Source organism: Hoeflea marina, assembly GCF_003182275.1.
GTDB classification, from domain to species: Bacteria; Pseudomonadota; Alphaproteobacteria; order Rhizobiales; family Rhizobiaceae; genus Hoeflea; species Hoeflea marina.
On sequence record NZ_QGTR01000003.1, the window covers coordinates 342,640 to 456,082 of the forward strand.

A 113,443-nucleotide genomic window follows, 5' to 3' on the forward strand; every position below is an offset into this window, starting at 1 on the left:
TCACGGCACGCTCCGCATCGGCGACACGCTGACCGAGGGCGAGCAGCTGGTGTTCCAGGGGGTACCGAACTTCGCGCCGGAAATCCTGCGCCGGGTCAAGCTCGAGGACGCGATGAAGGCCAAGAAGCTCAAGGAGGCGCTGCAGCAGATGGCCGAGGAGGGCGTGGTGCAGCTGTTCTCGCCTGAGGACGGCTCGCCGGCGATCGTCGGCGTGGTCGGCGCACTGCAGCTCGATGTCTTGAAAGAACGGCTGTCGGGCGAATACACGCTGCCGGTGAGCTTCGATCTCGCCCGTTTTTCGGTCTGCCGCTGGATTTCGGCCGACGACAATGCCGAGCTCGAACGCTTCATCTCCACCCACCGCGGCGATATCGCCCGCGATCTCGACGGCGACCCTGTGTTCCTCGCCGCCGACGGCTTCTCGCTCAATTACGAGGCCAGCCGCTGGAAGCAGATCAAGATGGTGGCGATCAAGGAATACCAGGTCGCCAACGCCGCCTAGAGCATTTCCAGACGAAGTGAATTTCACTTCGTCGTAGGACAATACGACAAATCAGGAACTTAGAGCGCGTCAGCGATTCAATGAAAGGCAGAAGCGCTCTAAGGCCGCCCGACCGGCGGCGTGCCGGGAGGCGGCGGGTCCTCTCCGGCTGGGTCCCCTGCCGACTGCCGCGCTATTCGCCCAGCGCGATGCCCTCGCGGCGGGGGTCGGCGCCGCCGGTGAGGCGCGGGCGGCCGTCCCTGCCCTCGCCGATGGCTATGGCCTGCAGCCCGGAATTCAGTTCCGTCACCTGCACTGTGAAACCCATCGCCTCGAGCGGCAGCTGGAGGGTTGCGGCCTGCGTGCCCGCCTCCAGCTCGAAGGTCCCGAAGCGGTTGAGCGCGTGGGGCTGGGACACCGTCTGCTGCACATCCATGTCCCAGTCGATGAAGCCGATGAGGGCCTGCGCCATATAACCGATGATCGAACTGCCACCAGGCGAGCCGATGACGAGGACCGGCCTGCCGTCCTTGAGCAGGATGGTCGGCGCCATCGACGAGCGCGGCCGCTTGCCGGGCTCGACCCGGTTGGCGATCGGCACGCCATTCTCGTGTGTGCGAAAGGAGAAATCGGTCAGTTCATTGTTGAGCAGAAATCCGTGCGTCATCAGCCGCGAGCCGAAGCTGTTCTCGATGGTCGTGGTCATCGACAGAGCATTGCCGGCGGCATCGACGATGACGATGTGGCTGGTCGAGGGCAGTTCGATGGACCGATCATCGGCAAGCATCGCGTGGTCGAATGGCGGCATGCCGGGCTCGACGGTGGTCAGGGCACGGTCGCCGCCGAGCAGCACCGAGCGTGCGGCGAGATAGGCGGGATCGACCAGGCCCTTGACCGGCATCGGCACGAAGTCGGTATCGGCCATGTAGCGGCCGCGATCGGCGAAGGCCAGTCGCGACGCGTCGCCGATCAGGCGCCAGGCCTCCGGACTCTCCGGGCCCAGCGCCGCGATGTCATGCGGCTCGATCATCTTGAGGATCTGCCCGACGGTCAGACCGCCCGACGACGGCGGCCCCATGCCGCAGACATCGTAGATGCGGTAATGCACGCAGACCGGGGGCCTCTGCCTGACCCTGTAGCCGGCGAGATCGGCAAGCGAGAGCACGCCGGGATTGCCGGCGGCGGTGCGGACCGCTGCGACGATGTCCTGTGCCATCTCTCCCTCGTAGAAGACACGGGCACCGTCGGCTGCCAGTCGGCGCAGCGCGGCGGCGTAGTCGGGATTCCGCAGCCAGGCGCCGGCCGCAAGCGGTGCGCCTCCCGGCAGGAAGTACTCCCGCGCGGCCGGATAACGGCCGATCCGCTCGGCGTCCCCGGCGATCGCAGCGGCCATGCGCGGCGAGACCTCGAAGCCGGTCTCGGCGAGCCGGATGGCATCGTCGAACAGGTCGGCCCAATTGGCCCTGCCCCACTTGCGATGGGCAGTCTCGAGCAGCAGCGGCGTGCCCGGCGTGCCGACGGACCGGCCGCCGACGACGGCGTCGTAGAACTGGAGCGGCTCGCCGGCCGCGTCCTGGAACAGGGTCGGGGTGGCGGCCATCGGCGCCGTCTCCCGACCGTCGAGCGTTTCGATGCGCCCCGTGGCGGCATCGAACCAGACCAGGAAGGCGCCACCGCCGAGACCCGAGGACTGCGGCTCGACCAGGCCCAGCACGGCCTGGACCGCGACCAGGGCATCGGCCGCCGAACCGCCCGAGCGCAGCACGGCGGCGCCCGCCTCGGCGGCCAGGGGATTGGCCGCGGCGATCATCCAGCGGTCGGCCTCCACGGGGACGCCGGCCGCCTTGGCCGCAAGCGCTGCCTCGACCTCTGGGCTCGGCGCCGCCGCATTGGGGGTCATGGCCGCGTCCCGGTCGCCGGAGCGCTGCGTCTCGGTGCCGGGCGCTGCCGGGATGGCCGGGTCGACGATCGGCCTGGGCGCCACCGCGTCGGGCCGGATGGCGAAGGATGGCGTCGCCCCCTCCGGCGCGACCGTGTCGGCAGCCTGCTGGGCAGAAGCCAGGGCGGGGAGCGCAAGGACGAGGACTGCGGCAAGAAGCAGACGGCGCATGACATTGTCTCCGTTCATCATCGGTTGCCCGATCCTGCAACGGATTTGCGCAGGAGGCCAGTGCCGGGGCCGCATGCCGGCGCCACCGCATGCGAGGCGTGCCGGCGGCCCGGCCATGTCACTGCCGGCTTTCGCCCCGGCTTTCAGGCCGCGCCGGTGACGCGCCAGATCACATCGCCGACATCATCGGCCACCAGCAGCGAGTTGTCCGGTCCGATGGTGACGCCAACGGGACGTCCATAGGAGACCTTCTCGTCCGGGGCCAGGAACCCACTCAGAATGTCACGCGGCGGGCCCGACGGCCGGCCGTTCTCGAAGGGCACGAAGATGACCTTGTAGCCGGCGAGCGTCGAGCGGTTCCAGGAGCCGTGCTGTCCTATGACCATGCCGTCGGGGAAGCCAGGCAGGGTGCCGGCGGGCAGCCAGCAAAGGCCGAGCGAGGCGGTGTGGCCGCCCAGCGCATAATCGGGGCGGATGGCGGTCGCAACAAGCGCGGGATTCTGCTCGACGCGGTCATCGACCGTCTGGCCCCAGTAGCAGAACGGCCAGCCGTAGAAGCCGCCGTCCTTGACCGAGGTGAGATAGTCGGGCGGGGTCTCGTCGCCGAGGCCGTCGCGCTCGTTGACCACGGTCCACAGCGAGCCCGTCGAAGGCTCCCAGGCCATGCCGACCGGATTGCGCAGGCCGCCAGCGAAGATGCGGCTCTCGCCGGTGGCGATATCGAGTTCGTAGATGGCGGCGCGGCCTTCTTCTGCTTCGAAGCCGTTGTCGCCGATGTTGGAGAGCGAGCCGACGCCGCAATAGAGTTTCGAGCCGTCGGGGCTCGGCAGCAGGCTGCGGGTCCAGTGACCGGCCGGCTTGAAGTCGACGAGCTTGCGGCCCGGCGCATCGATCCGCGTGGCGCCGTCGACATAGGGATAGGACGAGATCCCGTCGGTCGCACCGACATAAAAAGTGCCGTCAAGCATCGCCATGCCGAAGGGATGGTTCAGGCTGTCCATGAAGACATGCCGGGTTTCGGCAACGCCATCGCCATCTGTATCGCGCAGCAACGTGATGCGGTTGGGGCTGTTGCCGACGGCGGCGGCGCGTTTCATGGTCGAGTAGATGGCGTAATCGAAGGGTGTCTTGATGCGCCCGCCCGGAACGCCCAGCGCTTCGGCGGTGAGCACGTCGCCATTGGGCAGCACATGGATCCAGCGCGGATGCTTGAGGCCGGCCGCAAAGGCATTGACCTTGAGGCCGGGCGCCGCAGTCGGCGTGTGGCCGTCCTTCCAGCCGCGCGCCGTCGGCATCTTCAGCGTCGGAATGCCCTGGGGCCTGGCTTCCGGAATGATCGGCGCACCGCCGACCGCCGGGGCCTCGGCGCTGACGCCCCAGCGCCGCATCAGGATCATGACGCCGCCGATGATGGCGACGATACGGGCAAAAATGGCAGACATGGATGGATCCCTTCAACTGGAACGGCGCCCGGCGACACAAGCAGCCCTGTGGCCCGGGTGATAGCGTGATTGGCGCGCCGAAGCAAAGAGCGTGGACGGGCTGGATTTCGCGTGAAGCCCTCAGCATGTCCCGCCGGATGATAACCGGCAAAGGCCGGGCGCAACCGGTCAGGTCACGCCCGGGGTCATTGTCGCCATCAGCCGAAGATTTCTTCCAGGGCTTTGAGAATTGCCGTCCAGCCGCCGATATGGCCGTCGCGGGCCTGCTCGGAGCGGAACTTCACCTGATGCAGCGTGATTTCGGTTGTGCCAGCATCGATCTCGGCAAAATCGATGGTGACCACGCTGTCATCGAGGGAATGCGGGGATTCCCAGGTGAAGGCCAGCCGCGAATGCGGATTGATCTCCAGATAGGTTCCCGCATGCGGGATCTCCTTGTCGGCGGTAGCCATGACGATCGAGAAGCGGCCGCCCTTGACCGGGTCGTTGTTCACTCTCGAGGTCTTGCCGCTGCCGTCGGGGCGCATGAATTTGGCCAGCAGCGCCGGAGACAGCCAGGCGTCAAACACCTTGTTGCGGGGAGCCGGAATCCTGCGGCTTACCGTCAATTCCAGGTCTTTCATGTCAAGCTCAACCATGTCTTCATCCTTTGAAACGAGTGCATCTTCGAGCGCCCGAAGGCGCAGGTCCCAGATCGACTTGAGTTGTCCGAACCAGCCCTCAGTCAGCTTCAGCGGTTCGAGCTCCGCGGCAATGAAATGCTCGCGGCCCATTGTCCTGCGGGTGACCAGCCCCGCCTCCTCCAGCACCTTGATGTGCTTGGAGACGGAGTTCAGCGACATGTCGAAATGGGTGGCAAGCGCTGTCACCCTCAACGCTCCTTCCTGAACAAGGAGCGTCAGGATGTGCCGCCGGGTCGTGTCCCCGGCTGCCTTCAGAATTCGTGACAGAGCATCATCGTCCATTTGTTCACCCTTGTGGTTGAATATACCGGCAGACCAAGTTAGTCAACCATATGGGTGAACATTTTTCAAAGCGCGTGTCCAAGGCAGCCAAACGGACGGCCCGTGGCGCAGGAAAATGCCGGGACGAATCCCGGCACCGGAGGCAAGCAATAAAACCAGGCAGCCTAATGCTCCGGCCTGATGAAGGTGCCGTTGCGCAGTTCCTTCATCGCAGCCATCAGCTCTTCCTGGGTGTTCATGACGATCGGGCCGTGCCAGGCGACCGGTTCCCGGATCGGCTTGCCGGTGACGAGAAGGAAGCGGATTCCCTCGTCGCCCGCCTGCACGGTGATTTCGTCGCCCGTGTCGAAGACAACCAGCGTGCGGTTGCCCGACAGATCGCGGATGTTGAGCTCCTCTCCCAGGTATTCCTTCTCGACCTTGACGCCGAAGGGCCTGGAGGCATCGCGGAACGAGCCGGACCCGGCAAAGATGTAGGCAAAGGCCGACCGGTAGGTATCGACCGGAATGGTCTTGCGCTTGCCAGGCGGTACCGAGATGTCGAGATAGACCGGCTCGGCGGCGATGCCGTCGACAGGGCCCGACTTGCCCCAGAAATCACCGGTTATGACGCGCACGGCTGTGCCGTCATCATCGATGACCACCGGAATGTCCCTGGCGGTCACATCCTGGTAGCGCGGCGCCGTCATCTTCAGCGACGACGGCAGATTGGCCCAGAGCTGGAAGCCATGCATCTTGCCGGCGAAATCGCCCTTCGGCATTTCCTGGTGCATGATGCCGCGGCCGGCGGTCATCCACTGCACGTCGCCGGCGCCGAGCAGGCCGCGGTTGCCGAGGCTGTCGCCGTGCTCGACGGTGCCGGCCAGCACATAGGTGATGGTCTCGATGCCGCGATGCGGATGCCAGGGAAAGCCCTTGATGTAGTCGGCCGGATCGTTGTTGCGGAAGTCATCCATCATCAGGAAGGGATCGGTCATCGACGGGTCGCCGAAGCCGAAGACGCGGTGCAGCTTGACGCCGGCGCCCTCCATGGCGGGTGTGGCGCGGCTTTCATGCTTGACGGGGCGAATGGACATCGTGTGTCTCCTCAGCCGGGATTTCTCCGCCCGGGCGGGTGTGGGTGTGTTGCAGCCAATGTAGCCGCGAAGCGGGGCGCATTCGAGAGCGCGAAAGGAAACGATGTGTTCAGTTGGCAGGCCGATGCCGCTCCACTCACCAAGGGGGAACTGAAACAGTTTCCACCCACCCGCTCAGCCCGCGCCGCCAACCATTTCTGACAGCGGGATCGACGTGGTCTCCTTGATTTCCTCCATGACGAAGGATGCGGAGACATCCGACAGCGGCACCTTGGCGATCAGCCGCTGGTAGAGCCGGTCATAGGCCTTCACGCCGGAGACCCGGGCGCGGAGAATGTAATCGAGATCGCCCGACGTGCGGTAGACGCCGACGATCTCCGGAAAGCCGGAGACCGCAGCCCGGAACTTACCGAGCCAGTCGGGGTCGTGGTTGGCAGTGCGCACGAAGATGAACACCGACAAGCCACAGCCGGCGGCCTCGGCATCGAGGATCGCCACCCGCTCGCGGATGAAACCCCGCTCCTCGAGATTTTTCATCCTCCGCCAGCAGGCATTGCGCGAGAGATGCACGCGCTCCGCCAGCGAATCGATGGAGAGGGTGCCATCGCGTTGCAATTGACCGAGAATACGAACATCCATATCGTCTATCTTGTGCATGGCGAGACATATATCCCAATTTTTCGGCAATTGAAAGGATCTTTGGGACGGATATCCGCACGGACTGCGCCACAATGGACCTGTCCAATGGAGAGGAAATCACCATGCCGAAAAACCTGACCACGCTGTTCACCGATCATCCGTCCTCGGTCGACGAGACCTATCTTGAGCATATGGCCTTTGCCGGCAAATTCTCCGGCACGCTGTTTCTGGCAGCCTTCGCGGCTCTCGCGCATTCGGTTCTGCCGTTTACCTTTGAGAAAACTGCAAGCCGTATGATTAACGAACTGCATCACCGGATGCACAACCGGAGCAAATGAACCGCCATGTGCCGTTGGGCCGCCTATCGGGGAACACCGATTCATCTTGAGCAGATCGTCTCGGCGCCCGGTCATTCGCTGATCGACCAGTCCCATTGCGCCACCCACGCCAAGACCGCCACCAATGGCGACGGCTTCGGCATTGCCTGGTACGGAGAGCGGCCAGAGCCGGGGCTGTATCGCGACGTTCTGCCGGCCTGGTCGGACTGCAATCTCAAGTCGCTCGCCCGCCAGATCCGCTCGCCGCTGTTCCTGGCCCATGTCCGTGCCTCGACCGGCGGCGCCACCAGCCGCGACAACTGCCATCCCTTCGTCCAGGGGCGCTGGAGTTTCATGCACAACGGCCAGATCGCCGGCTTCGAGCAGATCCGCCGGCCGATGGAGGCGGCGCTGTCCGACAAGCACTATCGGGCGCGGCACGGCAGCACGGATTCGGAGCTTTTGTTTCTGCTTGCGCTGGAATTCGGACTAGACGAAAATCCCGCCGCTGCCTTCGCCGCGGCGATCCGCCTCGCGCTCGCCGAATCGGCCCGTGCCGGGGTCAAGGAACTGATCCGGTTCACCGCCGCCTTTTCCGACGGCGAGGCGCTCTATGCCATCCGCTACGCCACCGACGCGCACGCGCCGACGCTCTATTCGGCTCCTATGTGCGGCGGGCTCGGTCATTGCCTGGTCTCCGAGCCGTTCCAGGACGCGGACGCCAAATGGCACGAGATCCCGGCCGGCAGCATGGTGACGCTGACGGCGGGCGGCATGTCGTCCGCACGGTTTTCACCGCTGCAAACGGAAGCGATGCAGATCGCCGCGGTCGCCTGACGGGCCAGTTGCACCTTCGAGATCGAACGGCACGGGGCGCCATGTATCGTCTGGCGACCTATATTCAAGCAGTTGGCATGGAACCGGAAGTGCGTGGCCAGCCGGGCAGTTGCTTGAAGGCCAGAACGTGAAACTGCTCCACCTCGGCGAGAGTACCGGAACTCAGCCGAGCGCCGTCATCCGAATAGAGGTCCGGATCACCTGCGAACCCCGCCGCGGCAAGTTGTGCGCGGAGCTGCGATGGCGTTGTCGTGTAGACCATGATGCCGAAATTGTGGGCGGGATGAAGGAGGATGGCATGTTCGCCTTCCCGTTGCTCGAGCGGCATGTACAGCCGACGGCGAACGCGGCCAAGCCCGTGCATGACAAGCCGATAGGCCAGGCGCAACGGATCCGGCGTCCAGGCAACGCCGGCCCCGGCGCGGCTTCCGACAAAGCCGGTCCAGTTGCGATTGAATGTCGAGAACGCGAAAGCGCCGGTTGGCTTCAGCACCCGAGAAACCTCCCGCAGGATAGCCTCGCGGCCTTCGGGACCGACCGAGTCGATGCCGTTGTAGCTGAAGACGACCAGGTCGAAATGACCGTCGGGGAAGGCGGACAGATCGCGTGCATCCATGGTGCGGAAATCAAATCCGGGATAGTTTGAGCGGGCAAGTGCCGTCATTTCCGGCGTATAGTCGATGCCCACATAATCGCGGACGACCGGAACCAGCAGAGCGGCCGTGCGCCCCCCACCGACGCCGATGTCAAGAGTCGTGCCGTAGCCACCGCGTTCAAGGGCAGCCTCGAACACCGTGCGCTCGCCGTGGTTCAGATAGCCCTTGCTTTTCCGGTAGTAACGCCTGTCGAGCGGATTGCTCCAGGTTCGGCGGTTGATCTTTTCCATCTTATGCATGATCGCCTCCTTCAGAGACTTGCATTGCAATAAAGTCAGTGAGTTATCGTCGGTTCAATTTATACACCTGATCTCCGCTGAACCAGCGGCGCCTCCGCCAAACTTAAAATATCGTTAACGAGACTCCCGATTTGAGACGTCTCACCAGGGTGGGTGAGCGACCGTGCCGCTTTCCGGGCGCCTTGCTTCGGATTGGAGGGAGCTGTGACCCTGTCAGTTCCAGGTCGATTGCAGACACTCCTGGATGCTGCGATTGTTCGCGGGATGACAAACGAACCTGCAGCTCTCAGTCCTTTGGACGTATTCGTAAGCCCCATGCTCGGCTTGGTTGCCTGGGGCGTGCGGACTGGATATGGCGGAACTCTAAGCTTCGAATTTGGAGAGCCCCGACTTCATGTGATCGAGCGCAAATCGGGCTTGCGCAGATCGGCCTTCGTTGAAGGTGAGTGGCGCCTTTGGACATACTGTAGCCACTGGCTGGCGCGAGAGAACGGGATACAACTGGCATGGAACGAGGATGAGGACTGGCTGACCGCGCGCGCCGCTGCCCGATTGAACGGGCAGAAGTTTGTGAAGGTGGCGGTGGATCCTACCGAGCGCCGCGCCACCTTCACTTTCGATCTGGGCGGCGTGCTGGAGACCTGGCCATATGGAGATGATCCCACGCACGAGCAGTGGATCATGTTCTCCAGAGACGAAGTATTCGCCTACAGGGATGACGGATGCTATTCGAGACATCCGCGCGTTGCGCCGCCGGAGCAGTGGCTTCCATTGCGCTGAAGGCAGACCCTCGATTCAGGCGGACCATGACGTCGCGAACGCTCCCTGCAAGTGGTGCGACGAAGATCGCTGAAGTGGCGTGAAGGCGCTCCCGATTGCGTGCCTGCGCCAAGCGCCGGCACCGGGTAGCCAACCCTTCGGCAGGACGCTCATTCCAGGAATACAACAGCCTCCACCTCGAACAGCATGGCGTCGATGGCGAGCTTTGGCACCGGAACAAGCGTCTGCGCGGGCAGCGTATCGCCGAACGTCCGCATCACGTGCTCAGTCAGCGGACCGAGCTTCGACATGTCGTGATCGACAACGAACACCGTCAGCTTCACGACATCAGCCGGGCGGGCGCCGAGGGCTGCGAGAACTGCCGCAAGGTTGACATAGGCCTGCATAACCTGGACTGCGAAATCCGGAGAGAGAGCACCGGTGTGGTCCTGCCCGCCCTGCCCAGAAATGAAAGCCAGCCGGCCTGAAGCTGGCGCAATGACCGCGGTGCTGTAGCCATTTGGGGTGGGATCATGAAGGTGGGACGGATTGATGATGGTCGGCGTTGCGCGGATGGTTGACGAATGATCCTGGGACATAAGTTTGCTCCTTGCTGAGTTGGTCCCGGTGGACATAGAAGCAAACGGTGCCATTTATTGGCACCGAATGTGCTAGAACAGCCAAATGAACATCCGCCTCAGACATGATGCCATCGTGCGAATCCTTCGACGCGGCGCAATCGCGACGGTCAGCGGTCTGGCCGACGAAATCGGCGCATCGAGACGAACAGTGCTGCGCGATATCAGCGCCTTGCGAGATCAGGGCTTCGTCATCCATTCCGAATGCGGACGTGGTGGCGGGCTGCAGCTTGATCCGCGATCGGCGGAGATCACCGCACGGCTCTCCGTCACAGAGGTATTCGCGCTCATCATCAGCGTCGCAGCCATGCGAGCGGCGCGGTCGCTGCCCTTCGCCGCGCTCGCCGATGTCGGCCTTGCCAAGATCGAGAGAACCCTGCCCCCCGACAAGGTTCGAGACCTGCGCCGGCTGCTCGAGTGCCTGCATGTCGGCCAACTGTCGCCCAAGCAGGACATTTCCGACACAGGCACGATCGAGCCCGCCTTGCTGCCTGCCTTCGAAACAGCCTTTCTGCAGCGGCTGCACCTGAAGTTTTGCTATCGGGACACCAAGGGCGTGGAAACACACCGCACAGTCGAACCGCAAGCCATGCTGATCCTGCCGCCGCTGTGGTATCTGGTGGCGTGGGATCCGGAGCGTGGCGACTTCCGCCACTTCCGCATGGACAGGGTGAGCCTGCCGGCGGTCGTGGGAGGCCCGCAGTTTCGCCGTCGGCACGTACCCTTCGAGGACGATGTCTGTCCCTTCAGCGATATGGCGCGCTGATTCTACGGCATGCGCGACAGAAGCAAGATCTCATTGCCCATCATTATATTGCTGCTAAGCAACTCCAGGACCTCGGCACCTTCATTCGCCGCATCAGGCTCATTGGACACTTAACTAGCCATTTTCGGCACAAGCTCCGCGATCCTTGCCGCCAGTCGCTCGGCGACCTCGGCCTTGGACAGATCGGGCCAGTCCTCGACGCCGGACTTCGAGACGATGCGCACCCGGTTGCGGTCGCCACCCATGATGCCGGTGGCGGGGGAGACGTCGTTGGCGACGATGAAATCGGCGCCCTTGCGGGCAAGCTTCGCCTGAGCATTGGAGATCACGTCGGCGGTCTCGGCGGCAAAGCCGACCACCAGCGCCGGGCGCATGGCATGGTGGCCGATGGTCCTGAGGATGTCGGGATTTTCGGTCAGCTCAAGCGGCGCGGGCCCCTCGCCTTCCTTCTTCTTGATCTTGTTTTCGGCCGAAGTGGCGACGCGCCAATCGGCGACGGCGGCGACGAAGACGGCAATGTCGGCGGGCAGCGCGTCGGTCACGGCATCGAGCATGTCGCGGGCGCTTTCGACATGGATGGCGTGCACGCCGGCCGGATCGGGGATCGAGACGGGGCCCGAGACCAGCGTCACCTCGGCGCCGAGGCGGGCGAGCGCGGCGGCGATGGCGTGGCCCTGCTTGCCCGAGGAGCGGTTGGCAATGTAGCGCACCGGGTCGATCGGCTCGTGGGTGGGGCCGGAGGTGACGATGGCCCTGCGGCCGGCGAGCGGCTTGGCGGCGGGGGCGAGGATCTCGGCGATGCTGGCCACGATATCCAGCGGCTCGGCCATGCGACCGGTGCCCGCCTCGCCGCTTTCGGCCATCTCGCCACTGGCGGGGCCGATAAAGCGGATGCCGTCTCGGCGGAGCGTCTCGACATTGCGTTTCGTCGCGGGATGCGCCCACATCGCCGGGTTCATGGCGGGCGCCACCAGCACCGGGCGATCGGTGGCGAGCAGCACGGTGGAGGCGAGATCATTGGCAAGCCCATGCGCCATCTTCGCCATCAGGTCGGCGGTTGCGGGCGCGACGCAGACGAGATCGCAGTCCCGCGCCAGCCTTATATGGCCGACATCCTGCTCGTCCTCGCGCGAGAACAGCTCGGTATAGACATGACCGGAGGACAGCGCGCCGACGGCCAACGGTGTAATGAATTCCTGTGCGCCCGCCGTCATCAACGGTCGGACTTCGGCGCCGCGCTCGCGCAGCCGGCGGATGAGATCGAGCGCCTTGTAGGCGGCGATGCCGCCGGAGACGATCAGGAGGATGCGTTTGCCGGAGAGGCTCATGAGGTGGGTTCCCAAGGATTGATCAGGGTGATGCCGCAGCCTTCGAAATCCCGGACATTGCGGGTGACGATGGGCATGCCACGCCGGAGCGCGATGGCGGCGATCTGGGCATCAACTCCGTTGAGCGGACGGCCCTGGCGATTTCGCTCGCTGACAACCTGCGCGTAGTAAGCGGCGTCCGCATTCTCGAAAGGCAAGATGCGGCCTTGTTCGTAAGGGATGAGAAAATTCACTACGAAATTTTGCAGGATCGATCTCCGCCGGCCATCCGGCAGAAATTCCATTCCAAGCAGGATCTCGGCTTTGACGATGGCAGGAACATAGAGTCCATCTTCGGGCACGGAACTGAACCAGTCGATCACTTTCCTCGACGGGTTAACCGCCACAAATTCCGAGATCACATACGTATCGAGGATCATTGATTATCTTGCCAATCGGCAAACACTTCACGTTGCCCGGCCAGTTCGGTGCGCTCCGGGATCTCCAAATCCTCGGTCCCGTACTTCTCGCGTAATCTGGAGACCCTATCCCACAGACTTTCCTTGCCCTCGGCAGGCCCGGAAAGACCGGTGCGCAACAGCACCCGCGCTTCCTCTTCCATGGAGACGCCATGGCGGGCGGCGCGTTCACGCAGGGCCTGTTTGACGGAATCATCGAGATTGCGGATGGTCAGTGTTGCCATTGGCGCCTCCTCGTCGACGGGCCTGATCGTGACTGCAATGTAGGCATTGCGTGCAGTGCAGTCAAACGCGACTGAGCATCCGCGCATTTGCCCGGGCGGCGGGGCGCGACAGGAGCTGTCGCCCGAAGCGGGAAGACAACCCGGCACCGGGCCGGGTTGTCCAGGTCTTGTCCGGTCAGGCCGCCTTGACGATATCGACGACCTCGATGTCGAAGACCAGGTCCTTGCCGGCCAACGGATGGTTGGCATCGACGGTGACCGCCTGATCGTCGATGGCGGTCACGATGAGCGCCACCTCGCCCTGGGGAGTACGGGCCTGCAACTGCATGCCTGCTGCGGTTCGAGTTCCGGCGGCAGGGCCGTGCGCGGCACCTTCTGGACCTTCGCGGCGTCATGGGCGCCGTAGGCTTCCTCGGCCGGGACGGTGACGGTCTGTTTGTCCCCGACCTTCATGCCCTCGACCCCGCGGTCAAGACCGCTGATGATCATCCCGGAGCCCAGCTGGAATTCCAGCGGCTCGCGTCCCACCGAACTGTCGAACTGGGTGCCGTCCGTCAGCTTGCCGGTATAGTTTATCCGTACGGTGTCACCCGATCTGGCCTCGCTCATATGTCCATCCAATGCTTGTGTTTGGCCCGGCGCGTCCGTCAACAACGGATCTGGTGCGCGACACTTTGCGCTGCCGGGTTTCCTGCCCTGACGGCGCATGTGCTGCCGTCGGCGAATGCTGGCGCGGCGCCTGATGGCCGGTCCAGTGGCGACAGTTTGCGTGAAATGGACAAAAATTGCAAATCCGGCGCCGTTTCGAAGCCTCGTCACCCCGCCTGACGCGGGGCCTGACGCGGGGCCTGGGAGCTCACCGGAGCCGCTTGGAATGCGTCGCGTCGGTCTCCTCGACCGGCTCAAAGCCGAGATGCTCGTAGAAGCCGCGCGATGCGGGCGTCGCGCGGAGCCGGACGCGGGGGAACCAGATCGAGGCGCCGTCGAGAGCGTGGCCGACCAGGGCGCGCGCGATACCCGCATGGCGGTGGCCGAGATGGACATAGAGATGGCGGACGCGGCCGACATTCTCCTCGGTGTAGGGATCGCGGTTGAGGCCGCAGAAGCCGATGAGCGCTTCGTCGTCGAAGGCGCCGATCAGCCTCGCACCCGGTCCCTCGAAGCGGTTGCCGCCCGACTTCCAGTCCTCAAGCATGCGCTCGACAAACGGGTAGCCGTCGCCCCAGGCCTCGTCGGCCAGCGGGCGGATGTCGGTGTCATCGAGAGATATGGGGCGGTAGGCGGTCATCCCTACCATATGGGGTGGATGGCGAGCGCCAACCAGACCAGGGCCGCGGCAATGATCCAGAGCGCCACCCGGCCGGAGCGGGTGTGGCGCGCCTCGGCGCGGCCGATGGCCTCGCTGGTGGCTGCATCGAAGCGCAGGCCGTTCTCGGCCATGGCACCGATTTCGACGGACAGCCGCTCGCCGCGGGCGGCGAGATCGGGCAGTTGCTCGGCCAGCCGGAAGGCTGCCATCAACCCGCCCCTGACGTCGCCCAGCACGCGGGCGGGTCCGAGATTGTCGCGGATCCAGCCGCCCACGACCGGCTCGGCGGCCTTCCACATGTTGAATTTCGGATTGAGCGTGCGCGCCACGCCCTCGACCACGACCATTGTCTTCTGCAGCATCACCAGTTCGGGCCGCGTCTCCATGTCGAAGAGTTCGGTGACCTCGAAGAGCAGCGTCAGCAGCCGTGCCATGGAAATGGTCTCGGCCGGCTGGCCATGGATAGGCTCGCCGATGGCGCGGATGGCCTGGGCGAAGCTCGCCGGATCGTGGCGGGCGTTGACATAGCCGGCCTCGAAATGGACGTCGGCGACGCGTTGGTAGTCGCGGGTGATGAAGCCGAACAGGATCTCGGCCAGGAAGCGGCGTTCCTTGCGATTGAGCCGGCTGACGATGCCCATGTCGACCGCGACGATGGTGCCGGTCGGATCGACGAAGAGGTTGCCCTGGTGCATGTCGGCATGAAAGAAGCCGTCGCGCAAAGTGTGGCGCAGGAAGGATTGGATGAGCGTGTCGGCGAGACGGTCGAGATCGAGCCCGCTTTCCCGCAGCGCCGCCAGATCGGACATCTTGATGCCGTCGATCCACTCCATGGTGACGACGTCGCGGCCGGTGCGCTCCCAGTCGACGGATGGCACACGGAAGCCGGGATCGTTCCTGGTGTTCTCGGCCATTTCCGAGAGCGCGGCGGCCTCGAGCCGCAGGTCCATCTCGATGCGGGTGGTCTGCTCGAGCGTACGGGCGATTTCGGTCGGCCTGAGCCGGCGCGAGGCGGGGATGAAGCGCTCCTGCAGTTCAGCAACCGTGTAGAAGGCCTCGAGGTCGTGTCGGAAGCGCAGCCGCACGCCGGGCCGGATCACCTTGACGGCGACCTTCTTCTCGCCCTCAGGCGTCAGCACCATGGCCGGGTGCACCTGGGCGATGGAGGCGGCGGCGATCGGTTCGCCGAAACTCGCGAACAGATCCTCGATCGGGCGGCCCAGCGAAGCCTCGACCTCGGCGCGGGCCTCCGCGGTGGGGAAGGTCGCCATCCGGTCCTGCAGTTGCGAAAGATCAAGCGCGATGTCGGCACCGACCACATCGGGTCGCGTGGCGAGGAACTGGCCGAGCTTGACCCAGGACGGGCCGAGGCGCTCGACGGCGCGGGCGAGTCGGTCGCTGCGCTCCAGCCGCTTCGACTTGCGCCGGGCGAAGAGGCCGGCGAGCCGGTGGGCGGCCTGCATTGGCGCCGGCAGTTCCTCTGCCGGCATGGCCGAGACCACCCCCTCGCGCACAAGGATGAAGCCCGCCCGCATCAGGCGCAAATAGGTGACAATGGACGCCATGCTCAGATTTTCCAGGCCGAATGCAGCGCCGCGATGCCGCCGGTGTAGTTGGTCCAACGGACCCGCGAGAAGCCGGCGCGGGTGATCATGGCGGCGAAATCCTGCTGGCGCGGAAACTTGCGGATGGATTCGACCAGATAGCGGTAGGGCTCGCCGTCGCCGGCGATCGCCTCGCCCATGCGCGGAATGCCGTGGAACGACCAGGCATCGTAGACCTTGTCGAGCAGCGGCATCTCCACCTCGGAGAATTCGAGGCAGAGCAGGCGGCCGCCGCGGCGCAGCACCCGGAAGGCCTCGCGCAACGCCTTGTCGATGTCGGGCACATTGCGGATGCCGAAGGCAATCGTGTAGGCGTCGAAACTGGCATCGGCAAAGGGCAGGTCCTCGGCATTGGCCTCGACGAAATCGAGATTGGCCGCCAGCCCCTTCTTCTCGGCGCGCTCGCGGCCGACGCCGAGCATCGAGCCGTTGATGTCGAGCACGGTGCCGGTGGCTTGGCGACCGGAGGCCTCAACGATGCGGAAGGCGATGTCGCCGGTGCCGCCGGCCACGTCGAGAAAGCGGAATCCGGGGCGCTTGGGCGGATTGAGGCTCGCGATCATCGCGTCCTTCCAGACCCGGTGCAGGCCGCCGGACATGACGTCATTCATGATGTCGTAGCGCTTGGCGACCTTGTGGAAGACATCGTTGACCATCGACTGCTTCTCGCCGTCGGAGACGGTGCGGAAGCCGTAGGATGTCTGCATTCCGCCATCGGTGGAAACGCGCTCGTCGGACATGATCTCGATCCTGTCTACAGGGGAAGCCGAACGGTTCCGGACGTCCCTTCCAAGAAACTGCCGCCGGACCATAGCGGACCGCGGCACGGCGCGCTATCTAGCAGGCCAGGACGATCTGCGGCAAAGCGCGCCGCCTTATAGGACAGGCGCGGGCCAAAGGCCACCGCCGCATGCACAGGAGCGTGTCGCTTGCCCGAACTGCCGGAAGTGGAAACGGTGCGCCGCGGATTGCAGCCCGTGCTCGAGGGCGCGCGGCTCGTGCGGGTCGAACAGCGACGCAAGGATCTGCGCTTTCCATTCCCCGAGCGTTTCGCCCAAAGACTGGAAGGCCGCACCGTGACTGCGCTGGGGCGGCGGGCGAAATACCTGATGGCCGATCTCGATGACGGGGAAGTGCTGATTGCGCATCTGGGCATGTCCGGCTCGTTCCGGGTCGAGGCGGCCGAAGGCGCGGCGCTGGCGCCAGGCATCTTTCATCACGAGCGATCGAAGAACTCGGTCCATGACCATGTGGTCATGCATGTCGAGGGCCCCGCCGGGCCGGCGCGCATCATCTACAATGATCCCCGACGCTTCGGTTATATGGACCTGATCCCGCGCCGGGACATCGAGACGCATCCCTGGTTTGCCGGCATTGGCGTCGAGCCCACCGGCAACAGCCTGTCGGCGGCCCATCTGGCTGAGCGTTTCGTCGGCAAGAGGGCGCCGCTGAAGGCGGCCCTGCTCGATCAGCGCATCATCGCGGGCCTCGGCAACATCTATGTCTGCGAGGCGATGTGGCGCGCCGGGCTGTCTCCCGAAAGACCAGTCGGGAATCTTGTCGGCAAGAGTGGCAGGCCGAAGGCGGGTCTCGACCGGCTGGTGGTCGCCGTCCACGAGGTCATCAACGAGGCGATCGCCGCCGGCGGCTCCTCCCTCAGGGACCACATCCAGACCGACGGCACGCTGGGCTACTTCCAGCACCGGTTCTCGGTCTATGACCGCGAAGGAGAGGCTTGCCGCCGCCCCGGCTGCGGGGCTACGGTTCTCCGCATCGTGCAGAGCGGGCGCTCGACCTTCCATTGCCCGCGCTGCCAGACCCATTGATACCTGCAAGGAGCATGCCGCGATGAAAACCCTGAAGACCGAGACAAGGGGCCGCGTCGCCTTGCTGACGCTCAATCGGCCCGAAGCCCTCAACGCCCTCAACTCCGAACTGATGGGCGAACTGCGCGAGGCGATGGCGACGTATGGAACCGACGACAGGATCGGCGCCATCGTGCTGACCGGATCCGAAAAGGCCTTCGCCGCCGGCGCCGACATCAAGGAGATGCAGCCGCGCGACTATGTCGGCGCGTATGTGGAGGATCTGTTCGAGGGCTGGAGCGCTGTGGCGTCGATGCGCAAGCCGCTGATTGCCGCCGTCTCCGGCTATGCGCTCGGCGGAGGCTGCGAACTGGCGATGATGTGCGACTTCATCATCGCCGCTGACACGGCCAAGTTCGGCCAGCCGGAGATCACCCTGGGGATCATTCCCGGCATGGGCGGTTCGCAGCGGTTGACGCGCGCCGTCGGCAAGGCCAAGGCGATGGACATGTGCCTGACCGGCAGGATGATGGATGCGGCCGAAGCCGAGCGCTCCGGCCTGGTGTCGCGCGTGGTGCCGGCGGCCGACCTGATCGCAACCGCGATGGCGGCGGCCGAGAAGATCGCCGGCTTCTCGATGCCCGCCACCATGATGATCAAGGAATCGGTGAACCTCGTCGACGAGACCGGACTGGCCGAGGGCCTGCGCTTCGAGCGGAGGCTGTTTCACTCGCTGTTTGCCACCGAGGACCAGAAGGAAGGCATGGCAGCCTTCATCGAAAAGCGCAAAGCCAGCTTCAAGCACCGCTAGCGGGCCCGCAGCCGCCCCACCTTTCGGCGCGAAGAAGGGAGAGGGCGGCATTTTCGCGTTGACGGAGCAACCGATAGCCGGTATACGCCCGCCATCGAATGACATCCATTGGTGCTGTCATCCCGTTATTCGCTTTCCGGCTCTTGGTGCAAATTCACCCGCAAGGGTGCACAGGTGAGCGCGAAAGCATTTGTGTCAATTGAGAGGCATTCATGGCCAATACAACTTCGGCGAAAAAGGCGACCCGCAAGATTGCCGCCCGTACGGAAGTCAACAAGTCCCGCCGGTCGCGCGTCCGCGGCTTCCTCCGCTCGGTGGAAGAAGCCATCGCCTCTGGCGATCAGACCGCTGCTGCGGCGGCACTGCGTGCCGCACAGCCCGAGCTGATGCGCGCCACCACGAGGGGCGTCGTCCACGCCAACACCGCATCGCGCAAGATCTCGCGTCTCGCCAAGCGGGTGAAGGCCATCGGCGCCTGAAGCCATAATTAGCCGACATTCATGAAAGCCCGGCCTCGCCCGGGCTTTTTTGCGTTGGTCCGCCAAGGGCTTGTTGACCATCCATTGCACTGCAGTTTTCGACCGTCACATAGTTGTCGCCATACTGTTGCACCCGCATGTTATATCGTTAATTTTCAATTACTTCCGGGAGGTGGGTGTTTTCCGCCGCTGGCACGGCACGGGATTCTCGCCGAGTCGTGTCAACCCCCAAAATTCTCCGCCAAAGGCTTACTCACAGACCATTTCATGGTTGGTGGAATGAAAAGGCAATGAATCCAATCGTATGTTCATGACGGGTCCGTGACGGCTTTTTTGCCGACTCATGAGTCAAGCCCGAAGTGTGAATTTTCAGTAAATATGCTGCTTGATCTGCCCCCTCCATCCTGCCTAAATACAGCCATCAGAAGCGCGGGGCCGAGGCCTCTGGGAAGTCTCGGAAACATCGTTTTCCGGCTGACTTCCAGCATGCACTCTGAGGTGCGGCATTCTTGCCGTGCAAAATCACTGACCTACTAAAGGTTGCGCCGCAGGCTCTGTCTCCGGCAGGAATGGATTAGTGACTTCCGAACGGGGCGTTCGGCAGAACGGGATCATCATGCCCTGATCCGGCGTTACGAGGCCGACGGATCGGACAGACACAGGGAGGCAAGCAGGACTGAAATTTCACGTTCCGAACAGGTGCCGGTCATTCGCAGAATGACCTTCGACTGCTTCGACCACAGGCGGCCAGACGGCACGCGGTGGCAGCAGCCGGACAACGGGGGTATGGGCGCGCGGGACGAGAGCAGGCGGCACGGGGCGGATCCCGCGCGGCAGACAGCCAGGGGCATGATCGCCCCGGGGGACCACGCCGGGTCAAACCGGCATAAATGCGGCAAAAGGAATATCGGGCGATGCAAACGCGAATGACGGCACAGAAGACGACAAAAAGCTGGACCGAAGCCATGGCGCCGGACCAGCAAACGGCCGCTGATGTTTGTGCGCTGAACACGATAGGGGCAGAAATGAACAATCAGAGTGCGGTTTTTGAGCGCGTGCGGGCGCGGCTCAGAGCCCAGGTGGGGCAGGAAGTGTTCACAAGCTGGTTCGGCCGGCTGAAAATGCAGTCGATGTCAAAGAGCGTGGTGCGCCTGTCTGTGCCGACGACCTTCTTGAAATCCTGGATCAACAACAAGTACCTCGACCAGATCACCACCATATTCGCCGAGGAAGATGCCAACATCCTGAAAGTGGAGATCGTCGTCCGCACAGCCACACGCTCGGCGCAGATGGTCAGCGAAAGCGCCGCAGTGCTGCCCGCACCGGCCAACGTGCCGATGCCACAGCGCAAGGAGGGCCCGGCGGCCCTGCGCGGCACCTCCATTCACCTGACCATGCCGCAGCGCACCGCCGGCGGTGGCAATCAGGTCCTGGGCTCGCCCCTCGACCCGCGCTATACATTCGAGAGCTATGTCGAAGGCGCCTCCAACCGGGTGGCGCTCGCCGCCGCCAAGACCATTGCCGAAGCCGGCACCGGCGCGGTCCGCTTCAATCCGCTGTTCATCCATTCCAATGTCGGACTGGGCAAGACCCATCTGCTGCAGGCGATCGCTTCGGCTGCGAGCCATCACAGCCGCAATCCGCGCGTTGTCTACCTGACGGCGGAGTATTTCATGTGGCGCTTCGCCACCGCGATCCGCGACAACGACGCGCTGTCGTTCAAGGAATCGCTGCGCAACATCGACCTTCTGATCATCGATGACATGCAGTTCCTGCAGGGCAAGTCGATCCAGCACGAATTCTGCCACCTCCTCAACATGCTGCTCGATTCGGCCAAGCAGGTGGTTGTCGCCGCTGACCGGGCGCCATGGGAGCTTGAATCGCTCGATCCGCGCGTGCGGTCGCGGTTGCAGGGTGGTGTCGCCATCGAGATCGAGGCGCCTGACTACGAGATGCGCCTCGACATGCTGCGCCAGCGCCTGGCGATCGCCCAGATCGACGACGCCTCGCTCGATATGTCCGAGGAGGTGCTTGTTCATGTGGCAAGCGCCATCACCTCGAGCGGCCGCGAACTGGAGGGCGCCTTCAACCAGCTCCTGTTCCGTCGCAGCTTCGAACCCGACATCAGCATCGAACGGGTCGACGAACTGCTTGGCCACCTGATCAATGCCGGTGAGCCGAAGCGGGTGCGCATCGAGGACATCCAGCGCGTCGTCTCGCGGCACTACAACGTGACGCGCCAGGAACTGGTCTCCGACCGGCGCACCCGGGTGATCGTCAAGCCCAGGCAGATCGCCATGTATCTGGCCAAGACCATGACGCCGCGTTCGTTTCCGGAAATCGGCCGCCGCTTCGGCGGACGCGACCACACCACCGTGCTGCACGCAGTGCGCAAGATCGAGGGCCTCATCGGCAGCGACACCAAGCTCGGACACGAAGTCGAACTGCTCAAGCGGCTGATCATCGAATAGGCCGGACCGCCGGCGTGGGCGGTCCCCGCGCCGGCGTCGGCAACCATACGGGGCCTTATCCCCAGATTCGCGGAGGCATCATTGCGATTGCAGCCGGTTTTTCTTGCCATCGCCCGTCATTGTCTGCCATTTTGCCATCCCGGTGCGGCGGCAGGATCCGCTTTCGCCGGCCCCTTCAGGGCACTCCCCTGACAATGCGAAAACAGACAGGTCCGGCCAGTTTTTCGCGTGCCGGACGCCAACGAAAGCGGTAGCCAAGATCATGCGTGTCACTCTCGAGCGTTCCAATCTCCTGAAATCGCTGAACCACGTCCACCGCGTGGTCGAGCGCCGCAACACCATACCGATTTTGTCGAACGTGCTCCTGCGCGCCGAAGGGGCGACGCTGGACATGAAGGCAACCGATCTCGATCTCGAGATCACCGAGGCGACGGCGGCGATGGTCGAGCAGGCGGGCGCCACCACGGTGCCTGCGCATCTGCTCTACGACATCGTCCGCAAGCTGCCCGACGGCTCGGAAGTGCTGCTGGCCACCAATCCCGACGGCGGCTCGATGACGGTCGCATCCGGCCGGTCGAAATTCTCGCTGCAGTGCCTGCCGGAATCGGACTTTCCGGACCTCACCGCCGGCGCCTTCAGCCATACGTTCCGCCTGGCGGCCAAAGACCTCAAGATGCTCATCGACCGGACGCAGTTCGCCATTTCCACCGAAGAGACCCGCTACTATCTCAACGGCATCTTCATGCACACGATCGAAAGCGACGGCGTGCTGAAGCTGCGCGCGGTCGCGACCGACGGCCACCGGCTGGCGCGGGCAGACCTCGACGCGCCGCAGGGCTCTGAGGGCATGCCCGGCATCATCGTCCCGCGCAAGACCGTGGGCGAGCTGCAGAAACTCGTCGACGATCCGGATCTGAAGGTGACGCTGGAAATCTCGGACGCCAAGATCCGCCTCACCATCGGCTCTGTCGTGATGACATCCAAGCTCATCGACGGAACGTTTCCCGACTACCAGCGGGTGATACCGACCGGCAACGACAAGGAACTGGTGGTCGACTGCCAGTCCTTCGCCCGCGCCGTCGACCGGGTGTCGACGATCTCGTCGGAGCGTGGCCGCGCGGTGAAGCTGGCACTCAACAACGGCCAGTTGACCCTGACGGTCAACAATCCTGATTCGGGCAGCGCAACGGAAGAACTCGCCGTCGGATACGAGCGCGAGCCGCTGGAAATCGGCTTTAACGCCAAGTACCTGCTCGACATCACCAACCAGCTCTCGGGCACCGATGCCGTCTTCATGCTGGCCGACCCGGGCTCGCCGACGCTTGTGCGCGACACCGCCGGAGACGACGCGCTCTACGTGCTCATGCCGATGCGGGTCTAGGGCATTGCCGGAAGACGTGGATTCGCTGCGTCGCGGGACCATGCCACACCTGATACACGAGAGCGCCTCTGCGGGTCCGTGACAGGGGAGCTCTCCACGGCCTCAGCCGAAACCAGCGACGGGCGCGTCGCCGCGATCGGCGGAGACGAAGCATGCCGCCTCAGCGCCGGCTTCGGCGGGCGGGCGGACAGCGGGCCATGACCGGGCCTGCCGGCAAACCGGAACAGGCGTGAATAAGACTTGCACATCCTCAAGCTCAAGCTCGGCAATTTCCGCAACTACACCCAGATGTCGGTCGAATTCGACCCGCGCCATGTGGTGCTCGTCGGCGACAACGGCGCCGGCAAGACCAATCTGATGGAGGCGGTTTCGCTGCTGACGCCGGGACGCGGCCTCCGACGCGCCGCCTATGCGGACATCCCCAGGGCCGGTGCCGAGCAGGGGTTCTCCGTCTTCGCCTCGCTCGACGGCATGGCCGGCGACGTCGACATCGGTACCGGCATCGAGGCGGGCGACGCCACGCGCCGGGTCCGGATCAACGGCGCTCCCGCCAGGAGCGCCGACGACATGCTCGAGCATTTGCGGATCCTCTGGCTCACGCCGGCCATGGACGGGCTGTTCACGGGAACCGCCGGCGACCGGCGGCGTTTTCTCGACCGGCTGGTGCTTTCGGTCGATCCCGCCCATGGACGGAGGGCCGCGGATTACGAACGCGCCATGCGCAGCCGCAACCGGCTGCTGTCGGAAGGTCGGGCCGACCCAGTCTGGCTCGACGGTCTCGAGGGCCAGATGGCCGAGCTCGGCATCGCCATGGCGATCGCGCGTCAGGAGGTGGTTGGCATGCTGTCCTCTCTGGTGGACCGGCATGGCGACGCGGCGGTCTTCCCGACGGCATCGCTGCGGCTCGAAGGTTTTGCCGACGCGGAGAAGGGCCTGGCCTCGAGCGAGCAGGAGAGCTGGCTCATCGATCAACTGCGCGTCGGCAGGCACCGCGACGCGGCTGCTGGGCGAACCCTTGAGGGTCCGCACCGCGCCGACCTCGTCGTCGAGCACCGAGCCAAGGATATCGCCGCCGCATTGTGCTCGACCGGCGAACAGAAGGCGCTGCTGATCGGCCTGATCCTGGCGCATGCCCGCCTGGTCCGCGACATGGCCGGCCATGCGCCACTGCTGCTGCTCGACGAAATCGCGGCCCATCTCGACGAGGGCCGGCGCGCCGCGCTGTTCGACCTGGTCGACGCGCTCGGCGGCCAGGCCTTCATGACCGGCACCGACCGGGGCATGTTCTCCGCCCTGGGCGAGCGGGCGCAGATGTTCGAGGTCTCGGGCGGCAAGGTCACTGGACTGGGTGCCGCCGGCGCTTGACAGGCTGCGGCGCCGGGCGGAGTGATGGGCAAGGAGATGAGCATGGATGAGACCCGGAGCCTCGACGCCAGCGAACTGGAGCGCTACGCCCGCCACATCGTGCTCGGCGAGATCGGCGGCTCCGGCCAGCAGAAGCTGAAGGCGGCGCGGGTGCTGGTGGTCGGCGCCGGCGGGCTGGGATCGCCGGTGCTCAGCTATCTGGCAGCTGCGGGGATCGGAATGCTCGGCATCGTCGACAACGATACCGTGTCGCTGTCCAACCTGCAGCGTCAGATCCTGCACGACACCGACCATATCGGCATGGCCAAGACCGCCAGCGCCGCCCGGGCGCTCCACCGGCTCAATCCCCATGTGCGGGTGATCGAGCACGAGACCCGGCTCACCGCAGACAACGCGATCGACATCCTCACGGCCTATGATCTGGTCGTCGACGGATCGGACAATTTCGCCACCCGCTACCTGCTGGCCGACACCGCGGAAAGGCTGGAGATCCCGCTGGTGACCGCCGCCGTGGGAAGATTCGACGGGTCGGTGACAGTGCTCACGCCTTACGGGCAGGATCGGGAAGGCAATCCGCTGCCGCGCTTCCGCGACCTGTTTCCCGAGGCGCCGCCGCCGGGCCTCGTGCCCTCCTGTGCCGAGGCCGGCGTGGTGGGGGCCCTGACCGGCGTGATCGGCACGCTGCAAGCGATGGAAGTGATCAAGCTCCTGACCGGCGCGGGCGAGCCGCTGATCGGCCGGCTGCTGCTCTATGACGGGCTGGCGGCGCGCTTCGACACGATCCGCTACCGCCGAAAGGGCGGCTGAGCCGACCCGCCGGCCATGCCGCAGCGGTGCGACGGGGCAGGCACGATGGCGCATGGCCGCTTCTGGAGCGCCGCCGCTTTCCTGGAACCGCAGAGGCGATCCAGGTCATTGGTCTGTTGAATTGTCCTGCGGCGAAGTGAAACTCACTTCGAGTGCCAGTGCTCTGAGCGAGGATCAGAACTTGAGCGGCAGCACCCGGTCGGGCGGGCGATGGCCGTCGAAGAAGGTGCGGATGTTGATGATCACCTTGTCGCCCATGTCGATCCGGCCCTCGACAGTCGCCGATCCCATATGCGGCAGCAGCACCACCTTGTGCTGAGCCGCCAGCTTCAGCAACCGCTTGTCGATGGCCGGCTCGTGCTCGAAGACATCGAGCGCGGCGCCCGACAACCGGCCCTCCTGAAGCGACCTGATCAGCGCGTCCTCGTCGATGATGCCGCCGCGGGCCGTGTTGACGATGTAGCTGCCGGGCTTCATCAGGTTGAGCCGGCGAGCCGAGAGCAGATGGAAGGTCGCGGGCGTCGAGGGACAGTTGACCGAAACGATGTCGACGCGGGCCAGCATCTGGTCGAGGCTGTCCCAGTAGGTCGCCTCCAGCCGGTCCTCGGTGTCCGGGCTGACGCGGCGGCGGTTGTGATAGTGGACGGACAGGCCGAAGGCGCGCGCACGCCGAGCCACGGCGGTGCCGATCCGGCCCATGCCGATGATGCCGAGGCGCTTGCCGCCGATGCGGTTGCCGAGCATCCATGTGGGCGACCAGCCGTTCCAGCCGACGGCGTCACTGACGAGCACTGCCGCCCCCTCGACCAGCCGCCGCGGCACGGCGAGAATCAACGCCATGGTCATGTCTGCGGTGTCTTCCGACAGCACGTTGGGGGTGTTGGTGACGGTGATGCCCTTCCTCTGCGCCGCATCGACATCGATGTTGTCGACCCCGTTGCCGAAATTGGCGATCAGTTTCATCTGCTCTCCTGCCTGCTCGATCAGCGCCGCGTCGATGCGGTCGGTGACGGTGGGCACGAGCACATCGGCGGAGCGCATGGCGGCGACAAGTTCGGGCTGGGTGCGCGGCGTGTCATCGATGTTGAGTTCGGCGTCAAAGAGCTCGCGCATCCGCGTTTCCACCGCATCGGGAAGACGACGGGTGATGAAGACCTTCGGTTTTTTTCTGTTTTGCATGTTCTTCAGGTCCGGCGTTGAGAGCTCATTAACCAAAGTCGGCGACACTTGGGTCTGCTCAACTTTTCTAACAGACCTTCCGGCGATGACAATCAAAACCCATCCGGGGGCTGCGGGAAAAGCACTGCATCAGACCGCGGCCGATCCGCGGCTGCCATTTTTCGGCGTCATTGTGGCTGCCGGCTTCAGCCCGCCGGCCGCGCACCCGACGCCTGCGGTTTGACGCCCCGTCCCGGCGTCGATGAAAAAGGGTGTTTGTCATGCGTCGCCTTTTCCAATTGCCCGTCCTGGTCGCCCTGCTGGCCGCCGGATTCTGCCTGCCTGCAAGCGAGCCTGTCCATGCGCAGACGGCCGCGCGCGGTGCCAGCGGCCTGCCGCTGCCGCGCTTCGTCAGTCTGAAGGCACAGCGGGTCAATCTTCGCATCGGCCCCGGCCGTGACTATGCGGTGTCCTGGCTCTACACGCGCGCAGGCGTTCCGGTGGAGATCATCCAGGAATACGACAACTGGCGGCGGGTGCGCGATGCCGACGGCACCGAGGGCTGGATCTACCAGTCGCTGCTTTCGGGTGAGCGCACTGCGGTGGCGGCGCCGTGGAAGCGCAACTCCGGCCCCGACACCTATGTGCAGATGCACCGGGAAGCGCGCCTCAATGCCAATGTTGTCGCCCAGCTCGAGCCCGGCGTGGTCGTGACCATGAAGGAATGCAACGGTCAATGGTGCAAGGCCGAGACCGATGGCGTCGATGGGTGGATTTCCCAGGGCGAGGTGTGGGGCGCCTATCCGGGCGAAGCCTTCAAGAACTGAGCCGCGGCCCGGTTCCGGCCATGGCGGCCACAGGCACTCAGCGCTTGCGGCGCAGCCGAATCACCACGTCGACATGGGCGATCTCCATGCCTTCGGGCGCCTCCGGCAGATCGATCACCGAGATATTGCCCACCGGGATGTCGAGCACATCATTGGAACCTTCGATGACGAAATGGTGGTGGTCGGACACATTGGTGTCGAAATAGGTCTTGGCTGTCTCCAACGACAGCACCCTGAGCAGGCCTGCCTCGGTGAACTGGTGGAGCGTGTTGTAGACGGTCGCCAGCGAGCAGGGCACGCCCGCGCCGACAGCCTCTTCATGCAGGTCCTCGGCGGTCAGATGCCGGTCGCCCTTGGCATAGAGCAGGTTCGCCAGCGCCACCCGCTGCCTGGTCGGACGCAGTTCCGCACGGCGCAAGCGCAAAGCGGTTTCCTTGTCTGAGGCATCTCGGCGGTGAAGGGGCATCGGGTTCCTGACAGATATCGCGTGTCGTCACATGCAAGCATATATCTTTTGCGCGCCGCGCTTTCAATAGAAGCCGATAGTAGCAGTTTCCGGCCTTTCTGCTCTTTCAACTGTCGCATGCATCCGGTATTCGAGGGATCGAGAGGTCCGGTTTTGCCTGCACTCCGCGCCGTGATAGCGTCGGAGCATGCGGGCCATCGCGGCTAGACGATGAAGAGGAGACGCAGTCCATATGGTCGACAGGCAATCAAGCTACACCTACGAAGAGATCCTGACATGCGGACGGGGCGAACTTTTCGGTCCCGGCAATGCGCAGCTCCCGCTGCCGCCCATGCTGATGGTCCACCGGATCACCGATATCTCGGAAACCGGCGGCGAGTTCGACAAGGGTTACATTCGGGCCGAGTTCGACATCACGCCGGACCTGTGGTTCTTTCCCTGCCACTTCCAAGGCAATCCGGTCATGCCCGGCTGCCTGGGCCTGGACGCCATGTGGCAACTGACAGGCTTCTTTCTGGGATGGCTTGGCGAACCGGGCCGCGGCATGGCGCTGTCGACCGGCGAGGTCAAGTTCAAGGGAATGGTCACGCCCGCCACCAAGCTGGTGGAATACGGCATAGACTTCAAGCGCGTCATGCGCGGACGTCTGGTGCTCGGAATCGCCGACGGCTGGATGAAGGCCGATGGCGAGACTATCTACCGGGCCACCGACCTGCGTGTCGGCCTGGCCAAAGACAAAGCCGCCTGAGACCGGCGACTTCCCGGTGCCGCCCACGGGTGGCATGTGAATGCACAGAACCCTCGATCGGAAAGGGCACATCATGAGACGAGTCGTCGTGACAGGAATGGGGATCGTATCCTCCATCGGCAATACCCCGGCCGAGGTGACCGAGTCGCTTCGCCACGCCAAGTCGGGCATCAGCTTCAGCCAGGATTTCGCCGACCACGGCTTTCGCAGCCAGGTCTGGGGCGCGCCGACGCTGGATCCGACCGAAATGGTCGACCGGCGCGCCATGCGCTTCCTGTCGCGCGGCGGCGCCTGGAACCATGTCGCCATGAAGCAGGCGATCGAGGACGCCGGCCTTGAAGAGGCCGAGATCAGCCATGAGCGGACTGGCATCGTCATGGGGTCCGGCGGCCCGTCAACCCGCACCCTGATCGACGCCGCCGACATCACCCGCAAGAACGGCAGCCCGAAGCGCATCGGCCCCTTCGCCGTGCCCAAGGCGATGTCATCGACCGCGTCGGCGACGCTCGCCACATGGTTCAAGATCCACGGCGTCAACTACTCGATCTCATCCGCCTGCTCGACCTCCGCCCATTGCATCGGCAACGCCGCCGAACTCATCCAGTGGGGCAAGCAGGACATGGTGTTTGCCGGCGGCCACGAGGATCTCGACTGGTCGATGTCCAACCTGTTCGATGCAATGGGCGCGATGAGCTCGAAGTACAACGACAGCGCCGCCACCGCCTCGCGCGCCTACGACGTCAGCCGCGACGGCTTCGTCATTGCGGGAGGCGCCGGCGTGCTGGTGCTCGAGGAACTGGAGCACGCCAGGGCGCGCGGCGCCAAGATCTACGGCGAGCTGACCGGCTACGGGGCAACCTCCGACGGCTATGACATGGTGGCACCGTCGGGCGAAGGCGCCATCCGCTGCATGCGGCAGGCGCTGGCGAGCGTGAAGGAGCGGGTCGACTACATCAATACTCACGGCACTTCGACGCCCGTGGGTGATTCCAAGGAAATCGGCGCCATCCGCGAAGTCTTCGGCACCGACATTCCGCACGTGCAGTCGACCAAGTCGCTGACCGGACATTCACTCGGCGCCACGGGCGTGCAGGAGGCGATCTACTCGCTGTTGATGATGAAGGAGAACTTCATCGGCGAAAGCGCCCACATTACCGAACTCGACCCGGAATTCGACGGCGTGCCGATCGTGCGGAGCCGCATCGACGACGCCAAGATCGACACGGTGCTGTCAAATTCCTTCGGCTTCGGCGGCACCAACGCCACCCTCGTCTTCCAGCGGTTCAACGGGTAACACTCCATGCAGGACATTCTCAAGGGCAAGCGCGGCCTCATCATGGGCGTCGCCAATGACCATTCGATCGCATGGGGCATTGCCAGAGCGGCCGCCGCCCAGGGCGCGGAACTGGCCTTCAGCTACCAGGGCGAGGCGTTCGGCCGGAGGGTCAAGCCGCTGGCCGATTCAATCGGCTCCAAGCTGCTGCTGCCGTGTGATGTCGAGGACACGGACACCGTCGACGCGATGTTCGGCGAGATCAAGGACGCGTGGGGCGGACTGGACTTCGTCGTCCACGCCATCGGGTTTTCCGACCGCAACGAGCTCAAGGGGCTCTATGCCGACACGACGCGGGCCAACTTCTCCAGAACCATGGTGATCTCGGCCTTCTCGTTCACCGAGGTCGCCAAGCGCGCGGCAGACCTGATGGGCGACGGCGGCTCGATGCTGACGCTGACCTATGGCGGCTCCACCCGGGTGATGCCGAACTACAACGTGATGGGCGTGGCCAAGGCGGCGCTGGAAGCCAGCGTGCGCTATCTGGCGGCCGATTACGGTCCGCGCAACATCCGCGTCAATGCCATCTCGGCAGGCCCGATCCGGACGCTGGCGGGCGCTGGCATCGGCGACGCGCGTGCCATGTTCGCCTATCAGAAGAAGAACGCGCCGCTCAGGCGCACCGTCGACATCGACGATGTCGGCAAGTCGGCGCTCTACCTGCTCTCCGACATGTCCTCCGGCGTCACCGGCGAAGTCCATTTCGTCGATTCCGGCTTCAACATCACCTCGATGCCCTGCCTGGACGAACTGAAGAAAGCCGACACCGAGTAGCTCGAGACTTGACCGCGGGCCAGATCTGAAGTCCCGGATTGCGCGATCCGCGGCTTCCGCCGCCGGCCCCACGGCGATGTACCGTGCCGGTCGCCCCGTCCGACGGGTCGTGTCCGGCGCATCCGCCTCTGCAAGACGAACTTCAACTGCTTCGCCGACCGCCTATGCTCCGGACGGTCCCCCGACCGGTTCCGCCGCGATCGCGCGGGCGATTTCCGTGGCCAGCTGTTGCTGCGAATAAGGCTTGCTCAGGCGGGGAATGCCGAGATCCATGCCGGCGGGAAGTTCCGCATAGCCGGTGGCGAGCAGAATGGGAATGTCCGGGCGCAACCGGCGCGCCTCGCGAGCGAGTTCCGCGCCGGTCATGCGCGGCATCGAATAGTCGGTGATGATCAGGTCGAACTTCTCGCCGCTCTCCAGGATCTTCAGTGCCTGTTCGCCTGAATTGGCCTCCACCACCTCGTGGCCGAGATCCTCCAGCATGTCGACCGAACTCATGGCGATGAGCACGTCGTCATCGACCATGAGAATCCGGCGCACCGGTGCGTCGGCCATGCCGTCCGGTGCCGCGGTCTCCACCCGGTCCGCGGCCTCTGGCCGATCCGCGGCCCCAACTGCCGCCGGTATCCAGAGTTCCGCGGTGGTGCCCTGTCCCACCGCACTCTGCAGCTTCAGCATGCCCTCGAGCTGGATCGCCAGTCCGTGAATCATCGACAGGCCCAGGCCTGTGCCCTTGCCCAGTTCCTTGGTGGAGAAAAAGGGGTCGATCGCCCTTTCCAGCGTTGCCTCATCCATTCCCTGGCCGTTGTCGGAGACGGTGAGCACGACATAGCGCCCCTCGGCGATGTCGCCGCCCCGGACGACATCGACCTGTCGCAGCCCGATGCGGATCGTGCCGCCGCCGGTGATCGCATCGCGGGCGTTGACGACGAGATTGAGCAGAGCCAGTTCCACCTGGTTGGCATCGGCCAGTGCAGGCGGCAGCCCTTCCGCAAGCTCGGTCTCCACGGTGACACCCCCGCCCACCGAGCGGCGGAGCAGATCCTCCATGCCGGTCACAAGTCTGCCCATGTCGACCGGAGCCACCCGCAGGTCCTGACGGCGGGCGAATGCGAGCAGACGCTGGGTCAGCGAGGCGCCGCGACGCGCGCCCTGGACGGCGCCGTCGATCAGGCGCAGTGCCCGGGCGTCCTGGTCGACATGTTTCTGCAGCAGTTCGAGGTTGCCAAGCACCGCCATCAGCAGATTGTTGAAATCATGCGCCACGCCGCCGGTGAGTTGGCCGATCGCTTCCATCTTCTGGGCCTGGCGCAACTGCTCCTCGGCCCGCTGGCGCTGGGCGATCTCGGCCATGGTGTCTGCGTGGGCCGCCTCGAGCTCGGCCGTGCGCCTGGCCACGCGCTCCTCCAGCATTTCGTTGATCTGCCGCTGCGACGCTTCCGCGAGCTTCCGCTCGGTGACGTCGGCTGCAACCCCAATCATCCGCACCTGCCTTCCGTTGCGCTCCCGGTACGCCTGGGCGCGGATTTCCGACCAGTGCTCCGAACCGTCCGGCCAGACCGTCCGGCATTCGACAGCGAAATCGCTGCCCGTTCCGATGGCGCGGCCAAGCGCCTTCCAGACCCGTCGGCGTTCGTTGCGGTGAATGGCGGCGAACAGATCGCGATAGGAGAAATCTGCATCGACGGAACGGCCGAAGATCGCCTTGCAGGTGGCAGAGGTGGTCAGCACCCGTGTGGCGTTGTCGAGTTCCCAAGTCCCCAGATGGCCGGCCTGAAGCGCGGTCTGCAGGCGACGCTCGCCGTCATCGAGCGCCGCGATCTGCAGCCGCGCCTGATACTGCCGCCGCCGCCCGCGGAGGGCGCTGCGCGCCAGGCTGATGAAACTGGTGGCGTGGAAGGGGCGTTCGAGAAAACTGACATTGCCGAGCACTTCGGAGAGCCTGGCGGCGGCGGGATTGCGTTCCGGACCCCCGCCGCGTTGGGTGAGCACGATGAAGGGCAGGTCGGACCAACTGGGCTGCCGGGTGATCCAGCCGGCTAGGTCCTTGAGATCGGCGTTGCGCAGCGTTTCCTCGGTGATGACCGCAAAGGAGATGTCCTCGCTCAGGCCCGCGAGCAGAGCGGGCAGGTCCCGCACCGGCCTGGCCGTGACGCCCGCCTCGGCGACCAGCGAGCCGGCGATCTGGGCGTCACGGCCCGCTGGCGCGAAGATCAGAGCGATGGCTTGCCGGTCAGGAATGGTCGGCACTCCCGCTGTCACCATCGAGAAGCGGAGCCTTGTCGACCAGAACGGGAACACCGCGCAGGACCCCCTGGAACCCCGCCAGCGGCTCGCCGACAATCAGACCTTGATCGGTGACCTTGAACTCGCGAATGGTGTCCTCGTGCCGTCCCGTCCGCTTCTTGATGACGGAGACGGCGCGGCGCACCTTGCCGGCAGCCTCGAAGTAGCGCAGCAGCACGACGGTATCAGCCAGATAGGTAACGTCGACCGGCGACTTCATGTCCCCGAAGAGACCATGCTGGGCGACCGTCAGAAAGGTGTTGGCGCCCTGGCGGTTGAGATACTGCAGCAGTTCGTGCATGTGCAGGATCAGCGCGTTCTCTTCCGGCATCGACGCCTGGTAGCCGTTGACGGAGTCTATTACCACGGTCTTGGCGTCGAAGGTGGCAACGGTCCGGCGGACCCGCTGGGCGAATTCGCCCGGCGAGAGTTCCGCCGCGTCGAGCTGTTCGATGTGAATGCGGCCCTCGTCGCGCAGCCGCTCAAGGTCCATGCCCATGGAGCTGGTGCGCGAAAACAACAGTCCCAGTTCCTCATCGAAGATGAAGACTGCGGCGCGTTCCCCACGCTCCACGGCGGCCATGACAAATTGAAGCGCGAACAGGCTCTTGCCCGTGCCGGCCGGACCGATGAGCAGCGTGCTGGAGCCCCGCTCGACGCCGCCGCCGAGCAGCCCGTCGAAGGCCGGTAGCCCGCTCGAGAGCATCGTGCGGGCGAAGCTGGTGCGGTGCTCGAGGGCTCGCAGCCGCGGAAACACTTCCACCCCGCCGGTGGAGATGACGAAATCATGATAGCCGCCGCGGAAGGCCTGGCCGCGGTACTTGATGACGCGCAGCCGGCGACGTTCGGAGCCGTAATTGGGCGCCAGTTCCTCGAGGTGGATGACGCCGTGGACGACGCTGTGAACGGTCTTGTCGAGCACGTCGGAAGTCATGTCGTCCAGCACCAGCACGGTGGCCCCGGACTTGGCGAAGAAATGCTTGAGCGCCAGGATCTGCCGGCGGTAGCGCAGCGAACTCTGCGCCAGCAGGCGTATTTCCGAGAGGCTGTCGATGACCACGCGGCGCGGCCTGACGCGCTCGAAGGATTCAAAGATGAGCTTTGTCGTCTCGCCGAGTTCCAGGTCGGAGGAATACAGCAGACTCTGCTGCTGCTCGGTATCGAGCAGGCTCTCGGGCGGGACGAGCTCGAAGATCTCGATCCCCTCGCCCAGCTCCATGTTGTGGGAGGCGGCGCTGTCGCGCAGTTCCTGCTCCGTCTCGGACAGGGTGATGTAGAGACAGCGTTCGCCGAGCTTGGCGCCCTCGATCAGGAACTGCAGCGAGATCGTCGTCTTACCGGTGCCCGGGGTGCCTTCGATGAGAAAGACATGCTCTCGCGACAGCCCGCCTGCGAGAATATCATCCAGCCCCTGCACTCCTGTGAGGGCTTTGGTGTGGAGGCCTTGGGCCATGAGAACTCCTTCGAAAATCCCTTGCGCCGACCTGAGCGGCGAAAACAATTACGACCGAACGCTTCTCGCGGACGAACCCGGGGTTCGACAGACGCATGGAGAATGGCCGGCGACACCCGGTAAGTCGAGTGCCTGTATGGAATGCACATGACACAATTTTGTTCCCGACGGCCTCTGCCGGTCTGGCCGTGACGAAAGCCACGGGCGGCTCCGCGCGGGCAGGCCGCGTCAGGGAGCGGCTCCGGTTCGAGGACAGTCAGCATGCCGAAAACCCGGATCCGGCATCGGGGCGCCTGTCAGCGCGCAGTCTGGATTGCCGATTCGGTGCGGCGCGTGATAATCTGGGCCATGCTCAAGGTCTTCACCGTGTCCCGGTTGCTCATCGCAACACTTGTCCTGCTGATCGTGGCGTTCGGCATCGGCTGGCTGACGCGCGAGAACCCCGCCGACCGGCCCTATCTCAAGATTACCGGCTCGGGGTTCATCTTCAACTACCGCGTGGCCAAGGCCTTTTATGGCTTCACCGCCTATCTCGACCGGCCGGTGGCGAACTATTCGCGCATCGACGCCGAGTTCGAGGATCCGTCAGGTGGCCCGCCGATCGTGCTGAGCGAGAAGCTGTCGCCCCGATCAAAGGTCTACTCCTTCCACACGCCGCCGGTGACCGGGGTCGTCAAGGGCAAGCCCTATTCCGTGCATGTGCGGCTTGTCCGCCACGGCGACAACGCGGTCCTGCATGACGAGGTCTTCACCATTGCCTCGCAACTGGACGGTTCGATCCTGCCGGAAAAGCCGCTGACGATCGGCCCTGGCTATCACCGCAATCCGGACCTGGCCGTCCCCGACATCTGAGGACGCCTGCCGATGCAGGCCAGGGGTCGCAAAAAGCCCCCGGAGCTTTCGATCCGGGGGCCTGGCAACGCTTGGGATGATGGGCGGCTCGCGCCGCCCCGCCGGGGCTTACTCGCCCTGGCCGGTTTCCTTGCCGGTTTCCTGGTCGACCATCTTCATCGACAGGCGGACCTTGCCGCGCTCGTCGAAGCCCAGGAGCTTGACCCAGACCTTCTGGCCTTCCTTGACCACGTCCGACGTCTTGGCGACGCGCTCGCCGGCGAGCTGCGAGATGTGCACCAGGCCGTCCTTGGGACCGAAGAAGTTCACGAAGGCGCCGAAGTCGGCGACCTTGACGACGGTGCCTTCATAGATGACGCCCACTTCCGGCTCGGCGACGATCGAGTGGATCCACTTCTTGGCGGCCTCGATCTCCTTGCCCGAGGAGGACGCGATCTTGACCGTGCCATCGTCTTCGATGTTGATCTTGGCGCCGGTCTTTTCGACGATCTCGCGGATGATCTTGCCGCCGGTGCCGATGACGTCGCGGATCTTGTCGACCGGGATAGAGATCATTTCGATGCGCGGAGCGAACTCGCCCAGTTGGCCACGGCTCTCGGCAATGGCGTTGGCCATTTCCTGGAGGATGTGGAGACGGCCGCCCTTGGCCTGGTCGAGCGCGATGTTCATGATCTCTTCGGTGATGCCGTCGATCTTGATGTCCATCTGCAGCGCGGTGATGCCTTCGCCGGTGCCGGCAACCTTGAAGTCCATGTCGCCCAGGTGATCCTCGTCGCCGAGAATGTCGGAGAGGACGGCGAAACGCTCGCCTTCCTTGATCAGGCCCATGGCGATACCGGCGACAGGCTTGGCCAGCGGAACGCCCGCATCCATCAGCGCCAGCGAGGTGCCGCAGACGGTTGCCATCGACGAGGAGCCGTTGGACTCGGTGATTTCCGAGACCACGCGCAGCGTGTAGGGGAACTGTTCGGCGGAGGGCAGCATCGGACGGATGGCGCGCCATGCGAGCTTGCCGTGGCCGATTTCGCGGCGACCGGGCGAACCGGTGCGGCCGGTCTCACCGACCGAGTAGGGCGGAAAGTTGTAGTGCAGCATGAAGGTGGCCTTGTAGGTCCCCGTCAGGCTGTCGACATACTGCTCGTCCTCGCCGGTGCCGAGCGTGGCAACCACGATCGCCTGGGTCTCGCCGCGGGTGAACAGCGCCGAACCATGGGTGCGCGGCAGGATGCCGACTTCGGAGACGATCGGACGCACGGTCGACAGGTCGCGGCCGTCGATGCGGCTCTTGGTGTCAAGAATGGCGTTGCGGACGACCTTGGCCTGCAGCGACTTGAAGACCGCACCGATGACCTCGGAGGTGAAGCGGGCTTCCTCGCCTTCGGCGGGAGCGAAATGCGTCTTGACCTTGGCCTTGACCGCATCGATCGCCGTGTAGCGGGCGGCCTTGTCTGTGTTCTTGTAGGCGTCGCGCAGGTCGGCTTCGCACATGGCGAGCATTTCGGCTTCGAGCGACGAATTGTCGGGAGCCGAGAAATCGCGCGGCTCCTTGGCGGCTGCCTCGGCAAGCTGGATGATCGCGTCGATCACCGGCTGCATGGCGCGGTGGCCGAACATGACGGCGCCGAGCATGACGTCCTCGCCCAGTTCCTTGGCTTCCGATTCCACCATCAGCACGGCTTCGGACGTGCCGGCGACGATCAGATCGAGCTGGCTTTCCGGCATTTCGTCAACATGCGGGTTGAGCATGTAGTCGCCGTTGACATAACCGACGCGTGCGCCAGCGATCGGGCCCATGAACGGGATGCCCGAGATGGTCAGCGCAGCGGACGCGGCCACAAGAGCGAGAATGTCGGGGTTGTTCTCGAGATCATGCTGCAGAACGGTGATGATGATCTGGGTGTCGTTCTTGTAGCCTTCCGGGAACAAGGGACGCAGCGGACGGTCGATGAGGCGCGAGGTCAGTGTCTCGTTCTCGCTCGGACGGCCTTCGCGCTTGAAGTAGCCACCCGGGATCTTGCCGGCGGCGTAGGTCTTTTCCTGGTAGTTGACGGTCAGCGGAAAGAAATCCTGGCCGGGCTTGGGCGCCTTGGCGGAGACAACGGTGGCGAGAACAACGGTTTCGCCGTAGGTGGCCATGACGGCGCCGTCGGCCTGACGGGCGACCTTGCCGGTTTCCAGAATGAGCGGACGGCCGCCCCATTCGATCTCGACCTTGTGGGTATTGAACATAGTCAGTCCTTCGTAATGGCGCATCAGGGGTCGGCGCGGTTCCGGCCGGATTCCCCTCATGTCCCTGTGGGCGCGGGCGCATCACGGGCAAGACAGCAGGACGCTCCGGTATCGGGCGCGGCGGTTTGCCGTTCCCTCCGCCGGCTCTCCCGGCGTGGTGCCGCTTGAGCGGCGAGCATCCGGCAATCCTGCCCCATGACGGGCGATCGCTGGGTGTCTGATGCCGGACTGGCCGGCCCTTGCAGACGGTTTTGCACATTTCCGGCCCTGCCCTGAGGAAGACCCGGTGCGCGTGCCGCGCGTGTGAAGCCGGTGTCGGCTTCGGAAAATGACGGCGGGCGGGCCGGGGGCCTGCCCGCCGAAAGCAATTAGCGGCGGATGCCCAGACGCGCGATGAGATCGGTGTACCGCTTCTCATCCTGGCGACGGACATAATCAAGCAGGGACCGACGGGTGGAGACGAGCGTCAGAAGCCCGCGCCGCGAGTGGTTGTCCTTCTTGTGTTCCTTGAAGTGACCGGTCAGGTTGGTGATCCGTTCGGTGAGAATGGCAACCTGAACTTCCGGCGAACCGGTATCACCGGGCTTCGTCGCATATTCTTCAATCAGCGCAGCCTTGCGCTCAGCAGTGATCGACATCGTTTTATCCTTTCGTTCGGGATGGATATGGCGCCGACGGCCGGGATGTCGTCCAGCAGCGGCCTCGGATGTCCAAGCGGCAAACCGCGACGGACGGCTGGCCTATAGGGCAATTCCCTTCGAAAGGAAAGGAAAATGTGGCCGGCGCCCCGGAGCCGCGCCGGCTGCGAAGGCCGGAATGGCGGGGATTCGCCGCCTGTGGCGGAGCTGGCGCTGCACGGACGCCGCGACCGCCCGGTTTGCACGAGACTTCGATCCGTGGCCGAAAAAAGCGCGGTTGGGGCGGTAGCGGCCGACCATTCTGGTCTTCCCGGCGCGGGTCGGGCTGAGCGATCACACCACCGGGGCAAGACGCAAGGCCGGGTGCCGACCTGATCAGCCCTTGAACACGCGCTTGGGACGGAACTCCCCGCCGCGGATTTCGCCGAGCGCCACCAGGGAGCCTCGGGCAAAGGCACCGGCATCGTCGCATTCCACCGGCGCATCGCGGCCGCGCAGGATGATGGGGTTGCCCATTCGCAGCTTGTAGGCCTGTTCGTCGGTGATCATGATGCGCGGCAGCATCGACAGCGCCTGGCCGACATCGATCAGATAGGCGTCGAGCGCGGCGAGCCGTTCGTCCTCGTCCGCGACCTCCTCCAGCGCCACCAGATCGGCTAGTGCCACCATTGCAGCCTCGTCGAACGGGGCGACCATCGAGCGCCGAAGACTGGAGACATGCCCGTAGCAGCCGAGATCCCGGCCGAAATCGCGCGCCAGCGAGCGGACATAGGTCCCCTTGCCGCATTCGACCTCGAAGACGGCATGGTCGGCGTCGGGGCAGGCGAGAAGCGTGATGCGGTGAATCTCGACCTCGCGGGTCGGCAGTTCCACCTCCTCGCCCGCGCGGGCCATGTCATAGGCTCGCTCGCCGGCGATCTTGACGGCGGAAAAACGCGGCGGCACCTGCTCGATGGCGCCGGTGTAATCCGGCAGCAGCGCCTCGATGGCGGCACGGTCCGGACGGGTCCCGGAAGCGGCGATGACAGCACCCTCCAGGTCGTCGGTGCTGCGTTCCTCGCCCCAGGCGACGGTGAATTCATAGACCTTGCGTCCGTCCATCACATAGGGGACGGTCTTGGTGGCGTCGCCGAGCGCAATCGGCAGCATGCCCGACGCCAGCGGATCGAGCGTGCCGGCATGGCCGGCCTTCTCGGCCTTGAACAGCCACTTGATCTTGGAGACCGCCTCGGTCGAACCGAAATCCCATGGCTTGTCGAGGATCAGCCAGCCCGAGATCGGTCGGCCCTTGTTCTTTCCGCGCCGGCCCATCTCAGGCCTTCGTCTCGTCGGAGCCGCCCTGGTCGACCGCATCGGCATCCGCTTCCTCCGCGCCATCGGTCGCGACGTCGTGGTGATCGAGATCGCGGGCGACCGCAGGCGACTTCAGCAGGTCATCGATGTGCTTGTAATTGGCGAAGCTGGTGTCGTCGCGGAAGCGCAGTTCGGGAATGTTGCGCATCTGCCTGAGATCAGGCGAGACGCGGCCGCGAATGAAGCGGGCATGCTTGTTCAGCGCCGCGATGGTGCCGGCGTGGTCCTCGACGCCGAGCGGCGTGACGAAAGCCGTGGCGACCATCAGGTCGGGGGACATACGCACTTCGGTGACGGAGATGAGCGTGTTGGAGAGCACCGGATCGCGGACGTCGCCGCGCTGCAGCACCTTGGTGATGGCGACACGCACCTGTTCTCCGACGCGCAACATGCGCTGGGACGGAGCGGAGGATGTGGGTTTGGGCATGGGAAATCCAACCGTTCTTGCGGGCGCGGCAGCCTGGAGATGCAAGCCAGGGAACCGGCCGGGCTGATCGGCCCGACCGGTTCAATGCATCACAAGGAGCGTGTGATGTGCTCGACGCGGAAACACTCGATGACATCGCCTGCGCGGATGTCCTCGTAGTTTTCGAACGCCATGCCGCACTCCTGGCCGCCATGAACCTCGGAGACTTCGTCCTTGAAGCGCTTGAGGGTCTTGAGCTTGCCTTCGTGAATGACGACATCGTTGCGGATCAGGCGAACGCCAGCGCCGCGCTCAACCTTGCCTTCGGTGACACGGCAACCGGCGACCTTGCCGACCTTCGTGATCGAGAAGACCTCGAGGATCTCGGCGTTGCCGAGGAAGGTTTCCCGACGCTCCGGAGACAGCAGGCCCGACATTGCCGCCTTCACGTCATCGACGAGATTGTAGATGATGTTGTAGTAGCGGATCTCGACGCCGTCGCGCTCGGCCGCGTCGCGTGCCTGCTTGTTGGCGCGGACGTTGAAGCCGATGATGGCCGCCCCCGATGCTTCCGCAAGCGAGATGTCGGACTCGGTGATGGCGCCGGCACCGGAATGGATGATCCGGGCCCGGACCTCGTCCGTCGACAGCTTGTCGATGGCGCCGGCGATGGCTTCGATGGAGCCCTGAACGTCACCCTTGATGAGCAGCGGAAACTCCTTGACGCCGGAAGCCGACAACTGGGTCATCATCTGCTCGAGCGAACCGCGCGAACCGCTCTGGCGGGCCACGGCCTTGTCACGCGACAGGCGCTGGCGGTATTCGGCGATCTCACGGGCACGGGCGTCGGTCTCGACCACCGCGAAGCGGTCGCCAGCCTGCGGCGTGCCCTGAAGCCCGAGGATCTCCACCGGGAAGGCGGGACCTGCGTGATCCACCGGTTCGCCGCGATCGTTGAGCAGCGCCCGAACGCGGCCCCACTGGTCTCCGGCGACGATGATGGCGCCGGGACGCAGAGTGCCGGTCTGCACCAGCACCGTGGCCACGGGACCGCGGCCGCGGTCGAGCTTGGCCTCGATGACCACGCCTTCGGCCGTGCGGTCCGGATTGGCCTTGAGGTCGAGCACTTCAGCCTGCAGCAGGATGGCATCAAGCAGCTTGTCGAGGTTGATGTTCTTGAGCGCCGAAACCTCGACGTCGAGGACTTCGCCACCCATGCTTTCGACGAAGACCTCATGCTGCAGAAGGCCGTTGCGGACCTTCTGGGCGTCGGCCGAGGGCTTGTCGATCTTGTTGATGGCCACGATGATCGGCACGCCGGCCGCCTTGGCGTGGTTGATGGATTCCACCGTCTGCGGCATGACCGAGTCGTCGGCCGCGACCACCAGGATGGCGATGTCGGTGGCCTGGGCACCGCGAGCGCGCATGGCGGTAAAGGCGGCGTGGCCGGGCGTGTCGATGAAGGTGATCTTGTGACCATTCTTCTCCACCTGGTAGGCGCCGATGTGCTGGGTGATGCCGCCAGCCTCGCCGGAGACGACATTGGCGTTGCGGATGGCGTCGAGCAACGAGGTCTTGCCGTGGTCGACATGGCCCATGATGGTGACCACCGGGGGACGCGACTTGAGCTCACCGGCCTCGTCGGAGACATTGAAGATCCCGAGCTCGATGTCGGATTCGGAGACGCGCTTGACGGTGTGGCCGAATTCGACCGCGATCAGTTCGGCCAGGTCCGCATCGATGATGTCGCCGGGCTTCATCATCTGCCCTTCCTTCATCAGGAACTTGATCACATCCACAGAGCGTTCGGCCATGCGCTGCGAGAGTTCCTGGATGGTGATGGTCTCGGGCAGGATCACTTCACGCATTACCTTTTCGCGGGTCTCCTGCATCGAGGAGCGGCGCATCTTTTCCTGGCGACGGCGCATGGCCGAGAGCGAGCGCCCGCGGGCATTGCCATCGTCGTTGAGGGCCGCGGTCAGCGTCAGCTTGCCGCGGCGGCGATCTTCCTCGGTCTTGGCCCGAGCCGGCTTGGCGGGTTCCGGGCGAACCACCTTGGCTCCGGGGCGGCCGGGGCCGCCGGAGCGGGCTGCAGGCTCTTCCTCTGCCTGGTGACGGCGCGAGCGCACCACTTCGCCGGTGATCGGCTTGGTGATTTCGGCAGCTGCGGCCGCATCGGCGATGGCCTTGGGGCTGAGTTCCTCGACCGGGGCGCGGGGCGGACGTGCCGCCTCTTCCTTGGCCAGGCGCGCGTCCTCGATTGCCTGGAGGCGATCGGCCTCCGCCTTCTCCTCGGCGCGGATCTTGTCTTCCTCGGCGCGACGGGCGGCGGCGATGACGGCCTGCTTGGCCTCCTCGACATCGCGAACCCTCGAATCCTGCAGCGCACGGCGGCGCGCATCGATCTCGTTGGGCGAGAGCTGGTTGAGAACGACACCCATGCGCGGCGGCGGAGCCGAAGAGGCGCGCGGCGACGGAGCAGGCGCGGGACGCTGCGGGGCGGCAGGACGCGACGGAACGGCAGGACGGGCGGGTGCGGCCGGACTGGACGGCGCAGGCGCAGCCGTGCGGGCCGGTTCGGCAGCGCGCTCGGGCGTCGAAGTCGTGGAGACGGGCGGGCGCGGCGCCAGGTTGACCGGCGCGGGCGCCGGCTTCTCGTCCTCGGGACGCGTGAGGCGGCGCTTGCGCGTCTCCACCACCACGGCCTTGGTGCGACCCCGGCCCATCTCCTGCCGAACCACGCCCTGCTCGATGGAAGGACGCTTCAGCGTGAAGGTCTTCTTGCCGGTTTCACCGATTGTCTTGTCGTCTTTGCTATCGCTCATTCCGTATCCGTTTCCCTGGATCAGCCGCTTTTGCAGCGCCAATCCTTCTCATGTCCGGCCAGACCTGGGCATGGCCACCCGCGTCTCTTCAAGTCCCGACCAGCGGGACATCTCTGTAGCGCGCAAGCGTCTTTGCGCGCTTCACTACACCTTCACCGGCCTGCCCTGCAAGCGCGACAGCATGGATAAACGCCGCTTCGCCCAATGCATGGTCCAATTCCTGGGCTGTAAACGGCCTGAAGACCGGAATCTCCGGTTCTTCCATTCCTCTGGCGCGCGCCGTGATGGCCTGGCGCAATTTTCTGACCCCGTCGTCGGCGGCGTCGGAGGCGTGAAACACCGCCAGCGCCTCTCCCGACCGGATCGATGCGTCCGCCTTGGTCGAGCCCTTGATGAACTGCCCCGACTTGCGGGCCATGTTCATCATGCCGATCAGGCTTTCAGACAGCAAACGGTCGATCAGGGAACCCAGGTCCGGGTCCACTTGTACCGCATCCTTGAGGGCGCGCGCAAACAACTTGCGCTTCACCGCCTCATCAACCTTGCTCCGTTCCGCCGTCACCCAGCAACCGCGGCCCGGAAGGACCTGGCGCAGGTCCGGGACCAGCGCCCCGTCGGGACCTACCACAAACCGGATCAATCCATCCGGTTTGTCCCTGTCGCGGGTGACAATGCACATGCGGTCGTTCACGGGCTCGATCCTGACCTTCATGTCGCGCCTCAGGGCCGCAGCCCTCAGGCCTCTCCGTCCACCGTCTCTGCGGCTTCCGCGTCGATTGCGTCCTCGTCCTCGCCGGTCTCGACCATCAGATCCTCGACTTCGTCGGCGGTGATCCAGCCTACCGCGACGCGGGCATTGAGGATCATCACTTCCGCGTCGGCACGCGACAGGTCGAGCTTGGAGAACAGCCCCTCGAAGCGCTTGGTCTCGCCGTCCTTGCGTTCGGTCCAGCCGATGAGGTCATCGACGGCGCAGCCGGCGAAGTCCTCAAGCGTCTTGATGCCGTCCTCGCCGAGCGCCACCATCATCGCGGTGGTCATGCCGTCGATCGACCGCAGCTCATCGCTGACGCCGAGCTCGACGCGCTTGGCATCCAGTTCCGCTTCGGCCTTCTCGAGATATTCGCGTGCCCGGGTCTGCAACTCGGAAGCCGTGTCTTCGTCGAAACCTTCGATCGAGGTGATTTCCTGGAGGTCGACATAGGCGACTTCCTCGACCTGACTGAAGCCTTCCGAAGCCAATACCTGGCCAACCATCTCGTCAACGTCAAGGGCTTCCATGAACAGCGCGGTGCGCTCGTTGAATTCCTTCTGGCGGCGCTGGCTTTCTTCCTCTTCCGTCAGGATGTCGATGTCCCAGCCGGTGAGCTGCGAGGCGAGGCGGACATTCTGGCCGCGGCGGCCGATGGCCAGCGACAGCTGTTCGTCGGGAACCACCACCTCGATGCGTTCCGCATCCTCGTCCAGCACCACCTTGGTGACTTCCGCCGGCTGCAGCGCGTTGACGATGAAGGTGGCCGGCGAGGGCGACCACGGAATGATGTCGATCTTCTCGCCCTGCAGTTCGCCGACGACGGCCTGGACGCGGCTGCCGCGCATGCCGACGCAGGCGCCGACCGGATCGATCGAGGAATCGTTGGAAATGACGGCGATCTTGGCGCGCGAACCCGGGTCGCGGGCGACCGAGCGGATCTCGATGATGCCGTCATAGATCTCGGGCACTTCCATCGTGAACAGCTTGACCATGAACTGCGGATGGGTGCGCGACAGGAAAATCTGCGGGCCGCGCTGTTCGCGGCGAACGTCGTAGACATAGGCGCGGACCCGGTCGCCGTAGCGGAAGGCTTCGCGCGGAATGGTCTCGTCGCGGCGGATGATGCCTTCACCGCGACCGAGGTCGACGATGACGTTGCCGTATTCGACCCGCTTGACGGTGCCGTTGACGATCTCGCCGATACGGTCCTTGAATTCGTCGAACTGTCGGTCACGCTCGGCCTCGCGCACCTTCTGCACGATCACCTGCTTGGCGGACTGGGCGGCGATGCGGCCGAAATCCATCGGCGGCAGCGGATCGGCAATGAAATCTCCAAGCTGGGCGTCGGGATTGCGATCGCGTGCCAGCGCCAGCGGGATCTGCAGCGAATAGTCCTCGGCGTGATCGACGACCTCCAGAAGGCGCTGGAGGCGGATCTCGCCGGTCTTGGAATTGATGTCGGCGCGGATGTTGGACTCGGAGCCGTATCGCGAGCGGGCAGCCTTCTGGATCGCATCCGCCATGGCGGCGATGACGATCTCGCGGTCGATGCTCTTCTCGCGGGCGACCGCATCGGCGATCTGCAGAAGTTCGAGCCTGTTTGCACTGACTGCCATGACTTTCTCCGTTCAATGGGCCCGCATCGCAGGCCGCTTCCGTTCGTGATCGCTGCCGAAGCAGGCATTGGGTTGATCCGCCCGAGCACCTCGCGGGGCGCGGCTGCGGCTGTCTCACTCCGATTCGGTGTCGTCGTCCTCGACGTCGATCTCGGGATCGTTCTCGTTGGCCGCAGCGCGCGCCGCCTTGTCGGCCCTGAGCGATTCGCGGATCAGATCGTCCGTCAGCACCAGCTTGGCTTCCGCGAGCGCGGCAAAGGGAATCTCAGACCTGCTGTCCTCGCCGTAGGCGGGCTGGTCACGCTCGATGACGAACCCGGCCTCGGTGAGATCGCGTATGAACCCGCGATACCGCTTGCGGCCATTGACCAGCACCGACGTGTCGCAGCGAACCAGATGCCCCTGCCAGCGTTCGAAATCTGTCCGTCTCACCAGCGGACGATCGATGCCCGGCGACGAGATCTCCAGATGGTACTGCTTCTCCACCGGGTCTTCGACATCCAGCACCGGCGACAGCGCCCGCGAAACGGCTTCGCAGTCAGCCACATTCATGCTGCCGTCGCTGCGCTCGGCCATGATCTGCAGCGTCAGGCCATTTTGCCCCGACAACAGCACGCGCACAAGCCGAAAACCGATGCTCTCGATCACGGGCTCGACGATGGCGGCAATGCGCGCGTCGATGCCGGTCTCGCAGATCAGCCGCGGTTCAGTCTCTGTGGATTCGGTGTCATGGTCAGTCATCGGTCATCCGTCTAATGGCGAAGCCGGAACCGGTCTGCATTTCAAGATCCGCAGGGCATGGTCCAGGCTGTTGAAGTGTCGCATGCGCCCGGCGAACCCGGCTGGCCGACCCTCGCTGGACCGGCAATCGCGCACCGCAAGGGCGGCAGGCGTATCGGCCGGCGTCATCGGGTCGGCGCATGCACGTTACGGCCACCGGCTGTCGATGGACCATTACGCTCACTGGCATGAGACCGGCAACAAAAAAGAGCGGGTCCGGGTGGGCCCACTCTTGTTCATGACGATCAAGAATTTGGACTTGTCTTAACCTGTTTTCCGGCAGGGCGCAAGACAATAGCATCGGCGCGCCGGGCCGCGGCACGGGCATCGCTCCGGCGCCCGTGGACGGCTCAGCCGGCGCGGACGAAGGTCAGATAGGTTCCCCGGCGCCCTTCCCGGAAGGCCTTCGCCTCGTAGCGGGTGCCGGGCCATCCGTCCCAGGGCAGGCGCCAGTCATCGGCCTGGCTGGCAGGCCAGTCAAACAGCGGATGGGCGATGACCTGGGCCAGCGTCCAGTTGACATAGGTGTCGATGTCGGAGGCAAAGCAGAACAGGCCGCCGGGCTTGAGAACCCGTGCGAACCGGTCGAGGTTCACGGTGGAGACGAAGCGGCGCTTCCAGTGCTTCTTCTTCGGCCAGGGATCGGGATAGAGCAGATCGATCCGGTCCAGGCAGGCGTCCGGAAGCCAGTCCAGCACGCGCGTGGCGTCATCATCGTAGACCCGGATGTTCTCCAGTCCCTGCTCGACGCCGGCGGCCAGCATCTTGGCCATCGAATTGATGAAGGGCTCGACGCCGATGAAACCGGTGTCGCGGAACCGTGCGGCACGGGCCAGCAGATGCTCGCCGCCACCGAAGCCGATTTCCAGCCGCCGCGACGTCACCGGAACCGACCATAGCCCGTCCAGTGGCTGCGGCGCCGGACGGCCTAGATCAAGCAGCCGCGCGGGCAGGACCGACGCCAGCGCTTCCGCCTGCGGCGCGCTCAGGGTCTTGCCGCTGCGACGGCCGTAGAAGGCTTCCGTCGCCCTGCTTCTGCGGGGTTCTGCGTTCATGGTGCTGTCCGTGCCTGGCGTCCGGTGATCAGCCTCGGACGGCTTCCTTCAGCGCCTTGACCAGATCGAGCTTCTCCCAGGAGAACGAGCCGTCCCGGCCCGCCTTGCGGCCGAAATGGCCATAGGCCGCCGTCCGGGCATAGATCGGCTTGTTGAGGTCGAGATGCTTGCGGATGCCGCGAGGGGTCAGATCCATCACCTTGGGAAGGGCCTCCTCGAGGGCTGCCTCGGAAACCTTGCCGGTGTCATGGAAATTGACGTTGATCGACAGCGGCTTGGCAACGCCGATGGCATAGGCGAGCTGGATGGTGCAGCGATCGGCGAAACCCGCGGCGACGGCGTTCTTGGCCAGGTAGCGCGCGGCGTAGGCGGCCGAGCGGTCGACCTTGGTGGTGTCCTTGCCCGAGAATGCACCGCCGCCATGGGGGGCGGCGCCGCCATAGGTGTCGACGATGATCTTGCGGCCGGTCAGGCCGGCGTCGCCGTCGGGGCCGCCGATCACGAAGGCCCCGGTGGGATTGATGTGCCAGGCGCAATCATCGGCGATCCTCAGATCGCCCATGGCCTCCCGCACATAGGGTTCGACGACCGAACGGACCTTGCGGGAATCCCATGTCGGGTCGAGATGCTGGGTGGAGACGACGATGGCCGCGACCTCAGCCGGCTTGCCGTCGATGTAGCGCACGGTCACCTGGCTCTTGGCGTCCGGACCGAGCTTGCCCGCCTCGCCATCGCCCTTGTGGCGGGCGGCGGCCAGCAGTTCGAGAATCTTGTGGCTGTAGTAGATCGGCGCCGGCATGAGCTCCGGAGTCTCATTGCAGGCATAACCGAACATGATGCCCTGGTCGCCTGCGCCTTCCGAACCCTGATGGTCGGATGCGTTGTCGACACCCTGCGCGATGTGGGCGGACTGGAAATGCAGCAGCACCTCGATCTTGGCCGTCTTCCAGTGGAATCCGTCCTGCTCGTAGCCGATCGACTTGATGGCCTTGCGTGCGGCCGACTTGAACTTGGCCGGGTTGATGACTTCCTTGCCCGCCTTGTCGAGCTTGACGAGGGAGGGCGGCACCCGGACCTCCCCGGCGATCACGACCCGGTTGGTGGTCGCCAGCGTTTCGCAGGCCACACGCACGCTCCACGGATCAACGCCGGTCTTCTTCGCTTCACGATAGACCAGATCGACAATCTCGTCCGAGATGCGGTCGCACACCTTGTCGGGATGGCCTTCGGACACCGATTCACTGGTAAAAAGAAAAGTCGAGCGCTCCATGGCGGGCTCCATCACAGGTCAAGGTGCAGCCTGTTTAGTGGCAACGCACATTTCTGACAAGGTTAGAACGACATAAATATATCTTGATATGATCGGGAATGCGAACCGATCCCGGCGCAGGCGACACCGCCCCCGGCCGGCAACCGGCTGCCTGCCCCCATCGGAAACCGCAGCCGGTTCTGATCGGTCTATTCGGCCTCGCTTTCGGACGCCAGAGCCTTGACCAGATCCACCAGCTTGCGGCGAACCTTCGGGTCGGAGATCTTGACAAAAGCGCGATTGAGCTGAAGGCCTTCCGAAGAAGACAGGAAATCAACGACATAGTTGGATGAATGGGCTTCCGAGGCGCCGGGCTGGCCCGTGGAAGGGTCACCGGGGGCGTCTTCAAAGAAGAAGGAAACAGGGACGTTCAAAATGGTCGATATGTTCTGAAGGCGGCTTGCGCCGACCCGGTTGGTGCCTTTTTCGTATTTCTGGATTTGCTGAAAAGTGATGCCCAGCGATTCCCCCAGCTTTTCCTGGCTCATCCCCAGCATGGTGCGCCGCAAGCGGATCCGGCTGCCCACATGTATATCGATGGGGTTTGGCTTTTTCTTGTTTTCAATCATAATCTTTACCTAACAAGAGCGCGACGCGCATGGCTGAACAAGATCCCGTCCTGCGTCTGGCTTCGGCAGCCACTTCAACTACCGACAATACAATCACGGCTCACGGGATGCGGGTTGACAATTACAACTATGCGATTTTAGGGGTTTTGCGTCAATCAGCATGGCGCCAATTACCCATGCGAGCCCCCCCGCCAAAAAACACCAAGACAGCGAAAAGCAGCCAGAAGTAGTGGGACGTGTTTTTCTGCACGAAGAATTTATCACGAGCCCGCGGTAAATCAACATCCAGTATGCCCTGCTCTCCCAACGCCATAGCGGCGACAAACCGGCCTTCCGAATCGATGACGGCGGAAATGCCGTTGTTGGCCGCTCGCACAAGTGGCGTGCGACGTTCCACCGCACGCAACTGGGCCTGCCGCAGGTGCTGGTAGGGACCCGGCGTCATTCCGTACCAGGCGTCATTGGTCACATTGAGCATGAGATCACCGCTGGAACCGCCGATCTGCGCCATGTCGGGGAAGATCGCCTCGTAGCAGATCAGCGGAAGCGCGGTGATCCCGCCCGGCAGGGTCAGCATCGACCGGTGCTCGGCGGCGGAAAAGCCGCCGAAGGTTTCCGCCAGCGGCGCAAGCCCAATCCGGCCGAACCAGGATTCAAAGGGCAGATACTCGCCGAACGGCACCAGGTGGGCCTTGTCGGCGGCGGCGATGATCTCGCCCTCGTCGTCGATCACATAGATGGAGTTGTAGTAGCGCGATGCCGTGCCGCCCTGCCCCGCTTCCACCCGCACTGCGCCGGTGATCAGCGTCTGGCCGACCTGGAGCACGTCGGCGATGCGGGCCAGCGCGCCCGGATTGTCGGTAAGCAGGAACGGCAAGGCCGTCTCGGGCCAGACGATGTAGGTCGGGCGGCGGCTCTCGGTGAGCGGCGGGCGGGCGGTGAGCTCCAGCAGCCGGGCGAAATTGCGCTCGCGCTCGGCGGAATCCCATTTCGCCGACTGGTCTATCGCCGGCTGAACCAGGCGGATGACCGGGTCGGTGGCGACGGCCGCCGTCGGGCGGGCGATATCAAGCGCATGCCATCCATAGCCGAGATGGGAGACAAACAGCGCCAGGGCCAGCAGCAGGCCGGGCACGGCGCCGCGCCGCGTGCCGACCAAAGCGGGCGCGCTGAAAACGAAGACAGCCAGCATCGTCATGCAGCCAAGGCCCACGACCGCGGCGGACTGCATCATCAGCGGCACCGGCATGGCCGTGTAGCCGATCTCGTTCCACGGAAAGCCGGTGAACAGGACGCCGCGGGCGTACTCAGCCAGCCCGAAGCCGGCGGCCAGAGCCGCGGTGCGACCGACACCGTCGGACCAGATCATCCGCGCGAACGCGGCCGCGAATCCGTAGAACAGCGCGAGAACCGCAGGCAGCCCGAATACAGCCAGCGGCAGCGCCCAGACGGCACCGGTGCCATCGACGAGGAGTGCATTGCCAAGCCACCAGAGGCCGGCGGTGAAATAGCCGAAACCGAACCACCAGCCGGTGGCGAAGGCCGGGCGCAGGCGCCCGATGAAACCCGCCTCGGCATTGCCGCTGGCGCCGTCGAGAAGCCAGACAAGAACCGGCATGGAGACGAACATGACCGCGAAGAAGTTGAAAGGCGGCAGCGCCAGGACAGCGAGCCCGCCGGCGAGAAGCGACAGCAGTGCCCGCTTGATGCCCCAGACAAGCATGATTTTCTCGGCCAGCCGTTCCAACGCCATAGGTCCCCACAATGCCGATGCCCTCCCGGGCGAATCAGTTGCGGCATCTTTTCAAATAATCCGCGGCTTGTCCGGTCGCGGCGCGACGATCATGCGGATGCGGGGATGACGGCGAGCCTCAGGAGATCTGCTTGTCCAGATTCGCCTCGGCTCTGGCCGGTTCGGGCTCGGTGCGGGTGGTGCGGCGACGGGCGGCGGGGCGGCTGCGGATGATTCTCACCCGCTTGACCCGGCGCGGATCGGCGTCGACCACGTGGAATTCGAACCCGGGGAGCGCCTGGACCACCTCGCCTCGGACAGGCACGCGGCCGAGTTCCGAGAAGATCAGTCCGCCGAGCGTGTCGACCTCCTCGCTGGGTTCGCGGATGTCGAAATCCGGGCCGATGGCCTCGGCCACATCCTCGAGCTCGGCCTTGGCATCGATGAGCCAGACATCCTCGCCCGACTTGACGATCAGCGTGTCCTCTTCATCGTCATGTTCGTCGGCGATGTCGCCGACCACCATTTCGACAATGTCCTCCAGCGAAACCAGGCCATCGGTGCCGCCATACTCATCAATGACAAGGGCCATCTGGATGCGATTGGCCTGCATGCGGCTCATCAGGTCGGAGGCGTGCATCGACGCCGGCACGAACAGCACCTTGCGGACGATTCCGGATTCCTGCAGCGTCTTGGTCAGGTCCACCTTGGAGAGTTCCAGTGCCTTGAGCGGGACCTTCCGGCCGCCGCTGGCCGACGTCGTCCTGGCGGGTGCACGGGTCCGCTTGGCGCGCGCCTGCTTGGTGATCCAGGCGAGCAGATCGCGGATATGGACCATGCCGCGCGGATCATCCAGCGTCTCGCCATAGACGGGCATGCGGGAATGGCCGGATTCCTCAAAGATCTCCAGCAGATTGCCGATGGTGGTCAGTTGGTCGACGGCCTCTATATCCGCACGCGGCACCATCAGGTCCTCGACGCGCACCTCGCGCAGGCGCATGATGTTGTGCAGCATGGCGCGTTCGGTGGCTGTGAAGGCTTCGTGCAGGTCGCCGCCCGATTGCAGCGCGTCGGTGAGATCGTCGCGCAGCGTTTCCCTGTCGGCCGGCGGAAACAGCATGCGCGTCACCCGCTGCCAGAACCCGTAGCCGTTGCGTTCCTCAGCAGGACTCTCCGGGTCGGACTGGGGACTGTCCGAGTCATCGGTGGAAGGGGCGGAAGCTGCGGCTTTCGCATCGCCGGGCAAAGCCGGGCTGTGTTCTTCGGTCATTGTCACTTTATATTCGTTCCGGCTCAAGGTCGCCGTAGGGATCAGATAGTCCAAGCGTGGCCAAAATGCGAGTCTCAACTGATTCCATTTTCTCCGCCTCGGCCATTTCCATGTGGTCATAGCCGAAGAGATGCAGGAAACCGTGGGTGATCAGGTGAACCAGATGTGCCTCGACCGGCTTGGCGAGATCCCGGCTCTCCGTCTCGATCGTCTCCCGCGCCAGGATGATGTCCCCCAGCAGCGGTCCCGGCATGCCGCCCGGGCGGATCGGGAACGCCGGAAAGGAGAGCACATTGGTCGGCTTGTCCTGGTCCCGCCACTCCGCGTTGACCGACCTGACGAAGGCGTCGTCGGCAAACACCAGCGAGACTTCCGTCGGCTCCTCGGGGAACGGCTGGTTCTCGTTTTCCCGCAGGTCGGACGCGGCGGCCGCCAGCACACGGGAGACGAGCGATTCAAGTTCGGCGTCGTCGCCCCAGCCCTCACCCTCGACGGAAAAGACGAAATCCACCAGCGCCCGTGTCATGTCCGGCTTTCACCGGGATTGGGCAGGTATTTGGCATCGTAGGCCTCGACGATCCGCTGGACGAGCGGATGGCGAACCACATCGGCGGCCTTGAAGCGGCAGGTGACGATGCCATCGACGCCCTCGAGGAATGCCAGCGCCTCGCCGAGGCCCGAGGTGACGCCGCGCGGCAGATCGACCTGCGACGGATCCCCGGTGATGATCATGCGCGAGTTCTCGCCCAGGCGGGTCAGGAACATCTTCATCTGCATCTGCGTCGTGTTCTGCGCCTCATCCAGGATGACGGCGGCGTTGGCGAGCGTGCGGCCGCGCATGAAGGCGAGCGGCGCGATCTCGATGACCCCGGCGGTGATGGCGCGCTCGACCTTGTCGCCCGGCATCATGTCATAGAGCGCGTCGTAGAGCGGCCGGAGATAGGGATCGACCTTTTCCTTCATGTCGCCTGGAAGGAAGCCGAGCCGTTCGCCGGCCTCGACGGCAGGCCGCGACAGGATGATGCGCTCGACAGAGCCGCGCTCCAGCAGTTGCGCGGCATGGGCGACGGCGAGATAGGTCTTGCCGGTGCCGGCGGGACCCACCCCGAAGACAAGCTCCGCCCGCTCCATGGCGCGCATGTAGGCATCCTGGGTCGGGGTGCGGGCGATGACCGTCTTCTTGCGGGTGGAAATCTGGGCCAATGCCAGCTTGCCCTTGCGCTCGAGCGTCGGCAGAACCAGCTGGTCGTCAGCCGCCTGGGCCATGCGGACGGCGCCCTCGACATCGGAGATCTCGACGCTGGAGCCCTTCTGCAGCCGGTCATAGAGATAGTCCAGGGCGCGGCGGGCCTGGTTGGTGGCCAGTTCGTCGCCGCGCAGCGTGACGGTGTTGCCGCGGGCGCGGGCGTCTATCTTGAGCCGCTGCTCCAGCAGCGCCAGATGCTGGTCGAATTGACCGAACAGTTCGCTGGCCAGGCGATTGTTCTCGAACGTCAGTGCAATGTGGGTGGCGTCGGATGCGCCGGCGGCGGTTGCCCGCGAAGCGGGCGCAGACAGGTCATGCGCTGTCAAACTGATTGGCTCCTGGCGTTTTCGGGCTTCAGTCTCACGTCACAGCGGCGTAGAGGCTGTTAGACCCAGTTTCCGTGATTCGCACCCGGACAATGTCACCGATTTTCCCGGCCTTTGCATCAACAATAACAGGTTGCAGCCAGGGTGAGCGGCCAACCATCTGGTCGGTGTTGCGCCCGGGTTTCTCGATGAGCAGATCGATCTCGCGGCCCACGCATGCGGCGGCGAAGGCGCGCTGCTGCGAGAACAGCAGGGTCTGCAGTCTTTCCAGACGCTCCGACTTGACCGCCTCGTCAACCTGCCCGTCAAGGTCGGCGCCCGGCGTGCCGGGCCGGCGCGAATATTTGAACGAGAACGCCTGCGCGTAGAAGACCGTCCCGATGAGGCGCATCGTATCCTGGAAATCCTCATCCGTCTCGCCGGGAAACCCGACGATGAAATCGCCCGACAGCGCAATGTCGGGATTGACGGAACGGATGCGTTCGACAAGCCGGATATAGTCGGCAGCCGTGTGGCGGCGGTTCATGGCCTTGAGGATGCGGTCGGAGCCCGACTGCACCGGCAGATGCAGATAGGGCATCAGTTCGGGCAGATCGCGGTGGGCCTGGATCAGCGCATCGTCCATGTCGCGCGGATGGCTGGTGGTGTAGCGCAGGCGGTCGACACCTGGAATGGTGGCAAGCCGGCGCAGCAGTTCGCCCAGCCCCCACTCCCGATCATCGCCGCCCAGGCCGTGCCAGGCATTGACGTTCTGGCCCAGCAGCGTGATCTCGCGGACGCCTGCCTGCGCCAGCCGGGTGGCTTCCTCGATGATCCGGGCGGCCGGTCGCGAGGTTTCGGCGCCGCGGGTATAGGGCACCACGCAGAAGGTACAGAACTTGTCGCAGCCCTCCTGCACGGTGAGAAAGGCAGTGACGCCGCGGGCCCGGATGGTCTTGTCGGTGGCCTTCGGCAACGCCTCGAACTTGTCGTCGGGCGGAAAGTCGGTGGCCACGACGCGCTCGCCCGCGCGCGCACGCGTCAGCGCCTCGGGCAGACGGTGATAGGTCTGCGGCCCGATGACGACATCGACGACGGGGGCGCGGCGGATGATCTCCTCGCCTTCGGCCTGGGCGACGCAGCCGGCCACCGCGACCATCAGGTCGCCGCCGACGAGGCGGCGCTGGCGCTTCATCTTTTCGAGCCGGCCCAGCTGGGAATAGACCTTTTCAGCCGCCTTCTCGCGGATGTGGCAAGTGTTGATGAGAATGAGGTCGGCGCTCTCCGGACTGTCGGTGGAGACATAGCCGTCACGGGCGAGCGCATCGCCCATCCTTTCGGAATCGTAGACATTCATCTGGCAGCCATAGGTCTTGACGAAGACCTTGCGCCCGTGCGGCGCGATAGCGGGCTCCGGCGCGGGGACGGCTGCGGGTTCTAGGTTGGCGATATCGGTCATGGCCGGTCTTTTAACCGCAAATGCCGGGCTTGCAAATGGCTTTCACCCGGCGTGTCACGGATGCAGCCGGCCGCGGAGCGCGCGGGCCAGGGTCGAGCGGATCTCGCTCTCCATCGCCCGGGACGTGCGCTTGCGGTCGCTGGCGGCATCAAAGACGACCGGCTCGCCGAAGATGACATCGACCTCAAGCGCGCCTTCGCGCAGCACCGCCAGCAGGTGCGGCCCCAGCGCCACGTCTCCGGGCCAGGCAGCGATGGGGCGGTGGTAGCGGCCGATCGGCATGCCATGGATGCCCGTATAGGCGATCGTCACCGGCTGGATGTGGACGCAGCCCCCGGGTGCACGGGCGATTGCGGCGGTCGCCGCCCCGAACAGCGACGACTTGAAGGGCAGGACCCGGTTGCCGTCCGAGGTGGTGCCCTCGGCAAACAACACGACGATCTCGCCGGCGGCGAGGCGGGTGGAGACATCGGAAATCTGGTGCCCGGTGGTCCGCTTCTGCTCACGGGCGACGAAGACCGAGCGCTGCAGCCGGGCGAGCCAGCCGAAGACCGGCCATTGCCTTACTTCGGACTTGGCGATGAAGACCACGTCGGCCGCCGAGCCGAGCACCATGATGTCCTTCCAGGAGGCGTGGTTGGCGACCAGCAGCAGCGGCCTGTCCGCCGCAGGCGCGCCGCGCACCCGGACTTGCAGGCCGATGATCCGGCACATGAGCAGGTGCCACCAGCGCGGCAGCCGGCGCATCAGCGGCCAGTTGCAGGCGATTGCCAGCAGTTGCAGCGGCAGCAAAGTCAAGGTGAGCAGCAGGAAGACCATGCCGATGATGCCGATGCGCAGGATCGCCATCATCGGCGAAGACCACGGCGCCCGCGGCCGGGCTCGCCGGAGCCGATGGCCCTACCGCAGGTCACGGCGCAGCACCAGGGCCGTGGATGTCTCCGAACCGGCGTGCGCGTAGTAGGCGCGGCGCTCGCCGACCTTGACGAAGCCGAGCCTGGCATAGAGCGCGACGGCGGCGACATTGGCCTCGTCCACCTCAAGGAAGAGCTCCTCCGCGCCGCGCCTGACCGCCTCCCGGGTGGCCGCCTGCATCAGGCGCCAGCCGAGGCCAGAGCGCTGGTTGCCCCTCTTGACACCGATGGTCAGGATCTCGGCCTCCCCGGCCGCCTCGCGGGCGAGCACAAAGCCGCTGGCGGCATCGCGCGCCGTTCCCGCCGCGCAGGCCAGGAAACCGAATACCGACGGCTGGCTGATGAGGCTGAGAAACTCGCCGTCGCTCCAGGCGCGGGCGGTTCGCGGGCCGCCGAAGGCCGCGGCATGGATCTCGGCGGCAATCACCGCATCGGCCGTCAGCACCGGAACGATCTCGTAGTCCGGCTTGCGAGAGAACAAGCGTCGGAACATCGTTCAGGCCTCCCGCGCCAGGGCGAATCCCGCCTGCGGCTTGGCGTCGGGGTCGCGGAGATACAGCGGCTGCGGCGGATAGGCGGCCGGATCGAGACCGGCGCCGATGCGGGCGACCGCCTCGATGGAAGGCGCATCCGGATGAACCAGCCCGCCGCCGGCCAGCCGCACCTGCAGCGCGGGCTCGATCGCCACGAGCTGACCCGCGGCACTGCCGGCAAGCAGGCAATCCGAAGTGGCGGCCAGCAGCGCCGCCGCCTCCGGCTTCAGTTCGCAGGGGGGGACAGCGAAGCCGCCATCGGCGTTGACGACAGCACACCATACATGCTCCCTGCGGGCATCGAGAGCGACCATCACCGCGCTGTCGCGCACCCGGGCCAGAGGTTGCGCCATGGCCATCAGCGTCGGAACACCGACGCAGGGCACCGACAGCGCAAGTGCCAGGCCGCGGGCAAAGGCAACGCCGACGCGAATGCCGGCGAACGAGCCGGGACCGGTGGTCACCACGAGCCGCTCGACGGCTGCGAGATCGGTTCCCGCCAGCGCCAGCACCTCCGCAACAATTCCGGGCAGAAGCTCGGCATGGCCACGACCGATATCGGGGCAGCGGGAGGCGATGGGAGTGTCGGTGGCGGAGTCATGGAGCGCCACGGCGCAAAATCGCTGGGCACAATCAATGGCAAGTATCAGCACAGGCGGTTCCCGCTTTCAGACCGATCCGGATGAACGGAAAGCCTGTTCTAGATCGTTTGCCGAACAAATGTAAACGGTTCCGCCGCCTTGCCGCGGCATCCCGCAAGAGGCGTCCGGCGCAACGTCGCGCGCCGGCGGAGTCTCAGACGGCCTCGACCTCACGCACTTCCGGGACGAAATGCTTGAGCAGGTTCTGGATGCCGTGCTTGAGGGTCGCCGTCGAGGACGGGCAACCGGCACAGGCGCCCTTCATGTGCAGGAACACCTTGCCGTCGCGGAAGCCGCGAAAGGTGATGTCGCCGCCATCCTGCGCCACTGCAGGGCGGACGCGTGTCTCGAGCAGTTCCTTGATGGTGGCCACCAGGGTCTCGTCGCCGGGTTCGAAGAACTCCTCTGCCCCGACCGGGACATCCTGGCCCGCTTGCGACAGCACCGACTGGCCCGACATGAAATGTTCCATGATGGTGCCGAGAATGGCCGGCTTGAGATGCTGCCATTCCGGTCCGTCCTTGCTGACCGTGATGAAATCATAGCCATAGAAGACGCCGGTCACGCCGGGAATGCCGAACAGCTTGGCCGCCAGGGGCGAGGACGCGCCGGCCTCGTCGCCGTCGCGGAAATCGGCGGTGCCCGACTCCATCACCACCCGGCCGGGCAGGAACTTGAGCGTTGCGGGATTGGGTGTGGCTTCGGTCTGGATGAACATGACAAGGTCTCCATGGCGCGCCGGTGCGTCGGCCAGTTTAGAATTCTTCAAAACAAGATAGGCCCTGGGCGGACTTCTATCAAGTGGGACCCGGTCCGCAATCAGGACAGGGCGTCAATTTCCTCGTCCGACAAGGCGTCGGGAATCACCGTGACCGGAATGGGAAAGGCGGCGCCGCGGCCGGCAATCGAGGAGACGAGCGGACCCGGGCCGTCCTTGGCCGATCCCGCGGCAAGAACCAGGATGGCAATGTCCTGGTCCTCCTCGATGACCGCGTGGATCTCCTCGGCGGTGCTGCCCTGCCGGATCCTCGTCTCCGGATCGATGCCGAGAAGCGTGCGCATCTTCTCGGCCGCGTTTGCCAGGGTTGATTCGGCCTCTTCCATGGCTTCGGCTCGCATGATTTCCTCGACGCCCAGCCAGTGCTGAAAGTCACCCGACTGGATCACATAGACCAGCACCAGGCCGCCCCCGGAATTGCGCGCCCGCATGCCGGCATAGCGCATGGCCCGCTCGCATTCGGGCGTGTCGTCAATGACCGCCAGAAACTTGCGGCGGTGACCTTCTTCGCTTGAGCGTCGTCTTGATACCATGGTCGGGACATTGCCATCAGATGCGGGCGGGCCGCAAGGTTGATTTTTCCGGGTTGCGTCGTCTGCGCCGAAGCGGTTGCCCCGGAGCCGGCGAATGCTAGAGCATTTCCAGAGGAAGTGAATTTCACTTCGTCGTAGGACAATGCGACAAATCAAAAACTGGAGCGCTACTGCTGTTCAATGAAAAGCAGACGCGCTCTAGACGAAGCCGATGATTTCCTTGACGTCCGTCATCGTCCGCTCGGCGATGACATTGGCGCGGGCGGCGCCGTCCCGGAGGATGGCGTCAATGTGGGCGGGATCGGCCATCAGGCGGCGCATCTCGGCGCTGATCGGCTCGAGCACCGTGACTGCAAGGTCGGCCAGCACCGGCTTGAACTCGGAGAACTGCCGGCCGCCATATTCGCTGATGACGTCCTGCCTGGTACGGTCGGCGAGAGCGGCGAAGATGCCGACGAGATTGTCGGCCTCCGGCCGCCCTGCGAGGCCCTCGATCGTCTCGGGCAGCGGCGCCGGATCGGTCTTGGCCTTCCGGAACTTGCGGGCGATGGTGTCGGAATCGTCGGTCATGTTGATGCGCGAGAGGTCCGACGGGTCGGACTTCGACATCTTCTTGGTGCCGTCGCGCAGACTCATGACGCGCGGCGCCGGACCCTCGATGAGCGGCTCCGTGAGCGGGAAATAGCCGTTGACCTTTTCCTCGCCCATCATCATCTCGACGCCGAGTCCGGCCGCGGCGATGCGCTCGGAGAAATCGCTGTTGAACTTCTGGGCGATGTCGCGGGCAAGCTCCAGATGCTGCTTCTGGTCATCTCCGACAGGCACATGGGTGCCGCGATAGAGCAGGATGTCGGCAGCCATCAGCGACGGATAGGCGAGCAGGCCGAGGGAAGCATTCTCGCGGTCCTTGCCGGCCTTGTCCTTGAACTGGGTCATCCGGTTCATCCAGCCGATGCGGGCGACGCAATTGAAGATCCAGGCGAGTTCGGCATGTCCCGGAACGGCGGACTGGTTGAAGACGATGTGCTTCTTCGGATCGATGCCCGAGGCAATGAAAGCGGCGGCGATCGAGCGGGTCTGGTCCTTGAGGTCCTTGTGGACAAGCTGGGCCGTCAGCGCGTGCAGGTCCACGACGCAGAAGATGCAGTCATGCGACTCCTGCAGGGCAACGAACTTGCGGATGGCACCAAGATAATTGCCGAGCTGCAGGTTTCCTGTCGGCTGGACGCCGGAAAAGACAAGCGGACTGAAGGCGGACATGGATGGCTCCCGCGGCTGGTGGAGGGCTGAACGGATGGTCGGCGCGCGCTTATCGCCGATGCGCCGGATCAATGCAAGAGACCGGCCTCAGGCGACCGGCTTCGCACCCCGCCTGAGATAGCGCCTGAGCGCTCCGAAGTCGGCGCCGCCGGTGACGAAGGCCGCCAGCAGATAGACGGCCGCGCCGCCCAGGACCAGAGCCAGAAGCATGCCGATCTGCGAGAGGAGCGCTGTCTCGGGAGTGATGAGCGGAACCGCGTAGCGGGCGGCCCAGTAGAGCGCCGCCCCCATGACGAGCGTCGACCCCAGAAGTCTCGGCAGGCGGCGGCGGATGCCGGAGTCCAACTGCCAGTGCCCGCGCCGGACCAGGGTGGCAAACAGCAGCGCCGCATTGGCCCAGCCGGCGCAGATTTCCGCCACCGCGATGCCACGTTCGGCGATGAGCGGAAACAGCGTGATGGCCAGCGCCAGGTTGATGACCACAGACACGCCGGCGAAATACATCGGCGTCCGGGTATCCTCGCGCGCGAAGAAACCGGGTGTGAAGGCCTTGATCATGACAAAGGCGGGCAGTCCCATGCCGAAGATAGCCAGCACGGAGGCGACGATGTCCGTGGTTTCCGGCGAGAAGGCGCCGCGCTCGTAGAGAACGCGGACCACCGGCTCGGAAATGGTCAGCAGCGCAGCCGCCGCCGGCAGCGTCAGGAACAGCGCGAACTCGACCGAGCGGTTCTGCAGCGATGTGGCCTCGATCATGTGATTGGCCTTGAGCGCTCGGGCCAGTTCGGGCAGCAGCACGACGCCGACGGCGATGCCGACAACGCCGAGCGGCAACTGGTAGACCCGGTCGGAATACTGCAGGATCGAGATGGCGCCCGGCTTGCCGGAGGCGATCATCTGGCCGACGACCAGATTGATCTGGGTGATGCCGCCAGTGACGGCAGCGGGCAGCGCCAGCCACAGCAGCCGCCGCACATTGGGGGTCAGGCGCGGACGGCGCAGGCCGATGGTGATGCCGGCACGCCGCACCGAAACCGTGACGATCAGCAGTTGCAGCAGGCCGGCGGCGAGCACGCCCCAGGCCAGGTTGACGCCGATGGCCGCAGGCTCGATGCCGCTCTGCATGGCCAGCAGCAAAACGCCGATGAGGATGACATTGAGGAACACCGGGGCGATGGCCGCGGCAAAGAACTTGTGCAGCGAATTGAGGATGCCGCTCATCATCGCCGCCAGCGACATGCACATGAGATAGGGGAACATGATCAGCGACAGCCGCACGGTCATCTCGAACTTGTCGGCATCATTGACGAAGCCCGGCGCGACGATGGTCGCCACCAGGATCGGCATGGAAAGCTCCATCAGAATGGTCAGGATGATGAGCACGGTGAACAAGACGCCGAACACCTCCTCGCCGAAGCGCTTGGCGCCCTCGACGCCGTTGGCCTCGATCTCCTTGGCAAACAGCGGCACGAAGGCGGCGTTGAAGGCGCCTTCCGCAAACAGCCGGCGGAACAGGTTGGGGAAGCGGAACGCCGCGAAAAAAGCGTCGGAGACCGGGCCGGCGCCGAGCGCCGCGGCCATCAGCGCCTCGCGGGCGAAGCCGAGTATGCGGCTCGCCATGGTGGCGCCGCCGACGCTTGCGAATTTCCCGATCAGGCTCATGAAATCTCTTTCTGCGAGGTCTTTGCTTCGGTCTGCTCCGGCTTGGCCGCCGGGCGGCGCGATGAGGTCCCTGCCGGTGCGATCATTCCCGAGGGCATGGCGTCGCGCATCTCGTCGGCCTGGTTGGAGAGCACGGCCTTGAGCCGGGCAATGGTGTTGATCTGGCGGTTGTCGCTGGTGATCTTCATCCCTGTGAGGTCGCGCACGTAGAAGGTGTCGACCACCTTCTCGCCGAAGGTGGTGATATGGGCCGAGGCGATGTCGAGCGAGAGATCGGAAAGCACCGAGGTGATCTCCGAAAGCAGGCCGGTGCGGTCGAGGCACTCGATCTCGATGACGGTGAACTTGTTGGACAGGCTGTTGGAGATCGTCACCCCCGGCTTGACGACGAAGGGTCGCGGCTTCCTGCGGCCGGACTGCTTGCGGGCGATGACATCGGGGATCGACGACCTGCCTGCAAGCACATCCTCGATCATCGTGCCGATCGTGGCCGCCCGGCGCAGTTCGTCGGCGTCGTCGGGCCATTCGCGGTTGATCATGATGGTGTCGAGCGCCCGGCCGTCCGAGGTGGTGGAGACCTGGGCGTCGGCGATGTTGGCGCCGGCGGCGGCGCAGGCGCCGGCGACGATCGACAAGAGCCGCGGATGGTCGGGGGCCAGGAGCGTGATCTCCGTGATGGCGTGAAAGGCATGGGTGCGAACCATGGTCGCCAGCGGCTTGCCCGCCGCATCGGCGGCGCGGATGAAATCGGCGTGCCGCACCTGTTCCTCGATCGGCACCGACAGCAGATAGGGCTCGTAGTGCAGCCTGAGATAGGCGGCGCGGTCGCGGGCCGGCCAATCGGCGAGCGCGTCCGACAGCGCCGCCTGCGCATGCTTGGCGCGATCCCGGCGCGAGACCTCGGAGAATCCGCCGGAGATCATCAGTTCGGTCTCGTAGTAGAGGGTGCGCAGCAACTGCCCCTTCCAGCCGTTCCAGACCCCGGGCCCGACGGCGCGTATGTCGCAGACCGAGAGCACCAGCAGCAGCTTGAGTCGCTCGAGCGTGCGCACCTTTTCGGCGAAGTCGGAGATCGTCTTGCGATCGTTGAGATCGCGCGACTGGGCGACCATCGACATGGTCAGATGCTCGTCGATCAGCCAGGCGACCAGCTCGGTCTGCTTGGGTGTCATGCCGAGACGGGGGCAGAGCTTGCGCGCCACCTTGGCGCCGGCGACGGAATGGTCCTCGGGACGGCCCTTGGCGATGTCGTGGATGAGGACCGCGACGTAGAGCACGTCGCGCTCCTCGATGCTCGGCATCAGCTTGGAGGCCAGCGGATGTTCCTGGGTCTCTGTGCCCTTGTCGATGCCCGAGAGCACCGAGACGGCGCGGATCAGGTGCTCGTCGACGGTGTAGTGATGGTACATGTTGAACTGCATCATCGCGACGATCCTGCCGAACTCGGGAATGAACCGGCCAAGCACTCCGGCCTCGTTCATCCGTCGCAGGATGATTCCCGGCTGACGCGGCGAGGTCAGGATCGACATGAACAGCCGGTTGGCTTCCTCGTTCTCGCGCAGGCCCGCATTGATCATCCGGAGGGAGCGGGTCACCCGCTTGAGCGCATCGGGATGGAACTCCAGCTCGCGGATGTCGGCCAGATGGAACAGCCGGATGATGTTGACCGGATCGCGCTTGAAGACGTCGGCGTCGGCGAGCGTGATGCGGCCCTTGTCATCGAGAAAGTCGAGCGTGCCGGGAATCTTGCGGGTGCGGCTGGCAAAGCGGCTGATCATGCCGTTGATCAGCCCCGGCGCGAGCTTGGCCTGCTGGTCCTCGAGCCCGGCGCAGAAGATGCGGGTGAGGTCGCCCACGTCCTTGGCGACGAGAAAGTAGTGCTTCATGAAGCGTTCGACCGCCGAAAGACCCGGATGGTCCTGGTAGTCGAGGGCGGAGGCGATGTCGCGCTGGATGTCGAAGGACAGCCGCTCCTCGGGCTTGCCGGTGAGGAAATGCATGTGGCAGCGCACCGCCCAGAGAAAATCCTCCGCCTTCTCGAACAGCTTGAATTCCCGCTTCGACAGCACGCCGAGCGGCACCAGTTCGGCGGTGTCGCGGATGTGGTAGAAGTACTTGGCGATCCAGAACAGCGTGTGCAGGTCGCGCAGCCCGCCCTTGCCCTCCTTGACATTGGGCTCGACCAGATAGCGGGTGTCGCCGGCCTTGCGATGGCGTTCGTCGCGCTCGGCGAGCTTGGCGGCAATGAACTCGGGCCCGGTGCCCTGGACCACCTCGGCGTCGAAGCGGGCGCCGAGATCTGCGAACAGCGCGATCTCGCCGCAGATGAAGCGGGCCTCGAGAATGGCGGTGCGGATGGTCATGTCGGTGCGGGAGAGGCGGATGCATTCATCGACATTGCGGGTTGCGTGGCCGACCTTCAGTCCCATGTCCCACAGCACGTAGAGCATCCATTCGACCACCTGCTCGGTCCACGGGGTCTGCTTGTAGGGCAGCACGAACAGGAGATCGATGTCTGAGCCCGGCGCCAGCGTGCCGCGGCCGTAGCCGCCGACGGCCGACACGGTCATGCGCTCGGATGTCGACGGGTTGTCGACCCGGTAGACATGGACGGTGGCGAAGTCGAAGAGCGCGGAAATGATGGTATCGGTGAGATGGGAAATGCGCGCGGCGCAGAGCGAGCCGCTGCCGTCCTCGCCTAGCATGATCCGCGCCGCGTCACGGCCCCGGGCGCTGGTCTGCTTGACGCGGGCCAGCACCTCGGCACGGGCCTCCAGGCTTGCTCCGCCATGGGCGGCGGCGATCTCGTCGAGAGACTGCTTCAGCGCCGACCGGCTGACGATTTCGGCGTAACGCTCACGATCCTGGGGGTCTTTCGACATGCATCGGTCCTGACGTGGGCCCCGGTCCCGGACACGGTGAGGGAGCCCCATGAAATCTCATCGGCGGTCAGGACGGACATCCGTGGGGATGCGGCACGGCGATCCATCCGCCCGCCCTTCCAGTCCCGAACCAATTCGGTGCACGCTATATCCGGTTTGTCGGCCAAGGAACAGGCGTCACCCCGCCTGCGGGATTCAGGAATCGATGCGCTCGATGAACCAGTTGGTCAGCCGGGTCCAGACCTCGTCCTTCTCCGCCGAATCCTCGACGCCGTGCTCGAGATTGGGATTGTCGTTGACCTCGATGACGAACACGCCATCCTCGGTCTCCTTGAGGTCGACCCCGTAGAGCCCGTCGCCGATGCAGCGGGCGGCGCGCAGCCCCGTGTCGAGCACCCGCGGCGGAGTCTCGGCCAGGGAAAAGGTCCGGAACCCGCCTTCCAGCGGCTTGCCGCCGGTGTCATGCTTGACGATCTGCCAATGCTGCTTGGCCATCAGATACTGCACGGCAAACAGCGGCTTGCCGCCAAGCACGCCGATGCGCCAGTCGAAGCTGGTCGGCATGTATTTCTGCGCGATCAGCACATCGGAATCGGCCAGCCAGGCGCCGGCGAGCTTGCGCAGTTCCTCCATGTTCTTGACCTTGGAGACGCCGCGCGAGAACGAGGAATCCGGGATCTTGAGCACCATCGGGAAGCCCAGCGTGTCGGCCGCCCGCTGCAGGTCCTCGACGCCGATGACCATGATGGTCTGCGGCACCGGCACGCCGTTGGCCGCCATCAGCTCGTCGAGATAGACCTTGTTGGTGCAGCGGATCATGGAGACCGGGTCATCGATGACCGGCATCCCCTCCTGCTGGGCGCGGCGGGCAAAGCGGTAGGTGTGGTTGGAGATCGACGTGGTCTCGCGGATGAACAGCGCGTCGAAATTGGCGAGCCGCGCCAGATCCTTCCTGCCGATCGGCTCGACCGCAACACCCATGCGCGCGGCGATGCGGGCCCAGTGCCTCAGGGTCTCCACCGACGAGGGCGGCATGGCCTCGTTGGCATCCATCAGCGTGGCGATGGAATAACGCGCGGGGGTGCGCGACTTGGCGTCCCGCCACTGGCGGCCGGTGTAGATGGCCATGGCCTCGAAGAACGCATCCCGGTCGGCGCCGGTGAGCTTGGCGACCGGCAGCAGGCTGATGCGGCTGATGGACCGCCATTTCCCGTCCTTGATCGCCACTTCCACCACCGGCGCGCGGAACCAGTCGAACAACTGGCGTCCGAAGCGCTCGAAGCGCGGATCCGTGGAGGTGCCGAAATAGATCTTCAGCCGCGCCGGAGCGGGCTCTTCCGACTTGCCGAACCCCTTGTTGAGCACGTCCTCGAGCTCCGGAATCGAATTCTCGTAGAGCTTGCGCGCCGACAGGTCGATGATGGTCTCGACCGAGGGAATGACGCGCTGGCCGCGGGCGGCCGCCAGCAGCGAGGCATAGTAGCCGCGGCTCTGGTAGCTGTAGGAGCGCGACAGGTTGATAATGTTGGGGCGGGCGCCGCGAAACAGGTCGGGCCGGGCAAGGTAGTCCCGCGTGGCGAGCACCTTGTGCTTGGTGGCGGCATGGTCAAAGCCGGTCAGCGCGGTGGCCAGGATGATCCAGTCAGACATGCGAGGTGTTTCCCTCAATCAGGACCGCGGCGCGCAGCCCTGTGCGGCCATAACGGGCAATTCGGTCAAAAATGGCGTAGGGGACGGGAATGTTGGCCGCATCGGCGGCCGTCTCGCCCAGTTCGTCCTCCACCCACGGGTCATGAACGAGAATGTGGCGCCCGTCGTCGCCGTGAGCAAGAACCCAGTGCGGAACTTTCTTGCCCATCATCAGGTAACCGCTGACCAGCACGATGGCGGCATCGCCGCGCGCCAGCCGGTCGCGCAGCGCGTCCATCGTGAAGGCCCCGATATGAGTGGCAATGCCCGCCTCGGCTGCGCGGGCGCGGAAATCGGTCTGCGCCAGTTCCATCACCCGGCGCTTCTCGGCGTCGCGGACGGTCTCGAGAAACAGCATGTCGTGGGTCGAGCACCAGACCTCGGGAACCAGGCCGTGATCGCGGGCGACAACAGCGAGCCCGTAAGGCTCGCAGCCGCCGGGCCCGGCCAGCATGAACACCGTGGTGGCCTCGCGCCAGAGCCGGATTTCCCACAGCGGGGTGAGAAAATCGGGCGAGCGGAATCGGCCCAGCGCCATCAGCAGGCAGGCCGAGCCGCAGGTGAAGTCGGTCGACTGTTCGTAGAACGGCGTCTGCGAGCGCGTGATGTCCTGGCCGCGCAGGAGCTTCTCGAGCCGCAGGGCGGCCATGCCGTCCTCATAGTAGCCGTCGTGGCGTCCGATGCGCCGGTAGCCGGCAGACTTGTAGAGGCCGATGGCGCCGACATTGTCCTCGCGCACCTCAAGCCGGAGGAGGATCCGGTCATGCTCCATGGCCGCGTGCTCGGCGGCGGCAAGCAGCGCCCTCCCGACCCCCTTGCCGGCGAAGGCCGGCGAGACGGCCAGCGAGTAGAGCCGCGCCATGCCCGTGCCGGCACGAAACAGGATCATGGTGTAGCCGGCGAGAACGCCGTCGAGTTCGGCCACAAGGGTAGCCGCCGTCGGCCGGTCGATCAGGGCGCGGAACGAGCGCCGCGATATCCGGTCGGTCGAGAACGTTGCCTGCTCGATGCCGTCTAGCGCGTCGATGTCGTCGATCGTGGCGGGGCGAATCCGCGGTGCGGACATGGGGTTTCCGATGGCAAACTGGCAGACGCCGAACTTGGCGCCGATATGGTGAGGCGCGCGAATCATGGCTGATTTGTGAAGCCTTGTCACGCCGCAGCCCAAGCGGGGGTCCGGACCCGCCGAGGCCCGGCGTGCCAGGCGGCAGGTTGACGGAAACCGCGCCGATCCCCACATGGCGATGGTCTGAAACTGGAAATCGCGCCATGATCCTCGACGCCGCGCGGCTTGCCGCCGCCAATCTTCTGTCGCCGGCGTCCCGCTCGATCCTGTGGAAGTCGCTCGGGCTTACGCTGCTGATTCTCATCGGCCTCTGGTTCGGCCTTGAATCGACCTTCTCCAACCTGGTCATGCCGTGGCTCGGAAGCTTCCTGCCCGGACTGCCCGACTGGGCGGGCTGGGCAGCCACCGTGGCGGCCGTGATCGCCGGTTTCGGGCTGGCCTTGGCGCTGGCGCTGTTCGTGGCGCCGGTGACGGCCGTGGTGGCGGGGCTTTTTCTCGACGACATCGCCGAAGTGATCGAGCAGCGCGACTATCCGCTCGACCCGCCAGGAAAGGCGATGCCGCTTGGCGACGCCATCGGCCAGTCGCTAAAATTCCTTGTCGTGGTGGCAATCGGCAACCTGTTCGCGCTGATGCTGCTGATCGTGCCCGGCATCAACCTGATGGCCTTCTTCCTGGTCAACGGCTACCTGCTGGGTCGGGAATATTTCGAGTTCGCGGCCTCGCGCTTCATGAGTCCGGCCGAGGCACGGCGGCTCAGATCGCGGCATTCGACGACCGTCTTTTTGGCCGGGCTGGTGATCGCCGCCTTCCTGTCGGTGCCGCTCTTGAACCTGCTCACGCCGATGTTCGCCGCCAGCATGATGGTGCATCTCTACAAGCGTGTCGAGCAACGGCGGGGGCGGCCCGGCTGAATCCGCCTTCGCCTGGTCAGGTCGGGAGCGCCGACGCGTCATAGTGGGCGGCAAAGGCGGCGCTTGGCGGTATCGGCCTGATGATGTCGATCAGCACCCCGTTCGGATCGACGGTGATGAAATGGCGCTGTCCGAAGTCCTCGTCGCAGATCTCCTTGAGGATCGGCAGTCCGGCGGCACGGATGTCGCCATAGACCTGGTCCACATCCTCCACCTCGAAATTCAGCAACAGGCCCGAGACACCTCCGCGTCGATCGGCCGGAATCGTGGAATGCTGGCCGTCAAGCACCGCGAGCGCGACGCGGGCGTCATCCCGCGACTGAAGGTGCACATACCAGTCACTCGCAAACAGCGCCTCGAAGCGGAAATGGGTGATGTAGAAGGCCGCCGTTGCGGCGACATCGCGGGTCATGAGGACGGGATAGTAGCTGGTGGTCTTCATCTTTCCAGGTCCTTGCAGATCACATACAGTCAGTCTGTATTGGAAAATAGAAACATTCTGTCTGTATGTAAATGGGTGATATGCGACGATCGAACAAGGAGCGCACAGACGCCATGCGCCAGGCGCTCATCGATGCGGCGCGCAGTCTCTTCATCCAACGGGGTTATGCCGAGACCGCCACGCCCGACATCGTTGCCCTGGCTGGCGTGACGCGAGGCGCGCTCTACCATCATTTCGAGGACAAGAGAGCTCTCTTCCGCGCCGTCATCGAGCGCGAGGCGGCTGACGTCGCCGCGGCCATCGAAGCCGGGACATCCCCGGTCATGAACCCGCGCGAGGCCATCGTGGCTGGCAGTCGGGGCTATTTCGACGCCATGTCCAAGCCCGGCCGGGCCCGGCTTCTGCTTCTTGACGGTCCGGCGGTGCTCGGCGCTGACACGATGCGCGCCATCGACACGGAGACCGCCGAGGCAAGCCTGAAAGACGGTCTCCACGTCCTGCTTTCAGGCGGGCGCAATGGCGCCCTTGCGGACATGCTGGCCGTGCTGCTGTCGGCGGCCTTCGACCGCGCCGCGCTGGCGATCGAAACCGGCGCCGATCGCCACCAATGCGAAGAGGCCATCGCCGCGCTGATCGACGGGCTTGCGGCTTGATGGATATCAGGCGATCTGCGCCGGCAGCTCGACCAGCGGCGCCGGAATGTCGCAGGTCTTTTCCAGCGACCTGCACAGATCGGCGATGACGCAGCGCTCGCATTCGGGCTTGCGCGCCTTGCAGCAATAGCGTCCGTGCAGGATCAGCCAGTGGTGGGCATGGAAGAGATAGTCCTCGGGGATGATGCGCAGGAAGGCCTGCTCGACCTCGTCGGGGGTGTTGCCGGGCGCGATCCTGAGCCGGTTGCCGATGCGGAAGACATGGGTGTCGACGGCTAGCGTGGGCTCGCCGAAGGCCATCGACAGCACCACATTGGCGGTCTTGCGGCCCACGCCGGGGAGCGTCACCAGCTCCTCGCGACTGCGCGGCACCTCGCCGCCGAACTCGTCGACCAGCCTGCGGCTGAGCGCGATGACATTCTTCGCCTTGTTGCGGTAGAGACCGATGGTCTTGATCAGGTCCCGCACCCGTTCCTCGCCCAGATCCAGCATCTTCTGCGGGGTGTCGGCGACGGCGAAGAGCGCCCGTGTCGCCTTGTTGACGCCGGCGTCGGTAGCCTGCGCCGACAGCGCCACCGCCACCACCAGCGTGAACGGATTGACATGCTCGAGCTCTCCCTTGGGCTCCGGGCGCTGCACCGAGAAGCGGCAGAAGATCTCGCGGATCTCCTCCATGGTGTATGGGATCCTGGCGCGGGGAAATTTTTGGCGCGCGCCATTTGCAGGTCTGGTCTTGGCCACAATCTTGCCGCCTGAGGCTGTGACTTTTTGGCGCTTGGGCTTTTCCATCATGGTTCTATAATCGGCCCGCAACGGACTTGGCAATCGGCAGGCACCCATGAACGACGAACCGGTCTTCGAAGCAACGCTGACCCCCTACCGCTCCCTCGGCCGGACCGGCTTTACCGTGGTGATGATCCTGGCGGGCGGCGTCACGCTGACGCAGATCGTGATCTTCGCCGCCGCCCGCGCCTGGCCCGTGGTCGGTTTTGCCGGGCTCGACATGGTGCTGCTGGTGGGCGCATTCTGGCTCAGCTACCGCTCCGGACGGGCAAGCGAATATGTCCAGGTCTCTCGGACCAACCTGATCATCCGCAAGCTGGCGCCATCGGGCCGGGCGACCGAAGTCCGGTTCAACCCGTTCTGGACCCGCTTCGACATCTCCAGGCACGAGGAGATCGGAATCACCGGCATGCTGGTCTCCGGACAGGGCCGGCAGACCGAAATCGGATCGTTCCTCAACCCGCTCGACAAGGAAAGCTTTGCGAGCGCCTTCCAGCGCGCTCTGGCGACCGTCAAGCGGCGCTGACCCGGCGCAATGGGGCGGCGTGTTTCGGGTGGCGCGCGGGCCGGCCGCATGATTGAGTGCGGCCAAGGAGAACCGCCATGACGATACAAGCCACACTTGACCGCGACATCACGCCCGTGGGCGCGGATTACGAGCTCGTGCGTCAGGTGATCGAGCGCATCACGCTCGATTTCCAGTCGCAGCCATCGCTCGAGGACATCGCGTCGGACCTTGGCGTCACGCCCAGCAAACTGCAGAAGACCTTCAGCCGCTGGTCGGGACTGACGCCGAAGGCGTTCCTGCAGGCGGTGACGCTGGACCATGCCCGCCGGCTCATCGGCGCCGAGGGCCTGCCGCTGCTCGACGCCAGCCTGGAGCTCGGCCTGTCGGGTCCCGGGCGGCTGCACGATCTCTTTGTCACCCATGAGGCGATGAGCCCGGGCGAATTCAAGTCCGGCGGCGCCGGTCTGGCGGTGCGCTACGGCTTCCACCCATCGCCCTTCGGCACCGCGGTGGTGATGGCCACGGACCGCGGTCTGTGCGGGCTGGCCTTTGCCGATCCCGGCGGCGAGGCGGCGGCGCTTGAGGACATGGCGCGGCGGTGGCCCGGGGCGAGGCTGATCGCCGACCAGGAGAGCACTGCGGGCTACGCCAGACGGGTGTTTTCCACCGACGCGTGGAATCGGGACCAGCCGCTCAGGGTGGTGCTGATCGGCACCGATTTCCAGGTCCGCGTCTGGGAGGCGCTGTTGCGCATCCCGCTGGGGACTGCCTCGACCTATTCGGACGTGGCCCGCGCAATCGGCCAGCCGACGGCGTCACGCGCCGTGGGCGCAGCGGTCGGCCGCAACCCGATCTCCTTCGTGGTGCCATGCCACCGGGCGCTGGGCAAGTCCGGGGCGCTGACCGGCTATCACTGGGGCATCACACGCAAGCGCGCGATGCTCGGCTGGGAAACCGGGCAACTGACCTGCAGTTGAAGCGCGCTGAAATCCTCGGGGCCCGCGGGCTGGACCGAAGCCGGCCCCTGGCGCTTCAGCTCAATGGGCGGCGGACATGTCGCCCAGGACTTCCTTGCTTGCGACGGTGGAATCGGCGTTGAGCTTGTAGACCATGGGCACGCCGGTGGCGAGGTTGACCGAGAGGATCTGCTCGCGATCGAGCCGGTCGAGCACCATCAGCAGCGAGCGCAGCGAATTGCCGTGGGCGGCCACCAGCACGGTCTCGCCGCGCAGCACGCGCGGCAGGATCTCGGTCATGTAATAGGGCCAGACGCGGGCTCCGGTGTCCTTGAGGCTTTCGCCGCCGGGCGGCGGCACATCGTAGGACCGGCGCCAGATATGGACCTGCTCCTCACCCCACTTCTTGCGCGCGTCGTCCTTGTTGAGGCCGGAAAGGTCGCCGTAATCGCGCTCGTTGAGCGCCTGGTCCCGGATGGTGTCGAGGCCCTGCTGGCCGATGCCATCGAGGATCAGGTCGAGTGTGTGCTGGGCGCGTATCAGCACCGAGGTGAACGCGACATCGAAGGTGAGCCCGTAATCCTTGAGCGCCAGGGCCCCCGCCTTGGCCTCCTCCACGCCGAGTTCGGTGAGGTCGGGGTCCTTCCAGCCGGTGAACAGGTTCTTCAGATTCCATTCGCTCTGGCCGTGGCGGACGAGCACGAGGGTTCCGGACATGGTCGCTTCCTTCTGTTGGAAAATCAGGCCTCGTCGGCGAGGCCGAGGACATCAAGCATGGAGTAGAAGCCGGGCTTCCGGCTGCGTCCCCACAGCGCCGCCTTGACGGCACCGCGGGCAAAGATCGTACGGTCGAGCGCGCGGTGGTTGAGCTCGATGATCTCGCCCTCGCCGGCGATGAGCACCGAATGCTCGCCGATGACCGAGCCGCCGCGCAACGTGGCAAAGCCGATGGCGCCTTCCGGGCGCGGGCCGGTATGGCCGTCGCGGACGGAGACCCTGGCCGCGTCGAGCGCCACGCCGCGACCCTGCGCGGCTGCCTGGCCAAGCAGCAGCGCGGTGCCGGACGGCGCGTCGACCTTGTGGCGGTGGTGCATTTCGAGCACCTCGATGTCCCAGTCGGCTGCTTCCAGCGCCCGCGCCGCCTGGCGCACCAGCACCGCAAGCAGGTTGACCCCGAGGCTCATGTTGCCCGACTTGATGATGCGGGCGTGGCGGCCGGCCGCAATCAGGCGCCGGTCATGCTCGGGCGCCATGCCTGTGGTGCCGAGCACGTGGACGATGCGGGCCTGGGCGGCGAGATCGGCGAACTCCAGCGACGCAGTCGGGGAGGTGAAATCGAGGACGCCGTCGGCGACGGCGAAAACCGGCAGCGGATCGTCGGAGACGATGATGCCCGATTCCCCCGCGCCCGCCATCATCGACGCATCCTTGCCCAAAGCCGGCGATCCGGCGCGCTCTATGGCGCCGGCGAGGTGGACGCCATCGGTCTCCGCGATCACGCGGATCAGGGTCTGGCCCATCCTGCCGGCCGCGCCCACCACCACAAGTCCCATGCTGCCTGTTTCATCGCTCATGACTGGGTCCCCGTGCTGGCCGCACGCCGTCTCGCCTTCTTCGCCGCGGGGGCAGAGGTGTCTGGCGGATCGCCGGCGCTGTCGGCCTCCTTGTTCAGTCGCTGCAGCCGGGCATAGAGCCCGTCGTCGCTCTTGGTCAGTTCGCCATGGGTGCCGCTTTCAACGATACGGCCGTCCTGCATGACGATGATGCGGTCTGCCTTGGCGATGGTCGAGAGCCGGTGGGCGATGACCAGGACGGTGCGCCCTGTCATGGCGGTGTCGAGCGCCTTCTGCACCGCGGCCTCGGATTCATTGTCGAGCGACGAGGTGGCCTCGTCGAGCAGCAGGATCGGCGCGTTGCGGACGAGCGCGCGCGCGATCGACACCCGCTGCCGCTGGCCGCCGGAGAGATTGGCGCCGTTCTCGCCCAGCGGCGTGTCGTAGCCCCGGGGCTGGGCGAGGATGAAGTCATGCGCCTGCGCCATGCGCGCCGCCTCCTGCACCTCGGCGTCGGTGGCGTCGGGACGGCCATAGCGGATGTTGTCGGCGATGCTGCCCTCGAACAGCCAGGGCTGCTGCGAGACATAGGCGAGCGCGGAGCGCAGCGACTGCTTGGTGACATCGGCGATGTCGGTGCCGTCGATGAGCACCGTGCCGGAGCTCGGGTCGTAGAAGCGCGGCACCAGGCTGATGAGGGTCGACTTGCCCGCACCCGACGGCCCGACGATGGCCGTGGTCTTGCCGGCCTCGGCGACGAAGCTGACGCCATCGAGAACCACCTCGCCCTCGTGATAGGTGAAACGCACGTCGCGGAACTCGATCTCGCCGCCCTTGACTTCCAGCGGCCGGGCGTCGGCACGGTCTCCCTGGGCCGGAACCATGTCGAGAATCTCGTAGATCATGCGCGCATTGACCGCGGCGCGCTCCAGGCTGATCTGCAACCGCGCCAGGCGCCGGGCCGGATCATAGGCCAAGAGCAGCGCGGTGATGAAGGAGAAGAAGGCGCCGGGAAGAACGTCGCCGTAGATGGAGCGGAACGACGCATATGCAATGACGCCCGAAATGGCGAGCCCGGCCACCGATTCGGTGAGCGGCGAGGTGCGTTCGCTCAGCCGCGCGATGCGGTTGGACCGCTCCTCGGCGGACTGGATGATCTCCTGGGTCCGCGCGCCGATGACGCCTTCCATGGTGAAAGCCTTGACGATGGTGATGCCCTGCACCGTCTCCTGCATTGCCCCAAGCACGCGGCTGTTCAGATTGATGGATTCCCGGGTCGCGATTCTCAGGCGCTTGGAAATGTACTGCAGCGCCAGCAGCACCGGCGGCGCCACCACAAAGGCAATCAGCGACAGCAGCGGATCCTTGGCGACCATGACGCCGACGAGCGCCACAAGGGTGAGAAGATCGCGGGCAAAGGAGGTGATGGTCAGATTCATCACGTCGCGGATGCCCGACACATTCTGGCTGATCTGGGCGGCGATCTGGGCCGAACGGCTGCTGGAGAAGAACGAGACGTTGAGCGCCATCAGATGCCGCATAAGTCGGCTCTGATAGCGCGCCACCAGGTTGTTGCCGATGCGCGACAGGATGACAGCCTGGCCGTAGGACGCCAATCCGCGGATGATGAAGGCGAGCAGCACCCCGGCGCAGATCATCCAGACCACGTCGGCATTCTTCTTGGCGAAGGCCTCGTTGACGACGTCCTCCATGATCCATGCGGTGAAGGCGGTGGTGCCCGCCACGGTGATGAGGCAGAGCGCCGCCACCAGATAGTCGCGGACATAGTCACGTCCGTTTTCCTGGATGATTCGCTTGACGACATCGGTCAGCGAATCCAGTCTCATCCGGCGCTTCTTCTGCTCAACGTGCTGGTCCAAAGATCTGTCGTCCCGTGTTCCCGCGTCCGCGGCATCACTCCGCATCGCGTTCAAAGGACACGCATTCGCGGTCCGGGTTCTGGCTTGCGGCGGTTCTATAACGGTTTCGGGCCGCTTTGCCTATGCTTTCCAGCGCCGGCCTTCGGTTGCGACACCAAAGCGCACCGGAGTCCGCGCATAGGCCGCCATGCCGGACAGGGCCGCCAGCGGATGGGTTACGACGAAGGTCGGGATCGACTTGAGGATGGCGCCGTGGGGTGCCTTGTCCTCGAAGGCCTGGCGGAACTCGGGACGCTTGAGCGCCGGAATGATCTTCTGCGAGATGCCTCCGGCCAGGTAGACCCCGCCGCGCGCCATGAAGATCAGGGCGAGGTCGCCGGCGACGCGGCCCAGATAGGTGGCGAACAGCGACAGGGTCTCGGTGGCTGCGGCATCGCTGCCATCGAGACCGGTGGTGGTTACCTCCGAGGGGTTGGCGGCGCGCATCTCCATGCCGCCGACCTTGCAGACGGCGAGATAGATGTTCATCAGGCCGCGGCCGCACAGCAATTGCTCCGCCGACACCCGGCCACCGATGGTCTCGTAGTGCGGAAAGAGATCGTAGTCCCGCTCGGTGCGCGGCCCGACATCGATGTGGCCGCCCTCGCCCGGAACCGGAAACCAGGTGTGGCGGGCATGGACCAGACCCGCGACGCCGAGCCCGGTACCGGGACCGACCACCACCCGCGATGCCGACGGCAGGATCTCTCCGCCGCCGATCTGCTGAAGATGCTCCGCCTCGAGCGAGGCGGCGGCCAGCGCCTGGGCTTCGAAATCGTTGATCACCACCACCTCGTCAAACCCGAGATGGGCGATCAAGTCGTGGGGACGGACCACCCAGTCGCAATTGGTGAGGTCGATCTCGTCGCCCTTGACCGGGCCGGCGACGGCCAGGATGGCCGAGCGCGGCTGCACCGCGGTCTTGTCGAGCACGCCCGCCTGGATGGCGTCGTCGATGGTGGCGAAGTCCGCCGTCGCCAGCGTCGGAAACTGCTTGGGCTCGGCATAGGCATCCACAAGGATGGCAAAGCGCGCATTGGTGCCACCTATGTCGCCGATCAGGATGGGAAAGGGGATTGTGTGTTGGTGATCGGACTGGTTCGACATGGTCTGGACTCCCGTCATTGATCGGCAAATCGTCATTCGCCAGTTTGCAGCACTTGCATTCCGATGTTCAACCCAGCGCGCGAAGCAGCGGCTCCGCGGTCGCTCGGTTGAGCGCCAGAGGTATATCATAAACGATCGCCAGCCGTGTGAGGGCCTTCACGTCGACATCATGCGGCATGGCGGTCAAAGGATCGACAAAGAAGACCAGCAGCGTGACCCCGCCCGTGGCAATCAGCGCGCCGATCTGCTGGTCGCCGCCGAGTGGACCGCTCTTCAGCGCGGTGACATCGAGCCCGGGGCAGGCCTCGATGACCCGTTGGCCGGTCGTGCCGGTGGCAACGATCGAAAATCCGGACAACACGGCTTCATGGGTGCGGGCGAAGTCAGCCATCGCATCCTTCATGAGGTCATGGGCAATCAGGGCGATGGCAGGCTTCTCGGTCATAGCGCTCACGGGTCGAGGATCTCGGAGTTCCAGTGGACATCTAATCGATTTGAATGACAGATTATAGTGGGTTTGCGCGTGGCTATGAATATGGGCCCGGGGCCCTTTTCTCAGGACCCGTGGTCTTTCTCAGGGATTGGCGGGCCGCGGAGTCGGGACGGGAATGGCGGACGGAGCAAGGGCCATCGCCGATATGGCTGCGGCTGCCCCCGGAGCAGCGGGGGCTGCCACGCCACCGGCTCGGACGGTCGCAGCGGCCGCGGAGGCCGGCGAGCGCGCATCAAGCACGGCCGAACAGGCCGCCGGCAGATCGGACAGCATGACCTCGCGCGGCTTCGGCTTCGGCTTGGCATCGGGCTTTGCCGGCTTCCACGGCTCGTCCGTGAACCACCAGGCCAGCGACTTGTCGCAGCCGTCGCCCCTGCCGATATCGGCCTGCGGGGTGCAGCCGGTGGCACCAGGCGGGCATTTGATGCGGATGTGAAAATGGTAGTGATGGCCCCAATAGGGCCTGAGCTTGCCCATATCGGAGCGGTCGCCCTTCCAGGTGTCACACAGCATCTTCTTGATGCCGGGATGAATGAAGATGCGCTGCACTTCCGGATAGCTGGCCGCGCGCATGAGCAGATTGGCGCGCGCCTGGGTCCAGATCTTCGGATCCACGTAGAGCGAATCCTTCTTCAGCATCGATGTGGCGGAGACCTCCTCGCGCTCCTGCCTGGAAAGCGTCCGCGCCGGCATCGGCGTGAGCCATATGTCAGCGTCGAGGCCAACCTGGTGAGAGGCATGACCGGTGATCATCGGCCCGCCCCGCGGCTGGGCCATGTCTCCGACGAGCAGGCCGGGCCAGCCATCGCTGGCGGCTGCGTCGCGGGAGAGCCTCTCGACCAGCGCCACCAGGTCGGGATGGCCCCAGTTGCGGTTGCGCGACGGGCGCATGACCTGCCACGTGGGGCCATCGGCAGGCAATGCCACGCCGCCCGCCAGACAGCCCTTGGCATAGAAGCCTACGGGCTGGGGCGCCAGCATGGCAGGCAGGGCGGCCGCGCCGAAAAGCTGCTTGGCCGGCTTCGAGCCATCGGCCGCGCCAGCGTGAACCGGAGCGGCAAGCACCGCGGCCGCGAGCAATGCCGCGATCGAGCCGCGCAGAAGGCTGTCATAACCGGTCATGTCTCAACTCCGCGGGGCCAGCCCTGGTGCAGGGACCAGGCAAATCACTTTGCCGAGGATACCGGCCGCGATGCGGCTTGAAAACCGCCAACAGGGGAACCCGTGATTTCGCCGGTTTAGGCTTGTCCACCGGATCATCAACGAAGACGAAAAATCTGCAATGGCTTGGCCATCGTGGCAGGTATCGGCTCAAGGAATCCGGGGATCTTCCCATTGCCGAGATGAGCGTACAGACCCGCTGGCTCGGCTTCGGACATATTTTTCACTTGCGGGTCAGACTTGCAGAACGCGACCAGGGTTACGCCCGCCTTTCGCAATATCGTCTCGGCGGCCGCGGGAGGTGCCATGCCGGCCTGGAGTTCAGCCAACATCCCAGCCTGGTTGCGATGGTAAGGCGCAGACAACACCCGGTGATCGGTGAAGCGCAGGATGGGAGCACCGAGATTTGAGGCAGCCGCGACGACGCCGGCGGGCTCGCGACTCAAGGGCAGCATGGCGGTCCCGTCGGTGCATACAGGTTCCTCGGCTACGGCAACAGCATCGGATTCCCTGCCAATGGCTGCTTCATATCCCCTCATCAATCCAAGTCCGGCGAGTCCCCAGACAAAGGGGATGGACGCCAATGCCGCGCCGGCGAACAGAACCCCCTTGCGGACATTCTTGGGATCGGCACGCGCCTGGTCCCGGAGGTCGGCGACCAAGGCAGCCAGCGGAATGAACGAGAGCATGTTGGCAAACACCGCGCCGCGAACCTGGATCAGGGTTATGGCGTAGGAGACGAAGATCAGGGCGAACAGCACCAGATGAGATTGCGCCCTCTCCCGACGAAGCACCCTGGCGGCGCACACCATCATGGCCAGCAGCGGTACGGCATAGAAGATGGCCGAGGTCCAGGGTTCGATGGCGAACTGGGACCAGACAGATTGCGCCTCGGTGACGTTGTTGAGCCACATGGTGACCAGCAGCGGGTCAAGGTTTGCCAGCGGATTGCTCAGACAAGCGGGCGCGATCAGCAGTGCCAGCGCACCCGTTGCTGCACCCACGGCACCCAGCGAAGCCAGACGGATTGCAAAGCTCTGCCGCGAGGCGAGCGACACCGCCAGAAAGAGACCGCCGGAGCCGACCACGCCCAAAGCATAGAAACCGGTCGACAGCGCATCACAGACAACCACGCTGTAGTGGCCTGGTGGAACAGTCAGAAAGAAGAAGCCCGACAGCGACAGCGCGACGACGAGCGCAAATGCCCCGGCAGAGGCGCGCATGGTCTCGCCATGCCATGCCCAAAGCAATGCAACCAAGATGCAGGCGACGGCGACATGCGGCGTTGTTTCAACACCAATGGCGACGGCCAGTGCTGCGCCGAAGCCGGCCATGGCAAAGGCCCGGGGCGACTGCCAGGGTGAGACGAGGCAAGCGGCGATGACCGCCATGATGCCGAGTTGCACATTGGTATGGTCGATGGAACCAGGGTGAAACCGGCTGCCGCCCATGACGAACAGGAAAGCGGCGACGAGACCCATCGTGGAAGCCACAACACCGCCGAGCGAGCGCGCGCCGAGTGCCAGGCCATACAAAATCGGCACCGCAGTCAGCAGCGGCCAGACAAAGAGCGCGGCGGCTTCTGCGAGAGTCTGTCCGAAGAACGCCGAAAAGAACAGGATCAGACCCGCGATTGGCAGATCGACAAGACGGGACCAGTGCATCTGAGTGCCCTCGGCCATACCCAGCCGATACTGAGTCATGTCGAACCAGCCCTGCCCACCCAGCAGGTCCCGCACCTCAACGAGCCGCATGACGTCGTCATTGTCACTGCCTATATAATCGGTGTAGCCGAAAAAGTGCATGATAACTGTCAGCAGGACGAAGATCGCGAACGCGATCGCCACCGGCTTGTGCAGCGCCTCCAAGCCGCCACCAGCCTGTGATGGCGAGACGTGGAAAGCTGCGGGCGAAGGCCTGATACATAATTCGCTGCGATTCACGGAGGGCTCCAGATGCGATTTCGGGCGCCGCTCAACCTAGCCTTAACCTTCTCAAGAAATAGTAAAGCGACTTCCGGCGCGGCGCCGGACAGATTCGGGGTGCGCATGAGTGACGGATTGTTGAACGATCTCGAGATCGCGGTGCTGTTGCCATGCTTCAATGAGGCACAGACGATCGGCGCTGTCGTGGCTGGCTTCCGCGAGGCGCTGCCGGGCGCCCGGATCTATGTCTATGACAACAATTCCAGCGATCAGACCGCCCTGAAGGCCGCGCTTGCCGGGGCCACGGTGGTGCGCGAATCGCGCCAGGGCAAGGGTCATGTCGTGCGGCGGATGTTCTCTGACATCGAGGCCGACATCTATCTCATGGCCGATGGCGACGGCACCTATTCGCCTGCGGACGCGCCGGATCTGATCCGCACCCTGCTTACCGAGCGTTGCGACATGGTGGTGGGTACACGCAGGGAAGTCACCGTCGATGCCGGCCGCCGCGGCCACGCCTTCGGCAACTCGATCTTCAACCGGCTCTACCGGTTCATCTTCGGACCGGACTTCACGGACATCTTTTCCGGCTACCGCGCTTTCAGCCGACGCTTCGCCCGCAGCTTTCCCGCCGTCTCGGGCGGATTCGAGATCGAGACCGAAATGAGCGTGCACGCGTCGGTGCTGCGGCTTCCGGTGGCCGAGCTGATGCTGGATTACGGGCGCCGTCCGGAAGGCTCGGAATCGAAGCTGTCGACCTTCAAGGACGGCGGCAAGATCCTCTGGATGTTCGCCATGCTGATGAAGGAGACGCGCCCCTTCGCTTTCTTCAGTTGTCTCAGCCTGATGATGATGGCCATGAGCCTGATGCTGATGGCGCCGGTGCTCAGCGAGTATTTCCACACCGGACTGGTCACCCGGATGCCCACCTGGGTGCTGTCGATGGCGATGATGATGATGGCGCTGGTGATCTTTTCCAGCGGCATCATCCTCGACTCCGTGGCTCGCGGACGAGCGGAGCAGAAGCGCATCCACTACATGTCGATCCCGGCCGCCCGCGGCGAGCGGCGCTTCGGCGGCACGCCGGCCGCGCGCGCAACAGCCGATGGCAACGAGGTCTCGCCGGTCACGACGAGCGCCGCCCGGAAGGCCAGCAAGAAGGCCGCATGAAAAAACTGCTCTTTTTTGCGATGGCGGGTGGCGTCGGCTTCATCGCCGATGTCGCCGTGCTGTTTCTGGCGCTGCGTTACACGCCGCTCGACCCGTTCACCGGTCGCGCGCTCGGCATCGCATCGGCAATGGCCTGCACCTGGATGATCAACCGGACCTTCACCTTCGCCGCCTCGGGGCGGTCGCTCGTATCGGAAGGCGCTCGTTACAGCGGTGTCGGCGTGACCTCGGCATTGATCAATTTCGGAGCCTACTCGACAGCTTTGCTGTCGCTGCCTCAGCTATCTCCCTATATCGCGCTGACGCTCGGCTCTGCGATGGGGACGATCTTTGCCTATCTGGGCTATTCACACTTCGTCTTCGGCAAGCACTGACCGGAGAGCCCGTCCACTCCGGACAGTTGCTGCCTGGTGCGTTCAGGCCTTGATGCCGCTGACGACAATTCCTGCACAGATGATGATGGCACCCAGCACCTGCATCAAGGTGATGGCTTCCGCGAGAAAGACCAGCGACAGCAAGGGGATGTAAACATAGGACAGGGCCATGAACATGTAAGCCCGGCCTATCTGCATGTCGCGTATGATGAACACCCAGGACAGTGTTGCCAGTCCGTAGAGCACCAGCGCAATCCAGAAATGCGCACTACCCGCCAGGCCCATCAGCGGGCCGTCCGGGCCCCTGAGCGCGTCACTCGATCGCTTGAACAGGATCTGTCCAATCGAAATGATCAGGGGCACCAGTATGAGGCCCGCCAGTGTGAATGTCCGCGTCAAATCGGTTTCGCCTTGTCCTCGGCAAAATAGATATCGCGACCGATATCCATGCAGCGGAATTCAAACGGAAGCGGCTGAATGGCTCGCAGAAAGCTGTGCTTGTAAGGGAAAAAATTGAAATGAGGATTGAAGGTGAAGATCGCCTCCCGTTCCCTTGGCACGACAATGATCAGCCGCTTGCGGGTGATGCGGCGCAATTCGGCGAGCGCCCTGCGATAATCGAGAATGTGCTCGATGACGTGGGTGCAGATAACGGTGTCGAACTCTTCATCGGCGAAGGGCAGATTTTCGATCGGCGCCTTGACGAACTCGATGCCTTCATCGCTGAAGAAATCGGGGATGACAAAATCGACCCCGACAAGGCGGCGGTCAATTTCGCTGCGCCGCTCGGCCAGGTTTCGCAGCAGGAAACCGGTACCGCAACCAACATCGCAAACGCTGTCGCCGACCAGATCCAGGGCAATCTGAGCGATGCAGGCCTTCGAGTTGTCGGTGTCGTTGTGAACACGCGGATGCTCGGTATAGAGAGCTTCGTATTCTTCAGACGTCAGGAAGGGCGCCCGGCGCCGGAAATCCGCCAGTTTGTCGATATGCTTGCCCCAGACAAGCCGCGAAAGCTGGACGAATATCCGTGAATCACGAAGAATCGGAGGCAGCAATTCCTCGATCGCAAACCTTATTCGGTTGGTCTGTTCCCGATTCATGAATGCTGCAGCCTCCACCCGCCTTGGATCGGATTTGCTGAATGGGGCGACCCCTTGCCCGGTTCATTCAGTGTTTCATATCAGCGGATTAAACTCTCGAAAATGATTCGATGTAAGCCTTCTCCGTCACGGCAATGGCTTACATCGGCCCCCAGTGACTTGCAAACTCCGGGACCACGGGCTGCACCATCGGTTCAGACGGCCTCCCAGCCGTCATGACCGGCGGCTCGGTAGATGGCGTCGATGAGCTTCTGGTTGCGAACCGAATCCTCGAGTGTGAAGATGGGCTCAGCGCCGCCTTGGGCGCGACGGACAAAGGCCTCGGCCTGCAGCCGGTACTGGCGCACGCCGGGAAAGCGGAAGACCTGCGCGCCGTCATGGCCGCGGTTTTCCAGCGACACCGTCGCGTGGCCGAAATCGCCGGCATTGAAGGGGGCGGAGACCTCGATATAGCCCTCCTCGCCATGGAAGACCATGGTCTGGCGCAGCGCCATCTGGGTCGAGCAGTAGAAGGTCAGCTCGAAGCCGTCGAACTCCGCCTTGACGCTGGCGTAGCGGTCGGTGCCGAAGGTCGGATCGCGCTCGACCGTCGCCTGCACCCGGACCGGCTCCTTGCCCGTGGAAAAGCGGGTGACCACCGTCGGATACACTCCGATGTCGGGCAAGCCGCCGCCGCCGAGCGAGGCATTGTTGCGCATGTTGGCCGGATCAGTGTTGAAATAGCTGAACGCGCCCTGCACATGGCGGAGCCTGCCTATGGCGCCCTCGGCGATCAGCGCCCGGACCTTGTGCCACTGCGGATGATAGGTGACCATGAAGGCTTCGCAGACCTGCACTCCGGCGGCGTCGCGGGCGGCGATCAGCGGCGCGATCTCGTCGGCATGAAGCGCGATGGGCTTTTCGCACAGCACGTGCTTGCCGGCGCGTGCCGCCTTGATGCTCCATTCGATGTGCTGCGAGGTGGGCAGCGGAATGTAGACCCCGTCGATGTCGGGCGAGGCGAGAAGCTCCTCGTAGGAGCCGAAGGCATGCGGAACGCCGAAGCGGTCGGCGAGCGCGCGGGCACGACTCAGGTCGCGGCTGGCTATCGCCGTGACGACGCCGTTGACGCTGTCCTGCAGTTGCGGAATGATCTGCTCGCGGCCGATCTTGGCGGTGGACAATATTCCCCAGCGAAACATGATGGTCTCTCCCTTTTCAGCAATCCGACGGGCGGGCTTAGCGTGTTTTCGCCCGCAACGGAAGCATGATCGGCCATTGACCCGGGCCGGACTATCCCTGAGAATCAGCCCGACGCGCCGCGCCCCAGCGCGGCCATGCCCCTTGTGAGAACAGGAGACCGCGCTTGCGCACCCAGACCCTTTTGACCGCTATGCTGATCGGCATGGCGACGCCGGCCGCTCTGGCGGGCCCGGCCGCGGATTTCCGCGCCGCCGACGCCAATGGCAACCGCCAGCTGGAATTCGACGAATTCCGCGTCTTTGTTGACCTGCGCGCCAATGGCGGCAACGCCCAGGCAAAGAAGGTGCGACTGTTCAAGGCCTACAGGTTGGCGCTCGGCAAGGTCGATTACGATGGCGACGGCATCGTCACTGGCGACGAACTGATCCGCTTCGACAGGGCGAACGGCAAGAGCTGAGCGACAACGGGGATCGCCGGGGTTCAGGCCCCCGCAGCCCGTTGGCGGATCTGGGCGAGGGTCCAGTCGATGAGCAGTTCGCCGTCGCGCCAGACCGGCTGCAGCAGGTTTTCGCGGTTGCCGAGATCCTTGAGCGCGACGGCCAGCGGCCGGCCACCCTCCATCACCACCGCCTGGCGATAGCGCTTGGAGGCCTTGCCCGGGTCGGTCTTCGGGTTCTTGTTGATGCCGTGCCAGTTGCCGTCGACATCCTGGCGGGCATTGGCCTTCATGGCGAAGCGCAGCGTGTCGCGATTGACCTTCTGCAACAGGCCCGAGCCCATGCCGAAGGCAAGGTTTTCCGCCGACCAGCCCTGATCCTCGAGCCGGCCGAGGATGACGCGGATGGTCTCCGGTGTGACGCCATCGCCCTGGATGACCCGGACGGCCGGGTTGAGCACCCGGTAGCCCTTTTGATTGAGGGTGAAGCCGAAGATCTCGCCCAGCATTTCCACCGTGTCGATGGGCACGCGGGTGGCGTCTCCCGAATCGGGCCGGACCACCAGCGTGCCTCCCGAAGCCTCGACTTCGGCCTTGAGTTCCTCGCCCCAGATCTTCTTGACCGCACGGTAGAGATCGTAGGAATCCGACACCACCGCCACCATCTTTCCGGGCCCAGCGAACTGGGTGAGCATGTTGCGGTAGGCCTCGGTCTCGCGGTCCTCGCCCCAGCTGGTCATGGTCGAATGTTCGGCCGCGGGAATGGAGAAGCCCGCCATCGGCTCCTGGTAGAATTTCCGGGCGTAGACCAGGGCGCTGACCGTGTCGGTGCCGAGGAAATTGACCAGATGGGCAACCCCGCCGATTCCGGCCTGCTCGAAGGAGGTGGTGCCGCGGGCGCCGAAATCATGCAGACGGAAGGGCAGAACCGCGCCCGGCTCGTCGCAGGTGCGCTCGAGCGAGGCGGCGATGATGCGGCGGGCGCCATGGGAGACGGTGGCAACCGTCGACGGATACCAGACGGCGCGGAGCAGCGCGGTCTCGATGAAGGTCGGCAGCCAGAAGAAGTCAGGATCGGTGTTCCGGACCTGCACCAACGGCGTGCCGGTCGGCACCAGCGCGCCCTCGGGCAGCGCTTCGATCAGCAGCGGCAGCATGCCGTTGTGGCGGCTGACCAGCAGTTCCCAGCCGCCGCGGTTGAACGGCAATCCGTGCGCGGTGATCATCTCCTCGGCCTCGTCGACATCGGCCATGGTGACGGGTTGCGAGAGATATTGCTTCAAGAACATCTGCAGGCCGAAGAACAGCACCTGATCGTGCTGGCCGCCGGGCCGCGCCTCGATATAGGCCGAAATCGCCGCCGTCTCAGGCGGATACTGGGCAAAATGCGAGTATTTGTAGCTGTCGGAGTTCAGAATCGGGTTCATGTGGCTGCATTCCGCGAATGGAGGGCAGCTCTCGCCACCTATGCCGGGACGGATTTCTCCCGTGCCGGATGGCGAGAGTCAATGTGCAATCAAAGATTTCCGGACCTGGTGAACGGCGCGACCTCCCTCAGGCCGACGGCGCCGGAAATTTCGGGCGGCGGCAAATCTGCCGCCCGTGCTCACACATCACCCCCGCAGCACCCCGCCGGTGGACTTTGTCACATTGGCGATGATCGCCTTGCCGAGCGTGTCGAGATCCTCGTCGGTGAGCGTCTTCTCGCGCGGCTGGATGGTGACTTCGATCGCCACAGACTTCCTGCCCTCGCCCAGCGAGGCGCCTTCGAAAATATCAAAGACATTGACCCCGGCGACCAGCTTGCGGTCGGCACCGGCTGCCGCCTTGATGATGGCGCCGGCCTCGACCGCCTTGTCGACGACGAAGGCGAAGTCGCGCCGCAGCATCTGGAACGGCGAAAGGTCCAGTGCCGGCTTGGTGCGGGTCGCCTTCTTCTTTGGCTCGGGCATGGCATCAAGGTAGACCTCGAAGCCGCAAAGCGCGCCCGAGACATCGAGCGCCTCAAGGGTCACCGGATGGAATTCACCGAAGTGACCCAGCACGATCTTCGGTCCCATCATGATGGTTCCGGACCGGCCGGGATGATACCAGTCCGGACCACCGGACACGATCTGCACATTGGCCATCGGCAGGCCGCAGGCCTCGATCACACCAAGCGCATCGGCCTTGGCATCGAAGACGTCGACCGGCTTGCCGCCGCCCTTGGCGGCATTCGACCACATGCGGCCGGCGCCGGCGAGCGATGCGGTGCCGCGGCGGATGCCGCCCGCAACCCGGCGCTGGCCTTCAGGCGTGTCATTCTCATAGGTGCCGGAGACTTCAAAAAGCGCCACATCGCCAAAGCCGCGGTCGGCATTCCGCTGGGCCGCCGAGAGCAGGCCCGGCAGCAGCGACGGACGCATGTCCGACATGTCGGCCGCAATGGGATTGGCGAGCTTGAGCGCCCGACTGCCGCCGCCGAAGAGTCGTGCCTGATCTTCGGAAATGAACGACCAGGTGACGGCCTCCATCATGCCGCGAGCTGCAAGCGAGCGTTTGGCGATACGCGTGCGGATCTGCAGCGTGGTGAGGATCTTGCCGTTGACGCTGCCGGACGGCGCCAGCGGCTCGGGCTTGATTTCATCGACGCCGTGAATGCGCATGACCTCTTCGACCAGATCCGCCTTGCCGTCCACATCCGGGCGCCACGACGGAACCGCAACCGCGACCCGCTCTCCGCTGCCCGACATCTCGAAGCCGAGGCCGGCGAGGATCTCGCGGGATTCGTCATCCGAGACATTGAGGCCAGTCAGGCGCTTGATCTCGGAAAAGGGGAAATCGACAACCTTGCCTTCATAGCCCTTGTAGCCGGTAACCTTGGCCGCCGCGGCGGTGCCGCCGCACATTTCCAGCACCAGTTCGGTGGTGCGCTCGAGACCGGGCAGCATGTATTCCGGGTCTACGCCGCGCTCGAAGCGGTAGCGTGCATCGGTGATGATGCCGTGACCGCGGCCGGTCCTGGCGATGTTGATGGGATCCCACAGCGCCGATTCGATCAGCACATCGGTGGTGTTTTCGTCGCAGCCAGACTTCTCGCCGCCCATGATGCCGCCGATGGATTCGGGACCATTGTCGTCGGCGATGACGACATTGGAGGGATTGAGCTTGTAGGTGCGGGTGTCGAGCGCGAGGATCTCCTCGCCTTCCCGGGCGCGCCGCACCACCAGGTCGCCCTTGACCTTGGCCGCATCGAAGACGTGCATCGGGCGGCCCTGGTCGAAGGTCATGTAGTTGGTGACGTCGACCAGCGCCGAGATAGGCCGCAGGCCTATGGCCAACAGCCGCTGCTGCATCCAGCGCGGGCTCGGGCCATTCTTCACACCGCGCACCAGCCGGTAGGCGAAGCCGGGGCACAGAGCCTCGTCGTCGAGGATGATCTTGACCTCGACCGGTGTGTTGCCCTCGACGCTGAATGAAGGAGGCGTGGGCTGCTTCAGGGTGCCGAGGCCGGAGGCGGCAAGATCGCGGGCGATGCCGAAGATCGAGGTGCAGTCGGGGCGGTTCGGCGTCAGGTTGATCTCGATGACCGGATCGTCGAGGCCGGCATAGGAGGCGAAGGAGGTGCCCACGGGGGCATCCTCGGGCAGGTCGATAATGCCGTCGTGATTGTCGGACATGTCGAGCTCTTTCTCCGAGCACATCATGCCGTGGCTTTCGACGCCGCGGATATTGCCGACAGCAAGCGTGACGTCGATGCCTGGCACATAGGTGCCGGGGCGCGCCAGCGCGCCGATCAGTCCGGCCCGGGCGTTGGGCGCGCCGCAGACGATCTGCACCGGCTTGCCGTCGCCGGCGTCGACCATCAGCACACGCAGCTTGTCGGCATTCGGATGCTGCTCGGCGGAGACGACCCTGGCGATGGTGAAGGGCCGGTACGCCGCCTTGTCGTCAACGTCCTCCACTTCGAGGCCGATCGCTGTCAGCCGCTCGCAGATCTGATCCAGCGAGGCTTCGGTTTCAAGGTGTTCCTTGAGCCAGGAAAGGGTGAATTTCATCGGTCTTGTTCCGTCGTCTTGGTTGGGCGCTCTACGGAAAACCCGTCGAAACGCGGAAGATCGTCTGTCAGATGAAGGAAAGGCAGTTGCCGTTCGACAAAGGCGTGCGAGGCAGGCGGATAGGATTCCGGCTCATCCATGAAGCCCAACGTCAGATAGATTTCGCCCGGCAGACGGTCGTCGGTGTACCCGATCTGGCTGCCGCAATGACTGCAGAACATGCGCGTCACGCCGCCCGCGCCGCGCCAGTTGCGGGGCTCGCCGAACCAGGTCAGGCTGTCAGTGTGGAAGCCGACAAACGCCATCACCGGCGCGCCGGTCTGCTTGCGGCAATCGCGGCAATGGCAATAGGACTGCCAGATCGGCGGGGAGCCCGCCTCCGCCGAAATCAGGCCGCAGCGGCAAGAGCCGTGATGGGGTGCGGATGCCGTCATCGGCCGCCCTCCCGTTTTCCGGCGCCGTGGACCCTGCGAAGCAGAGTCGCGAGCAGCGAGGCGTAGCCGCGCGCGTCATCGATGGCGCGGTGGGTGTGGGGATGATGCCCCAGCCATTCCGCCGGCAGCACGGTGTCGAGCGTCTGCATCTTCGTCTGGCCCAGCACGCCGCACATATAGGCGCCAATGTCGAGTGCGCCTGCGGTGAAGATGTTGCGTCCCCAATAGGGAATGTCGAGAAGATAGGATCCTGCGAAATCGCGCAGGTACCGATCGATCCAGGCGCCGTCGAACGCCACCGGGCGCGCCGCGAAGGAACGGATCGGGGGATAGGTCTCGACCCAGTCGGCGAAACGCTTCATGGCATCAGCGGGATCGACGGGATTGGAGGTCGCCGCCTGCCATGCGTCGGGCTGACCGGCCCACCATTTCATCGTCTGTTCGTCGGGAGAGCGGTCGGCGCGCGGGGTCATCACGGCTTCGAATTCGCCGCACATTTCGCCGTCTTCGCGCACCACCACGGTCGCAAAGCTCAGCATCGAATTGCGGGCGGGATCGGGGCCGTCGCTTTCGATGTCGGTGACGAAATAATGCGCCGGCTGGCTCACCCGCTCAGTCCCCCGAACAGCGTCGGCATGTCCAGCGGACGGAAGCCGTAGTGGCTCATCCAGCGGACGTCCGCATTGAAGAAGTCGCGCAGGTCCGGCATGCCGTATTTCAGCATGGCGATTCGGTCGAGTCCCATGCCCCAGGCAAAGCCCTGATACTCGTCCGGATCGAGCCCGCCGGCGCGCAGCACGTTGGGGTGCACCATGCCGCAGCCGAGGATCTCCATCCAGTCGGTGCCCTCGCCGAACTTGACGATCGGTCCCGACGAACGGTCGCACTGGATGTCGACCTCGAAGCTCGGTTCGGTGAAGGGAAAGAAGGATGGGCGGAAGCGCATCACCACATTGTCGACCTCGAAGAAGGTCTTGCAGAACTCCTCCAGCACCCAGCGCAGGTGGCCGACATTGGCTGTTCTGTCGATCACCAGCCCCTCGACCTGATGGAACATCGGCGAATGGGTGGCGTCGGAATCCTGCCGGTAGGTCTTGCCGGGAATGACGATGCGAATCGGCGGCTGCGAGGATTCCATGGTGCGGATCTGCACCGGCGAAGTGTGGGTGCGCAGGACCTTGCGCTCGCCGCTCTCGTCGGGCTCGAGGAAGAAGGTGTCGTGCATCTCGCGCGCCGGATGGCCCTCGGGAAAATTCAGCGCGGTGAAATTGTAATAGTCGGTCTCGATGTCGGGACCTTCGGCGATGGAAAAGCCCATATCGGCGAAGATGGCGGTGATCTCGTCGACGACCTGGCTGATCGGGTGGATGCGGCCGCGCTCGGCCGGCGACGAATGCACCGGAAGCGTGACATCGACAGCCTCCGACTTCAGCCGGGCCGTTATCGCCTCCGACCTCAGCAGGGACTTGCGGGCGGCGATGGCATCGGTGACGCGGAGCTTGAGGCCGTTGATGGCCGGACCGGCGGTTTGGCGCTCCTCGGGCGACATCGAGCCCAGGCCCTTGAGCAGCTCGGAGACCGACCCCTTCTTGCCCAGCGCGGCGACGCGGACCGCCTCGATGCCGGCCTCGTCGGACGAGGCGGCGATGTCGGCCATGATGGCCTGTTCAAGTGCGGTGAGGTCGCTCATCGTAGGTTCCAATGCTCGGGGTCGGTTGCACTGCCGGGACCTGTCCAGGCCCTTGATACGGAAAATCCCGCGCCAGCCCTGCCAGCGCGGGATCCCAGATGGTCAATGTCGAATATGCCCTGGGAAACGCTGGCTTAGTGGACAGCGCTTTCAAACTCGTTGGGCGAGCCGTTCTTGAGATATTCGAGCTGCTTCTTGGAGGCGGCAACCAGCGCGCCGAATGCCTCGACTTCGTGGATGGCCATGTCGGAGAGAACCTTGCGGTCGACCTCGATGCCGGCCTTGGTCAGTCCGTCGATGAAGCGGCCATAGGTCAGGCCATGCTCGCGGACGGCGGCGTTGATGCGCTGGATCCAGAGAGCGCGGAAATTCCGCTTGCGGACCTTGCGGTCGCGGTAGGCGTACTGCATCGACTTGTCGACGGCAGCCTTGGCGGTGCGGATGGTATTCTTGCGGCGCCCGTAAAAGCCCTTGGCTTTCTTGAGAACCTTCTTGTGCTTTGCGTGGGCGGCCACGCCGCGTTTTACACGTGCCATGTCATGATATCCTTAGAAAGATGGGTCCCGGCTCAGAGGCCGTAGGGAAGAAACTTCTTGACGATCTTGGCGTCGGGCTCGGAAAGAACCATCGTGCCGCGGGCATCGCGAATGAACTTGTTGGACCGTTTGATCATGCCGTGGCGCTTGCCGGCGGCGGCCGCGATGACCTTGCCGGTCGCCGTGATCCTGAACCGCTTCTTGGCAGATGCCTTCGTCTTCATCTTGGGCATTTCGCTACTCCTTGTAAGGCTCGTGTCCGCCGGACGGCGCGACAGGCCCTGGTCTTGTTGATGAGGCAGAGGGTGAAGTCCCGACTGCCAAGCGTAATGATCCGCCTCGGCATGCCCTGCCGGCCGGATCGAACGCGGCCTTATAGCCGCAGGCTTGTCAAAGCGCAACGGGGCGCCGCAATTTTCGGATGATCCCGGGGACCACCGCCGGACGGGCCACGAGTGCCCGCCCCTTCCGAAACGGCGACAGCGCGGACCGTTGGCGCTCAGCCCGGTCGCGCTGTCACTCCGGAGTCACTTCGGCGCCAGCACCATCATCATCTGGCGGCCTTCGAGCTTGGGCTCGGCCTCCACCTTGGCGATTTCGATGGTGTCGTCCTTGACCTTCTGCAACAGCCGCATGCCCAGTTCCATATGCGCCATTTCGCGCCCGCGGAAGCGGAGTGTGACCTTGACCTTGTCGCCCTCGTCGAAGAATCGGTTCATCGCGCGCATCTTGACCTGATAGTCATGCACATCGATGTTCGGACGCATCTTGATTTCCTTGACCTCGACGGTCTTCTGCTTCTTGCGCGTCTCGGAGGCTTTTTTCTGCGAGGCGTATTTCAGCTTGCCGAGATCGACGATCTTGCAAACCGGGATGTCGCCGTTGGAGTTGATCTCGACGAGATCCAGCCCGGCTTCTTCAGCCTTGGCCAGTGCTTCGCTGGTCGAAATAACACCGTGATTGACGCCTTCGGCGTCGATGAGCTGGACCTGGGCTGCCCGGATGTCCTGATTGGCGCGGGGACCATCATTGGTGGTCGGCGGCGCTCTAAATGGTCTGCGAATGGCTTTGCTCTCCTGAATGAACTGTCGGATAAATGCCGGACTTCACCCGTGCGCCGGCAAGGCACAGGGCAATGTCGTCATCGGCATGCCGGTGTCAATAGCATGATGCCGGGAAAAAATCACCTTGTCGGCGGCAGGTTTGTCTATTTCTGCTAGATGCAGGCGAACTCACGCGAAGGAGACCGACAATGACCGGAGAAAACCAGACGCTCATCCGCACCGCCGTCAGCGTGGGCACGGGCGCCGACACCCGCGAGATCGCCGTCCTGCTGCGCGGGGCGGGCGGGGGTGGCGCGGCGCGGCCCGGCGTGGTCTGGCTCGGCGGCTACCGCTCCGACATGAGCGGCACCAAGGCGGTCGAGCTCTGCCGCCACGCCGGCGAAACCGGGCGCGCCTGCATCCGCTTCGACTATTCAGGCCACGGCGCCTCCGGCGGCAGCTTCCGCGACGGCACCATTTCGCGCTGGCTCGCCGAAAGCCTGGCGGTGATCGACCGCTTCGCCGACGGGCCGCAGATCCTCGTCGGATCGTCAATGGGCGGATGGATCGCGCTCAGGCTGGTGCAGGAGCTCAGGCGGCTCGGCCGGGGCGAGATGCTGGCCGGTCTGGTGCTGGTGGCGCCGGCGCCGGATTTCACATCCGAGCTCATGGAGCCGGCGCTCGGCGCCGCCGAGCGGGCATCGCTCGAGGCAAGGGGCTTTTTCGAGGAGCCCACGCCCTACGGCCCGGAGCCCAACGTGTTCACCCGGGCGCTGTTCGAGGACGGCCGCGACAACCGGGTGCTCGACGGCCTTATCGATGTCGGCGCACCGGTGCGGATCATCCAGGGCATGGAAGACCCGGACGTGCCCTGGCGGCATGCGCTCCGGCTGATGGAGCACCTGCCCTCGGACAATGTCGAGCTGACCCTGATTCGCGACGGCGACCACCGGCTCTCGCGGCCAAGCGACATTGCCCTGATGCTTGCAGCGGTGGACGGCATCACCGCCCGATGAGGCCGCGGCGGCCTGGCCGGCGCCTCCCGCGCCGGCGGCAGGCGTTGCAGCTTTGCCTCAGCCGGTAACCATGTCGACAGTTCAGCACGGCAATTGAATTGACTTGCCCGCCGTCCCGTTCTTAACTCTTTGTTAACGATATGGGGCGGCAAGGGGATCAATCCGGTGAAAACTTGGATACCGGCGACACGCCGTTTGGCGGGAGCGGCGATGCTGGCCATGCTGGTGATGCCGTCGGCGACGAATGCGACGGGCGCCGTCGGCACAGCGGCAGCCATGCTCACCGGGCGGATCACGTCCCAACCCATCGGCCACTACGAATTCTGCAAGCTGCATGCCTCCGAATGCCAGGTCGTGCGGGACTCGGGCGAAGCACCTCGGGTGACCGACTATGGCTGGGACGTGGTGCGCGAGGTCAACACCGCCGTCAATTTCTCCGTCATGCCGAAGACCGACATGGAACTGTTCGGCAAGGAGGAAGTCTGGACCTATCCGGACGTGGCGGGCGACTGCGAGGACTATGTGCTGCTCAAGCGCCACATGCTCATCGAGCGCGGCTTCTCGGAAGCCGACGTGCTGATCACCGTGGTGCGCAAGCCTGACGGCGAGGGTCACGCCGTGCTGACGCTGCGAACGGCGGATGGCGACTACATTCTCGACAATCTGGTCGACCAGGTCAAATCCTGGCGCGACACGCCCTACCGCTATCTCAAGCGCCAGGCGTCGAACAATTCCGGCCGCTGGGTGACGATCGAGAACGGCGGCGACGTGCTGGTCGGCTCGGTCCGCTAGAGCGCCATGCGTTCATCTGGGCGCACAAACGACAGTCTATGTCTCTGAATCCAATTATCTTATCGGAGATCAGACGACTCCGCCTGATCGCAGGGTGCTCTGGCCCGCCCCTCAATGCCCGGACTGACGCCGTTGCGGTGCCAAGGCCGTGCAAGGCGGCGCCTCCGCACGAGCGCCGCGGTCATGCCGGCTCGCCTGTCGCCGCCCCGCCAGCCGCGGCGTGGCGGTTGGCGCGCCTTTCCAGCCCGCACAGCAGCACCGCCGCCACGGTCCCGACCGCCGCCATCACCCCGAGCATGAGAAAGGCGGCACTGACGCCGGCCTGGCCGATGACAAGGGCGGTGAGAAACGGAGCCGCGCCGGTGAACACCATGCGGATTGCGGCGAGATTGCCGGTGACGCGGCCGTAGCCGATCGCACCGAACAGCCGCACCGGCAGCACCGCACGGGCGATGAAGGCAAGCCCCTGTCCGACGCCGAAGCAGACGGCGAAGGCGATCACCGGGGTCTGGCCCTCGAGATGCCGAGAGGCAAACAGCAGCGCCAACCCGAGCGCCATGCCGAGACTGGATATCACGCCGATGACCGAGGAGGCGATGCGGCCGCCGGTGGCGAGTTCCACCACCCGGGCGCCGACCTGCATCGGTCCGATGACCGCGCCGGCGAGTGCGGCGAGGGCCGCGTCGCGGCCGATCCTCTCCATGATGACGAAGAACGAGGTGTGAACCGCCGACATCAGAAAGCCGCCGCAGGCGAAGCTGACGGCCATCAGCAGGAAGGCCATGCGGCGGCGATCGGGTGAAAGCACCGCTGCGGCAGGTGCGGCAGCCGCCAGCGGCAGGGCCGACGAAAGTCGGGGGTCCGCGCCGCGCCGCCCCGGCAGCAGCGCGTGGATCGGCAGCGCCACGCAGACATTGACCGCCGCCAGCACCAGGCAGACGCCGCGCCAGTCCATGAAGCCGAGCAGCCAGTGGATCAACGGCCAGAAGATGGTCGAGGCAAAGCCCGCCAGCAGCGTCACATGGGTGATGTGGCGGCGGGCGCCGGCACCGTGAATGGCGGTGAGGGCGGCAAAGCCAGCCTCGTACTGCGCCATGCGGCCGGCGATCTCGATCATCAGCATGGCGAAGATGAAGGCCGGCTTGCCGGAGACCAGCGAGAGAAAGACCAGCGTCGCGGTCGCCGTGAGCGAGCCTGCCACCAACACCGGGCGGGCGCCGAAGCGGTCGATGGCGCGGCCCGCGATCGAGGCGGTGACGGCGCTCGAGAGCAGCGCGAAGGAGAAGACGCCGAAGACGAAGCTGTTTGACCAGCCGAGATCGCGGGCGATCACCGGACCCAGAATTGCGAATGGATAGTAGAGCGTGCCGTAGCCGACGGTCATGCTGACGCCGATGGCAAGCGTCAGCGGCTCGACCCGGCGAAGCCTGAGGGGGGAGGATGAAGTGCTCAACGGATCGCTCGGCTCCCGGGCGGGCGGCGCTTCGCCGCCTGTCGGTATGATGTCACGGACGGCCACGGACGCGGCACGGGCACGACCGACCCTAGACGTCTTCGCGCCGTGCGCAAGTGCCGCCGAAGGCCGCCGCGCCGATTTCGTCTCAGGCGCTGCCGATCAGGATGCCGGCGGCGAACACCAGCGCCCCGCCGAGCACCACCTGGAAGATCGCCCGGCTCCAGGGCGTCTCCATCCAATGGTTCTGGATCCAGGCGATCGCCCAGAGCTCGACGAACACCACGCCCACGGCGACCGTGGTGGCGGTGGTGAAATCCGGAATCAGGTAGGGCAGCGCATGGCCGAGACCGCCGAGCGTCGTCATGATGCCCGAGGCCAGCCCGCGCTTGACGGGCGAGCCGCGGCCGGAAATGACGCCGTCGTCGTGGGCCGCCTCGGTGAAGCCCATGGAGATGCCGGCGCCGACCGAGGCCGACAGGCCGACGAGCAGCGTCGTCCAGGTGTCGCCGGTGGCGAATGCGGTGGCGAAGATCGGGGCCAGTGTCGACACCGACCCGTCCATCAGGCCGGCAAGACCGGGCTGGACAAAAGTGAGGATGAACTTGCGCCGCGCCGTCTCCGCCTCCTCGGCCCGGACATCTCCCGGCGTGTGCTCGAGGCCGAGGCGGCGGGCGAGCGACTCATGCGATTTTTCGGCGACGGCCAGATCGCCCAGCAGCCTGCGGGTCTCGGCGTCGGTCGTCCGCCTGGCAGCCTCCAGGTAGAAGCGGTGCGCCTGACCCTCCATGGTCTCGGCCGCGGCGCGAATCCGGTCGATCGGCTGATTGGTCACCAGCCAGTCGGGCTTGCGCTCGTAGTAGCCGCGCACATGCTCGCGGCGGATGAGCGGAATCCGGTCGCCGAAGCGGGCCTGGTGGCGTTCGATCAGCCGCGTGCGGTGAATGTTCTCCTCGTCCGCCATTTCCTCGAACACTTTCGCCGACTGCGGATAGTCCTGGCGAAGATGGTCGGCATAGGCGAGATAGATGCGGGCGTCGTCCTCCTCGGAGGATATGGCGAGCGCCAGCACCTCCTGTTCGGACAGGGACGAGAACGGGCGGCGGCCAAATCCGGCAAGGCGGGAGAACATGGTCTGTCCTTGTTTAGAATGATTCTAAGTTACGGCCGACTGCAGCAAAGTCAAGTCCCCGCGAGGCGCCGTGAACAGCCGTGTCTTGATCGCGACGGCAAAGCACGGCAGTCTGCCGCCATGACGGAATCCGCCCCCTCCCCAGATACATGGCTCGATTGGCTCGGCCGCCTGCTGGCTGGAAAACTGCAGGCGCAAACATCGGGTTACGAGCCCTACACGCCGTCCGATCCGGAAACGCTGGGGCGGACGCTGCAGCCGGGCGACATCCTGCTGGTGGAGGGCAACAGCAAGATCTCGACGGCGATCAAGTACCTCACGCAGTCGACCTGGTCGCATGCGGCGCTGTTCGTCGGCGACACGCTGGATCCGGCCGGCGCAGGCGGCGACAACAGGCCGCAGCTCGTCGAGGTGGATCTCGGCCAGGGCTGCATCGCCGTGCCGCTGTCGAAATACACCACCTACAACACCCGCATCTGCCGGCCGGTCGGACTGGCGCCGCAGGACCGCGCCGCAATTGTCGCCTTCATGACGTCGAAGATCGGGCTGCGCTACGACATGAAGAACATCCTCGATTTGATGCGCTACTTCATTCCCACCCCGCCGGTGCCGGTGCGCTGGCGCCGGCGGATGATCGGCTTCGGCTCCGGCGACCCGACCCGGGCAATCTGCTCGACGCTGATTGCCCAGGCCTTCCAGTCGGTGGGCTATCCGATCCTGCCCGAAATCGTTCCGGTGCCGGGGCAGGCTGCGGCCAGGTCGGACTATTCACGCCGCGAGATCATGCAGATCCGGCATCACTCGCTGTTCACCCCGCGGGATTTCGACCTTTCCCCCTATTTCCTGGTGGTCAAGCCGACGCTCGAATACGGCTTCGACTACAAGAGGATCGAATGGCGGGCGCAAAACGCCGCGCAGGCCGCGGGCGCCGATTGACAAGGCCTGCCGATCGGCAGGAGAGTGCCCCGACAGGGGACAACCATGCCGAACACAGATGCATCCGAAGCCGCCGCGAAGCACCGCGACGCGAGCTTCCGGCCGAAGCTTCTCACCACGCTGCGCGGCTATGACGGCCCGACGCTGCTCGCCGACCTGACGGCGGGCCTGACGGTCGCCATGGTGGCGCTGCCGCTGGCCATGGCGATCGCCATCGCCTCGGGCGCCGAACCGGGCGCAGGCCTGATGACGGCGATCATCGGCGGCTTTCTGATTTCCGCCTTCGGCGGCAGCCGGGTGCAGATCGGCGGGCCGACCGGCGCCTTCATCGTCGTGGTCTACGGCGTCATCGCCGACCACGGCTATGACGGGCTGGTGCTGGCGACGCTGATGGCCGGCATCATCCTGATGGTCGGCGCGCTGTTCAAGGCCGGTCGGCTGATCCGCCACGTGCCCGAGCCGGTGATCAACGGATTCACCATCGGCATCGCCGTCATCATCGCCGCCAGCCAGATCGCCGATTTCCTCGGGCTCGAGGCCGGCAAGGTGCCCGCCGACTTCATCCCCAAGATCGAGGCGCTGTGGGCGGCGCGCGACAGTTTCTCGCCGGCCAGCGCGGCAATCGCCCTGGTGACGCTGGTGCTGATCGTAGCCTTCCGCCGCGCCGCGCCGAAGCTGCCGGGCCTGGTGGTGGCCGTCGCGCTCACCTCGGCGGCCGTGGCCTGGTTCGGCCTCGACGTCGAGACCATCGGCGGCCGCTTCGGCGCCATCCAGTCGAGCTTCCCGATGCCCTCGCTGCCGGAAGCTAGCCTTGTCCGCATCGTCGACCTGCTGCCCTCGGCCTTCATCATCGCCTTCCTGGCGGCGATCGAATCGCTGCTCTCGGCGATGGTCGCCGACCGCATGGCCGGCACCGCGCACCGCTCCAACACCGAGATCATGGCGCAGGGCATTGCCAACCTGGTCTCGGCGCTGTTTGCCGGCCTGCCGGTGACGGGCGCCATCGCGCGGACCGCCACCAACATCCGCGCCGGCGCGCGCACCCCGGTGGCGGGCGTGGCGCATGCGGCGTTCCTGCTGCTGTTCATGCTGTTTGCCTCCGACCTCGCCAACCTGCTGGCGCTGCCGGCGCTCGCCGCGGTGCTGGTGCTGACGGCCTGGAACATGGCCGAGCCGCAGCATCTCGTCGAGCGGCTCAGAACCCGGCGCGGCGACCAGTTGCTGATGATCATGACATTCGCGCTCACCGTGCTGGCCGATCTCACCATCGCCATCGGCGCCGGCGTGGCCGTCGGCCTGGCGCTGCGGCTCTCGCGCCGTGGCACGCCGGAACCCGACTGGCGCACGCCCGAGCGCTAGACTGCCGGGGGTCGGGCCCTGTCCGCGCCCTCCCCCAATGCTGCGTGTTGCCATGGCGGCGGCCAGACTGTATTCGCCGACCTGGCCCTCGAGCATTTCCGGACGACGTGAGGTTCACGTCGTGGCAGGAAAGCGACAGATCGACACCCCGGAGCGAGTCAGCGATTCGGTGAACCGCAAAACCGCCCCAGGGTCCGGACCGACACGGAGACACCGCCCGATGCTCACCCATCTCGACCGCCTTGAAGCAGAGTCCATCCACATCTTCCGCGAGGTCGCCGCGACCTTTGCCAGGCCGGTGATGCTCTATTCCGTCGGCAAGGATTCCTCGGTGATGCTGCGGCTGGCCCACAAGGCCTTCTTCCCGGCGCGGCCGCCGTTCCCCTTCCTGCATGTCGACACGACCTGGAAATTCCGCGAGATGATCGCCTTCCGCGACCGGATGGCCAAACAGTACGGCCTCGATCTCATGGTGCATTCCAACCCGGAGGGGATCGCCCAGGGAATAGGCCCCTTCACCCACGGCTCGGCCACCCACACCCACATCATGAAGACGGTAGCGCTGCGCCAGGCGCTCGACCACCACGGCTTCGACGCCGCCTTCGGCGGGGCGCGGCGCGACGAGGAGAAGTCCCGCGCCAAGGAGCGGATCTTCTCGTTCCGCAATTCGAGCCACGCCTGGGACCCCAAGACGCAGCGGCCGGAGATGTGGAAGACCTACAACACCCGCGTCGGCAAGGGCGAATCGATCCGGGTGTTCCCGCTGTCGAACTGGACCGAACTCGACATCTGGCAGTACATCCTCAGGGAGGACATCCCGATCGTGCCGCTGTATTTCGCCGCTCCCCGGCCGGTGGTCGAGCGCGACGGCATGCTGATCATGGTCGATGACGACCGCATGGAGCTGCGCGAGGGCGAACGCATCGAGACCCGCATGGTGCGCTTCCGAACGCTCGGCTGCTATCCGCTGACCGGCGCCATCGATTCCGACGCCGCGACGCTCGAGGCCATCGTCGCCGAGATGCTGACGTCGCGCAGCTCCGAGCGGCAGGGCCGGCTGATCGACCGCGACGAGGCCGGCTCGATGGAGAAGAAGAAGAAGGAAGGCTATTTCTGATGCCCGATTCCCCGATGCCCGATTCCCCGAAGACTGATTCCCCGAAGACTGATTCCACGAGTCCCGATTCCCCGCGCCCCGACTCCCGCAGCGCCGGTTCGGGCGGTCCCGGACCTCGCAGCGCCGCTCGCGGCGATGTCGCCGCCTATCTGAGCGAGCAGGAATCCAAGACGCTTCTGCGCTTCATCACCTGCGGCTCGGTCGATGACGGCAAGTCGACGCTGATCGGGCGGCTGCTCTACGACAGCAAGCTGATCTTCGACGACCAGCTGGCAGCGCTCGCAAGCGACAGCCGCAAGCACGGCACCACCGGCGCGGACATGGATTTCGCGCTGCTGGTCGACGGGCTGGAGGCGGAGCGCGAACAGGGCATCACCATCGACGTCGCCTACCGGTTCTTTGCCACCGACCGGCGCAAGTTCATCGTCGCCGACACGCCGGGCCACGAGGAATACACCCGCAACATGGCCACCGGCGCCTCCACCGCCGATCTCGCCGTGGTGCTGGTGGATGCCCGCAATGGCGTGCTCGAGCAGACGCGACGGCATTCGCACATCGTCTCGCTCGTCGGCATCCGCTCGATCGTGCTGGCGATCAACAAGATCGACCTGGTGGATCACGACCGGGACGTGTTCGACGCCATCGTCGCCGACTACACGGCGTTTGCCGCCCAGCTCGGCTTCGACGAGATCCGGGCGATTCCGATTTCGGCGCGCTACGGCGACAATGTCTCCGCGCGCTCGGCCGCCATGCCCTGGTACGAGGGTCCGACGCTGATCGAGCACCTGGAGAGAGTGGTCATAGCCGACCCGGCGCTCGCCCTGCCGTTCCGGCTGCCGGTGCAGCTGGTGGTGCGACCCGATCTGGATTTCCGCGGCTTCGCCGGCCAGATCGCCTCGGGCAGGGTCGCGGTGGGCGATGCCGTGGTGGTGGCCAAGAGCGGCCAGGCCTCGCGGGTCAAGTCCATCGTCACCGCCGACGGCAATCTGGAGCGCGCGCGCGAGGGCCAGGCGGTGACGCTGGTGCTCACGGACGAGCTCGACGTCTCGCGCGGCAACATGCTTTCGGCGCCGGAGGCGCGGCCGCACGTGGCCGACCAGTTCCAGGCGCATGTGATCTGGTTCGACGAGCACGCGCTGATGCCCGGGCGCAGCTATGTGCTGCGCAGCGAGACCGATTCGACCCATGCCACGGTGACGGCGCTCAAATACGCCATCGACGTCAATTCGCTTACCCACGAGGCGGCGAGACAGCTCGGCAAGAACGGCATCGGCGTGTGCAACTTCGCCACCGCCGCGCCGCTCGCCTTCGACGCCTACCGCGACAACCGCATCACCGGCAACTTCATCCTCGTCGACCGGCTCACCAACGCCACCGTCGGCGCCGGCATGATCGACCATCCGCTGCGCCGCGCCGACAACGTGCACTGGCAGGCCATCGACGTCACCCGCGAAGCCCGCGCCGAGCTCAAGCACCAGAAGCCGGCGGTGCTGTGGTTCACCGGCCTGTCGGGCTCGGGCAAGTCGACGATCGCCAACCTGGTCGAGAAGCGGCTGCATGCGCTCGGCCGCCACACGGTGCTGCTCGACGGCGACAATGTCCGCCACGGGCTCAACCGCGATCTCGGCTTCACCGAGGCCGACCGGGTGGAAAACATCCGCCGCGTCGCCGAGGTGGCCCGGCTGATGACCGACGCCGGCCTGATCGTGCTGGTGTCGTTCATCTCGCCGTTCCGCTCCGAGCGCAAGCTGGCGCGCGACCTGATGGCGCCGGGCGAGTTCGTCGAGATCTTCGTCGACACGCCGATCGAGGAATGCGCCCGCCGCGACCCCAAGGGCCTCTACAGGAAGGCGATGGCCGGGCAGATCGCCAATTTCACCGGCATCTCCTCGCCCTACGAGGCCCCGGAGACGCCGGAGATGCATCTTCGGACGGTCGACGAGCCAGCAGAGGCAATGGCCAAGAGAGTCGTTGACCGGTTGCTGGACAGCTTCTCCTGAGCTTCTGAACTCACGGCAAGTAAAAGACGCTCAGCATCCGTTCATGCGCCGGGAGGTTGCGTCGGATAGGCCCTTCTGGCCTTCAGGTACCCATCAAATTGCAATAGCAGGCTTTCCGCGGTCGCATCGTCGGACACGACAGGTGCGCCACCCGATTTCATGGCTATCAATCCGAAGTCGATTTTCTGCACGACGTTTAACAGGTGCCGCCTGCACCAATCCTTGCGCTTGTCAGACCTGCCCTCGAATTCCGGCAAATAGTGAAACCGGTGAAATGCCTTACGAAACATCACCGAGCCCGCCTCGGCAGCGGAGCCCAGCAGCTTCTGTGGGTCGAAAAAGTCGAACGAATATTCATTGAAATTCTGCCGATGATACGGATTTACAAGGTTGTATTGCGTCAATGTCAGATAGGGGACACCAACCAGAAACACCCCGCCATGCTTAAGCACCCTGTGTATTTCCGATAGGGCAAACAGATAGTTGTCGAGATGCTCAAGCGTATGATAGCTGAAGACCACTCCTATCGAGTTGTCTTCGAACGGGAGCCTCTCTCGGTTGAGATCCATCGTGATATCCGCCTTTGGCGAAATATCGATATTTATCGCGCCCGGTATATGGGTCTGCCCTGCGCCAATATTCAGGCTTCCAGCAATTTCCATAAATTCCATTTTCCTGTTGATATAGTCATTCCCGCAAAAGCGCGGTGGGATGTTAGAATTCCTCCCGGAGGAATACGATTGCAGAATTCATGGCCAGTGATGCCGGATGTCTGCAGCACCCTGTGGGCGAATGTCTGCAGTGATGTGCACCAATCGTGTCCATGAGCGCCTGTCACTATTGTCCGGTATCGCAGGATCTGCAATCTCGAAATCACACGGCAATCGACGCGCGGGACGAGCACGGAAGCGGGACCCCCGCGAATCACTCCGGCCGCCCGATTCGCGGCGGCAAGGCAGATCGCGGCCGGCGGAGCGATCATCGGCGGGCGGGCGGGCGGGGCGGCAGCAACGGCAAGTCATGTCGGGCAGTCCCGGTCGCCCTGGGCCCAATACAGGGGACAAACTCCGCCGATCCGGGCGCTTGATCCTTGAAAATCCGCGCCTATTACTTTTCGGGGGTTACACATGGGAGCCAGTGTGTCATCTGGGGTTGCGGCGGACCTGCTTGCCCGCGCCGCGATGCCGGGAGAGCCTGCGTCCGCGGCCCGCGCCGAAGCGTTGCCAATGCCCGACAGGAACGCTACGACACACCAACGCACGCAGTCAGAAATTGGATGCCGATTCATTGGCCACGCCCCGCGAAGCAACCGCCCCACAGGCCAAGTTCGACCGTACCTGCCTTCTGATCCTGGGCATGCACCGGTCGGGCACCAGCGCGCTGACCCGGGTGCTCAGCCTGATGGGCGCCGGCCTGCCGCAGCATGTGATGGGCGCCAGCGACGGCAATGACAGCGGCCACTGGGAGCCCACCCTGCTGGCCGCCCAGGACGACGCGATTCTTGCCGAATACGGCTCGGCATGGCACGACTGGCGGCCGCTGCAGCTCTCTGCCGTCAGCGCCGACCGGCTCGAGCAGATGGCGCAGGTGATCGGCGCGCTCGTCAACAGCGAATATCCCGACACCGGCCTGTTCGTGCTCAAGGACCCGCGGATCTGCCGCATGGCGCCGCTCTACCTGCAGGCGCTCAAGGGCATCGGGGTCAATGTCGCGCCGGTGCTGATCTTCCGCAATCCGCTCGAGGTGATCGCCTCGCTCGCCAAGCGGCGCTCCAACTGGCCGGCCTCGCACGGCAAGGCCGACGCGGCGCTCTTGTGGCTCGTGCACGTGCTCGAGGCCGAGCATCATTCACGCGGCATGCCGCGCGCGATCCTCTCCTATTCGGACCTTCTGGCGGACTGGGCCGGCGCGATCGACGGCATCCGCGCCGGCCTCGACCTCGCCTTTCCCACCAGCACAGAGGAAGCGGCCCCGCTGGTCGACGACTTTCTTGCCGCCGACCTGCGCCACCAGCGCGAGAGCCCCGGCAATGTCGCGCTCGATCCGCAGCTGCGCGGCTGGGTCAGCGACACCTACGACGCGCTGCGCATGCTGGCCAGGACGCCGACTTCGGCCCGCGCCATGGCCATCCTCGACCAGGTCAGGGCCGAATTCATCCGCGCCGAACCGATCCTTTCGGCGCTGTTGTCGGCCGCCAACTCCGCCAGGTCCGACGCGCTCGCCGCCGCCGAGGCCGCCCGCTGCGATGCCGAGGCGGAGCGCAACCGCCTCAATGCGCTGATCACGGAAAGCAACAGCTCCCGCGTTGCCGCCGAGAGCTCGCTCAATCAGTGGTCGACGGAGGCCGAGTCGGCGCGCCAGCAGCTTGCCCGGCAGGACGCCGCCCACCAGCGCATCATCGAGGAGCGCGACAGCCTTGCCGAGGCGCTGGAGGACGAGCGCAACAACGCCGAGCGCCACATCGCCGACTTCGATGCCTACAAGGCCGCCGCCGAGGCGAAGCTCGACCAACTTTCGGCCGAGGCGCATGCGGCGCGCGCCGAGATCGCCGAGCTCGAAAGTTCGATCCTGCGGCTGGCCGAGGAGCGCAAGCATCTCGCCGAGGCGCTGACGGCGGTGCGGCTGGAAGCCGACGAGCATGCCCACGAGACCGGCGTCGCCCTCGACCATGTCCGCCAGCTCGGCGAGGCCGAACGCAAGGCCAGCAGCGAGCGCGACCGGGTGTCGGCGCAGCTGGAAGCCGAAATGCGAATCGCCGACCAGGCCAGGCAGGCGCTCGAGGAAACGCGCGGCCTGGCCGACAGCCGGCTGGCGGCACTCGAAAGCAGCGAAGCGATCATCGCGCGCGCCCGCGCCGTGCTCGGCACCTACGAGGGCGACAACCGCGATCTCGCCGACCTCATCGAGGCGCAAATCCAGGCTCTGGCGTCGAGCGAGGCCGAGCTGCAGAGCGCGCTGGTGGCGCGCAACGACTCCATCGAGCGGGCGCGGCAGGCCGAGGCGACCTGCGCCGTGCTGCGCGCCGAACTGGAAGCCGGCGAGATGGCCATCGAACCCTGGCGCCAGCGCCTCAGGGAGGCCTCCGAACTGGCGATGGCGGCCATTGCCGACCAGGAGCGCGCCGCCACGCGCCAGGCCATCGAACTTTCCGAGCTGGAAGCGCGCCTGCAGGAGGAGCACGCCAAGCTGGAGCGGGCGATGACCGGCGCCGAGGCGGCGGGCCAGCGCCTGCAGGAGGCGGACGAGCTCAATGCGAAGCTCGCGGCCGACCTGAGCGAGGCCGAAGCCAGGGTGGAGGAGCTCAACCTGCGCATCGATGAGCTGCGGCGCACGCAGGCGGCGGAGGCCGAGGAGGACACGCGGCAGGCATTGCGGTTGGCGGAGGGCGAGATCTCGTCGCTTGCCGACAGACTGATGCAGATGCAGGACGCCTTTGCCGGCGAAAACGACCGCATGGCGCGGCTGCTGCGCGACTACGAAGACCGCGAGCACGCCGCCAACGCAGAGGTGGCGCGGCTGCGCGACGCCTATCACCGCTCCACCTCCTGGCGGCTGACCGCGCCGGTGCGGGCGGTCAAGCTCGCCGCCCTGGCCGCCTATCGAGGCCTGTACAAGAGCGGCGGACTTGTGCTGCGCACGCTGGCGCCCGACGCGGCCGTCAACCGCATCCGCGGCCTGGTGCCCGATCCCGACGGCATTCCGCGCAAGCTCGGCTACCGCCCGCCGGCGCTGGCGTCCTATCCCGCGGCGACGATCGCCGAGGGAGAGGGCGGGCGCCCCGACGTCTTCGTGCTGTCGATCATCGACTGGGACTTCCGCACCCAGCGGCCGCAGCACATTGCCCGGCTGCTCTCCGAAAAGCACAGGGTGTTCTATGTCGAGATGATGCTCGAGATGGAGGGGATGCGCATCCGGCAGCTCGACGAGCATCTCTATGTGGTGCGCCTGGGGCGCAACGCCATCGGCCACATCCAGCCCTATGTCGGCCAGCCCGAGGGCGAACAGCTGCGCGGCTGGATCTCGAGCTTCCTCGAATTCGCCGACCATTTCGACGCCACCCCGTTCAAGCAGGTCATCATCCAGCATCCGTTCTGGTGGCAGATGGCGCGGCACCTGCCGCAGGATTTCCGCATCGTCTTCGACTGCATGGACGATATCGCAGGCTTCTCCAACACCACCGAGTGGCTCTTGGAAACAGAGCGCAGCCTGCTGGCGGGCTGCGACAGCCTCATCGTCAGCTCCGACTACCTGTTCAACAAATACGCGCCGATCAAGCCGCCGACGCTGATCCGCAACGGCGGCGACCTCACCCATTTCGAGCCCAACGATTCCAACGCCGAGGCGCCCGGGTTCCTCGCCCGGAATGGATTTTCCAAGCGCAGCGGCGTCATCGCCGTGGGCTATGTGGGGGCGATCGCCGAATGGTTCGACGTCGACCTCGTGCGCACCGTCGCCAACCGGAATCCGGACATGGAATTCCATCTCTGCGGCGCGGTGACGGCGCCTCAGGCGGCAGGCCTCGACGCGCTGGCCAACGTCACGCTTTACGGCGAGATCGCTTACGCCGAGGTGCCCGCCTTCATCCGCCAGATGGACGTGATGGTCATCCCGTTCCAGCTGCTGCCGATCATCCAGGCCTGCGATCCGGTGAAATTCTACGAGTATTCGGCCATGGGCAAGCCGACGGTCGCCACCGAGCTGCCGGAACTCAACCGCGCCCGCGAACTCATGTTCCTGTCCACCGGCGCCGCCGAATTCGCTGCCAACATTCGCAAGGCGCAGCGCCAGGGCCGCTCGCAGGAGTTCCGCGACAGCCTGCGCGCCTATGCCGCCGCCAACACCTGGCGTCACCGCAGCGAGCTGTTCGAGCAGGTTCTCTCCGACCTGCCCAAGGTCTCGGTGGTGGTACTGAACTACGGCGAGCCCGAATGGACCGTCAACACGCTGCATTCGCTGTTTTCCGGCGGCCCGACCTATCCGAACATGGAGGTGCTGCTGGTCGACAACGGCTCTTCGGAGGAGCGGCTCGCCGTGCTCCGCGAGGCCGTCGGCCGGGCGCCGCCGCAGGCGGTGCGGCTGATCGAGAACGGCGAGAATCTCGGTTTCGCGCGCGGCAACAATGTCGGCATCGCCGAGGCCACGGGCGACTACGTGCTGCTGCTCAACAACGACACCTTTGTGCCGCCGGGCGCGATCGCCGCCATGGTCGCCCATCTCGAGGCCAACCCGTCCATCGGCGTCGTCGGCCCGATGACCAACAACATCGGCAACGAGGCGCGCGTCGAGATCGACTATGCCGACATGGCGGAGATGATGCGGCGCGCCCGCGATCTGGTGATCGGCTATCGCGGCCGCCACAGCGAGATGCCGGTGGCGGCCTATTTCGCCGCCATGCTGCGGCGGGACGATTTCGAGCAGTTCGGCCTGCTGTCGGAGGAATACGGCCTGGGCATGTTCGAGGACGACGACCACTGCGCGGTGATCCGCTCCAAGGGCTACATCTGCGCACTGGCCGAAGACGCCTTCGTCCACCACCATCTCTCCGCCTCCTTCGATGCCATCGGCGCAGAACGCAAGCAGAAGCTGTTCGAGAAGAACAAGAAGATATTTGAGGCCAAATGGGGCAAGTGGGTCCCGCACAGGTACCGGAAGGAGCGGCCGGCTTCGGGGCTGGGCGGACGATGACTGACGACCGCATCCTCCATCTGCATGCGGGAACGGAGAAGACGGGAACGACCGCCATTCAGTCCGCACTGGAAACTCAACGCAAGACGCTTGCGGACCGCTCCATTCTCTATCCCGCGTCGCTGGGCGCCGGCCCGCACATGCAACTGACTGCCGCCTGTCTCGACTTTTCGCTGGAATCGCCAATCCTCCAAGAATTTGCGATCGACTCGGATGAATGGCATGCCTATTTCGTCAAATGTGTATCCGCTGCGCTGCGCACAGAAATCAGGACCAGCGGTGCGAACCAGGTCATCATCAGCGATGAGCACATCAATGTGAACCTCTTGACGCCACAGTCGCTTGAGCAGATTGGCCTGATCTGCGAAATTCCCACTCACAGAATATTCCCTGTCATTTACTTCAGACGACAGGACCGCCTGCTCGAAAGCATCATGAGCGAGATTCTCAAGTGTCTTGCCCTGCAATTCCTCGACTATGAAGACCCGCTCAGCCTGGTTCCTGCAACCGATGACAGATATGACTATCTCCGAATCCTGCGAAATTTCACGGCGGTATTTCCCACCTCCAACATGCGACTTCGCAGCTATACGAACTTACCCTCATTTAACGTGGTCACCGATTTCTTCGAGACGATCGGATACCCCGACCATGCAGATATCGTGCAAGTGGATCGAAAGAATGCCTCAATTCCCAAGGCACTGTTTCGTCCACTTCTGTCGATAGGCCGATCTGCTCTCGAACACGATCTGGCCGCGCTTCGCGAGGAGTGGCGACTGATGGTGCAAGCTGCGGCAGTAGCATTTCCGGGGCAAACCTATCGGCTTGGGGCCGAGGACCGCGCCGCATTCCTCTCACGATATGCGGATGATAATGCCGAACTCGCCCGTCAATTTCCGCAGCTTGCGCCTGAACTATACTTCTCCAGCGAGACCGGAGCGGGCCCTGAGACTGAATGTCCAGTTTCCATGCGCCGCATTCCCGAAGCAGTTCAGCCGGCAATTAGCCAGAACGCCCTGCATCAATTGGAGTTCGCCATCGCCCAAGCGGGTCGTGGATGCTGATGAAGCTATGACAGGGGCTAGGTCAGCCGCCTATGTGCGTTGAAACGCTCGCACCCGCCCCCTGGATAGCCATCACCGGCAGGATTGGCTCCGAGGAAAGCTAGCGTGCCCCTTAGCCATTTCTCCGATATATTCCGTGAAGCTCCGTTGGACGTCCACCACTGAAAAAATAGTCCAACTCGGCCGACACAAGCGACTTGGCTGCCTGGACATCTTCCTCTCTCGAGAGGTCATAGTTGTCGAAATACACTTGGTTAGTCAGACGCCAGAGGAAACAGTTTCTCTTGTAAACGTCAATCGGCAGGAAATGACGGCCGAGCGTGGATTCGATATCTTCGCTTCTGATTCCCTCAAAGGTCGCTTCCGCGCAATCCTTGTTCGAGATTTCCCAGTCGATCTCTGATGTCAGCGCATTTCGCCGGAACCTTTCGGGAAGCATCCGAAAAACACGGTTCGCTTCAGTGAGAGCCTCGGAGTCCAAGCGATTTCCGTTCTTCCCCACCTGTTCACCAATCAGCCACACCTCCCCGCCGGGCCTTAGTGCATTCTGTATTTCCCGCCAGACATGCTCCAGTTCGACGACATGATGGACGCCTGAGACAAAGATGGCGACATCAAATTCTTCTGCGCCCAGTGAAAGCGAATTTACATCCTGGACGACGGTTTGGACCGTGCAGTGCTCGGGCATTGCAGCCGCCGCTTGGTTGAGCAAGCCCTGATTTATATCGACGAGCGTCAGGTGGACAGGTTTGTCGGTCGAGCGGATCAATGCCGCCTCAACCTGTGCGGCACCGGCACAGAACGACGCGATCCTGAGGTCGCCGTGGGCGGCAAGATCGGCCAAGCGCTGATGGAAATTGGGAGCCTTGCCCCGAATTCCATGGCTCAACATTCTGTGGGCAAAATGGAAGACGTCCTCACCGTCGAGCGGCTGCATTGTTGAAATATCAGGCTGCGGCTCAACTGTGGCCTTCGGATTTTTCGACGCCAACCGCGTGGCTGTCGCGGACTGAATCTGGCGTTTGCGACCATCGAACAGCTTGTGATCATAGACGCTTTCGAAATGGTTGATCTCATTCCTGACCCGAAGGTCGTGAAAAGCTCTCGCCCTGAGCAGGGGTATGTCTTGCCGGGGACCTATGACGAGCTCGGATATTGCCAGCCAGTCTGCGCTTGGATCGCCTTTCGGACCAGGATCGACGGATATGACCACGTCGGTCCTGCCCGGCGTCAGATAACCGAGACCAATCCGGATCTCACGCAGTTCGGCAGCGTCGTCATTTGTGACATGCACTCTGATGATTTCGGCATGCGCCGCGCGGATCAGCAGGTATAGCCCGTCCGAGGATATCCGTCTGAGTGCCCGACCAAACGCAATCATCAATTCCGTCGCGGGGCCCACATCGACCGACAGGGCCCATTGCTCTCCGGAAATCAGTATCAGGCTGGGACGTGTCATGCCGAAATGCGGAACCGGCTGCCAACGTGTCACTGCGGGAGTACCAGGAAGGCTGGACACTCTCAGGTTCACGTTATCCGTGAGAATAAAATGCGGCAATTCTCTCAAATTCTGCATATCGCCATCCAAGCGTCGTTCTTCTGTTACACCATAGCCGGAATAGACCAGATATCGCTCTCGCAGACGAATCGCCAAGGTCATCAAAGCATTGAACCACATGAAGTCAAATTTCCAGCAACCGATATGAACAATCGCCGACACATTAGAATGATAGGGTAGACTCATTCATTCCGGGCCGGCCAATCGATTTCCCACCCCTTCTCGTTGCGGGCGGATGGAAAACTTCCTCTCGTACTGTAAAAGCGGAAACCTCAGACGCCAAGACCGGAGCTCTCATGACTCGCAAGAAAATCCTCTGCATCGTCGGCACCCGACCGGAAGCCATCAAGATGGCGCCGGTGATCCTGACACTCCGGCAGGAGCCGTGGGCCGACGTGCATGTGCTCGCCACCGCGCAGCACCGGGACCTGCTCGACCAGGTGTTCGGCCATTTCCGCATCACGCCCGACAGCGACCTCGACGTGATGCGGCCCGACCAGACGCTGACCGCGCTCACCGCCCGGCTGCTGCTCGGCCTCGACGCCGTGCTGGACGCCTTCCGGCCCGACGCGGTGCTGGCGCAGGGCGACACGACGACGGTGATGACCTCGTCGCTCGCCTGCTTCTACCGCCGGATTGCCTTTGGCCATGTCGAGGCCGGGCTGCGCACCGGCGACATCGCCAATCCCTTTCCCGAGGAGGCCAACCGTGTGATCACCGGGCTCTTGGCCGACTGGCATTTCGCCCCCACCGAAAGCGCGCGGCAGAACCTGCTCCAAGCCGGTGTCGACGACGCCAGGATCTGGGTCACCGGCAACACCGTCATCGATTCGCTTTTGATGACGGCGGCGGACAAGCCGCGGCTCGGCTTCGATCTGCCGGCCAACCGGCGCCTGGTGCTGATCACCGCGCACCGGCGCGAGAATTTCGGCGCGCCGTTCGAGGACATCTGCCGCGGCATACGGCTGCTCGCCGAACGAAATCCGGAGGTGACGTTCCTCTATCCGGTGCACCCCAATCCGAATGTGAAGACCGTCGCCCATGCGAGACTCGGCGGCCTTGCCAATGTCATCCTCTCCGAGCCGCTCGGCTATGTCGACTTCGTCGCCGCCATGAGCCGGGCGCATGTGATCATCACCGATTCGGGCGGCGTGCAGGAAGAGGCGCCGGCGCTCGGCAAGCCGGTGATCGTGCTGCGCAACGAGACCGAGCGGCCCGACGCAGTGGAGGCCGGCGTCGTCGAACTCGTCGGCACCGACGCCGGCCGGCTGTCGGCCGCCGTGCAGCGGCTGCTCGACGACGACGATGCCTGGCGGGCCATGGCGCGCGGCGTTTCGCCCTATGGCGACGGCCACGCGGCCGGTCGCATTGTGGCTGCAATCCGCGCCCAGATGTCGTAGACCACGCCGGAGGCACGCCGCGGCGACTCGGCCAGCCTCCGTCAATGGGCCACCGGTCCGGAACAGTCCGGGCGCGGGGCCGGGGAAAGCCGCAATGACTCTCAGCCTGTTCCGTTTCCTGCTCCGCTACCGCCAGACCGCGCTCGGGCCCCTGTGGCTGCTGATCGGCCCGGCGCTGTTCATCGCGCTCCTCGGCAGCCTCTACGCCCAGATCGGATCGACCACGTCGGCCCAGTTCGTGCCGTTCCTTGCCATCGGCCTCATCACCTGGAACCTGCTCTCCGGCTTCACCACCCAGGCGGCGACCGTCTTCCAGCGCGACCGCGCCAGCCTGCTGCAGGGCGACATGACGCTTGGCCGCATCGCCATGATCGACGTCAACACCAACATACTGATGTTCCTGCACCAGGCGCTGATCATCGCCGCCGTCTTCCTCATCTACCGGGTGCCGCTCGGGCCCTACGCGCTGGTCAGCCTGCTCGGTCTCGCGATCGTCATCATCAACGGCGTCTGGGTGACCATGCTGCTCGGCATTCTCGGCGCCCGCTTCCGCGACCTCAGCGAGATCCTGCAGGCGATCATGCGCATCGCCTTCCTCGCGACGCCGATCATCTGGATGCCGGGCGAGGACGGGCGCGGCGGCGTGATGGGCCATTTCCTCGCCTTCAACCCGTTCTACCATTTCCTCGAGATCGTCCGCGCGCCACTGCTCGGAACCGCGATTGCGCCCTCAACCTGGGCCGTGGTGCTGGTGCTCAGCGCCTGCAACTGCCTTGCGAGCTGGTTCGTCACCCGCCGCTACGGCCGCTATGTGCCGCTGTGGATATGACGGGCGCAACCGATGCAACGAATCGAAAGGGCCAGCGATGACGGCTGAACTTCGGACGCCACGCGACCGGGACGCCCGGGAGAAGCCGCTGATCGAGGCGCGCGAGATCAGTCTGCATGTGCCGCTGGTCAAGCCCGGCGAGCGCAATCTGCTCGCAAGTCCCGGGCGGCTCATCCGCGACCTCTATCTCTCGCGCAGCACCAGGGTCAACGCCACCCTCATCGACGGCATCAGCTTCAGCCTGGCGCGCGGCGAGCGTCTCGGCCTGATCGGCTCCAACGGCGCCGGCAAGAGCACGCTGCTCCGGGTGCTGGCCGGGATCTACCAGCCCAGTTCCGGCACGCTGGCGGTGCAGGGCAGCGCCAAGGGCCTGTTCGACATTTCGCTCGGCATGCGGGCGGAAGCCACGGGGCTCGAGAACATCTATCTGCGCGGCCTGCAGATGGGGCTCGGGCTCAAGCGCATCCGCACGCTGATCCCGGCGGTGATGGCGTTCTCCGAGCTCGGCGAGGACATCGAGAAGCAGCTCAACACCTATTCGAGCGGCATGCGGCTCAGGCTCGCCATCGCCATCTCGACCATGGTCGAGCCCGACATCCTGCTGCTCGACGAATGGATCGGCGCCGGCGACGCCGCCTTCAACGAGAAGGTGAGGAAGCGGATGATGGAGCTGGTCGAGACCAGCCGCGGCCTGGTCCTCGCCACCCACAACACCGCCCTGATGAAATCGCTCTGCACCCATGGCATGGTGCTCGACAAGGGCAGGACGACGTTTCTGGGCCCGGTGGACGAGGCGCTGAAGTTCTATGCTGAACGGACGGCCGAGGGCGAGCCGGGGCTACGAAAACCCTGACCGCCGCGCGGCTGACGCATGTCGCCCGAAAGTGCAGCGGTTTCGGGATCACGACATGCATGATTGCAAAGAGCTGAGGCACATTGCGCGAATCCGAGTTCAAGCGATGTGCCTTGGGTCAGGCGTAAACCACGATCGTGCCCACCAGCATTATGACCAGGCCAATATATTGCCGGTTCGTCAGGACTTCGCCGAAGATCAGGAACGCGAAGACAAAGACCAGGCCCGAGCCCATGATCACGAAGGGATAGGCAAGCGAGAGCGGCACGCGGGTCAGGATGTACAACCACAGCACCATTGCCAGTCCATAAACGGCGAAAGACGCGTATATGAGCGGCGACGTGGCCAGATCCAGATAGGAGCGGGTATTGAGCATCTCCTTGGCTGCGAATTTCAGCATGATCTGGCCGGCAGTGATGCTGACAGCACAGATCAGACAGAGGACCAGTTCCAGACGACTCATATGGCGTTTCCCGTTGCGAAAGTGATGCCTACCGGGTTAAAGGGGGGCTGTCCACGTATCCGCAGTGCTGGCGGTTCAGTTCGCAACCGTGATTGGAATCTATCAATGGCCATGGAAAAGAAAGAGCTTTGGTCGACGGAGCACGCGGAAAAATATGAAAGCGAGAACTACGGCTCGGGAATGGCCGGCTATGTCATGCGTCGGAGCCACAGCCTTATCGAGGACGAATTTTCATCGGACAGGCATTTTTCAGATGTTCTCGAAGTCGGCGCCGGCAGCGGCATCCATCTGTCTTTCGTTCGCCACAGCTTCGACTCCTACACGATGACCGACGGTTACGAGCCCATGCTGGCCCAACTGGAAGCTGTCCGGGACCGTTCCGGCAATCCGAACGTGAGGGTCGAACTCAAGGACGCCGCAAGGCTCGATTATCCCGACAACACATTTGACCGCCTGATCGCCACCCACGTGCTCGAGCATATGCCATCCGCCCACATGGTGCTGGAGGAATGGAAACGGGTGGTGAAGCCCGGAGGGGTGATTTCCGTGGTCGTCCCCTGCGATCCCGGCATGGCCTGGCGCCTTGGGCGCTATTTCGGTCCCCGGGCAGCCGCAAAACGGCGGGGGATCGATTACGACTACATCCAAGCATTGGAACATGTGAACTCGATTACGAATCTCAACGCGATCACCGATCACCATTTCGCCGACCAACGAAAATACTGGTGGCCGTTACGATTCGAGCAGACGGACCTCAACTTGATCCTGGGAATCAATGCGATTGTTGCTTGAGCAGACGGGCGCAGGAATCCGGGCGACTGAACCTGATGCCTGTGCCGTTGAATCAGGCTTGCCGGCGCCAGAAGGCGCATCCCAGCTAGGGGTGAATCCGCCAGCTCAGTCCGGGTAAACAGCCGGATTTGCGATTGCAGCCATATGGCACTAGGAGTGGGAGATACTCCGATTTCCGCCCAAACATCACCGGGTTCATGAATGGCA

At 64.8% G+C, this 113,443-nt stretch carries 107 protein-coding genes (2 of these 107 running past the window's edge); 38 read left to right on the top strand and 69 right to left on the bottom strand.

Features of this window, described 5'->3' with window-relative positions; genetic code table 11:
* Positions 1-502 carry the 3' portion of a peptide chain release factor 3 gene (locus DFR52_RS12860; RefSeq protein WP_110032373.1) on the top strand. It extends 1,088 nt beyond the left edge of the window, so only the last 502 of its 1,590 coding nucleotides appear in the window; the start codon falls outside the window, past its left edge; the stop codon is at positions 500-502.
* Positions 503-674: 172 nt separating this feature from the next.
* Here the strand turns inward: DFR52_RS12860 and ggt are convergent, their stop codons facing one another.
* From ggt to DFR52_RS12885, 5 genes are all read right to left on the bottom strand, one after another.
* The gene (gene ggt / locus DFR52_RS12865) at positions 675-2,591 is read right to left on the bottom strand and encodes a gamma-glutamyltransferase (RefSeq protein ID WP_110032850.1); all 1,917 of its coding nucleotides are present in this window, start codon (positions 2,589-2,591) and stop codon (positions 675-677) included.
* Positions 2,592-2,734: 143 nt separating this feature from the next.
* Positions 2,735-4,033: a PQQ-dependent sugar dehydrogenase gene (locus DFR52_RS12870; RefSeq protein ID WP_110032374.1), complete on the bottom strand. Its 1,299-nt coding sequence runs from the start codon at positions 4,031-4,033 to the stop codon at positions 2,735-2,737.
* Between the two features lie 197 nt (positions 4,034-4,230).
* The gene (locus tag DFR52_RS24885; RefSeq protein ID WP_110032375.1) at positions 4,231-4,998 is read right to left on the bottom strand and encodes a metalloregulator ArsR/SmtB family transcription factor; all 768 of its coding nucleotides are present in this window, start codon (positions 4,996-4,998) and stop codon (positions 4,231-4,233) included.
* Positions 4,999-5,162: 164 nt separating this feature from the next.
* Complete coding sequence (locus tag DFR52_RS12880) at positions 5,163-6,074, bottom strand: pirin family protein (protein ID WP_110032376.1); 912 nt, start codon at positions 6,072-6,074, stop codon at positions 5,163-5,165.
* A 174-nt stretch (positions 6,075-6,248) separates the two neighbouring features.
* Positions 6,249-6,731, bottom strand: coding sequence for an Lrp/AsnC family transcriptional regulator (locus DFR52_RS12885; protein WP_110032377.1), 483 nt, complete (start codon positions 6,729-6,731; stop codon positions 6,249-6,251).
* A 104-nt stretch (positions 6,732-6,835) separates the two neighbouring features.
* On the opposite strand from DFR52_RS12885, the gene DFR52_RS12890 reads away from it, so the two are divergent.
* Together DFR52_RS12890 and DFR52_RS12895 are read left to right on the top strand one after the other, a co-directional pair.
* A complete protein-coding gene (locus tag DFR52_RS12890) occupies positions 6,836-7,051 on the top strand; it encodes a DUF6356 family protein (RefSeq protein WP_110032851.1) in 216 nt (71 codons plus the stop codon).
* A gap of 6 nt (positions 7,052-7,057) precedes the next feature.
* Positions 7,058-7,867 (top strand): class II glutamine amidotransferase, encoded by an 810-nt coding sequence (locus DFR52_RS12895; RefSeq protein WP_110032378.1) that lies wholly within the window; start codon positions 7,058-7,060, stop codon positions 7,865-7,867.
* A gap of 64 nt (positions 7,868-7,931) precedes the next feature.
* On the opposite strand, the gene DFR52_RS12900 is transcribed toward DFR52_RS12895, so the two are convergent.
* On the bottom strand, positions 7,932-8,753 hold the full coding sequence (locus tag DFR52_RS12900; protein ID WP_245415325.1) for a methyltransferase domain-containing protein: 822 nt from the start codon (positions 8,751-8,753) through the stop codon (positions 7,932-7,934).
* Positions 8,754-9,158: 405 nt separating this feature from the next.
* Between DFR52_RS12900 and DFR52_RS12905 the strand changes: the two genes are divergently transcribed.
* Positions 9,159-9,542 carry a hypothetical protein gene (locus DFR52_RS12905; protein WP_110032380.1) on the top strand — a complete coding sequence of 128 codons (384 nt, stop codon included), beginning with the start codon at positions 9,159-9,161 and terminating at the stop codon, positions 9,540-9,542.
* 149 nt (positions 9,543-9,691) lie between these two features.
* Here DFR52_RS12905 and DFR52_RS12910 read toward each other — a convergent pair whose 3' ends face one another.
* Positions 9,692-10,120 carry a RidA family protein gene (locus DFR52_RS12910; RefSeq protein WP_245415326.1) on the bottom strand — a complete coding sequence of 143 codons (429 nt, stop codon included), beginning with the start codon at positions 10,118-10,120 and terminating at the stop codon, positions 9,692-9,694.
* Positions 10,121-10,205: 85 nt separating this feature from the next.
* On the opposite strand from DFR52_RS12910, the gene DFR52_RS12915 reads away from it, so the two are divergent.
* On the top strand, positions 10,206-10,925 hold the full coding sequence (locus tag DFR52_RS12915) for a helix-turn-helix transcriptional regulator (RefSeq protein ID WP_110032382.1): 720 nt from the start codon (positions 10,206-10,208) through the stop codon (positions 10,923-10,925).
* A gap of 110 nt (positions 10,926-11,035) precedes the next feature.
* Here DFR52_RS12915 and coaBC read toward each other — a convergent pair whose 3' ends face one another.
* From coaBC to ubiE, 7 genes are all read right to left on the bottom strand, one after another.
* The gene (coaBC, locus tag DFR52_RS12920; protein WP_110032383.1) at positions 11,036-12,253 is read right to left on the bottom strand and encodes a bifunctional phosphopantothenoylcysteine decarboxylase/phosphopantothenate--cysteine ligase CoaBC; all 1,218 of its coding nucleotides are present in this window, start codon (positions 12,251-12,253) and stop codon (positions 11,036-11,038) included.
* Positions 12,250-12,672, bottom strand: coding sequence for a type II toxin-antitoxin system VapC family toxin (locus DFR52_RS12925; protein ID WP_110032384.1), 423 nt, complete (start codon positions 12,670-12,672; stop codon positions 12,250-12,252). The genes coaBC and DFR52_RS12925 overlap by 4 nt, the downstream gene beginning before the upstream one ends.
* Positions 12,669-12,935, bottom strand: coding sequence for a FitA-like ribbon-helix-helix domain-containing protein (locus DFR52_RS12930; RefSeq protein ID WP_110032385.1), 267 nt, complete (start codon positions 12,933-12,935; stop codon positions 12,669-12,671). The genes DFR52_RS12925 and DFR52_RS12930 overlap by 4 nt, the downstream gene beginning before the upstream one ends.
* Before the next feature lie 279 nt (positions 12,936-13,214).
* The gene (locus tag DFR52_RS12935; RefSeq protein ID WP_342587905.1) at positions 13,215-13,544 is read right to left on the bottom strand and encodes an FKBP-type peptidyl-prolyl cis-trans isomerase; all 330 of its coding nucleotides are present in this window, start codon (positions 13,542-13,544) and stop codon (positions 13,215-13,217) included.
* Between the two features lie 247 nt (positions 13,545-13,791).
* Positions 13,792-14,223: a GNAT family N-acetyltransferase gene (locus DFR52_RS12940; protein WP_158284954.1), complete on the bottom strand. Its 432-nt coding sequence runs from the start codon at positions 14,221-14,223 to the stop codon at positions 13,792-13,794.
* 2 nt (positions 14,224-14,225) lie between these two features.
* The gene (gene ubiB, locus DFR52_RS12945; RefSeq protein WP_110032387.1) at positions 14,226-15,809 is read right to left on the bottom strand and encodes a 2-polyprenylphenol 6-hydroxylase; all 1,584 of its coding nucleotides are present in this window, start codon (positions 15,807-15,809) and stop codon (positions 14,226-14,228) included.
* Between the two features lie 2 nt (positions 15,810-15,811).
* Positions 15,812-16,588: a bifunctional demethylmenaquinone methyltransferase/2-methoxy-6-polyprenyl-1,4-benzoquinol methylase UbiE gene (gene ubiE, locus DFR52_RS12950; RefSeq protein WP_110032388.1), complete on the bottom strand. Its 777-nt coding sequence runs from the start codon at positions 16,586-16,588 to the stop codon at positions 15,812-15,814.
* A gap of 189 nt (positions 16,589-16,777) precedes the next feature.
* On the opposite strand from ubiE, the gene mutM reads away from it, so the two are divergent.
* The 7 genes from mutM (at position 16,778) to DFR52_RS12985 (ending at position 24,967) form a co-directional block, all read left to right on the top strand.
* Positions 16,778-17,674 (top strand): bifunctional DNA-formamidopyrimidine glycosylase/DNA-(apurinic or apyrimidinic site) lyase, encoded by an 897-nt coding sequence (gene mutM, locus DFR52_RS12955; protein WP_110032389.1) that lies wholly within the window; start codon positions 16,778-16,780, stop codon positions 17,672-17,674.
* Between the two features lie 22 nt (positions 17,675-17,696).
* Positions 17,697-18,464, top strand: a complete 768-nt coding sequence (locus tag DFR52_RS12960) for an enoyl-CoA hydratase (protein ID WP_110032390.1) — start codon at positions 17,697-17,699, stop codon at positions 18,462-18,464.
* 212 nt (positions 18,465-18,676) lie between these two features.
* Positions 18,677-18,943 carry a 30S ribosomal protein S20 gene (rpsT, locus tag DFR52_RS12965; protein WP_110032391.1) on the top strand — a complete coding sequence of 89 codons (267 nt, stop codon included), beginning with the start codon at positions 18,677-18,679 and terminating at the stop codon, positions 18,941-18,943.
* 1,025 nt (positions 18,944-19,968) lie between these two features.
* On the top strand, positions 19,969-21,414 hold the full coding sequence (dnaA, locus tag DFR52_RS12970) for a chromosomal replication initiator protein DnaA (RefSeq protein WP_110032392.1): 1,446 nt from the start codon (positions 19,969-19,971) through the stop codon (positions 21,412-21,414).
* Between the two features lie 262 nt (positions 21,415-21,676).
* The gene (dnaN, locus tag DFR52_RS12975; protein WP_110032393.1) at positions 21,677-22,795 is read left to right on the top strand and encodes a DNA polymerase III subunit beta; all 1,119 of its coding nucleotides are present in this window, start codon (positions 21,677-21,679) and stop codon (positions 22,793-22,795) included.
* A 240-nt stretch (positions 22,796-23,035) separates the two neighbouring features.
* Positions 23,036-24,160 (top strand): DNA replication/repair protein RecF, encoded by a 1,125-nt coding sequence (recF, locus tag DFR52_RS12980; RefSeq protein WP_280954192.1) that lies wholly within the window; start codon positions 23,036-23,038, stop codon positions 24,158-24,160.
* A 42-nt stretch (positions 24,161-24,202) separates the two neighbouring features.
* Positions 24,203-24,967, top strand: coding sequence for a molybdopterin-synthase adenylyltransferase MoeB (locus DFR52_RS12985; RefSeq protein ID WP_170132264.1), 765 nt, complete (start codon positions 24,203-24,205; stop codon positions 24,965-24,967).
* Positions 24,968-25,141: 174 nt separating this feature from the next.
* Here DFR52_RS12985 and DFR52_RS12990 read toward each other — a convergent pair whose 3' ends face one another.
* A complete protein-coding gene (locus tag DFR52_RS12990; protein ID WP_110032394.1) occupies positions 25,142-26,146 on the bottom strand; it encodes a 2-hydroxyacid dehydrogenase in 1,005 nt (334 codons plus the stop codon).
* Between DFR52_RS12990 and DFR52_RS24290 the strand changes: the two genes are divergently transcribed.
* Both DFR52_RS24290 and DFR52_RS12995 read left to right on the top strand, forming a co-directional pair.
* Positions 26,112-26,369 carry a hypothetical protein gene (locus tag DFR52_RS24290; RefSeq protein WP_146215611.1) on the top strand — a complete coding sequence of 86 codons (258 nt, stop codon included), beginning with the start codon at positions 26,112-26,114 and terminating at the stop codon, positions 26,367-26,369. The genes DFR52_RS12990 and DFR52_RS24290 overlap by 35 nt on opposite strands.
* A 37-nt stretch (positions 26,370-26,406) precedes the next feature.
* On the top strand, positions 26,407-26,952 hold the full coding sequence (locus tag DFR52_RS12995; RefSeq protein WP_110032395.1) for an SH3 domain-containing protein: 546 nt from the start codon (positions 26,407-26,409) through the stop codon (positions 26,950-26,952).
* A 37-nt stretch (positions 26,953-26,989) separates the two neighbouring features.
* On the opposite strand, the gene irrA is transcribed toward DFR52_RS12995, so the two are convergent.
* Entirely contained in the window at positions 26,990-27,418 is a 429-nt protein-coding gene (gene irrA / locus DFR52_RS13000; RefSeq protein WP_110032396.1) for an iron response transcriptional regulator IrrA, read from the bottom strand.
* Positions 27,419-27,650: 232 nt separating this feature from the next.
* Between irrA and fabA the strand changes: the two genes are divergently transcribed.
* The 3 genes from fabA to fabI all read left to right on the top strand — a co-directional run bounded on the left by fabA (position 27,651) and on the right by fabI (position 30,273).
* Positions 27,651-28,166 carry a 3-hydroxyacyl-[acyl-carrier-protein] dehydratase FabA gene (gene fabA, locus DFR52_RS13005; protein ID WP_110032397.1) on the top strand — a complete coding sequence of 172 codons (516 nt, stop codon included), beginning with the start codon at positions 27,651-27,653 and terminating at the stop codon, positions 28,164-28,166.
* 73 nt (positions 28,167-28,239) lie between these two features.
* Entirely contained in the window at positions 28,240-29,460 is a 1,221-nt protein-coding gene (gene fabB / locus DFR52_RS13010; RefSeq protein WP_110032398.1) for a beta-ketoacyl-ACP synthase I, read from the top strand.
* 6 nt (positions 29,461-29,466) lie between these two features.
* The gene (fabI, locus tag DFR52_RS13015; protein ID WP_110032399.1) at positions 29,467-30,273 is read left to right on the top strand and encodes an enoyl-ACP reductase FabI; all 807 of its coding nucleotides are present in this window, start codon (positions 29,467-29,469) and stop codon (positions 30,271-30,273) included.
* Between the two features lie 162 nt (positions 30,274-30,435).
* On the opposite strand, the gene DFR52_RS13020 is transcribed toward fabI, so the two are convergent.
* Both DFR52_RS13020 and DFR52_RS13025 read right to left on the bottom strand, forming a co-directional pair.
* Positions 30,436-32,538, bottom strand: a complete 2,103-nt coding sequence (locus DFR52_RS13020; protein ID WP_110032400.1) for a hybrid sensor histidine kinase/response regulator — start codon at positions 32,536-32,538, stop codon at positions 30,436-30,438.
* Positions 32,507-34,012 carry an ATPase domain-containing protein gene (locus tag DFR52_RS13025; protein ID WP_110032401.1) on the bottom strand — a complete coding sequence of 502 codons (1,506 nt, stop codon included), beginning with the start codon at positions 34,010-34,012 and terminating at the stop codon, positions 32,507-32,509. Before DFR52_RS13025 ends, DFR52_RS13020 begins: the two co-directional genes overlap by 32 nt.
* Positions 34,013-34,336: 324 nt before the next feature.
* On the opposite strand from DFR52_RS13025, the gene DFR52_RS13030 reads away from it, so the two are divergent.
* Complete coding sequence (locus DFR52_RS13030; RefSeq protein WP_245415327.1) at positions 34,337-34,864, top strand: hypothetical protein; 528 nt, start codon at positions 34,337-34,339, stop codon at positions 34,862-34,864.
* Between the two features lie 108 nt (positions 34,865-34,972).
* Here DFR52_RS13030 and pnp read toward each other — a convergent pair whose 3' ends face one another.
* The 26 genes from pnp to DFR52_RS13165 form a co-directional block, all read right to left on the bottom strand.
* The gene (gene pnp / locus DFR52_RS13035) at positions 34,973-37,093 is read right to left on the bottom strand and encodes a polyribonucleotide nucleotidyltransferase (protein WP_110032402.1); all 2,121 of its coding nucleotides are present in this window, start codon (positions 37,091-37,093) and stop codon (positions 34,973-34,975) included.
* Positions 37,094-37,461: 368 nt separating this feature from the next.
* On the bottom strand, positions 37,462-37,731 hold the full coding sequence (rpsO, locus tag DFR52_RS13040; RefSeq protein WP_110032403.1) for a 30S ribosomal protein S15: 270 nt from the start codon (positions 37,729-37,731) through the stop codon (positions 37,462-37,464).
* A gap of 375 nt (positions 37,732-38,106) precedes the next feature.
* Positions 38,107-39,042, bottom strand: coding sequence for a tRNA pseudouridine(55) synthase TruB (truB, locus tag DFR52_RS13045; protein WP_110032404.1), 936 nt, complete (start codon positions 39,040-39,042; stop codon positions 38,107-38,109).
* Position 39,043: 1 nt separating this feature from the next.
* A complete protein-coding gene (gene rbfA, locus DFR52_RS13050) occupies positions 39,044-39,511 on the bottom strand; it encodes a 30S ribosome-binding factor RbfA (RefSeq protein WP_110032405.1) in 468 nt (155 codons plus the stop codon).
* A gap of 89 nt (positions 39,512-39,600) precedes the next feature.
* Positions 39,601-42,315 (bottom strand): translation initiation factor IF-2, encoded by a 2,715-nt coding sequence (gene infB / locus DFR52_RS13055; RefSeq protein WP_110032855.1) that lies wholly within the window; start codon positions 42,313-42,315, stop codon positions 39,601-39,603.
* Between the two features lie 88 nt (positions 42,316-42,403).
* Positions 42,404-43,027, bottom strand: a complete 624-nt coding sequence (locus tag DFR52_RS13060) for an RNA-binding protein (protein ID WP_110032406.1) — start codon at positions 43,025-43,027, stop codon at positions 42,404-42,406.
* A 23-nt stretch (positions 43,028-43,050) separates the two neighbouring features.
* On the bottom strand, positions 43,051-44,685 hold the full coding sequence (nusA, locus tag DFR52_RS13065; protein WP_110032407.1) for a transcription termination factor NusA: 1,635 nt from the start codon (positions 44,683-44,685) through the stop codon (positions 43,051-43,053).
* Positions 44,686-44,799: 114 nt separating this feature from the next.
* Complete coding sequence (rimP, locus tag DFR52_RS13070; protein ID WP_110032408.1) at positions 44,800-45,426, bottom strand: ribosome maturation factor RimP; 627 nt, start codon at positions 45,424-45,426, stop codon at positions 44,800-44,802.
* 389 nt (positions 45,427-45,815) lie between these two features.
* Positions 45,816-46,520: a tRNA (guanine(46)-N(7))-methyltransferase TrmB gene (gene trmB, locus DFR52_RS13080; protein WP_110032410.1), complete on the bottom strand. Its 705-nt coding sequence runs from the start codon at positions 46,518-46,520 to the stop codon at positions 45,816-45,818.
* A gap of 28 nt (positions 46,521-46,548) precedes the next feature.
* Entirely contained in the window at positions 46,549-47,790 is a 1,242-nt protein-coding gene (gene metK / locus DFR52_RS13085) for a methionine adenosyltransferase (protein ID WP_110032411.1), read from the bottom strand.
* Between the two features lie 188 nt (positions 47,791-47,978).
* Positions 47,979-48,398 carry a helix-turn-helix domain-containing protein gene (locus DFR52_RS13090; RefSeq protein ID WP_110032412.1) on the bottom strand — a complete coding sequence of 140 codons (420 nt, stop codon included), beginning with the start codon at positions 48,396-48,398 and terminating at the stop codon, positions 47,979-47,981.
* A 151-nt stretch (positions 48,399-48,549) separates the two neighbouring features.
* The gene (gene lnt / locus DFR52_RS13095) at positions 48,550-50,145 is read right to left on the bottom strand and encodes an apolipoprotein N-acyltransferase (protein WP_110032856.1); all 1,596 of its coding nucleotides are present in this window, start codon (positions 50,143-50,145) and stop codon (positions 48,550-48,552) included.
* 124 nt (positions 50,146-50,269) lie between these two features.
* On the bottom strand, positions 50,270-51,400 hold the full coding sequence (locus tag DFR52_RS13100) for a hemolysin family protein (RefSeq protein WP_110032413.1): 1,131 nt from the start codon (positions 51,398-51,400) through the stop codon (positions 50,270-50,272).
* Between the two features lie 7 nt (positions 51,401-51,407).
* Positions 51,408-51,926, bottom strand: a complete 519-nt coding sequence (gene ybeY / locus DFR52_RS13105) for an rRNA maturation RNase YbeY (protein WP_110032414.1) — start codon at positions 51,924-51,926, stop codon at positions 51,408-51,410.
* On the bottom strand, positions 51,923-52,972 hold the full coding sequence (locus tag DFR52_RS13110) for a PhoH family protein (protein WP_110032415.1): 1,050 nt from the start codon (positions 52,970-52,972) through the stop codon (positions 51,923-51,925). The genes ybeY and DFR52_RS13110 overlap by 4 nt, the downstream gene beginning before the upstream one ends.
* 34 nt (positions 52,973-53,006) lie before the next feature.
* Positions 53,007-54,410: a tRNA (N6-isopentenyl adenosine(37)-C2)-methylthiotransferase MiaB gene (gene miaB / locus DFR52_RS13115; protein ID WP_110032416.1), complete on the bottom strand. Its 1,404-nt coding sequence runs from the start codon at positions 54,408-54,410 to the stop codon at positions 53,007-53,009.
* Between the two features lie 54 nt (positions 54,411-54,464).
* Positions 54,465-55,262, bottom strand: a complete 798-nt coding sequence (gene olsA, locus DFR52_RS13120; RefSeq protein ID WP_110032417.1) for a lyso-ornithine lipid O-acyltransferase — start codon at positions 55,260-55,262, stop codon at positions 54,465-54,467.
* 48 nt (positions 55,263-55,310) lie between these two features.
* Positions 55,311-55,817 (bottom strand): GNAT family N-acetyltransferase, encoded by a 507-nt coding sequence (locus DFR52_RS13125; protein WP_110032418.1) that lies wholly within the window; start codon positions 55,815-55,817, stop codon positions 55,311-55,313.
* A 3-nt stretch (positions 55,818-55,820) separates the two neighbouring features.
* Complete coding sequence (tsaB, locus tag DFR52_RS13130) at positions 55,821-56,510, bottom strand: tRNA (adenosine(37)-N6)-threonylcarbamoyltransferase complex dimerization subunit type 1 TsaB (protein ID WP_110032419.1); 690 nt, start codon at positions 56,508-56,510, stop codon at positions 55,821-55,823.
* A 142-nt stretch (positions 56,511-56,652) separates the two neighbouring features.
* Positions 56,653-57,216: a NifU family protein gene (locus DFR52_RS13135; RefSeq protein WP_110032420.1), complete on the bottom strand. Its 564-nt coding sequence runs from the start codon at positions 57,214-57,216 to the stop codon at positions 56,653-56,655.
* A gap of 101 nt (positions 57,217-57,317) precedes the next feature.
* Positions 57,318-57,809 (bottom strand): universal stress protein, encoded by a 492-nt coding sequence (locus DFR52_RS13140; RefSeq protein ID WP_110032421.1) that lies wholly within the window; start codon positions 57,807-57,809, stop codon positions 57,318-57,320.
* A 198-nt stretch (positions 57,810-58,007) separates the two neighbouring features.
* Positions 58,008-59,069, bottom strand: a complete 1,062-nt coding sequence (gene trpS / locus DFR52_RS13145) for a tryptophan--tRNA ligase (RefSeq protein ID WP_110032422.1) — start codon at positions 59,067-59,069, stop codon at positions 58,008-58,010.
* A gap of 87 nt (positions 59,070-59,156) precedes the next feature.
* Positions 59,157-60,731 (bottom strand): murein biosynthesis integral membrane protein MurJ, encoded by a 1,575-nt coding sequence (gene murJ, locus DFR52_RS13150; RefSeq protein WP_110032423.1) that lies wholly within the window; start codon positions 60,729-60,731, stop codon positions 59,157-59,159.
* Positions 60,728-63,613, bottom strand: a complete 2,886-nt coding sequence (locus DFR52_RS13155) for a [protein-PII] uridylyltransferase (protein WP_110032424.1) — start codon at positions 63,611-63,613, stop codon at positions 60,728-60,730. The genes murJ and DFR52_RS13155 overlap by 4 nt, the downstream gene beginning before the upstream one ends.
* A gap of 195 nt (positions 63,614-63,808) precedes the next feature.
* Positions 63,809-65,263: a RimK family protein gene (locus DFR52_RS13160; protein WP_110032425.1), complete on the bottom strand. Its 1,455-nt coding sequence runs from the start codon at positions 65,261-65,263 to the stop codon at positions 63,809-63,811.
* Positions 65,256-66,368 (bottom strand): GNAT family N-acetyltransferase/peptidase C39 family protein, encoded by a 1,113-nt coding sequence (locus DFR52_RS13165; RefSeq protein WP_170132266.1) that lies wholly within the window; start codon positions 66,366-66,368, stop codon positions 65,256-65,258. The genes DFR52_RS13160 and DFR52_RS13165 overlap by 8 nt, the downstream gene beginning before the upstream one ends.
* A 203-nt stretch (positions 66,369-66,571) precedes the next feature.
* On the opposite strand from DFR52_RS13165, the gene DFR52_RS13170 reads away from it, so the two are divergent.
* The gene (locus tag DFR52_RS13170; RefSeq protein ID WP_110032427.1) at positions 66,572-67,282 is read left to right on the top strand and encodes a sulfate transporter family protein; all 711 of its coding nucleotides are present in this window, start codon (positions 66,572-66,574) and stop codon (positions 67,280-67,282) included.
* Positions 67,283-67,298: 16 nt separating this feature from the next.
* Here the strand turns inward: DFR52_RS13170 and DFR52_RS13175 are convergent, their stop codons facing one another.
* Positions 67,299-67,724, bottom strand: a complete 426-nt coding sequence (locus DFR52_RS13175; RefSeq protein WP_110032428.1) for a VOC family protein — start codon at positions 67,722-67,724, stop codon at positions 67,299-67,301.
* Positions 67,725-67,804: 80 nt separating this feature from the next.
* Here DFR52_RS13175 and DFR52_RS13180 point away from each other — a divergent pair, with 80 nt between their 5' ends.
* On the top strand, positions 67,805-68,377 hold the full coding sequence (locus tag DFR52_RS13180; protein WP_210205828.1) for a TetR/AcrR family transcriptional regulator: 573 nt from the start codon (positions 67,805-67,807) through the stop codon (positions 68,375-68,377).
* Between the two features lie 6 nt (positions 68,378-68,383).
* Here the strand turns inward: DFR52_RS13180 and nth are convergent, their stop codons facing one another.
* Positions 68,384-69,052 (bottom strand): endonuclease III, encoded by a 669-nt coding sequence (nth, locus tag DFR52_RS13185; protein WP_245415328.1) that lies wholly within the window; start codon positions 69,050-69,052, stop codon positions 68,384-68,386.
* Between the two features lie 163 nt (positions 69,053-69,215).
* Here nth and DFR52_RS13190 point away from each other — a divergent pair, with 163 nt between their 5' ends.
* Positions 69,216-69,686, top strand: a complete 471-nt coding sequence (locus DFR52_RS13190) for a DUF2244 domain-containing protein (RefSeq protein WP_110032430.1) — start codon at positions 69,216-69,218, stop codon at positions 69,684-69,686.
* Positions 69,687-69,763: 77 nt separating this feature from the next.
* Positions 69,764-70,645 carry a methylated-DNA--[protein]-cysteine S-methyltransferase gene (locus tag DFR52_RS13195; protein WP_110032431.1) on the top strand — a complete coding sequence of 294 codons (882 nt, stop codon included), beginning with the start codon at positions 69,764-69,766 and terminating at the stop codon, positions 70,643-70,645.
* 60 nt (positions 70,646-70,705) lie between these two features.
* On the opposite strand, the gene DFR52_RS13200 is transcribed toward DFR52_RS13195, so the two are convergent.
* The 7 genes from DFR52_RS13200 to DFR52_RS13230 all read right to left on the bottom strand — a co-directional run bounded on the left by DFR52_RS13200 (position 70,706) and on the right by DFR52_RS13230 (position 78,800).
* The gene (locus tag DFR52_RS13200) at positions 70,706-71,341 is read right to left on the bottom strand and encodes a 2,3-bisphosphoglycerate-dependent phosphoglycerate mutase (RefSeq protein ID WP_110032432.1); all 636 of its coding nucleotides are present in this window, start codon (positions 71,339-71,341) and stop codon (positions 70,706-70,708) included.
* A gap of 23 nt (positions 71,342-71,364) precedes the next feature.
* The gene (dapB, locus tag DFR52_RS13205) at positions 71,365-72,198 is read right to left on the bottom strand and encodes a 4-hydroxy-tetrahydrodipicolinate reductase (protein WP_170132267.1); all 834 of its coding nucleotides are present in this window, start codon (positions 72,196-72,198) and stop codon (positions 71,365-71,367) included.
* Positions 72,195-74,024 carry an ABC transporter ATP-binding protein gene (locus DFR52_RS13210; protein WP_245415329.1) on the bottom strand — a complete coding sequence of 610 codons (1,830 nt, stop codon included), beginning with the start codon at positions 74,022-74,024 and terminating at the stop codon, positions 72,195-72,197. Before DFR52_RS13210 ends, dapB begins: the two co-directional genes overlap by 4 nt.
* A 153-nt stretch (positions 74,025-74,177) precedes the next feature.
* Positions 74,178-75,203 carry a glucokinase gene (locus DFR52_RS13215; RefSeq protein ID WP_110032435.1) on the bottom strand — a complete coding sequence of 342 codons (1,026 nt, stop codon included), beginning with the start codon at positions 75,201-75,203 and terminating at the stop codon, positions 74,178-74,180.
* 67 nt (positions 75,204-75,270) lie between these two features.
* Complete coding sequence (locus DFR52_RS13220) at positions 75,271-75,648, bottom strand: methylglyoxal synthase (RefSeq protein WP_110032436.1); 378 nt, start codon at positions 75,646-75,648, stop codon at positions 75,271-75,273.
* A 129-nt stretch (positions 75,649-75,777) separates the two neighbouring features.
* Positions 75,778-76,818: a penicillin-insensitive murein endopeptidase gene (mepA, locus tag DFR52_RS13225; RefSeq protein ID WP_110032437.1), complete on the bottom strand. Its 1,041-nt coding sequence runs from the start codon at positions 76,816-76,818 to the stop codon at positions 75,778-75,780.
* Between the two features lie 137 nt (positions 76,819-76,955).
* The gene (locus tag DFR52_RS13230; RefSeq protein ID WP_146215612.1) at positions 76,956-78,800 is read right to left on the bottom strand and encodes a hypothetical protein; all 1,845 of its coding nucleotides are present in this window, start codon (positions 78,798-78,800) and stop codon (positions 76,956-76,958) included.
* 105 nt (positions 78,801-78,905) lie between these two features.
* On the opposite strand from DFR52_RS13230, the gene DFR52_RS13235 reads away from it, so the two are divergent.
* A complete protein-coding gene (locus DFR52_RS13235) occupies positions 78,906-79,952 on the top strand; it encodes a glycosyltransferase (RefSeq protein ID WP_110032439.1) in 1,047 nt (348 codons plus the stop codon).
* Positions 79,949-80,326 carry a GtrA family protein gene (locus tag DFR52_RS13240; protein WP_110032440.1) on the top strand — a complete coding sequence of 126 codons (378 nt, stop codon included), beginning with the start codon at positions 79,949-79,951 and terminating at the stop codon, positions 80,324-80,326. The genes DFR52_RS13235 and DFR52_RS13240 overlap by 4 nt, the downstream gene beginning before the upstream one ends.
* A gap of 42 nt (positions 80,327-80,368) precedes the next feature.
* Here DFR52_RS13240 and DFR52_RS13245 read toward each other — a convergent pair whose 3' ends face one another.
* The 3 genes from DFR52_RS13245 to DFR52_RS13255 all read right to left on the bottom strand — a co-directional run bounded on the left by DFR52_RS13245 (position 80,369) and on the right by DFR52_RS13255 (position 82,610).
* Positions 80,369-80,725, bottom strand: a complete 357-nt coding sequence (locus DFR52_RS13245) for an EamA family transporter (RefSeq protein ID WP_158284956.1) — start codon at positions 80,723-80,725, stop codon at positions 80,369-80,371.
* Entirely contained in the window at positions 80,722-81,429 is a 708-nt protein-coding gene (locus tag DFR52_RS13250) for a class I SAM-dependent methyltransferase (RefSeq protein ID WP_110032442.1), read from the bottom strand. The genes DFR52_RS13245 and DFR52_RS13250 overlap by 4 nt, the downstream gene beginning before the upstream one ends.
* A 194-nt stretch (positions 81,430-81,623) precedes the next feature.
* Positions 81,624-82,610 (bottom strand): Gfo/Idh/MocA family protein, encoded by a 987-nt coding sequence (locus DFR52_RS13255; RefSeq protein ID WP_110032443.1) that lies wholly within the window; start codon positions 82,608-82,610, stop codon positions 81,624-81,626.
* A 164-nt stretch (positions 82,611-82,774) separates the two neighbouring features.
* Between DFR52_RS13255 and DFR52_RS13260 the strand changes: the two genes are divergently transcribed.
* Complete coding sequence (locus DFR52_RS13260; protein ID WP_146215613.1) at positions 82,775-83,068, top strand: hypothetical protein; 294 nt, start codon at positions 82,775-82,777, stop codon at positions 83,066-83,068.
* 23 nt (positions 83,069-83,091) lie between these two features.
* On the opposite strand, the gene DFR52_RS13265 is transcribed toward DFR52_RS13260, so the two are convergent.
* The 8 genes from DFR52_RS13265 to infC form a co-directional block, all read right to left on the bottom strand.
* Positions 83,092-84,474, bottom strand: a complete 1,383-nt coding sequence (locus DFR52_RS13265; RefSeq protein WP_110032445.1) for a nicotinate phosphoribosyltransferase — start codon at positions 84,472-84,474, stop codon at positions 83,092-83,094.
* A gap of 186 nt (positions 84,475-84,660) precedes the next feature.
* Positions 84,661-87,084, bottom strand: coding sequence for a phenylalanine--tRNA ligase subunit beta (gene pheT / locus DFR52_RS13270; protein WP_110032446.1), 2,424 nt, complete (start codon positions 87,082-87,084; stop codon positions 84,661-84,663).
* Positions 87,081-87,518: a GFA family protein gene (locus DFR52_RS13275; RefSeq protein WP_110032447.1), complete on the bottom strand. Its 438-nt coding sequence runs from the start codon at positions 87,516-87,518 to the stop codon at positions 87,081-87,083. Before DFR52_RS13275 ends, pheT begins: the two co-directional genes overlap by 4 nt.
* Complete coding sequence (locus DFR52_RS13280; protein ID WP_158284957.1) at positions 87,515-88,126, bottom strand: 3'-5' exoribonuclease domain-containing protein; 612 nt, start codon at positions 88,124-88,126, stop codon at positions 87,515-87,517. The genes DFR52_RS13275 and DFR52_RS13280 overlap by 4 nt, the downstream gene beginning before the upstream one ends.
* Positions 88,123-89,208: a phenylalanine--tRNA ligase subunit alpha gene (gene pheS / locus DFR52_RS13285; protein ID WP_110032449.1), complete on the bottom strand. Its 1,086-nt coding sequence runs from the start codon at positions 89,206-89,208 to the stop codon at positions 88,123-88,125. The genes DFR52_RS13280 and pheS overlap by 4 nt, the downstream gene beginning before the upstream one ends.
* Positions 89,209-89,342: 134 nt before the next feature.
* Positions 89,343-89,744, bottom strand: a complete 402-nt coding sequence (rplT, locus tag DFR52_RS13290) for a 50S ribosomal protein L20 (protein WP_110032450.1) — start codon at positions 89,742-89,744, stop codon at positions 89,343-89,345.
* A gap of 32 nt (positions 89,745-89,776) precedes the next feature.
* The gene (rpmI, locus tag DFR52_RS13295; RefSeq protein ID WP_110032451.1) at positions 89,777-89,977 is read right to left on the bottom strand and encodes a 50S ribosomal protein L35; all 201 of its coding nucleotides are present in this window, start codon (positions 89,975-89,977) and stop codon (positions 89,777-89,779) included.
* Positions 89,978-90,271: 294 nt separating this feature from the next.
* Complete coding sequence (gene infC, locus DFR52_RS13300) at positions 90,272-90,808, bottom strand: translation initiation factor IF-3 (protein WP_110032452.1); 537 nt, start codon at positions 90,806-90,808, stop codon at positions 90,272-90,274.
* 188 nt (positions 90,809-90,996) lie between these two features.
* On the opposite strand from infC, the gene DFR52_RS13305 reads away from it, so the two are divergent.
* Positions 90,997-91,803, top strand: a complete 807-nt coding sequence (locus DFR52_RS13305; protein ID WP_110032453.1) for an alpha/beta hydrolase — start codon at positions 90,997-90,999, stop codon at positions 91,801-91,803.
* Positions 91,804-92,013: 210 nt separating this feature from the next.
* On the top strand, positions 92,014-92,595 hold the full coding sequence (locus DFR52_RS13310; RefSeq protein ID WP_425351196.1) for a transglutaminase-like cysteine peptidase: 582 nt from the start codon (positions 92,014-92,016) through the stop codon (positions 92,593-92,595).
* A 181-nt stretch (positions 92,596-92,776) separates the two neighbouring features.
* Here the strand turns inward: DFR52_RS13310 and DFR52_RS13315 are convergent, their stop codons facing one another.
* Positions 92,777-94,048 carry an MFS transporter gene (locus DFR52_RS13315; RefSeq protein WP_110032454.1) on the bottom strand — a complete coding sequence of 424 codons (1,272 nt, stop codon included), beginning with the start codon at positions 94,046-94,048 and terminating at the stop codon, positions 92,777-92,779.
* 148 nt (positions 94,049-94,196) lie between these two features.
* Positions 94,197-95,180, bottom strand: coding sequence for an iron exporter MbfA (mbfA, locus tag DFR52_RS13320; RefSeq protein WP_110032455.1), 984 nt, complete (start codon positions 95,178-95,180; stop codon positions 94,197-94,199).
* A gap of 120 nt (positions 95,181-95,300) precedes the next feature.
* On the opposite strand from mbfA, the gene DFR52_RS13325 reads away from it, so the two are divergent.
* The 4 genes from DFR52_RS13325 to cysN all read left to right on the top strand — a co-directional run bounded on the left by DFR52_RS13325 (position 95,301) and on the right by cysN (position 100,592).
* A complete protein-coding gene (locus DFR52_RS13325; protein ID WP_110032456.1) occupies positions 95,301-96,116 on the top strand; it encodes a C40 family peptidase in 816 nt (271 codons plus the stop codon).
* A 45-nt stretch (positions 96,117-96,161) separates the two neighbouring features.
* A complete protein-coding gene (locus DFR52_RS13330) occupies positions 96,162-97,475 on the top strand; it encodes a SulP family inorganic anion transporter (protein WP_110032457.1) in 1,314 nt (437 codons plus the stop codon).
* Positions 97,476-97,695: 220 nt separating this feature from the next.
* Complete coding sequence (cysD, locus tag DFR52_RS13335) at positions 97,696-98,592, top strand: sulfate adenylyltransferase subunit CysD (protein ID WP_110032458.1); 897 nt, start codon at positions 97,696-97,698, stop codon at positions 98,590-98,592.
* On the top strand, positions 98,592-100,592 hold the full coding sequence (gene cysN / locus DFR52_RS13340; protein ID WP_245415331.1) for a sulfate adenylyltransferase subunit CysN: 2,001 nt from the start codon (positions 98,592-98,594) through the stop codon (positions 100,590-100,592). The genes cysD and cysN overlap by 1 nt, the downstream gene beginning before the upstream one ends.
* Before the next feature lie 41 nt (positions 100,593-100,633).
* On the opposite strand, the gene DFR52_RS13345 is transcribed toward cysN, so the two are convergent.
* A complete protein-coding gene (locus DFR52_RS13345) occupies positions 100,634-101,263 on the bottom strand; it encodes a class I SAM-dependent methyltransferase (RefSeq protein WP_110032459.1) in 630 nt (209 codons plus the stop codon).
* Positions 101,264-101,879: 616 nt separating this feature from the next.
* Here DFR52_RS13345 and DFR52_RS13350 point away from each other — a divergent pair.
* Positions 101,880-106,277, top strand: coding sequence for a glycosyltransferase (locus DFR52_RS13350; protein ID WP_158284958.1), 4,398 nt, complete (start codon positions 101,880-101,882; stop codon positions 106,275-106,277).
* On the top strand, positions 106,274-107,341 hold the full coding sequence (locus DFR52_RS13355) for a hypothetical protein (protein WP_146215614.1): 1,068 nt from the start codon (positions 106,274-106,276) through the stop codon (positions 107,339-107,341). Before DFR52_RS13350 ends, DFR52_RS13355 begins: the two co-directional genes overlap by 4 nt.
* A 112-nt stretch (positions 107,342-107,453) precedes the next feature.
* On the opposite strand, the gene DFR52_RS13360 is transcribed toward DFR52_RS13355, so the two are convergent.
* Positions 107,454-109,085 (bottom strand): class I SAM-dependent methyltransferase, encoded by a 1,632-nt coding sequence (locus tag DFR52_RS13360; RefSeq protein ID WP_110032462.1) that lies wholly within the window; start codon positions 109,083-109,085, stop codon positions 107,454-107,456.
* Positions 109,086-109,195: 110 nt separating this feature from the next.
* Between DFR52_RS13360 and wecB the strand changes: the two genes are divergently transcribed.
* The 3 genes from wecB to DFR52_RS13375 all read left to right on the top strand — a co-directional run bounded on the left by wecB (position 109,196) and on the right by DFR52_RS13375 (position 111,981).
* The gene (gene wecB, locus DFR52_RS13365) at positions 109,196-110,299 is read left to right on the top strand and encodes a non-hydrolyzing UDP-N-acetylglucosamine 2-epimerase (protein WP_110032463.1); all 1,104 of its coding nucleotides are present in this window, start codon (positions 109,196-109,198) and stop codon (positions 110,297-110,299) included.
* A gap of 94 nt (positions 110,300-110,393) precedes the next feature.
* A complete protein-coding gene (locus DFR52_RS13370) occupies positions 110,394-111,128 on the top strand; it encodes an ABC transporter permease (protein WP_158284959.1) in 735 nt (244 codons plus the stop codon).
* Between the two features lie 37 nt (positions 111,129-111,165).
* A complete protein-coding gene (locus tag DFR52_RS13375) occupies positions 111,166-111,981 on the top strand; it encodes an ABC transporter ATP-binding protein (protein ID WP_158284960.1) in 816 nt (271 codons plus the stop codon).
* A 118-nt stretch (positions 111,982-112,099) separates the two neighbouring features.
* On the opposite strand, the gene DFR52_RS13380 is transcribed toward DFR52_RS13375, so the two are convergent.
* Complete coding sequence (locus DFR52_RS13380; RefSeq protein WP_110032466.1) at positions 112,100-112,444, bottom strand: EamA family transporter; 345 nt, start codon at positions 112,442-112,444, stop codon at positions 112,100-112,102.
* Between the two features lie 105 nt (positions 112,445-112,549).
* Between DFR52_RS13380 and DFR52_RS13385 the strand changes: the two genes are divergently transcribed.
* Together DFR52_RS13385 and DFR52_RS13390 are read left to right on the top strand one after the other, a co-directional pair.
* Complete coding sequence (locus tag DFR52_RS13385) at positions 112,550-113,236, top strand: class I SAM-dependent methyltransferase (protein WP_110032467.1); 687 nt, start codon at positions 112,550-112,552, stop codon at positions 113,234-113,236.
* 201 nt (positions 113,237-113,437) lie between these two features.
* Positions 113,438-113,443, top strand: the 5' portion of a protein-coding gene (locus DFR52_RS13390; protein ID WP_210205829.1) for a methyltransferase domain-containing protein. It continues 798 nt past the right edge of the window; only the first 6 of its 804 coding nucleotides appear in the window; the start codon lies at positions 113,438-113,440; its stop codon lies off the right edge, out of view.

Excerpts from the sequence above, each read along its gene's own strand:
- fabI (WP_110032399.1), top strand. The coding sequence starts at position 29,467 with ATGCAGGACATTCTCAAGGGCAAGCGCGGCCTCATCATGGGCGTCGCC.
- cysN (WP_245415331.1), top strand. The coding sequence starts at position 98,592 with ATGCCCGATTCCCCGATGCCCGATTCCCCGAAGACTGATTCCCCGAAG.
- DFR52_RS13345 (WP_110032459.1), bottom strand. The coding sequence starts at position 101,263 with ATGGAATTTATGGAAATTGCTGGAAGCCTGAATATTGGCGCAGGGCAG.
- coaBC (WP_110032383.1), bottom strand. The coding sequence starts at position 12,253 with ATGAGCCTCTCCGGCAAACGCATCCTCCTGATCGTCTCCGGCGGCATC.
- nusA (WP_110032407.1), bottom strand. The coding sequence starts at position 44,685 with ATGGCAGTCAGTGCAAACAGGCTCGAACTTCTGCAGATCGCCGATGCG.
- DFR52_RS12925 (WP_110032384.1), bottom strand. The coding sequence starts at position 12,672 with ATGATCCTCGATACGTATGTGATCTCGGAATTTGTGGCGGTTAACCCG.
- pheT (WP_110032446.1), bottom strand. The coding sequence starts at position 87,084 with ATGAAATTCACCCTTTCCTGGCTCAAGGAACACCTTGAAACCGAAGCC.
- DFR52_RS12910 (WP_245415326.1), bottom strand. The coding sequence starts at position 10,120 with ATGTCCCAGGATCATTCGTCAACCATCCGCGCAACGCCGACCATCATC.
- rplT (WP_110032450.1), bottom strand. The coding sequence starts at position 89,744 with ATGGCACGTGTAAAACGCGGCGTGGCCGCCCACGCAAAGCACAAGAAG.
- nth (WP_245415328.1), bottom strand. The coding sequence starts at position 69,052 with ATGGAGGAGATCCGCGAGATCTTCTGCCGCTTCTCGGTGCAGCGCCCG.
- DFR52_RS13385 (WP_110032467.1), top strand. The coding sequence starts at position 112,550 with ATGGCCATGGAAAAGAAAGAGCTTTGGTCGACGGAGCACGCGGAAAAA.
- DFR52_RS13215 (WP_110032435.1), bottom strand. The coding sequence starts at position 75,203 with ATGTCGAACCAGTCCGATCACCAACACACAATCCCCTTTCCCATCCTG.
- DFR52_RS13170 (WP_110032427.1), top strand. The coding sequence starts at position 66,572 with ATGATCCTCGACGCCGCGCGGCTTGCCGCCGCCAATCTTCTGTCGCCG.
- trmB (WP_110032410.1), bottom strand. The coding sequence starts at position 46,520 with ATGAACGCAGAACCCCGCAGAAGCAGGGCGACGGAAGCCTTCTACGGC.
- ggt (WP_110032850.1), bottom strand. The coding sequence starts at position 2,591 with ATGCGCCGTCTGCTTCTTGCCGCAGTCCTCGTCCTTGCGCTCCCCGCC.
- DFR52_RS13275 (WP_110032447.1), bottom strand. The coding sequence starts at position 87,518 with ATGACGGCATCCGCACCCCATCACGGCTCTTGCCGCTGCGGCCTGATT.
- ybeY (WP_110032414.1), bottom strand. The coding sequence starts at position 51,926 with ATGACACGGGCGCTGGTGGATTTCGTCTTTTCCGTCGAGGGTGAGGGC.
- miaB (WP_110032416.1), bottom strand. The coding sequence starts at position 54,410 with ATGACCGATATCGCCAACCTAGAACCCGCAGCCGTCCCCGCGCCGGAG.
- ubiB (WP_110032387.1), bottom strand. The coding sequence starts at position 15,809 with ATGGCGTCCATTGTCACCTATTTGCGCCTGATGCGGGCGGGCTTCATC.
- irrA (WP_110032396.1), bottom strand. The coding sequence starts at position 27,418 with ATGCCCCTTCACCGCCGAGATGCCTCAGACAAGGAAACCGCTTTGCGC.
- DFR52_RS13220 (WP_110032436.1), bottom strand. The coding sequence starts at position 75,648 with ATGACCGAGAAGCCTGCCATCGCCCTGATTGCCCATGACCTCATGAAG.
- cysD (WP_110032458.1), top strand. The coding sequence starts at position 97,696 with ATGCTCACCCATCTCGACCGCCTTGAAGCAGAGTCCATCCACATCTTC.
- rbfA (WP_110032405.1), bottom strand. The coding sequence starts at position 39,511 with ATGCCCAAACCCACATCCTCCGCTCCGTCCCAGCGCATGTTGCGCGTC.
- DFR52_RS12890 (WP_110032851.1), top strand. The coding sequence starts at position 6,836 with ATGCCGAAAAACCTGACCACGCTGTTCACCGATCATCCGTCCTCGGTC.
- metK (WP_110032411.1), bottom strand. The coding sequence starts at position 47,790 with ATGGAGCGCTCGACTTTTCTTTTTACCAGTGAATCGGTGTCCGAAGGC.
- pnp (WP_110032402.1), bottom strand. The coding sequence starts at position 37,093 with ATGTTCAATACCCACAAGGTCGAGATCGAATGGGGCGGCCGTCCGCTC.
- DFR52_RS12880 (WP_110032376.1), bottom strand. The coding sequence starts at position 6,074 with ATGTCCATTCGCCCCGTCAAGCATGAAAGCCGCGCCACACCCGCCATG.
- DFR52_RS13330 (WP_110032457.1), top strand. The coding sequence starts at position 96,162 with ATGCCGAACACAGATGCATCCGAAGCCGCCGCGAAGCACCGCGACGCG.
- DFR52_RS13020 (WP_110032400.1), bottom strand. The coding sequence starts at position 32,538 with ATGGTGACAGCGGGAGTGCCGACCATTCCTGACCGGCAAGCCATCGCT.
- murJ (WP_110032423.1), bottom strand. The coding sequence starts at position 60,731 with ATGAGCCTGATCGGGAAATTCGCAAGCGTCGGCGGCGCCACCATGGCG.
- olsA (WP_110032417.1), bottom strand. The coding sequence starts at position 55,262 with ATGATGGCGATCCTGCGCATCGGCATCATCGGCATGGTCTTCCTGCTG.
- DFR52_RS13125 (WP_110032418.1), bottom strand. The coding sequence starts at position 55,817 with ATGTTCCGACGCTTGTTCTCTCGCAAGCCGGACTACGAGATCGTTCCG.
- DFR52_RS13160 (WP_110032425.1), bottom strand. The coding sequence starts at position 65,263 with ATGTCTGACTGGATCATCCTGGCCACCGCGCTGACCGGCTTTGACCAT.
- DFR52_RS13025 (WP_110032401.1), bottom strand. The coding sequence starts at position 34,012 with ATGGCCCAAGGCCTCCACACCAAAGCCCTCACAGGAGTGCAGGGGCTG.
- DFR52_RS13175 (WP_110032428.1), bottom strand. The coding sequence starts at position 67,724 with ATGAAGACCACCAGCTACTATCCCGTCCTCATGACCCGCGATGTCGCC.
- DFR52_RS12935 (WP_342587905.1), bottom strand. The coding sequence starts at position 13,544 with ATGAGCGAGGCCAGATCGGGTGACACCGTACGGATAAACTATACCGGC.
- pheS (WP_110032449.1), bottom strand. The coding sequence starts at position 89,208 with ATGAGCGACCTCACCGCACTTGAACAGGCCATCATGGCCGACATCGCC.
- mepA (WP_110032437.1), bottom strand. The coding sequence starts at position 76,818 with ATGACCGGTTATGACAGCCTTCTGCGCGGCTCGATCGCGGCATTGCTC.
- DFR52_RS13060 (WP_110032406.1), bottom strand. The coding sequence starts at position 43,027 with ATGAAGGTCAGGATCGAGCCCGTGAACGACCGCATGTGCATTGTCACC.
- DFR52_RS13180 (WP_210205828.1), top strand. The coding sequence starts at position 67,805 with ATGCGACGATCGAACAAGGAGCGCACAGACGCCATGCGCCAGGCGCTC.
- fabA (WP_110032397.1), top strand. The coding sequence starts at position 27,651 with ATGGTCGACAGGCAATCAAGCTACACCTACGAAGAGATCCTGACATGC.
- DFR52_RS13240 (WP_110032440.1), top strand. The coding sequence starts at position 79,949 with ATGAAAAAACTGCTCTTTTTTGCGATGGCGGGTGGCGTCGGCTTCATC.
- DFR52_RS13200 (WP_110032432.1), bottom strand. The coding sequence starts at position 71,341 with ATGTCCGGAACCCTCGTGCTCGTCCGCCACGGCCAGAGCGAATGGAAT.
- DFR52_RS13360 (WP_110032462.1), bottom strand. The coding sequence starts at position 109,085 with ATGAGTCTACCCTATCATTCTAATGTGTCGGCGATTGTTCATATCGGT.
- DFR52_RS13235 (WP_110032439.1), top strand. The coding sequence starts at position 78,906 with ATGAGTGACGGATTGTTGAACGATCTCGAGATCGCGGTGCTGTTGCCA.
- DFR52_RS12915 (WP_110032382.1), top strand. The coding sequence starts at position 10,206 with ATGAACATCCGCCTCAGACATGATGCCATCGTGCGAATCCTTCGACGC.
- DFR52_RS13090 (WP_110032412.1), bottom strand. The coding sequence starts at position 48,398 with ATGATTGAAAACAAGAAAAAGCCAAACCCCATCGATATACATGTGGGC.
- rpsO (WP_110032403.1), bottom strand. The coding sequence starts at position 37,731 with ATGTCGATCACTGCTGAGCGCAAGGCTGCGCTGATTGAAGAATATGCG.
- DFR52_RS13190 (WP_110032430.1), top strand. The coding sequence starts at position 69,216 with ATGAACGACGAACCGGTCTTCGAAGCAACGCTGACCCCCTACCGCTCC.
- ubiE (WP_110032388.1), bottom strand. The coding sequence starts at position 16,588 with ATGTCCGACGAGCGCGTTTCCACCGATGGCGGAATGCAGACATCCTAC.
- DFR52_RS13250 (WP_110032442.1), bottom strand. The coding sequence starts at position 81,429 with ATGAATCGGGAACAGACCAACCGAATAAGGTTTGCGATCGAGGAATTG.
- dnaA (WP_110032392.1), top strand. The coding sequence starts at position 19,969 with ATGAACAATCAGAGTGCGGTTTTTGAGCGCGTGCGGGCGCGGCTCAGA.
- DFR52_RS13325 (WP_110032456.1), top strand. The coding sequence starts at position 95,301 with ATGACGGAATCCGCCCCCTCCCCAGATACATGGCTCGATTGGCTCGGC.
- wecB (WP_110032463.1), top strand. The coding sequence starts at position 109,196 with ATGACTCGCAAGAAAATCCTCTGCATCGTCGGCACCCGACCGGAAGCC.
- DFR52_RS12885 (WP_110032377.1), bottom strand. The coding sequence starts at position 6,731 with ATGCACAAGATAGACGATATGGATGTTCGTATTCTCGGTCAATTGCAA.
- rpmI (WP_110032451.1), bottom strand. The coding sequence starts at position 89,977 with ATGCCCAAGATGAAGACGAAGGCATCTGCCAAGAAGCGGTTCAGGATC.
- truB (WP_110032404.1), bottom strand. The coding sequence starts at position 39,042 with ATGGGCCGGCGCGGAAAGAACAAGGGCCGACCGATCTCGGGCTGGCTG.
- rpsT (WP_110032391.1), top strand. The coding sequence starts at position 18,677 with ATGGCCAATACAACTTCGGCGAAAAAGGCGACCCGCAAGATTGCCGCC.
- DFR52_RS13135 (WP_110032420.1), bottom strand. The coding sequence starts at position 57,216 with ATGTTCATCCAGACCGAAGCCACACCCAATCCCGCAACGCTCAAGTTC.
- DFR52_RS13310 (WP_425351196.1), top strand. The coding sequence starts at position 92,014 with ATGCTGGCCATGCTGGTGATGCCGTCGGCGACGAATGCGACGGGCGCC.
- DFR52_RS13355 (WP_146215614.1), top strand. The coding sequence starts at position 106,274 with ATGACTGACGACCGCATCCTCCATCTGCATGCGGGAACGGAGAAGACG.
- mbfA (WP_110032455.1), bottom strand. The coding sequence starts at position 95,180 with ATGTTCTCCCGCCTTGCCGGATTTGGCCGCCGCCCGTTCTCGTCCCTG.
- trpS (WP_110032422.1), bottom strand. The coding sequence starts at position 59,069 with ATGTCCGCCTTCAGTCCGCTTGTCTTTTCCGGCGTCCAGCCGACAGGA.
- DFR52_RS13370 (WP_158284959.1), top strand. The coding sequence starts at position 110,394 with ATGACTCTCAGCCTGTTCCGTTTCCTGCTCCGCTACCGCCAGACCGCG.
- DFR52_RS12960 (WP_110032390.1), top strand. The coding sequence starts at position 17,697 with ATGAAAACCCTGAAGACCGAGACAAGGGGCCGCGTCGCCTTGCTGACG.
- DFR52_RS12985 (WP_170132264.1), top strand. The coding sequence starts at position 24,203 with ATGGATGAGACCCGGAGCCTCGACGCCAGCGAACTGGAGCGCTACGCC.
- DFR52_RS12940 (WP_158284954.1), bottom strand. The coding sequence starts at position 14,223 with ATGACCGCCTACCGCCCCATATCTCTCGATGACACCGACATCCGCCCG.
- DFR52_RS12870 (WP_110032374.1), bottom strand. The coding sequence starts at position 4,033 with ATGTCTGCCATTTTTGCCCGTATCGTCGCCATCATCGGCGGCGTCATG.
- DFR52_RS13375 (WP_158284960.1), top strand. The coding sequence starts at position 111,166 with ATGACGGCTGAACTTCGGACGCCACGCGACCGGGACGCCCGGGAGAAG.
- DFR52_RS12990 (WP_110032394.1), bottom strand. The coding sequence starts at position 26,146 with ATGCAAAACAGAAAAAAACCGAAGGTCTTCATCACCCGTCGTCTTCCC.
- DFR52_RS13380 (WP_110032466.1), bottom strand. The coding sequence starts at position 112,444 with ATGAGTCGTCTGGAACTGGTCCTCTGTCTGATCTGTGCTGTCAGCATC.
- DFR52_RS12900 (WP_245415325.1), bottom strand. The coding sequence starts at position 8,753 with ATGGAAAAGATCAACCGCCGAACCTGGAGCAATCCGCTCGACAGGCGT.
- DFR52_RS13210 (WP_245415329.1), bottom strand. The coding sequence starts at position 74,024 with ATGAGACTGGATTCGCTGACCGATGTCGTCAAGCGAATCATCCAGGAA.
- infB (WP_110032855.1), bottom strand. The coding sequence starts at position 42,315 with ATGAGCGATAGCAAAGACGACAAGACAATCGGTGAAACCGGCAAGAAG.
- DFR52_RS13155 (WP_110032424.1), bottom strand. The coding sequence starts at position 63,613 with ATGTCGAAAGACCCCCAGGATCGTGAGCGTTACGCCGAAATCGTCAGC.
- DFR52_RS24885 (WP_110032375.1), bottom strand. The coding sequence starts at position 4,998 with ATGGACGATGATGCTCTGTCACGAATTCTGAAGGCAGCCGGGGACACG.
- DFR52_RS13100 (WP_110032413.1), bottom strand. The coding sequence starts at position 51,400 with ATGACCGAAGAACACAGCCCGGCTTTGCCCGGCGATGCGAAAGCCGCA.
- DFR52_RS13165 (WP_170132266.1), bottom strand. The coding sequence starts at position 66,368 with ATGTCCGCACCGCGGATTCGCCCCGCCACGATCGACGACATCGACGCG.
- DFR52_RS13195 (WP_110032431.1), top strand. The coding sequence starts at position 69,764 with ATGACGATACAAGCCACACTTGACCGCGACATCACGCCCGTGGGCGCG.
- DFR52_RS12895 (WP_110032378.1), top strand. The coding sequence starts at position 7,058 with ATGTGCCGTTGGGCCGCCTATCGGGGAACACCGATTCATCTTGAGCAG.
- dapB (WP_170132267.1), bottom strand. The coding sequence starts at position 72,198 with ATGAGCGATGAAACAGGCAGCATGGGACTTGTGGTGGTGGGCGCGGCC.
- DFR52_RS13255 (WP_110032443.1), bottom strand. The coding sequence starts at position 82,610 with ATGTTTCGCTGGGGAATATTGTCCACCGCCAAGATCGGCCGCGAGCAG.
- DFR52_RS12930 (WP_110032385.1), bottom strand. The coding sequence starts at position 12,935 with ATGGCAACACTGACCATCCGCAATCTCGATGATTCCGTCAAACAGGCC.
- DFR52_RS12995 (WP_110032395.1), top strand. The coding sequence starts at position 26,407 with ATGCGTCGCCTTTTCCAATTGCCCGTCCTGGTCGCCCTGCTGGCCGCC.
- rimP (WP_110032408.1), bottom strand. The coding sequence starts at position 45,426 with ATGACTGACCATGACACCGAATCCACAGAGACTGAACCGCGGCTGATC.
- DFR52_RS13265 (WP_110032445.1), bottom strand. The coding sequence starts at position 84,474 with ATGAACCCGATTCTGAACTCCGACAGCTACAAATACTCGCATTTTGCC.
- DFR52_RS13140 (WP_110032421.1), bottom strand. The coding sequence starts at position 57,809 with ATGGTATCAAGACGACGCTCAAGCGAAGAAGGTCACCGCCGCAAGTTT.
- DFR52_RS13305 (WP_110032453.1), top strand. The coding sequence starts at position 90,997 with ATGACCGGAGAAAACCAGACGCTCATCCGCACCGCCGTCAGCGTGGGC.
- dnaN (WP_110032393.1), top strand. The coding sequence starts at position 21,677 with ATGCGTGTCACTCTCGAGCGTTCCAATCTCCTGAAATCGCTGAACCAC.
- fabB (WP_110032398.1), top strand. The coding sequence starts at position 28,240 with ATGAGACGAGTCGTCGTGACAGGAATGGGGATCGTATCCTCCATCGGC.